Annotated in this window: 72 protein-coding genes (2 of these 72 cut by a window edge); 46 read left to right on the top strand and 26 right to left on the bottom strand. The window is 42.3% G+C overall.

Annotated features, from left to right (window positions below; all coding sequences use genetic code 11):
- Window positions 1-1510: the 3' portion of a hypothetical protein gene (locus tag AC1DYB_RS24250; protein ID WP_477438719.1), read on the top strand. It extends 107 nt beyond the left edge of the window; the window shows 1510 of its 1617 coding nt (coding positions 108-1617); the start codon falls outside the window, past its left edge; it ends in the stop codon at window positions 1508-1510.
- 216 nt (window positions 1511-1726) lie between these two features.
- A complete protein-coding gene (locus AC1DYB_RS24245) occupies window positions 1727-2071 on the top strand; it encodes a phosphoribosylpyrophosphate synthetase (RefSeq protein WP_295719374.1) in 345 nt (114 codons plus the stop codon).
- 184 nt (window positions 2072-2255) lie between these two features.
- On the opposite strand, the gene AC1DYB_RS24240 is transcribed toward AC1DYB_RS24245, so the two are convergent.
- Window positions 2256-2804 carry a hypothetical protein gene (locus tag AC1DYB_RS24240; RefSeq protein ID WP_477438717.1) on the bottom strand — a complete coding sequence of 183 codons (549 nt, stop codon included), beginning with the start codon at window positions 2802-2804 and terminating at the stop codon, window positions 2256-2258.
- 132 nt (window positions 2805-2936) lie between these two features.
- Here AC1DYB_RS24240 and AC1DYB_RS24235 point away from each other — a divergent pair, with 132 nt between their 5' ends.
- The 3 genes from AC1DYB_RS24235 (at window position 2937) to guaB (ending at window position 7325) form a co-directional block, all read left to right on the top strand.
- Entirely contained in the window at window positions 2937-4196 is a 1260-nt protein-coding gene (locus AC1DYB_RS24235) for a M16 family metallopeptidase (RefSeq protein WP_477438715.1), read from the top strand.
- A gap of 67 nt (window positions 4197-4263) precedes the next feature.
- A complete protein-coding gene (locus AC1DYB_RS24230) occupies window positions 4264-5547 on the top strand; it encodes a M16 family metallopeptidase (RefSeq protein ID WP_477438713.1) in 1284 nt (427 codons plus the stop codon).
- A 308-nt stretch (window positions 5548-5855) separates the two neighbouring features.
- Window positions 5856-7325, top strand: coding sequence for an IMP dehydrogenase (gene guaB, locus AC1DYB_RS24225; RefSeq protein WP_295719363.1), 1470 nt, complete (start codon window positions 5856-5858; stop codon window positions 7323-7325).
- 95 nt (window positions 7326-7420) lie between these two features.
- On the opposite strand, the gene AC1DYB_RS24220 is transcribed toward guaB, so the two are convergent.
- A complete protein-coding gene (locus AC1DYB_RS24220) occupies window positions 7421-8185 on the bottom strand; it encodes a hypothetical protein (protein ID WP_477438711.1) in 765 nt (254 codons plus the stop codon).
- 132 nt (window positions 8186-8317) lie between these two features.
- Between AC1DYB_RS24220 and AC1DYB_RS24215 the strand changes: the two genes are divergently transcribed.
- Window positions 8318-8902 carry an LOG family protein gene (locus AC1DYB_RS24215; protein WP_477438709.1) on the top strand — a complete coding sequence of 195 codons (585 nt, stop codon included), beginning with the start codon at window positions 8318-8320 and terminating at the stop codon, window positions 8900-8902.
- Between the two features lie 369 nt (window positions 8903-9271).
- Here AC1DYB_RS24215 and AC1DYB_RS24210 read toward each other — a convergent pair whose 3' ends face one another.
- Window positions 9272-10042 (bottom strand): C1 family peptidase, encoded by a 771-nt coding sequence (locus AC1DYB_RS24210; protein WP_477392568.1) that lies wholly within the window; start codon window positions 10040-10042, stop codon window positions 9272-9274.
- A gap of 304 nt (window positions 10043-10346) precedes the next feature.
- On the opposite strand from AC1DYB_RS24210, the gene AC1DYB_RS24205 reads away from it, so the two are divergent.
- The 7 genes from AC1DYB_RS24205 (at window position 10347) to AC1DYB_RS24175 (ending at window position 19098) form a co-directional block, all read left to right on the top strand.
- Entirely contained in the window at window positions 10347-11975 is a 1629-nt protein-coding gene (locus tag AC1DYB_RS24205; protein ID WP_477392566.1) for an acyl-CoA carboxylase subunit beta, read from the top strand.
- Window positions 11976-12137: 162 nt separating this feature from the next.
- On the top strand, window positions 12138-12563 hold the full coding sequence (locus tag AC1DYB_RS24200; protein ID WP_477438707.1) for a DUF3592 domain-containing protein: 426 nt from the start codon (window positions 12138-12140) through the stop codon (window positions 12561-12563).
- Window positions 12564-12634: 71 nt separating this feature from the next.
- Entirely contained in the window at window positions 12635-13807 is a 1173-nt protein-coding gene (locus tag AC1DYB_RS24195; RefSeq protein ID WP_477438705.1) for a dipeptidase, read from the top strand.
- A gap of 27 nt (window positions 13808-13834) precedes the next feature.
- A complete protein-coding gene (locus AC1DYB_RS24190) occupies window positions 13835-14731 on the top strand; it encodes an energy transducer TonB (RefSeq protein ID WP_477438703.1) in 897 nt (298 codons plus the stop codon).
- Between the two features lie 95 nt (window positions 14732-14826).
- The gene (gene trxB, locus AC1DYB_RS24185) at window positions 14827-15783 is read left to right on the top strand and encodes a thioredoxin-disulfide reductase (RefSeq protein WP_295719350.1); all 957 of its coding nucleotides are present in this window, start codon (window positions 14827-14829) and stop codon (window positions 15781-15783) included.
- A 231-nt stretch (window positions 15784-16014) separates the two neighbouring features.
- Window positions 16015-18321 carry a family 20 glycosylhydrolase gene (locus AC1DYB_RS24180; RefSeq protein WP_477438700.1) on the top strand — a complete coding sequence of 769 codons (2307 nt, stop codon included), beginning with the start codon at window positions 16015-16017 and terminating at the stop codon, window positions 18319-18321.
- Window positions 18322-18339: 18 nt separating this feature from the next.
- Window positions 18340-19098, top strand: coding sequence for a hypothetical protein (locus AC1DYB_RS24175; protein ID WP_477438698.1), 759 nt, complete (start codon window positions 18340-18342; stop codon window positions 19096-19098).
- A 61-nt stretch (window positions 19099-19159) separates the two neighbouring features.
- Here AC1DYB_RS24175 and AC1DYB_RS24170 read toward each other — a convergent pair whose 3' ends face one another.
- From AC1DYB_RS24170 to AC1DYB_RS24160, 3 genes are all read right to left on the bottom strand, one after another.
- Window positions 19160-19876 carry a DUF72 domain-containing protein gene (locus AC1DYB_RS24170; RefSeq protein ID WP_477438696.1) on the bottom strand — a complete coding sequence of 239 codons (717 nt, stop codon included), beginning with the start codon at window positions 19874-19876 and terminating at the stop codon, window positions 19160-19162.
- An 81-nt stretch (window positions 19877-19957) separates the two neighbouring features.
- Window positions 19958-22306, bottom strand: coding sequence for a glycoside hydrolase family 95 protein (locus tag AC1DYB_RS24165; RefSeq protein ID WP_477438694.1), 2349 nt, complete (start codon window positions 22304-22306; stop codon window positions 19958-19960).
- Window positions 22307-22887: 581 nt separating this feature from the next.
- Complete coding sequence (locus AC1DYB_RS24160) at window positions 22888-23790, bottom strand: AraC family transcriptional regulator (RefSeq protein ID WP_477438692.1); 903 nt, start codon at window positions 23788-23790, stop codon at window positions 22888-22890.
- Window positions 23791-24150: 360 nt separating this feature from the next.
- Here AC1DYB_RS24160 and AC1DYB_RS24155 point away from each other — a divergent pair, with 360 nt between their 5' ends.
- From AC1DYB_RS24155 to AC1DYB_RS24080, 16 genes are all read left to right on the top strand, one after another.
- A complete protein-coding gene (locus AC1DYB_RS24155; RefSeq protein WP_477438690.1) occupies window positions 24151-24963 on the top strand; it encodes an SDR family NAD(P)-dependent oxidoreductase in 813 nt (270 codons plus the stop codon).
- Window position 24964: 1 nt separating this feature from the next.
- A complete protein-coding gene (locus tag AC1DYB_RS24150; RefSeq protein WP_477438688.1) occupies window positions 24965-26194 on the top strand; it encodes an enolase C-terminal domain-like protein in 1230 nt (409 codons plus the stop codon).
- Window positions 26195-26776: 582 nt separating this feature from the next.
- Window positions 26777-28432, top strand: a complete 1656-nt coding sequence (locus AC1DYB_RS24145) for a sodium:solute symporter (RefSeq protein WP_477438686.1) — start codon at window positions 26777-26779, stop codon at window positions 28430-28432.
- Between the two features lie 11 nt (window positions 28433-28443).
- On the top strand, window positions 28444-28911 hold the full coding sequence (locus AC1DYB_RS24140; protein ID WP_477438684.1) for an L-rhamnose mutarotase: 468 nt from the start codon (window positions 28444-28446) through the stop codon (window positions 28909-28911).
- Window positions 28912-29628: 717 nt separating this feature from the next.
- Window positions 29629-32925, top strand: coding sequence for a SusC/RagA family TonB-linked outer membrane protein (locus AC1DYB_RS24135; RefSeq protein ID WP_477438681.1), 3297 nt, complete (start codon window positions 29629-29631; stop codon window positions 32923-32925).
- 26 nt (window positions 32926-32951) lie between these two features.
- The gene (locus tag AC1DYB_RS24130; protein ID WP_477438679.1) at window positions 32952-34877 is read left to right on the top strand and encodes a RagB/SusD family nutrient uptake outer membrane protein; all 1926 of its coding nucleotides are present in this window, start codon (window positions 32952-32954) and stop codon (window positions 34875-34877) included.
- Between the two features lie 39 nt (window positions 34878-34916).
- Window positions 34917-36146: a DUF4959 domain-containing protein gene (locus tag AC1DYB_RS24125; protein WP_477438676.1), complete on the top strand. Its 1230-nt coding sequence runs from the start codon at window positions 34917-34919 to the stop codon at window positions 36144-36146.
- A 45-nt stretch (window positions 36147-36191) separates the two neighbouring features.
- Complete coding sequence (locus AC1DYB_RS24120) at window positions 36192-37403, top strand: DUF4998 domain-containing protein (RefSeq protein WP_477438674.1); 1212 nt, start codon at window positions 36192-36194, stop codon at window positions 37401-37403.
- Between the two features lie 225 nt (window positions 37404-37628).
- The gene (locus AC1DYB_RS24115; RefSeq protein WP_477438672.1) at window positions 37629-38789 is read left to right on the top strand and encodes a glycoside hydrolase family protein; all 1161 of its coding nucleotides are present in this window, start codon (window positions 37629-37631) and stop codon (window positions 38787-38789) included.
- Window positions 38790-38910: 121 nt separating this feature from the next.
- A complete protein-coding gene (locus tag AC1DYB_RS24110) occupies window positions 38911-41193 on the top strand; it encodes a glycoside hydrolase family 95 protein (protein WP_477438670.1) in 2283 nt (760 codons plus the stop codon).
- A 380-nt stretch (window positions 41194-41573) separates the two neighbouring features.
- Entirely contained in the window at window positions 41574-43511 is a 1938-nt protein-coding gene (locus tag AC1DYB_RS24105; RefSeq protein WP_477438668.1) for an SGNH/GDSL hydrolase family protein, read from the top strand.
- 27 nt (window positions 43512-43538) lie between these two features.
- Window positions 43539-44852 (top strand): alpha-L-fucosidase, encoded by a 1314-nt coding sequence (locus AC1DYB_RS24100; protein WP_477438666.1) that lies wholly within the window; start codon window positions 43539-43541, stop codon window positions 44850-44852.
- Window positions 44853-44861: 9 nt separating this feature from the next.
- Entirely contained in the window at window positions 44862-47198 is a 2337-nt protein-coding gene (locus AC1DYB_RS24095) for a glycoside hydrolase family 95 protein (protein WP_477438664.1), read from the top strand.
- Between the two features lie 183 nt (window positions 47199-47381).
- Complete coding sequence (locus AC1DYB_RS24090; protein WP_477438662.1) at window positions 47382-49424, top strand: alpha-galactosidase; 2043 nt, start codon at window positions 47382-47384, stop codon at window positions 49422-49424.
- 13 nt (window positions 49425-49437) lie between these two features.
- Complete coding sequence (locus AC1DYB_RS24085; protein WP_477438660.1) at window positions 49438-51645, top strand: alpha-galactosidase; 2208 nt, start codon at window positions 49438-49440, stop codon at window positions 51643-51645.
- A gap of 201 nt (window positions 51646-51846) precedes the next feature.
- Window positions 51847-54657 (top strand): outer membrane beta-barrel family protein, encoded by a 2811-nt coding sequence (locus tag AC1DYB_RS24080; RefSeq protein ID WP_477438658.1) that lies wholly within the window; start codon window positions 51847-51849, stop codon window positions 54655-54657.
- Between the two features lie 141 nt (window positions 54658-54798).
- Here the strand turns inward: AC1DYB_RS24080 and AC1DYB_RS24075 are convergent, their stop codons facing one another.
- Genes AC1DYB_RS24075 through AC1DYB_RS24060 form a run of 4 tightly spaced genes read right to left on the bottom strand, consistent with a single transcriptional unit; the run spans window position 54799 to window position 57481 of the window.
- Window positions 54799-55452 carry a response regulator transcription factor gene (locus tag AC1DYB_RS24075; protein ID WP_295719308.1) on the bottom strand — a complete coding sequence of 218 codons (654 nt, stop codon included), beginning with the start codon at window positions 55450-55452 and terminating at the stop codon, window positions 54799-54801.
- A gap of 6 nt (window positions 55453-55458) precedes the next feature.
- On the bottom strand, window positions 55459-56247 hold the full coding sequence (locus AC1DYB_RS24070; protein ID WP_477438656.1) for a sensor histidine kinase: 789 nt from the start codon (window positions 56245-56247) through the stop codon (window positions 55459-55461).
- Complete coding sequence (locus AC1DYB_RS24065) at window positions 56214-56870, bottom strand: hypothetical protein (protein WP_477438654.1); 657 nt, start codon at window positions 56868-56870, stop codon at window positions 56214-56216. Before AC1DYB_RS24065 ends, AC1DYB_RS24070 begins: the two co-directional genes overlap by 34 nt.
- 14 nt (window positions 56871-56884) lie before the next feature.
- Window positions 56885-57481, bottom strand: coding sequence for a hypothetical protein (locus AC1DYB_RS24060; RefSeq protein ID WP_477438652.1), 597 nt, complete (start codon window positions 57479-57481; stop codon window positions 56885-56887).
- Window positions 57482-57934: 453 nt separating this feature from the next.
- On the opposite strand from AC1DYB_RS24060, the gene AC1DYB_RS24055 reads away from it, so the two are divergent.
- The 9 genes from AC1DYB_RS24055 (at window position 57935) to AC1DYB_RS24015 (ending at window position 76460) form a co-directional block, all read left to right on the top strand.
- The gene (locus AC1DYB_RS24055) at window positions 57935-58468 is read left to right on the top strand and encodes a phage tail protein (protein WP_295719299.1); all 534 of its coding nucleotides are present in this window, start codon (window positions 57935-57937) and stop codon (window positions 58466-58468) included.
- Window positions 58469-58708: 240 nt separating this feature from the next.
- Window positions 58709-66421, top strand: a complete 7713-nt coding sequence (locus tag AC1DYB_RS24050; RefSeq protein ID WP_477438649.1) for a cadherin-like beta sandwich domain-containing protein — start codon at window positions 58709-58711, stop codon at window positions 66419-66421.
- A 366-nt stretch (window positions 66422-66787) separates the two neighbouring features.
- Window positions 66788-67696, top strand: a complete 909-nt coding sequence (locus AC1DYB_RS24045; RefSeq protein WP_477438647.1) for a PorP/SprF family type IX secretion system membrane protein — start codon at window positions 66788-66790, stop codon at window positions 67694-67696.
- Between the two features lie 160 nt (window positions 67697-67856).
- Entirely contained in the window at window positions 67857-68507 is a 651-nt protein-coding gene (locus tag AC1DYB_RS24040) for a hypothetical protein (RefSeq protein ID WP_477438645.1), read from the top strand.
- A gap of 48 nt (window positions 68508-68555) precedes the next feature.
- Complete coding sequence (locus AC1DYB_RS24035) at window positions 68556-70118, top strand: hypothetical protein (RefSeq protein WP_477438643.1); 1563 nt, start codon at window positions 68556-68558, stop codon at window positions 70116-70118.
- 27 nt (window positions 70119-70145) lie between these two features.
- Complete coding sequence (locus AC1DYB_RS24030) at window positions 70146-72245, top strand: ferritin-like domain-containing protein (RefSeq protein ID WP_477438641.1); 2100 nt, start codon at window positions 70146-70148, stop codon at window positions 72243-72245.
- A gap of 14 nt (window positions 72246-72259) precedes the next feature.
- Complete coding sequence (gene bufB / locus AC1DYB_RS24025; protein ID WP_477438639.1) at window positions 72260-73180, top strand: MNIO family bufferin maturase; 921 nt, start codon at window positions 72260-72262, stop codon at window positions 73178-73180.
- Window positions 73173-74030, top strand: coding sequence for an HvfC/BufC family peptide modification chaperone (locus AC1DYB_RS24020; protein ID WP_477438637.1), 858 nt, complete (start codon window positions 73173-73175; stop codon window positions 74028-74030). The genes bufB and AC1DYB_RS24020 overlap by 8 nt, the downstream gene beginning before the upstream one ends.
- A 135-nt stretch (window positions 74031-74165) precedes the next feature.
- A complete protein-coding gene (locus AC1DYB_RS24015) occupies window positions 74166-76460 on the top strand; it encodes a GH92 family glycosyl hydrolase (protein ID WP_477438635.1) in 2295 nt (764 codons plus the stop codon).
- A gap of 110 nt (window positions 76461-76570) precedes the next feature.
- On the opposite strand, the gene AC1DYB_RS24010 is transcribed toward AC1DYB_RS24015, so the two are convergent.
- The 3 genes from AC1DYB_RS24010 to AC1DYB_RS24000 form a co-directional block, all read right to left on the bottom strand.
- On the bottom strand, window positions 76571-77095 hold the full coding sequence (locus AC1DYB_RS24010; protein ID WP_477438633.1) for a hypothetical protein: 525 nt from the start codon (window positions 77093-77095) through the stop codon (window positions 76571-76573).
- A gap of 145 nt (window positions 77096-77240) precedes the next feature.
- Window positions 77241-78803, bottom strand: coding sequence for a M20/M25/M40 family metallo-hydrolase (locus AC1DYB_RS24005; protein WP_477438631.1), 1563 nt, complete (start codon window positions 78801-78803; stop codon window positions 77241-77243).
- 284 nt (window positions 78804-79087) lie between these two features.
- The gene (locus AC1DYB_RS24000) at window positions 79088-79471 is read right to left on the bottom strand and encodes a LiaF domain-containing protein (RefSeq protein WP_477438629.1); all 384 of its coding nucleotides are present in this window, start codon (window positions 79469-79471) and stop codon (window positions 79088-79090) included.
- Window positions 79472-79815: 344 nt separating this feature from the next.
- Between AC1DYB_RS24000 and AC1DYB_RS23995 the strand changes: the two genes are divergently transcribed.
- Window positions 79816-82185, top strand: a complete 2370-nt coding sequence (locus tag AC1DYB_RS23995; RefSeq protein WP_477438627.1) for an ABC transporter permease — start codon at window positions 79816-79818, stop codon at window positions 82183-82185.
- Between the two features lie 331 nt (window positions 82186-82516).
- On the opposite strand, the gene AC1DYB_RS23990 is transcribed toward AC1DYB_RS23995, so the two are convergent.
- The 4 genes from AC1DYB_RS23990 to AC1DYB_RS23975 all read right to left on the bottom strand — a co-directional run bounded on the left by AC1DYB_RS23990 (window position 82517) and on the right by AC1DYB_RS23975 (window position 88197).
- On the bottom strand, window positions 82517-84097 hold the full coding sequence (locus tag AC1DYB_RS23990) for a glycoside hydrolase (protein ID WP_477438625.1): 1581 nt from the start codon (window positions 84095-84097) through the stop codon (window positions 82517-82519).
- A 217-nt stretch (window positions 84098-84314) separates the two neighbouring features.
- Window positions 84315-85043, bottom strand: a complete 729-nt coding sequence (locus AC1DYB_RS23985) for an MIP/aquaporin family protein (protein WP_295719268.1) — start codon at window positions 85041-85043, stop codon at window positions 84315-84317.
- Window positions 85044-85075: 32 nt separating this feature from the next.
- The gene (gene glpK / locus AC1DYB_RS23980) at window positions 85076-86590 is read right to left on the bottom strand and encodes a glycerol kinase GlpK (protein ID WP_477438623.1); all 1515 of its coding nucleotides are present in this window, start codon (window positions 86588-86590) and stop codon (window positions 85076-85078) included.
- A 32-nt stretch (window positions 86591-86622) separates the two neighbouring features.
- Entirely contained in the window at window positions 86623-88197 is a 1575-nt protein-coding gene (locus tag AC1DYB_RS23975; RefSeq protein WP_477438621.1) for a glycerol-3-phosphate dehydrogenase/oxidase, read from the bottom strand.
- Between the two features lie 122 nt (window positions 88198-88319).
- Between AC1DYB_RS23975 and AC1DYB_RS23970 the strand changes: the two genes are divergently transcribed.
- Window positions 88320-89087 carry a DeoR/GlpR family DNA-binding transcription regulator gene (locus AC1DYB_RS23970; protein WP_477438619.1) on the top strand — a complete coding sequence of 256 codons (768 nt, stop codon included), beginning with the start codon at window positions 88320-88322 and terminating at the stop codon, window positions 89085-89087.
- A 36-nt stretch (window positions 89088-89123) separates the two neighbouring features.
- On the opposite strand, the gene AC1DYB_RS23965 is transcribed toward AC1DYB_RS23970, so the two are convergent.
- The 9 genes from AC1DYB_RS23965 to AC1DYB_RS23925 all read right to left on the bottom strand — a co-directional run bounded on the left by AC1DYB_RS23965 (window position 89124) and on the right by AC1DYB_RS23925 (window position 103705).
- The gene (locus AC1DYB_RS23965) at window positions 89124-90767 is read right to left on the bottom strand and encodes an amidohydrolase (protein WP_477438616.1); all 1644 of its coding nucleotides are present in this window, start codon (window positions 90765-90767) and stop codon (window positions 89124-89126) included.
- Entirely contained in the window at window positions 90768-92111 is a 1344-nt protein-coding gene (gabT, locus tag AC1DYB_RS23960; protein ID WP_477438614.1) for a 4-aminobutyrate--2-oxoglutarate transaminase, read from the bottom strand. It abuts the gene before it with no gap.
- A gap of 144 nt (window positions 92112-92255) precedes the next feature.
- Window positions 92256-92915, bottom strand: a complete 660-nt coding sequence (locus tag AC1DYB_RS23955; RefSeq protein ID WP_477438612.1) for a GNAT family N-acetyltransferase — start codon at window positions 92913-92915, stop codon at window positions 92256-92258.
- A 12-nt stretch (window positions 92916-92927) separates the two neighbouring features.
- Window positions 92928-94298: a Na+/H+ antiporter NhaC family protein gene (locus AC1DYB_RS23950; RefSeq protein ID WP_477438610.1), complete on the bottom strand. Its 1371-nt coding sequence runs from the start codon at window positions 94296-94298 to the stop codon at window positions 92928-92930.
- A gap of 321 nt (window positions 94299-94619) precedes the next feature.
- Window positions 94620-96050, bottom strand: a complete 1431-nt coding sequence (locus tag AC1DYB_RS23945; RefSeq protein ID WP_477392903.1) for an NAD-dependent succinate-semialdehyde dehydrogenase — start codon at window positions 96048-96050, stop codon at window positions 94620-94622.
- A 147-nt stretch (window positions 96051-96197) separates the two neighbouring features.
- Entirely contained in the window at window positions 96198-97496 is a 1299-nt protein-coding gene (locus AC1DYB_RS23940) for an aspartate aminotransferase family protein (protein WP_477438608.1), read from the bottom strand.
- 10 nt (window positions 97497-97506) lie between these two features.
- Entirely contained in the window at window positions 97507-99078 is a 1572-nt protein-coding gene (locus AC1DYB_RS23935) for a flavin monoamine oxidase family protein (protein WP_477438606.1), read from the bottom strand.
- Between the two features lie 171 nt (window positions 99079-99249).
- Window positions 99250-100617, bottom strand: a complete 1368-nt coding sequence (locus AC1DYB_RS23930; RefSeq protein WP_477438604.1) for a RagB/SusD family nutrient uptake outer membrane protein — start codon at window positions 100615-100617, stop codon at window positions 99250-99252.
- 10 nt (window positions 100618-100627) lie between these two features.
- Window positions 100628-103705, bottom strand: a complete 3078-nt coding sequence (locus AC1DYB_RS23925) for a SusC/RagA family TonB-linked outer membrane protein (protein WP_477438602.1) — start codon at window positions 103703-103705, stop codon at window positions 100628-100630.
- 331 nt (window positions 103706-104036) lie between these two features.
- Here AC1DYB_RS23925 and AC1DYB_RS23920 point away from each other — a divergent pair, with 331 nt between their 5' ends.
- The 6 genes from AC1DYB_RS23920 to AC1DYB_RS23895 all read left to right on the top strand — a co-directional run.
- The gene (locus tag AC1DYB_RS23920; RefSeq protein ID WP_477438600.1) at window positions 104037-105059 is read left to right on the top strand and encodes a hypothetical protein; all 1023 of its coding nucleotides are present in this window, start codon (window positions 104037-104039) and stop codon (window positions 105057-105059) included.
- Window positions 105060-105469: 410 nt separating this feature from the next.
- Entirely contained in the window at window positions 105470-108040 is a 2571-nt protein-coding gene (locus tag AC1DYB_RS23915) for a BamA/TamA family outer membrane protein (RefSeq protein ID WP_477438598.1), read from the top strand.
- A 473-nt stretch (window positions 108041-108513) separates the two neighbouring features.
- Window positions 108514-109113, top strand: a complete 600-nt coding sequence (locus AC1DYB_RS23910) for an RNA polymerase sigma factor (RefSeq protein WP_477438596.1) — start codon at window positions 108514-108516, stop codon at window positions 109111-109113.
- Window positions 109114-109183: 70 nt separating this feature from the next.
- A complete protein-coding gene (locus AC1DYB_RS23905; RefSeq protein ID WP_477438594.1) occupies window positions 109184-110380 on the top strand; it encodes a FecR family protein in 1197 nt (398 codons plus the stop codon).
- A 175-nt stretch (window positions 110381-110555) separates the two neighbouring features.
- A complete protein-coding gene (locus tag AC1DYB_RS23900; RefSeq protein WP_477438592.1) occupies window positions 110556-113894 on the top strand; it encodes a TonB-dependent receptor in 3339 nt (1112 codons plus the stop codon).
- A gap of 21 nt (window positions 113895-113915) precedes the next feature.
- Window positions 113916-115343 carry the 5' portion of a RagB/SusD family nutrient uptake outer membrane protein gene (locus tag AC1DYB_RS23895; protein ID WP_477438590.1) on the top strand. 165 nt of this gene lie beyond the right edge of the window, so the window shows 1428 of its 1593 coding nt (coding positions 1-1428); its start codon is at window positions 113916-113918; its stop codon lies off the right edge, out of view.

The raw sequence follows: 115343 nt of genomic DNA, 5'->3' as shown, positions 1-115343 counted from the left end.
CGATAACAAAACGGTATCGGTAACAAAACTTAAAATCCAGGCGGTATCACTTACGCAAGGGTTTGAGGTTGGCGCAACCAGCCCTAAAACGGCTTATGATGTATCACCTACAGGCTCGGCCAGTGGCGATAATGTAACCTTATCCGGCAGCTCATGGAATATGTATGATGCGTTAATAGGCAACCTGGCCGGCGATCTAAAAGCTGGGTCATGGGCAGGTCGTATTCGTAACACCGGGAAAATTACCATGTTATTTGATGTTACTACTGGCATAAGTAGCGTTACTATAAAAAGTGGCACTTATGGCTCGGATGCGGCAAGCACATGGGGTTTATTTTATTCTGTTAACGGAGGCACCAGCTGGGCGCAGGCAGGTTCAACCATAACTACCACTACAACACTTACTACTTCAACATTTACTATTAGCGGTGTAACCGGTACAGCACGGTTAGAGATCCGTAAATTAACCGGCGGCACCAACCGTATCGATATAGATGATATCACCATAAATGATGGTGGCACCGGTGGTGGTGGTGGCGGTACTGTACTTACAGGTAAAAAATTCCTGTTTGATGCAAGTCACCTTGAAAATGCAGGCAGCGCCGATTGGCAGATTGATGCCGATGGTACCGAAAATGTACCTATGTATACCGGCGGTACAACTGTTGAAACAAAAGCGCAGCGTATACCAACACCATCATACACAGGTATTACTGCTACTACTGCCGAAACCTATTGGAAAGGCGCTATTTCTTCATGGGCAGTTGAACTGGTAAAACGCGGCGAGCTGGTTGAGTCATTGCCAAGCGGATCAACAATTACCTACGGCACTGCAGGTGCACAGGATTTGAGTAATTATGATGTATTTGTAGTTGTTGAGCCCAACCGTTTATTTACAGCCGCAGAGAAAACGGCCTTAATGAACTTTGTTGCCAACGGTGGAGGCTTATTTATGATAGCCGATCATACTGCAGCTACAACTGCCGGTACTGACGCCAATGGCTATAACCCATCTGACAGGGACGGTGACGGTTACGATTCGCCACGCGTTTGGAACGATTTGATGACTAACAACGGCATCAACAACAGCAATCCTTTTGGTTTCAATATCAACTATGTTGACATCAGCGAAGGGCCGTCAACTAATGTTTATACAGGTACTAACACTAACGCGCAAATAGTATTAAATGGCGCGGCTGGCACAGCTTCAAAACTGGCTTTTTATAACGGATCAACCGCCACTTTATACCCTGCGGACAACTCAAGTGTACAGGGCTTATTTTGGCGTAACAGCGCTACCAATGGTGGTACAGCTAATGCCATGGCGCTTTTAGCAACCTATGGCTCTGGTCGCGTTGTATTTATTGGTGATAGCTCACCGGCCGATGATGGTACAGGCGATACCAATGATAGTTTGTTTAATGGATGGTCTGGCGATGCGCCTTCTGGCTATACTTCGCACCCGGCTTTGCATTTAAATGCTTCGTTGTGGTTGGCTAAGGCACAATAAATAGCCTTACTCCAGGTATTCTGCTAAGAAAATGCCTTAGAAATAAAAACGTCCCGTTACTGTAGTATCGGGGCGTTTTTATTTGATTCAAACTGTTCGCAGTTAAACCGGTATTTTTTAATAATCAGTTTTAAATCGAAACAAGATTCATACTTCAACAGTTATATCAAAGCAGTGAATTATCAACTGCGCACACTTAAACAAAACATCACCATTATGAAAACTTACGAAAGTTTAATAGACGCCACTAATGATCTTTTCACAAGAGGATACACAGCTAACCTTAGCCTGGAAGGTGATACAATAGATGATAAAGCCCAGGGTATACATATGGGTGAAGAAGATTTTGTAATTGATGAGTTTTACCGTTTTGAAGGCGCCAGCAATCCCGATGATATGTCAATAGTTTATGCTGTTTCATCGCAAAAATATAACCTTAAAGGAGTGCTGGTGAATGCCTATGGCACTTATGCAGATGATAGTTCATCAGCCATACATGCCAAGCTGCGCCATGGCCAGGTAAGCGATAATTTGCACGGCCAGGACAGGCCGCACGCGTAATCAGATGTGCAGATTTCAAATTACAGATGTGCAGATGATTTTTAGATAGGTAAATGTCTGAACCCGAATTTATCGAATTAATAAATTAACAGAATTTCAAAATTCAAAGAATTCTACAAATTCGATGAATTCTGGTTCAGACAATCATCTGCACATCTGAAATCTGCACACCTGCACATTCACATTACAATTCTTTCAAAATTTTCTTTCCACCCGCTTGTATGGCTGCACTGCCATTGCGCATTAAAAACTCCATTTGAGCGGTAAGCTCTTCTTTAACCCAGGGGAATAAATCCTTTAAATTGAATAGTGCATAAGCTGCAAATATTTTTACAGCAACTTTTGCCCTGGGGTTTATCATCCAATCAAACAGTTGCTCAACCACTGGTTCAAAGTTGATTTCCTTAAGCTTCAATTGTAGCGACTTTGGGGCTTTTGCATCAGTAATGTGCATTATTATTTTGGCATAATGACGCTGACATCCGGGGTGCTTCACTTCGCCAAACCGAGAGATCATATAGTGCAGATCATCAAGATAAATTTCCGGGTCAGATAGAAAGACATTTTCCAGTATCCACACCGCCCTGAATGCAACTGCCTTATCCTGTTGAAAAGTAATATCAATTAAATCGCGTAAAGCAAACTGTTGCTCCTTCAATATCCTGCTAAGCTCAAGCACCTTGGGTTTACCAATAATACTGGTGATTTTTTTGATGAGCTCGGATTGGGTCATGGTGATATAAAAGTAAATGATAGCAGTGGAAATTTAAAATTTACTACTTAATCAAACAAAAGGGCTTCCCGATTCTTCAAACCAATACCAACAAAATTTTTACATTTGCTTTTTGTTTAAATATAACTGTCCATGGTTAAGTTCAACCGATTTACACTGGATAATGGCCTGCGGGTTATTGTTCACGAAGATAATACTACGCCTATGGCGGTGCTCAACATTCTCTATGATGTTGGCGCCCGCGACGAAAATCCCGAACAAACCGGCTTTGCCCATTTGTTTGAGCACCTGATGTTTGGCGGATCGGTAAATATCCCCAGCTATGACGAACCCCTGCAAAGGGTAGGCGGCGAAAACAATGCCTTCACCAGCAACGATATTACCAACTACTATATCACCCTGCCATCAACCAATATCGAAACTGCTTTCTGGCTGGAAAGTGACAGGATGCTTAACCTTGCTTTTAGCGAGAAAAGCCTGGAGGTGCAACGCAATGTGGTGATTGAAGAGTTTAAGCAGCGTTACCTTAACCAGCCATATGGCGATGTTTGGTTAAAGCTTCGTCCGCTGGTTTACAAAGAGCACTCTTACAAGTGGGCTACTATCGGCAAAACCATCGAGCATATTGAGGAGGCAAGGATTGAGGATGTAAAAGCCTTTTTCAAGAAACACTATAATCCGCAAAATGCAATTATGGTTGTGGGCGGAAACATAACTACCAGCGAGGTAAAAGCGCTTTCAGAAAAATGGTTTGGGCCAATACCTGCAGGTGAAAAATACAACCGCAACCTGCCGCAGGAACCTGATCAGCGCGAAGAGCGCCGCGAAACAGTCACCGCAAAAGTGCCATTAAACGATGTTTATATAGCTTTCCAGATGGGAGCGCGTTTAGATGAAGATTATTACGCTGTGGAGTTATTGAGCGATATACTTTCGCGCGGCCATTCATCACGCCTGTACCGGAGCCTGGTGCAGGATAAACAGATCTTTAGCGAGGTGCATGCTTATATTACCAGCAGTTTAGATAAAGGAATGTTTGTGCTTGAAGGTAAGCCACTGGAGAGCATCAGCATTGAACAGGCGGAAGCGGCCTTATGGGAAGAACTGGAAAAAGTTAAGAACACCGAAATTCCCGCAGATGAATTAACCAAGGTGCAAAACAAAACAGAATCAACCATGGTGTTTTCTGAAATGTCATTGCTGGATAAAGCCATGAACCTTGCCTCGTTTGAGTTGCTTGGTGATGCCGACCTCCTTAACCAGGAAACAGGGAAATACCTGGCTGTAACAGCGGCACAGATCAAGGAAGCAGCTAATAAGATTTTTAGAAAAGATAATTCATCAACGCTGATTTATTTGGCGGAAGAAGTTATACACGATTTACAGGATTAAATCTGCCTGAACCGGAATTGTCAGCATTCTTTAATTCGATAATTCAGGTCCAGGAAAAATATCACAAATGACCAACTTAGATAGAACATTAGCCCCCGATTTTAAGGCTATCGATAATATAACCCTGATAAGGCCCGAGCATAAAAAACTTGATAACGGCTGCAATATTTATTGCTTTAACTCCGGCGATCAGGAACTGGTGCGTATTGAATGGATTTTTGGAAACCTGCGCTTTGATGCCTTGAAACCACTGTTAAATATGGCGGTTAACTCGATGCTTACCGAGGGCACCGGTACCTTAAATGCAGCCCAAATAGCCGATAAGATTGATTTTTATGGCGCATTTTTGCAGGTTGATTATGGTTACGAAAACTCGCAGGTTACGTTATATAGCTTAAATAAACATTTGCATAGCACTTTACCGGTTATCATGGATCTGCTTACCGATTCTGTTTTTCCTGATAAAGAATTGGAAACGTTTAAGCGTAACCAACAGCAAAAGCTGCAGGTTAGTCTGCAAAAAAATGATATAGTAGCGCGCAGAGATTTTAACAAAGCTATTTACGGCAATACCATTTATGGTTTAGGAGCCAGCTTTGAAAACTATAAAGCATTGCATCGCGATGATTTGATAGCTCACTACAAAGAACAGTACCAGCCATCAAACTGTACCATTGTTATTGCCGGGAAAATTGAGCCGGAAACTTTAACGCTCATCACCAATACTTTTGATAAAGGATGGACTAACGGTGACACGTCTGCGGATACTACCCAGCCGGAAATTGAATCCGCTAAAGATTTGTTTTACCTTACCGAAAAGCCTGATGCCCTGCAATCTGCTATCAGGATAGGGATACCGATTGTTACGCGCAGTCATCCGGATTTTCAGCCCTTACAGGTTTTGAACACTGTTTTTGGTGGATATTTCGGATCGCGACTGATGGCCAATATTCGCGAGGATAAAGGATACACCTATGGTATAGGATCGGGCCTGGGGCCGTTTAAACAAAGCGCCTCATTTTTTATAGCTACCGAAGTAGGGGCCGATGTGTGCAAAGCGGCTATTACCGAAATTGAAAAAGAGATTAACCTATTGAAAACAGAACTGGTGCCCGATGAAGAGCTTGATTTGGTGCGCAATTACATGTTAGGTTCGTTGCTGGGTAGCCTGGAGAACGTTTTTTCACATGCAGATAAGTTTAAAAGTATCTATTTTGCCGATCTTGATTATGATTACTACGAGAGGTATGCTGCCACAATAAAAAGCATCACAAGCCCGCAGCTACAGGAGCTGGCCAATAAATATTTTCATTTTGAGAGTTTCTATAAAGTAATTGTAGGCAAATATTGAAAAGGAGCCAGAAGTTGAGAATCAAGAGTTAAGAATCAAGAGTTAAGATTGCTTCAAATAGGCTACAATTGAAAAAGAGTCAAGAGTTAAGGCAGCTTCAAATGGGCTGCAATTGAAAAAGAGTCAAGAGTTCAGAATCAGGAGTTAAGACAGTTTCAAATGGGCTTCACAAAGTTCATTTTTCTGCGAAATGTAAAATTCTTGATTCTTGACTCTAATTCTTGCCTCTATTTTACAAAGCATTTCTGATTACCTAAATTTTTATTACCTTTGCCCGGCAAATAATAACTCCAAAATAATTATTTGCTATGCAGTTAGACCCATCCAAATTTGTTGCCGAAGGATTAACCTACGACGACGTTTTACTACTCCCCGCTTATTCTGAAGTACTACCGCGCGATGTTAATACTGGTACTTTTTTAACAAAAAGCATCCGTTTAAACATTCCCATTATTTCGGCCGCTATGGATACCGTTACAGAAGCAGGCCTGGCAATTGCCATTGCCCAGGCTGGTGGTATTGGTATGCTGCACAAAAACATGACCATACAGGCACAGGCCGATGAAGTGCGCAAGGTTAAACGATCAGAAAGTGGTATGATCCAGGATCCGGTAACTTTACTGGAAGATGCCCTGCTTGCCGATGCTTTCCAGATCATGAAAGAATACAGGATTGGTGGTATCCCGGTAATTGATGCAGATCATAAACTAAAGGGAATCATCACCAACCGCGATTTGCGTTTTCAGAAAGATATGACAGTGCCTGTTAGCGAAGTGATGACCAAAACAAACCTGGTTATTGCGCCCGAAGGTACCAACCTTACCGAAGCTGCTGCCATACTACAGGCAAATAAGATTGAAAAGCTACCCGTAATTAATAAAGATGGAATATTGGTAGGTTTAATTACTTATAAAGATATCCAAAAAGTTAAAAACTTCCCTAACGCCTGTAAAGACGAATTTGGCCGGTTACGCGTAGGTGCAGCAGTTGGTGTTGCTGCCGATAATATAGACAGGGTTACAGCCCTTGTGAATGCCGGCGTTGATGTTATCACTGTTGATACGGCTCATGGGCACTCAAAAGGGGTTATTGATATGGTTAAAGCCGTAAAAAAATTATACCCCAACCTGCAGGTTATTGCAGGTAACATTGCCACTGCCGATGCGGCAATTGCCTTAGCTGATGCCGGTGCCGATGCTGTTAAAGTAGGTATTGGTCCGGGTTCTATTTGTACCACCCGTATTATTGCCGGGGTTGGTGTTCCGCAACTGTATGCCGTTTACGAGTGTGCTAAAGCTTTAGAAGGCCGCGGTATCCCGGTAATTGCCGATGGTGGTATCAAACAAACAGGCGATATTGTGAAGGCGATAGCGGCCGGTGCAAGCTCTATCATGGCTGGGTCGTTATTTGCAGGTGTGGAAGAATCACCGGGTGAAACTATCATATATGAAGGCCGTAAGTTTAAATCATACCGTGGTATGGGTTCGGTTGAAGCGATGGCTAAAGGCTCTAAGGATCGTTACTTCCAGGATGAAACTGATGTAGTTACAAAGCTTGTACCAGAAGGTATTGTTGGTCGCGTACCATTTAAAGGCAATATGGCCGAAGTGATTTTTCAATACATAGGTGGTTTACGTGCAGGTATGCACTACTGTGGTGCTGCCAATATTGAAGATCTGCAACGTGCCAAATTTGTACGCATTACAGCAGCCGGAATGCGCGAAAGCCATCCACACGATATTACCATTACTAAGGAAGCTCCTAATTATACCAGGTAACTCCTTTAAAATACTGCATTACAAATTATAGCAAAGCCTGTAAGGTTAATAAGTTTTTACTTTTAACCTTACAGGCTTTTGCTTTAACCGGCATTTTACTGGGCGTTTAATCCCGATTTTGGAATTAAGCTATTGGAAGTTATTATTTTTAATGCCTGGTCGTATGTGAAACCTTCTTTGGTAAGTGCGTCAAAATATTCTTTGGTCAACTTGGCAAGCTCTGTTAACTTACCCGGCTGTTTGTAGTAATCCAATTGTGCATCAAGCATGCTTTTTGCCAATGTGGAGTACATGGGGCCCATCGCGTTCATGGCATTTGCCATTTCATTTGTGCCGGTTGAAGGTTGACCCATCATGTTAACAGGTGGCGGAGGAGGAAGTAAAACAACATCAGTTATTTTTACGTGTTGCTCGCCGGGGTAGGAGTGAGTAATATCTACGTTATAAAAATTGAAAAAGTTTATCCCATCGCTTCGTCGGCCTGCGCGTTCAATAATATCAATTGATTTTGCAGCTTGCGGTATTTTTTGAAAAAATACTTTAAATAAAAGCTTTTCGCCGGCTTTTGCTAAAGTGTGTTTGGCCGGCACCATGGCTATATTTTCGGATTTTACATAATTGTAATGCGCATTACCCTGGTCGGTTTGAATGTAGATCTCTTTATTGAGCTGTACCCAGGAATTATCAGAATTGGCGGTGTACTCAAAGTTTATAACGGTGAATTTTGCATCACTTTCCACTTTAGTGATAATAGTGTTATAGTCGTCGCTGCTTTCCACTCTGGGATTAACAATAACTTGTGCAAAGGACGTGAGACAGGCCGTCATCAACATGGCAGACAAGGTTAGGATTTTTTTCATGAAATATATTTTTTAAGGTTAGGTAAATATAGATGTGTAATAATACATTTTAAATAGATAAACCATTCAAACTAATGGATAATAATACGGCCTTGCCCTGCAATTGGATGCTGTAAATTTTATATTTGCGATATGAGAGCTATCTGCGTATTCTGCGGTGCCAATTTTAACGGCGACCCTTTATTAAAACAAGCTATTGAGCAATTAGCCGAAGTGATGGTTAGTCGTAATATAACCCTGGTATTTGGCGGGGGCAAGGTTGGGGTTATGGGTTTAATGGCTGATGCTGTTTTGAGTCGTGGCGGTAAAGCGATTGGAGTGATCCCCCGGTTTTTAATGGATAAAGAGGTTGGTCATACCGGTTTAACGCAACTTCACATTGTAGAGAACATGCATCAGCGCAAGCAAATGATGAACGATCTGTGCGATGGTATCATCACGCTGCCTGGTGGTTTAGGTACGCTCGAAGAATTTTTTGAGGTGCTAACATGGCTACAATTAGGGCTGCACAGTCATCCCACAGGGTTGCTGAATGTTGGGGGGTACTATGATTCATTACTGAAGCAACTGGACGTAATGGTTGAGCAAAAATTTCTTAAACCCGCCAACCGCGAGCTGGTTATAACATCCGGCGATGCCATTGAACTGGTAAACCTGATGGAGAGCTTTAATGCAAACCCTGATGAAGTTTGGTTTAAAGACAGAAACCTTACTTAAGTCGAAAGGAGAGTAAAGATTGATGGAGCAAAGGATTATGGGTGTTCGAAAGGTATAAAAGATAGGGGCAATGTGCGATTCCTTCCTCGGGGAAGGAGGAGGTGGGGGTTAAATCACGCGTTCAAGTATTGTTGTAGATGGCATGTCGGCGAAACCCCTCCCTGCTATCGCGCGCATTACAACCGCACCCCTCCCGTTGGGAGGGAATTAAAAAACCGTTAGCAACTCGTCCGACACCTATGGAACAAAGCAAAGTTCAAGGATTAAAGATGCAAATCGAATATGCCCACTCTTTTATCCTTAATCCAAAAATCCTTGTTCCTTGCTCCTAAAAAATCCTTGCTCCCCAAATCCTTGCTCGCAAGAAGCTTATTCTACCTGACTTATGGTCCAAAAGTCATCAGCCAGATCTGTACTGGTTAGGTAATCGTAGGGCATATAAAAATAGCCCTTTTGTCCCCAGGTGCTGCCCCAGCTATTTCGTACTATAAAAGCTTTCTTTTTATCATCATAACCTGCCGCCATTACCGCATGGCCACCCACAACGCTTTCGTTTTTGCCAGGCATATTGAGCACTCCTGTTTGGGCTACTGTAGTGCCTTCAAAACTTTGGTATACTGTAAATCCAAAAACAAAAGGATTGCCGGTTGCAAGGCATGATTTTAACTCACTGATATTCGTGTTATTTAAACGGGTGTATTGAATAGCAAGATTTTTTTTGGCGGCTGTATATAATGTTTTCGAAGGCTTTTTGGCAAACTTGCTTTCAATATATGGCCATTTAGTTTCGTCACAAACGCCTTGTGTGGCTACAGATTTTACGCCATCACGCAGCTGGGCGCCGCTATCGTCTTTAACGTGATTTTCCAGCACGCGCTCATTATAATAAATAAATAAACGCGAGGGGTTAAATACCGACAGTTTTTGCCGCATTAGTTCAAATTCAAAAGCCCCGGCAATAGCATTAGCGGTACATGAACCCAGGTTACCCTGGTCATAAACAGGTGGGCACTGCAGGCGCAGGTCAACCAACGCGGGTAAAGGTCTTGCTAAAGCTTCCGGGCGAACAAGGGCATATCTTAAATCACGGTGATCTGGCAGGTCGGGTGTCCAGCCATAATGTTTGGTTTGCTGTATCATAATAAAGGTTTGCTAATAAATGATATAGTAAAGCTATATTGTTTCTTTTAAAAAAGCATACGTGTTTTTACGTAATATTAAACGTAAAGCTACTGTATACGTGCGTATTACGCATTTTTTTCCTTCATAAATGGCTGTGCCAGATTGATAGGGAACCGCAAATCTCCACTGTAGTAATAGTTTCAATTTAGGAGATGACTGCCTGCTATTAACTGGAACTGCTGACTTAAAATCGCCAAAAAAAAATATCATTAACTTTGCGCCGGTAATTTTCTCTAAATTACATTTTCTATAAAAACCAATTATGGATATCAGTTTTAACATTAATGAGGATATAAACAAACAGCTTGTTTATGAGCTGAACACGAAGCTAAAAAAAGTACACTTGGGTGGTGGCGAGAAGGCCGCAGCCAAGCAAAAAGAAAAGGGTAAAATGCTGGCCCGCGAACGTGTAGCCTATCTTATAGATCAAGATAAACCATGGCTTGAAATAGGCGCTTTTACAGCTGATGGCATGTATGCCGAACATGGTGGCTGCCCATCCGGCGGCGTGGTATGTGGTATTGGTTATGTATCAGGCAGGCAATGTGTAGTGGTAGCCAACGATGCTACCGTAAAGGCCGGGGCCTGGTTTCCAATTACAGCTAAAAAAAATCTGCGTGCGCAGGAAATAGCTATGGAGAATCGCCTGCCCATTATTTATTTGGTTGATTCGGCAGGAGTGTATTTACCTTTGCAGGATGAGATATTTCCCGATAAAGAGCATTTCGGGCGCATATTTCGTAATAATGCCATGATGAGCAGCATGGGTATTATCCAAATTTCGGCTATTATGGGTTCCTGCGTGGCCGGTGGCGCTTATTTACCCATCATGAGCGATGAGGCGATGATAGTAGAGGGTACGGGCTCGGTTTTCCTGGCGGGATCATACCTGGTAAAATCAGCCATTGGTGAAGATGTGGATAACGAAACCCTGGGTGGCGCTACCACTCATTGCGAAATATCGGGTGTTACCGATTATAAGCAACCCAATGACAAGGCCTGCCTCGATTCTATCCGGAACATCATGAGCATGACCGGGGATTATAACAAGGCGGGGTTCGATCGGATCAAGCCATCTATCCCCAAATTAAATCCAAAAGATATTTACGGTATACTGCCCGATAACCGGGAGAAAGCCTATGATATGAGAGAGATCATTTTGCGCCTCGTTGACGATTCGGAGTTTGAAGAATATAAAGCGGGGTATGGCCAATCCATCATCTGCGGTTTGGGCCGTATCGACGGCTGGGCGGTAGGTATCGTAGCTAATCAACGCAAGGTGATCAAATCAAAAAAGGGAGAGATGCAGTTTGGCGGCGTTATTTACTCCGACTCTGCCGATAAGGCTACCCGCTTTATCATGAATTGTAACCAAAAAAAGATTCCCTTAGTGTTTTTGCAGGATGTTACCGGTTTTATGGTAGGCAGCAGGAGCGAGCAAGGGGGTATCATAAAAGATGGCGCCAAAATGGTGAACGCGGTTGCCAATTCGGTGGTGCCCAAATTTACAATAGTAATAGGCAACTCCTACGGTGCAGGTAATTACGCTATGTGTGGCAAGGCTTATGATCCAAGACTGATCTATGCCTGGCCGTCAGCAAAAATAGCAGTAATGGGTGGCAGTCAGGCAGCCAAGGTATTGGTCCAAATGCAGGCTGCAGGCCTAAAAGCAAAAGGCGAAGAGGTGGACGACGTGAAAGAACAGGAACTGCTTAAACAAACCACTGATAGGTACAATTCACAAACCACGCCATACTATGCAGCAGCAAGGCTTTGGGTTGATGGTATCATTGATCCGCTGGAGACCCGAAAGGTAATCTCGATGGGGATAGAGGCTGCCAATCATGCTCCAATTGAAAGAGCATTTAATGTTGGGGTGATACAGACGTAGGGTTGCGTGTAGCGTGTTGCGTGTTGCGTGTTGCGTGTTGCGTGTTGCGTGTTGCGTGTTGCGTGTTGCGAGAAAATGGAATACAATTTAATCAAAAATCCTGTAATCCTTTAATCTGTTTAATCCCGGTTCAGACAAAAAATCGTTACTATAACCAAAACCATGAATGTCACAATTGATGAACTAATAATACTTGCTGGAGGCGCTTTTCTTTCAGTTTGGGGGATAGGAAAGATAAGTGAACGCCGTAAACTGTTAAAAACTGGAGTGAAGGTGGAGGGGGTAGTTTTTCAGTTGGAGAAACTAACCAGCTTTGGTAAAAAACCTTCGACATTATATTATCCTGTAATAAGGTATGTAACGTTGGATAAAGAATGGATTACAGAAAAATATGGTGTTGGTACCAATCCTTCAGCTTATAAGGAAGGGGAAATTGTTAAAGTTATTTACGATCCCGCCGATTACAAGCATTTCATAATAGATGATTTTATGAGTAAAGCCCTTGGCATTATATTAATAGCTGTAGGGGCCTTATTAATTATAGGAGTATTCATTTACTATATTTTAAATCAATACCAGGCGGTATAAATCAAAAAACTCCCGGTGTGCCAGGTTTTTTCTTAATTTGTGTATCTACTGTGCTTTCCATATCTTGAGGCATGAAAAAAATGCTGTTCCTTTTATTGTTGTTTTCCTTAAAACTTTCGGCACAAGATGCTTCTAAAATTCATCAAAAAGCAATCCTGATAGATACACATAACGATGTATTATCCAACGAACTGATCACTAAATTCGATCTCGGTAAAAGGCAAAGTGAGGGAGATTTTGACCTTGTTCGTGCTAAAGAGGGTGGTTTGGATGCACAGATCTTTTCCATCTGGTGTGGCGAAAATTATGGCAAGGGTACAGCTTTTGCTTTTGCTAACCGCGAGATAGATTCATTGTATGCCCTTATAAAGCGTAATCCGGATAGGATAACCCTGGTACATAACAGCGCCGAACTAAAAAAAGCGGTAAAGAAGAAAAAACTGGCAGCTATGATAGGCGTTGAGGGTGGACATATGATTGAAGATAGGATGGATTATATTGATAGTCTGGCCAAACGTGGTATGAACTATTTAACCCTTACCTGGAATAATAGTACTTCATGGGCTACATCTGCACGCGACGAGGTTACCAAAAAAGACAGTCTGAAACATTTGGGGCTTACAGATTACGGCAAGCAGATAGTAAAGCACCTGAATGAGTTGGGTGTTATGGTTGATGTTTCGCATGTTGGCGAGCGTACTTTTTACGATGTGCTGGCTACCACCACAAAGCCGGTAATTGCATCACATAGCTGTGCTTACAGTATTGATCCAAGCCGCCGCAATTTAAAAGATGATCAGTTAAAGGCGTTGGCAATAAATGGGGGCGTAGTTTGCCTGAATTTTTATAGCGGTTTTGTGGATAGTACCTATTCGCCAAAGGTAGCGGTGTTTTTACAGCAGCATAAGGCCGAGCTGGATTCGCTTACCAAAATTTATAACGACGGCGATCTGGCCAATATCAGGCTGAATGTCATGTATAAAACCGAATCGGATAAAATTCGCCCGCCTTTGAATTTGCTGATCCATCATATAGATTACATTGTAAAACTGATAGGTATAGATTATGTAGGAATAGGTTCAGATTTTGATGGTGCCGAATCCTATCCGTTAGGGCTCGACAGTGTAAGCGATTATCCAAAAATTACCGAAGAACTGCTGAAACTTAATTATAGTAAAAAGGATATTAATAAAATTTTAGGCGGCAATGTGCTGCGGGTGCTGAAGGCTAATACGGGTAAATAATTATATTTGACCCAAACTTACTTTATCATGCTGAAAATTTTAAAAATGGCCGTCCTTGGCCTGTTTATCTCGCTCAATGCAAGTGCCCAGCAACCTTATTTAATGTTTATAGATAAAGCCGGCAACAGGGTTGATAACAAGATATTAGCCAATTCATACATGGTTATAAAAAAGTTTGACGATTCGGCCTGGATGGTGAAGGAGTTTGATATGCGCGATACCATCATCAGCTCGGCATTTTATAAAGACGAAAAGTTAAGCATACCTACCGGCAAATATATATCCTATGAAAAGCGGACGCCGCTAAATGGGTTTGATATACAGGGAGATACATTGAATCATGTTAAAACCAGTGGTTACTTTTTAAACGGAAAGAAAACCGGCGAGTGGTATGAGTTTTTGAATGGAAAAAAACAATACCTTAAAACTTATAAAGACGATATAGCAAATGGCTTAAGCCAAACTTTTGAACCAACCACCAGCGCTGTTTTGTTGGAGGGGAATTACTTAAACGGAAAAAAAAGCGGCGAATGGCGTATGAAAACGCCCGAAGGTGCCGAACTTTATACGGATACTTATAAAAAGGGAAAAATGATCAGTCATGTTAACTCGGTTAGTGATTTTAAAAGCGCCGTAATGCCATTTGATCTGTACACTTATTTAAAGCGCAAAGCACCCCTTTTTAAAACTCCTGACCACGCCGGTACACTTGTTCTTAATTTAAAAATTAGCGAAAAAGGTATTGTTACCGATGTAAAAGTAGATCAGACGGTTGATATTGATTTTGATGAACTTTTAGTAAAAGCATTTATGGAATCGCCAAAATGGAAACCGGCGGAATACAAAGGTGAAAAGATAGAGTCAACCTACAGGTTTACCATTAATATAGTAGATATGGTGAGGATTGTGGATATAATGAATTGATAGGCCCTCACGATTGGGACTGTGAGTTAAATTGTTTACCTGTCACTGACCTATTCAATTGACTTTTTTTGTAAATTCGCATACATTTTTAAAGAATGACTCAAGAATTAGAACACGTAAAATGCCTGATCATTGGTTCGGGCCCGGCAGGATATACCGCCGCAATATATGCCTCAAGGGCCGATCTTAAGCCAGTAATGTATACTGGTTTATTAGCCGGAGGACAACTTACCCAAACTACCGATGTGGAAAATTTCCCGGGTTACCCTGAAGGTATCATGGGACCGGAAATGATGGAAGATTTCCGTAAACAAGCCGAGCGCCTGGGTACCGAAATTCGTTTTGGTTATGTAAGCTCTGTTGATTTTACCAGTCTGCCACATAAAGTTGTGGTTGATGAAGTGAAAACAATATTGGCTGATACTGTTATTATTTCAACCGGTGCATCAGCAAAATGGCTGGGTTTACCATCTGAGCAAAAATACAGTGGCTTTGGTGTTTCGGCCTGTGCGGTTTGCGATGGCTTCTTTTTTAAAGGACAGGATGTAGCCATAGTTGGCGCGGGTGATACTGCGGCAGAAGAAGCTACTTACCTGGCTAAACTTTGCCGTAAAGTATATATGATTGTTCGCCGTGATGAGTTCCGTGCTTCAAAAGCAATGGTTCACCGCGTAAAGAATACCCCTAACATCGAGATATTATACAATACCGAAACCAAAGAGATTCTTGGCGACGGACAAAGTGTTACGGGAGTTAAAGTAATTAATAACGCAACCAACGTAGAAAAGGATTTGGATGTTAGTGGCTTTTTTGTGGCGATAGGTCACCACCCTAACACCGATATTTTTAAAGGCTGGTTACATATGGACGAAACCGGTTACATTATTACCCATCCCGGTTCAACAGAAACCAATGTAGAAGGTGTATTTTGCTGCGGCGATGCACAGGATCATATCTATCGCCAGGCAGTTACAGCAGCAGGTACAGGTTGTATGGCCGCCATTGATGCTGAGCGTTACCTGGCAGCTAAAGAGCATGTGGTAACAGCATAAAACTTCGTTCAAAATTGCTTCCAATAAGGAGGCTTCTACAAATATTAAAAAAGGTCATTTGGTAACAAATGGCCTTTTTTGTTTTAAGTCTTTTCCTTTGTCCACACAGTAACGCAAAGGCGAAATACCGATATTGTTAGGCAATCGCTATACTTTTGTTACAATCAAAAACTTCTTGTATTTTTTTAAAAACTTCTATATTCACCACTTAGTACCAACCTCATAATAAATATGTTAAAAAAAGCTTCCTTAATGTTGTTTGCATTGCTTACATCATTTACTATTGTTGTTAACGCACAGGATACTGACCCTTATGCAGGTATCATCCCGGCACCTGTATCACTTAAAAAGGCACCCGGTAGCTTTGTACTGAGCCAGGAAACCAGTATCCAGGCCGATTCACCATCTAACAAAGCGGTGCTGTTTTTTAAAGATTACCTGGCCAATAGCCAAGCTTACAATAAGTCAATAGTATTAAAGGGAGCTGGCACCGCTTCAAACGTAATTACATTAACATCTGCCGGTACCGATAATTTACCCGCCGAAGGATACCGCTTAACCATTACCCCGCAGCAAATTACAGTTGCAGGTAAAGGAGCAGGCTTGTTTTATGGTGTACAAACCCTGATACAGTTGTTCCCTGCCGCAAGGGCTGCCACCGCTAAATTGCCATGTGTGCAGGTGGAGGATTATCCTCGTTTTGGTTACCGCGGAGCTATGCTTGATGTTGGTCGTCATTTTTTCTCCGTCGAGATGGTTAAAAAATATATCGACCTGTTAGCAGCCTACAAGCTTAATAATTTTCACTGGCATTTAACCGAAGACCAAGGCTGGCGTATCGAGATCAAGAAATACCCTAAGTTAACACAGATTAGCAGTATGCGCGCTCAAACCTTAATAGGCGGCTACCGCGATAAAACACCTCAACAATTTGATGGTACGCCGTATGGTGGTTTTTATACCCAGGATCAAATTCGTGATGTGGTAAAATATGCATCAGAAAGATATATTAACATTGTGCCCGAAATTGAAATGCCAGGCCATTCACAGGCAGCTTTGGCTGCCTATCCTGAATTAAGCTGTGATCCTGGCAAAACCTACAAGCCGGCAGAAACCTGGGGTGTATTTAACGATATCTATTGCCCGTCTGATAAAACCTTTGCATTTATAGAGGATGTGCTTACGGAGGTAATGGCGCTGTTTCCAAGTAAATATATTCACATAGGTGGGGATGAGGCACCTAAGGATGCATGGAAAAAATCAAAATTTTGCCAGCAGCTTATTAAGAAGTTAAAACTAAAAGATGAGAACGAGCTGCAAAGCTATTTTATTCAAAGAGTTGAGAAATTTGTAAATTCCAAAGGCCGCAACATTATTGGCTGGGACGAAATATTAGAAGGAGGCCTTGCACCAAACGCTGCAGTAATGAGCTGGCGTGGCGAAGAAGGAGGCATAGCTGCTGCACAGCAAAAACATAATGTGGTAATGACACCTGGCAGCCACGGCTTGTATATTGACCATGGGCAGGGTAAGCCCAGCCAGGAACCATTGAGTATCGGCGGTAATGAGCCTTTATCCAAAATCTACAGCTATGACCCAACGCCGGAAGCTTTAACTCCCGAACAAAAGACATATATTATGGGCGTGCAGGCTAACCTGTGGACGGAGTATGTAGCAACCGATGCTAAAGTGGAGTTTATGCTGTTGCCGCGATTGATGGCGCTATCGGAAATAGCATGGTCGCCACTGGCAAATAAAAACTTTAAAGATTTTTCAGAAACCCGTCTGCCATCGCACCTGGCCTGGGTGGATAGGAATAATTTAAATTACCATGTTCCTGTGGCTATAGGAGCTAAAGATACCGTGATGATAGGCAGTCAGTTAACTGTAAACCTGAAATCGCCGGTTGATGGTGCTAAAGTATACTATACCATTGATGGGTATACCCCCCGCGAAACCGATCTGGAGTATCATGTACCTATGACCTACAATGTACCTATTGATCAGTACCGCGAACTGCAGACCCTGGTAATTACCCCATCTGGTAAACGGAGCAATGTTACCCGTACACTGGTTTATAATAAAGCGCCTTTTGCACCCGTTAGCAATACAAGCGATATCCCCGGCTTAAAATTCCAATTATTTGCCGGTACATTTTCTGGTACCAGTCAACTGGTTATTTTACCGGTTGCTGATAGCGGTGTAATTAAAACCTTTAATACAGCAGATTTTAGGAAAAGTAAAGGAAAGTTTGGTGTAATTTACAATGGATTTATTAATATTGAGGCTGATGGGAATTATGGCTTCTCTACGTTATCAGCCAATGGATCTGTTTTATTAATTGATGACCAGGTAGTTGTTGATAATGATGGTAAGCATGCGATAAATGAACAATTTGGTGCTGCGCCTTTATTGAAAGGATATCACCGTTTCACTTTAAAATATGTAGATGCCGGCGGAAACAATACTTTAAAAGTATTTATATCTGCACCCGGTAAAACAGCTGCCGAATTAACACCCGAAGTACTGAGAAATTAACAGAACTATATACAAGTAATGATCAGGAGACTTTATTATATAACTTTTTTAATAGCTGCGGCCGCGGCCATAACAAGTTGTGGCGGTAACCAAACCAAAACAACAAGTGTACAGCCGGCTTCTAAAGCGACACAATTGATAGGCCCGTTCCGCTATCATAAAATGATAGAGGTATCGCCGGGGCAGAGCTATGATGTATTTAGCTGGGGGCGTGGTTCGCAGGAGGCCGGAGCATTTTTGATCCTGCATTCAGATTCTTCGGCTATAAAGTACACTACTACTACCGGCGATCTGGATGGTAATATTATTGATGTTTACAATGCTGATATGGACGTGGATGGTAATCCCGAGATATTGATACAGGCAAAATCAAAAGATACCATCAATCATACCAGTATCTATGCGTTTGAGTTTAATGATAACAAAGCCAATAAACTGGATTTTCCCAGGCTGAATTCATCCCAGCGTAAGGGTTATCGCGGCGATGATAATTTTTATATCCGCGATGGTAAACTGATCCGCGAGTTTCCGATATATGATGGTAACGGCAAACAGGCCAAATTAACGGGTGCCAAGCGCCAGTTGGAATATGGCTTAAGCAGAAATGAGTTCACTGTTAAGCAATTGAGCAAAGATTCAACAAATGTGGCTTCAAAAGCTCCGGAGAGTGTAGCTGCCAAGCCTGCTAATACTAAGCAAAGTGCTTCCAAATCTGAGAAGAAAAGCTCTTCATCTAAATCAAGTAAAAAGAAGAAACATAGGCGGCATAGGGATTAACCCGATTTAAATTGAAATTAAAGGAGACGCATCATTTGCGTCTTTTTTTGTTTCTAACCTGCTAAATTAAACTGATCATTTCATTTGCGTTTTTCACGCCAACGGCATCAAAATCATTATTAAAGTAAAACCAGGCTTCTTTTATATCTATATCGTGCTGTATTGCGTCGATCACTTTTTGCAGGAATTCCATGGAATATGGCGACCGATATAAGTTGGGAACTCCATGAAAACGATAATATATAACCGGCGTATTTTTTATCACATCATCTGGTAAGTTAGGGTGACTCATACCGGAAAAGCTGATATTATGTTTACGAAGGCTTTGGTAAACATCGGCATTCCACCAGCTTGCGTGGCGCATCTCTACTATATTTTTAAATGTTGGATTAAGGCTGCTGATTATCCTGTCAAGCCTTTCCTCGGTGTAGTTATAGCTGGGTGGCAACTGAAATAATACAGGGCCAAGCTTTTCCTGCAGACCATTATTGATGGTATCGTAGAAGCTGCTGATCAGATCTGCAGCTTCTACGAATTTTTTATAGTGAGTTATGGCCCTTGGCGCCTTTACCGCAAACCTGAAATCAGCCGGGCTTTTGGTGTACCAGTTCTGCAAAAAGGAAAGCTGCGGGAAACGGTAAAAAGTAACATTAAGTTCCAGTGTTTTAAAATGCTCACAATAATAATCAAACCACTTACGCTGGGGCAGGTCTTCAGGGTAAAATCTGCCTTTCCAATCCTTATAATGAAATCCCGAACAGCCGATGTGCCAATTCATAATTGTATTTATTATAAAATGCTGCGGTAACCGGTTTTGTTTGGGCAAATAAATTCCTTGCTGGTTTAAAACCGCGGTTCCTTATGCTTTCGCTGCAAAAACCTTCCTTACTACCCCATTGATCTTCACGTTAACATACCGTGGTTGTACCGAAGTAATTTTATAGCTGATCACCTTCCCATCTTTCCATTTAAAGTTTACTGTGAAATTGCCCCGTGCTTTTAAGCCCTTAATTTCGCCGGATGCTTTCCAGTTATCGGGGATGGCGGGTAGCAGGTCAATAAAACCCGCATGGCTCTGGATCAGCATTTCGGCAATGGCCGCGGTGCCGCCAAAATTTCCGTCTATCTGGAACGGCGGACCGGCTGATAGCATATTAGGATAAATGCCGCCGCCGTCGCCATAATTCATATTAGTGGCCAATGTTGGACTAATAAGCTGGTTAAATAGCTTGTATGCTCTCGTACCATCATGCAGGCGTGCCCACCACAGCATTTTATGGGCGATTGAAAAGCTTGGACCGTCATCCCCGCGTGCTTCCAATGTTTTTTTGCTGGCCTCGGCAAGGTCAGGTGTGCTTTCAGGGGTGATCAATGCAGCAGGGTACAGGCCATAAAGATGCGATATGCAACGATGGTGCGGTTCAATCTCTTTATAATCTTCCAGCCATTCCTGGATACGCCCGTCTGTTTTAGATATCACACCCGGAGGGGGCAGCCTTTTTAATTGTGCCTGCAAAGTTTTCCTTAATTCGGGATCCTTACCCAATACTACAGATGCAGTTATTACATTATTAAAAAGCTCCCTGATGATCTGGTTATCAATAGTTGGGCCCATACATATACTGGCATGGTTGCCGCTTCCATCGGGAAGGTAAAAGCCGTTTTCGGGCGATGACGATGGCGCGGTAACCATCCAACCGGTTTTAGGGTCGTTAATGAGCATGCTGTTGTAAAACTTAGCAGCACCTGTTAAAATGGGGTAGATGTCTTTTAAATAGGCTTTGTCGTTGGTGAAATCATAGTGCTGCCATAAATTATCGCATAACCATCCCGAACCACATTTGGTAATGCCCCAGGATGCCGATTCGCCGGGCTCGGTAAAGCCCCATATATTGGTGATTACATGCGCCACCCAGCCATCGGCATTATAATAGGCCTTGGCTGTACGTTCGCCAAGCTTTACCATGCCTTTTACCAGTTCGGCGAGCGGCAAATTTAGTTCAGATAGGTTTGATACCTCTACCGGCCAATGGTTCATTTGTACATTAATATCCAGGTGATAGTCTCCCGTCCAAGGGGTAACTAACTGGTTGGCCCAAAGGCCCTGGAGGTTTGGTGGCAACAAACCTACACGTGTGCTGCAAATGCTCAGGTAACGGCCAAACTGGTAAAATAATACGGGGAAGCTATTATCTGATGATGGGTTTTTATGAAAATTGCTGAGCCTCTTATCGGTTGAAAGATCGCTCTCTGTACCACCCAGGTTGATATTAACCCGGTTAAACAGTTTTTGAAAATTAGCAATATGCTGTTTTTTTTGTAAGGTATAGGGCTTTTTCATAGCAGCAGCCATAAGGCGCTGCACTGTTTCTTTATAAGTGGGGTTTTTAAGATCAGTTGCCGTAGATATATAAATTATAGCCTCGGTAGCATCCTTCACCTCCAATGCGTTGGTGGTTGATCTGATACTGCCGCCTTTTAGTTGGGCTTTAACCTGCGTTGAATATTGCATTCCTTTACCATCAATACCATTATCCAGCTGGCCATTCATTTGCAGGGTATTACCTTTAGTGGTGGTAACGGCCCTTTCAGGCCTGCTAATGCCGATACTAAAATTCAGCGTACCGGGTTTATCGGCAGTTATTTTAATGATATCCACATCATCATCAAAACTGGTAAAATATTCTTTTTTATAGGTTACTCCATTAACCTTATAGGTAGTTGCGGCAATGGCATTGTTTATAGAAAGTTCGCGATGGTAGTTATCATATTTTACAACACTATCTGTTACTCCTTTGTAATTAAAGTTCAACAACAAATTACCCAATATTTGGTAGCAGCCATAATTAACCCCCGCTGAGCCTTGTCCTTTGCATATAAATGATTTATCAATAATAGCCTGGGCCTGGTCGTTTTTGCCTTCTAAAAGCAGTTTGCGAATCTGGGGAAGATTTTTATAGGCCTCGTAATTATTGGCATCCTGCGGCGCGCCACTCCATAAAGTGATGTCGTTTAAAACAATAGTCTCTTTTTTTACACCACCATCCGGCATCATCCCCAGTCGACCATTACCCAGCGCAAGGGTTTCTTCCCATTGGGCGGCAGGTTTATCATACCATAATTTTAAAGGTTTTATTTGCGCCGATGACCATAAAGGCAAGCCGCAGGTTAAAAACAGCAGCGGTTTAAACAATAGTTTTTTATTCATAAAATTATCTCAGGTTATAATTGCTCTTCGGCTTTGCGTCTTGATCGCGGCAAAGCATCGGTTTTTATAATGGATAAAATTATAACTGTGAGCAGGGGATAGAAATAGACTAAACTTGTATTAAGATGGATAATTTCAGGGAAATAACAATTGTATCAGGGAAATCGCGTTTGAAATTTCCAAATTTAAAACGCGGACGTCAAGCCGAATTTATTTCACTGTTGTCCGGTAAAATCTCGTTTGATATATAAAAACATCTCTTAAGGCCTACAAAAGGCCTTTTTTTGTGCATTTTCAAAACCAAGCCCCCTAAAAACTCAATAATTCATTTCTTTTTTAAGAACCGGCTGTCCGGTAAAAAAAGCACGCAATCCTCGATATTTTTGCCATTTAACCTTTTGTGAATGCGCTATAGCTTCAAAAAAAAGTTTTTACTGAAAATATCGCAGCCATTTCTCAACCGGCTGTCCGGTAAAGTTTTATTCAAATCTTTTACCGGACAACAGTGAAATAAATTCGGCATGACGTCGTTTTTTTTTAAAGCGATTTTCCTGCCAATTGCACCATGGATAAAAATATCATCAACCTGTATTTTTTGCGGTGATGCGATATTGCTCTGGCGAGGAGCCAATGTATTTTTTAAATATGCGCGAGAAATAGTAGGGGTCTTCATAGCCAAGATCGGCAGCCACGGCCTTTATTTTATCACCATTGGCATATAAAAGTTGGCAGGCCTTTTGCATTTTAAGATGGATAAAATAATCAATAGGCGGCATGCCGGTAGCTTTACGGAAAAGGTTTGAAAAGTGCGATACTGATAAATTATGTTTGCAAGCCATATCTTCAACGCTCAGCTTTTTGCTGAGGTTGTTGCGCATGTTATGAATGGTTTTGGTGATGATATCGCCCTCGTCGTCCTTATCATTTTGAATATGGCGCTCTGGCATCAAAAAGGTAGCTATAATATGGTACAGGCAAAAGCATGCGCTGTTGATGTTTTCCAGGCTGTAACCCATCTCCAGTGTTTGGTAAATATTGTGCCACATGGATATGGCATTTTCATTAAAGGGGATATGTACCGGCCCCCGGCTTATACTTAAATTAAGCGATTTGTTAAACTCATCTATTTTATCGCCGGTAAAGTGTACCCAATAAATTGTCCAGGGATCTTCATTATCAGCCCAGTAGCGCATATATTTATCTGTAGCCGGGATCAGGATAAATTGGTTGCTTTTTACTTCATAGCGCTTGTTATCAACAATATAATGTCCTTTTCCCTGCAGGCAGTAAATCAATATATTGTCTTCGCAGCCCTTGCGGCGTTCGCGGTAATGAAAAGATGCCTTGGGGAAATAGCCTATATGCGTTATATAGATATGGAAAAGTTGGGGATCGCGCTCTTTGGCGTCGCGCAACACTTTCTGAGGAATGCTAATAAATTTTTCACCATCAAAACCCTGCCGTCTTTTAAAGCTGTTACTCATCTAAATTAATATTAGGCCAAATTGGTATTATAGTGGGATACTACATTATCGCTAATATAACATTCCATTTTTAGAACGCTATATTAGATAAAACAATTTGCAAATACAATCATTTAAACCCAATTGCAAACGTAGCACAGCATTATGCCAATAAAACCTATTTTAGGTTAGGCTTTAATGGAATAATCCATTAAAAAAAATGTTTTAACTATTATAATCTCCAAAACATGCTACTACTTTTGGCTATTCAGTAATAACCAATATAACCGTGGCTTTTGATTTTTCATTAATTGAAATCCTGTGGTTTAAACACTAAAGTTTAGGCGCATAATTTTTTATGCCCTGAATAACTATAATTATATGCTACTAACGAATAAAGTGATTTTTTTGACCGGCGGTACCGAAGGTATTGGCTTTGAGTGCGCCAAAATATACTATGCAGCTGGGGCTAAGCTCAGTATTATATCAAATACACAAACAAGCATTGATGAGGCCCGCTTAAAACTGCTGAATGATGATATACTATATATAAAGGCCGATGTTGCAGTGGCCGAAGACATACGGCAGGCTATTATTGAAACTGTTGGCTATTTTGGCAAAATTGATGTTATTCATAACAATGCCGGTATATCAAACCCATCAAAAGCGGTGCATGAAACTACAGAACAGGAATGGAACACTTTGTTTAATGTTAATGTAAAAGGTGTTTTTAATACTACCCGTTTTGGTATTGATGAATTAAAAAAAACAAGAGGAAATATACTGAACACCGGCAGCCTGGTGGGCGAAATTGGGCAGGAGATTCACGCCGCATATAGTGCTACAAAAGGCGCTATAAACGCATTAACCAAATCAATGGCGCTTGATTATGCACCTTATGGCATCCGTGTTAACGCGGTGGCCCCGGCGGGGGTATGGACACCCATGTTGAGGGTTTGGAGCCAGCAGCAACCTGATGCTAATTCTATTGAAAATTACCTGGATGATATACACGCCCTGGGCTATTGCCCCGAAGGTGACGTGGTAGCCGATGCCTGCTTATTCCTGGTATCAGACCAGGCGCGTTTCATAACCGGCTGTATTTTGCCGGTAAGCGGCGGGGCCGAGCTCGGCTATCGCAGGGTGATCCATCAAACTGTTCAATCTATCCAGGAAAAAAAAGATCTTATATAACATGATTAAGAATATAAAAGTTGATGACGTCAGGTACAAGCTTGATGGCAGCGCGGGCAGCGATGCCATACATACCGATCCAATATACTCCTACGCTGTAACCCGTTTATTTGATGACAGCGGCTACACCGGTGTTGGCTTTGCATTTACTTTGGGCGAGGGGAACGACCTGGTTTGTAAAGCCGCCCAGTATTATGCCGATAAGATAAAAGGCAGGGATATTGAAGATACGATGGCCAATTTTGGCGAGCTGTTTAAAAACCTGTCCAACGATCAGCAGTTTAGATGGCTGGGGCCACATAAAGGGGTTGTACATTTAGCACTTGCCTCGGTTACCAATGCCTGCTATGATCTGTGGGCAAAAAAAAGGGGCCTGCCATTATGGAAACTGCTTACGGACCTGTCGCCAGAGCAACTTGTGGCAACGCTCGACTTATCATACCTGGAGGATGAACTAACTCATGAGCAGGCGCTGCAAATGCTGCGTTCGCAGCAAGATAGCCGTGTTAACCGCGAAGGTATATTGCAGCAAGGTTATCCGGGTTACGATACATCTATTGGCTGGTTCAATTATTCGGACGAGAAGGTGCGCGAAAACTGCAAAAAGGCATTGGCCGAAGGTTTCACGGCGATGAAGCTGAAAGTAGGCTCGGCAGATCCTGAAAGAGATATCCGCCGGGCGCATATTGTAAGGGAAGTAGCAGGCGATAATGTAAAAGTTATGCTTGATGCCAACCAGCAATGGAATTTGCCGCAGGCAATATCTATCTGCAATAAGTTAAAGAGCATGAACCCTTACTGGATTGAGGAGCCAACGCATCCGGATGATGTATTGGCGCATAAAACGTTGGCCGATGCCGTATCGCCATTGAAGTTGGCACTGGGCGAGCACGTTCCTAATAAGATCATCTTTAAAAATTACCTGCAAACCGGCTCCGCATCATTTATCCAGGTTGACGCTGTAAGGGTAGGTGGGGTAAGCGAATTTATTACCGTGAGTTTATTGTGTAAAAAGTATGGTGTGCCGGTTGTTCCCCATGTAGGCGATATGGGTCAATTGCACCAGCATTTGGTATTATTTAACCATATAGCAGTAGGGCACGAGGCCTTATTTTTAGAACATATTCCGCACCTGCAACAGCATTTTGTTAACCCTGTGCAAATAAGTAACGGAGTTTACCAAACGCCACAAGTACCGGGTAGTAGCTGCGATTTGAAAATATTGCTTTAAGGATTGAGAGTCAGGAGTTAAGAGTCAGGAATCAAGACCAAAACACCACGCGTCATTACGAGGAACGAAGCAATCTCCAGGCTGCACAGAGCAGATTTGCATGTTCGATACGCTTGTGTAGAGATTGCTTCGTACCTCGCAAAGACGTTGAGTGAAGAGTTAATACCAAAATACCGGGTGTTATTGCGAGAAATTAAATTTGGTAAAACTCCGAAGGGAAATGAGGTAAACTAACCAAGGTTAAGACTCACCCTGTCATCGCTACGCTCGACATCCCTCTCTTCAACTTCGTTGGAAAGAGGGAGTTGAAAATTGAAAATTAGCTTTTAACCCTCTTTCCGGCGAAGCCGAAGAGAGGGTCGCCGTCCGCGAAGGGCGGACCGGCGGGGTGAGTCGTTGCCAGCATACAGAGCCTATAGTATGGTATAAACACCTCGCAAAGACGTTGAATGAAGAATTAAGAGATAAGAATCAAAACCAAAACACCACGCGTCATTGCGAGGTACGAAGCAATCTCCAAACTGTACAGAGAAACCATATGAGTTCGCTCTGGCTTTTAAAGGCTATTTTTAAAATGAAAATATGATACATACACCCGATTTAGTCATTAGCGCCTTATACATTATTGTGATTTTTGTTATTGGCTTATGGTCGGGAATCCGTCATCAGCGCAAAACAAAAAATAACAACAACGAGGCCGGTGAGTATTTTTTGGCAGGTAAAAAACTGCGCTGGCCAATGATAGGACTGGCTTTGTTTGCCACCAACATTTCCTGCGTGCATTTGGTAAGTCTTGCCCAAAGCGGCTTCGATACTGGTTTGCTCAATGGCGATTTTGAATGGATGGCGGCGTTTACGCTAATATTGCTGGCGCTTTTCTTTGCGCCATTTTATATCAAATCGGGAGTTTCAACCCTGCCCGATTTTCTTGAAAAACGATATGATCGTGCAAGTCGCGATTGGCTGGCCATTATATCCGTGGTATCTGCAGTGCTGATCCACATCGCATTCTCCTTATTAGCGGGTGGTATTGTTTTACATACCTTATTTGGGGTTGATATGTATACCAGCGTAATCGTGATCTCTATTATTACTACTATATATACTGTAGTTGGCGGTTTAACTGCAGTTGTAGTAACGGAATCTATACAAACCGTTGTGCTTTTGGGAGGGGCCATTATCATGAGTATTGCCGCTTACACTAAAATGGGTGGCTGGGAACCAATGGTTGATGTTTTGAAACATACAGATCAGCTTAATAAACTATCCATGCTGCGCCCGCATGGCGATGCAAGTGGTATGCCCTGGTATGCGGTATTTTTAGGCTACCCGGTGCTGGGTATATGGTACTGGTGTGCCGATCAAACCATAGTTCAAAGGGTTTTGGGGGCAAAGGACGAAAATCATGCAAGGGTTGGTCCGCTGTTTTGTGGGTTTATAAAAATACTACCCGTTTTTATTTTTGTGATGCCTGGTTTATTTGCTTATACGCTGGCACAAAGCGGCCATTTAGATATCTCGGCATTAAAAAGTATGGTGAACGGTAAAGAGGTGGTAAACAGTAAGGGTATCTATACACTGATGATCACCCAGCTTATCCCGCCGGGATTGATAGGCGTACTGGTTGCCGCGTTGTTATCAGGTTTGATGAGCCAGATTTCCGGCGCTTTAAATTCCATATCAACCATAGTAAGTTATGATATTTATAAAAGGTATAAACCCGATGCTACTGATAAGAAGCTTGTAAACGTGGGCAAAATAGCCGCGGGTGTATCGCTGGTTGTATCGTTGCTGATGCTGCCTCTATTGAATAATTACGAAAGTATTTTTAATGGACTAAACGATATCATTGCCCATATAGCGCCGCCAATAACCTGTGTGTTTTTATTGGGTGTATTCTGGGAAAAAGCTTCGGCTATATCAGCAAAATATACTTTATGGGTAGGATCGGCGGTAGGGGTATTGGTATTTGTAACAGGCAAATTGTATCCTTTAAGTGCCATTGGGCAAATACCGTTTATGATGATGGCCTTTTATCTTTTCCTTACCTGTTTATTGATGCAGATAACGCTATCCTTTGTGTATCCGGTTCAGCATACTAAAGAGAGTGCCACGCTATACTGGAAATCGCCATGGGAACCATTAAGAGGAGCCGCCTGGAGTGGTTTGGGCAATTATAAAGTGCTTTCGGCTTTGTTGATATGTATAATGGCAGTGCTTTTTTACCTTTTTAGATAAGATATAATTTTATGAGCTCACCCAAAACGCCTCTTCTCATTTTAATAGTAACAAGCTGGATTGGCTTCGGGATATACATGAAGAGCCAGCAAAATAAACATAAGCACCCCGGCGATGCGCCAAAGGCGGTTAACATCAACGTGCAGCGTTTTGGTATGATAATCGGTTTAAAACCCGAAAAGCTGGCCTATTACAAGAAGCTTCATGCTCATGCCTGGCCGGGAGTATTAAAAAAGATCGCGGCCTGTAACATTCATAATTATTCCATCTACATTCAAAAAATTGAGGATAAATATTTTTTGTTTAGCTATTTCGAATATACCGGCACCAATTTAAAGGATGACATGGCCAAAATGGCTGCTGATACCACTACGCAGCGATGGTGGAAAGAAACGGATCCAACACAAATTCCGCTTCCCGAAGCTGATGCGCAAAAAAAACAGTGGCAAAATATGGAAGAAGTCTTCCACACCAATTAAGTGCGTTGAATTTTGATTTGGGCACTCTTCCAAATTCAACTCCCCGTTTTGTTTATATCCTAACGGATTTGCATTAATGCTGTCATGTTTATAAATGTTTAATATATAATTTATGTTAAATGCAATATTTAAGATTTGCCATCATTGAATTACACATTAGCGCTATTATAATCCATCAAGTACAAATCATTTTTAAAAATATAAAACACTCCTATATAGCGCTTGTGTGTGATTTGTACAGTTATTTTTTGTGTGAAAAAAAATGAAAAAGGATAGTATAATCCATCTAATTTCAAGATTTATCCATTTCAAATAGTGTTAAGGTAAATTAGTTTTACTAAACCAATTTAACCAAATAATAAACTTAGACGTATGCAAGAAAATTACTTTCAATTAAAACCCATCTGAATCATGTTATTAATTACCAAAAGCCACATTGGGTAATTAATTTTTCATACCTGTTTAGTTGCATTACTAAATAAACGCTAAAAAGGTAAGGTGTTATCCCATAGGGCTTTAAGTTTCTACAGTGAATAAAACTGCGTTTTTACATGCACGGGCATCGCTTTGCCTTTTTTACTGAAAAAAAAATAAACTGTAAAATATACATTAAATAAGAATACAGCTAAAGCGCGGGGCCGATACCCCATTAAATTATGAAAAAGTATTACACCAATTTTTCCTTAATCAATTTGCAAACCAATAATTAACCAATTTATGAGAAAATTTTACGATGTATTAAGACGCCTTTGGGTGTTGAAAATTCCTTATAACTCACTAACAGCCCTACTTGTGCTTGTTTTTGTATTTATGGGGATTGGCTCCGTTAACCGTGCAGCCGCACAAACCAAGGTTACTGTTATAGGTACCGTTACAGATACACTTGGCGTGCCGGTTATTGGCGCCAACATTGCGCCTTTAAATAAAAAGGGCAGTAGCACAACAACAGATGGGAATGGTAAATTCCTATTGGATGTTGAACCTGGAGCAGTTTTAAAAATAAGCTATGTGGGGTACATAGCCAAACAAATAACCATATCATCCAGCCAAAAGGTATTGAAAATTGTACTTTCTGAGGCCAAAAGCCAATTTGATGATGTAGTTATTACGGCCTATGGTAGAAAACAATCAAGGGAAGCCGTAGTAGGTTCCGTAACATCTGTAAAGCCGGGTGTTTTAAAAATACCGGCAAGCAACTTAACAAATGCTTTAGCAGGGCAGGTAGCGGGTGTTATCGCCTATACTCCCAGCGGGCAACCCGGGCAGGATAATGCCCAGTTCTTTATCAGGGGTGTTACTACCTTTGGTTACAGGCAAAGCCCCTTGATCCTGATTGATAACGTTGAGTTAACAACATCAGATTTGGCGAGGTTGAACGTAGATGATATTGAAAGCTTTTCGATATTGAAAGATGCGAGTGCCACAGCCTTATATGGCGCAAGAGGTGGTAATGGCGTTATTTTGGTTAAAACCAAAGAAGGTAAGGCTGGTAAAGCACAAATTAATGTAAGGGTTGAAAACGCTTCGTCGCAATCAGTGAAAAGTATTCAGCTTGCTGATCCTATTACCTACATGAATCTTTATAATGAAGCTACCGTAACACGTAATCCTTTAGCGGAGCGCCCTTTTTCTGCTAATAAAATTGCAAATACCCAGGCTGCATTAAGAGGTGATCCGGGAAGCAATTCGTATGTATACCCTGCTGTAGACTGGCTGGGCATGTTGTTTAAGAAGAACACCAGCACCCAACGTGGCGACTTGAGCCTACAAGGTGGTGGCGGTATCGCACGTTACTATGTTGCCGGTTCATACAGTAATGATAATGGTATATTACGTACCGATATCAGGAACAACAACAATAACAACGTTAAATTTACCAACTACCAGTTACGCTCAAACGTAAATATTAATGTAACTGATAAAACTGAATTAGTTGTTCGTTTATCCGGCACATTTAACTCCTATAATGGTCCGCAAACTGCCGATGGTGGTTTTTCAACCGATCTTTATAACGAGGCAACGCACACCAGCCCGGTTTTATTCCCGGCCTATTACGCGCCGGATTCTGCCAACGTTAATGTAAAACATATTCTTTTCGGTAATACTGCAGGTACATCTACCAATACGCCGCAAACGCGTAACCCATACGCAGATTTATTAAAGGGACATAAAAACTCAAACGAATCAAGGCTGCTTGCTCAATTGGAGTTAAATCAGAATTTGGATTTTGTAACCCAGGGTTTAACATTTCATGGTATTTTCAGTACCAACAGATACGCATATTTTCAATCTAATATGAACTATAATCCTTTTTATTATGAAGTAAAATCTTATGATAAAGCGGCTAACCAGTATACGTTAAATTGGATTAATAACCTGCCGGGGCAGGCGCAGGAATACCTTAACTACAACAGGGATGTTAACTCAGATAATCTGCAAACCCAACTTTACCTGCAGGGGGTATTGGATTATAGCCGCACTTTTGGAAAAGACCATACCATAAGTGGCTCATTGATCGGTACCCGTCAGCAACAAATATATTCTAACAACAAAGATCCTGATATTGTTGACAATCACCCAGATCAAAATCCTTATACGCTGCAATATTCTTTGCCTTATCGTAACGAAACTGTGGCAGGTCGTGCAACCTATTCATACAAGAGCAGGTACTTTTTGGAATTCAACTTTGGCTATAATGGTACCGAGCGTTTTTCTGATAACCACAGGTTTGGTTTCTTCCCAACTATTGGTGCATCATGGATCATATCTGACGAGAAATTCTGGGGCGATCTGTACAATGTGTTTGATAGGTTTAAACTTCGCGCCAGCTACGGTTTAGTTGGTAATGACCAGATCAGCAACCGAAGATTTTTTTATATATCTGATGTGAATTTAAATGGCGGCGGTGGTGCTTCATTTGGTACAAATAATATTTACAGCCATAATGGGGTTGCAATCAATAATTATCAAAATAACGATATCACCTGGGAAAAATCGAAACAGTTAAATTTAGGCGTAGAATTCACCATATTTAAAAATTTCAATGTAACTGCCGAAGTTTACAGGAATGACAAGTATGATGTATTGCAGGATCTTAGTCTTGACAATATACCATCAACACTGGGCCTGGAGGCTCCTATTTCTGCAAATATTGGTAAAGTTCAATCAAAAGGTATTGATATTCAGCTTGATGGTAAAAGAAGTATAGGCACTTCGGGCTTTATTTCAGCGCGGGCCAATTTTACCTACACAGCCAACAAGTATGTGCAGTTTGAACAACCTGCTTATGAAGCTTACAGGCTTAAAGTAGGGCAACCACTTAACCGCGATTACGGTTATATAGCTGACCGCTTATTTGTTGATGACGAAGAAGCACGGAATTCACCAACACAGAGCTTTAGTAATGGCGGAACTTTGCCTTTAGGTGGGGATATTAAATACCGCGACTTAAATGGCGATGGTAAAATAGATGGAGCTGACCAGACATACCTGGGCGATCCAAATATTCCACAGATTGTATATGGTTTCGGTGTAAGCGGCGGATGGAAAGGATTTGACCTTTCTGCATTTTTCCAGGGACAGGCAAAGGTTTCTTTCTTTATTGACCCTGCACGTACAAGTCCTTTTATACAGAGCCCTGATACACAGTTTAATGGTAATACCCAATTGCTCCAGGAATATGCCGATAATCATTGGTCAGAGGATAATCAAAATTTATATGCGTTGTATCCAAGGTTAGGCATTAACGGCGCCCAGATTGAGAACAACAGGCAAAAAAGTACCTGGTGGATGCGCGATGGAAGCTTTCTTAGGTTAAAATCAGCAGAGCTTGGATACACGCTTCCTGCCAAAATTGCCAAAGCTTTAGGGGTAAAAAACACCCGTATTTATGTTAACGGCTTAAACCTGCTTACCTGGAGTCCATTTAAAATGTGGGATCCGGAATTGGGTGGTAACGGATTTAATTACCCGATCCAGAAAGTGTTTAACATTGGTATAAATGTTAATTTATAATATTAACCGACGATTAGTTTAAGAATATGAAATCATATTACAAATATTTATGCATGATAGCCTTGGCTATGACGGGTGTATCATGTAAAAAGTACCTTGATGTTATCCCTGATAATGTTGGTACTATTGATTATGCCTTCAGGAACCGAAACGAGGCAGAAAATTATCTTTTTGCATGTTACAATGCGATGCAAAGCACAGCTGATATACACTATAATGCTGGTTTTGTAACCTCTGGCGAGACTCTTTTCCCAAATGATCTTCAGGACAACCAGGGGGTTGATCCCCAGGGATTCAACCTGGTGCGCGGAACACAAACCTCTCAAAACCCAACATTGAATTTCTGGGACGGGGCAAATGGCGGCCAGGCGATGTTTAAGGCAATCAGGAAATGTAATACCATGCTGGAGAACATTGATAAGCCTATTGATCTTACAGCCGGTGAAAAGGAAAGATGGATTGCGGAGATTAAATTTTTAAAAGCCTATTACAACTATTATTTATACAGAATGTATGGGCCTATTCCTATTGTTGATAAAAACCTGCCTATTAACGCTTCTGCAGAGGACGTGAGAATAAAAAGGGCTCCGGCAGATTCTGTAGTGAATTATATAGTTAGGCTAATTGATGAAGCCGTACCAGGCTTACCTCCTGTAATACAGAATCAAACCCAGGAACTGGGCCGTATAACAAAAACAATAGCACTTTGTGTAAAGGCGGAAGTGTTGGCAACTGCAGCAAGCCCTTTATTTAATGGCAACCCCGATTTTGCATCTTTAAAAAATAAGGATGGTCAGCTATTATTTAAAACCGCATATGATGCCACCAAGTGGGATAGAGCAGCAGCAGCTTGTCTTGCCGCTATTACCACTTTTGAAGCAAATGGTCAAAGACTGCACGTGCAAACAGATTTAACGTCAAACATTCCGGTAAGTCTTACTGATTCTTTGAAAAAAGTATTAAACCTGCAAACAACCATTACCGATAAATGGGAAACAAATCCCGAATTAATATGGGCTTTAAATGCGCATTTTGGATATGGTAACCAGGAATATTTCATGCCAAGATTGACAGCTGGCGCAGCCGGAAGTTTGATTGCGCAGGGAACTATTGCAGCTCCAATTAGTCAGCAGGAACTTTTTTATACCAATAAAGGAGTACCAATTACCGAGGATAACACATGGGATTATGCCAACCGTTATACTAAACAAACGGGAGATGATGCCAATAGGTTTTACATCCACAATGGTTATGAAACGGTGAAAGCCCACTTCAACCGTGAACCAAGGTTTTATGCCGATATGGCTTTTGATGGTGGCGTTTGGTATGGTAACGGCGTAACAGGCAATGGCGAAAATGCATTGTTCGTAGCTGGTAAGGGTCCATCTTCATTTGCTGGCTTTAAAGATTATATCCGTTTAAATGAAACAGGTTACTGGCCAAAAAAACTGGTAAACTATTTAACAATTTATGATAAAAGCATGACCTGGGAAGATTTTCATATGCCATTGATCAGGGTTGCAGGTATGTACCTGTTATATGCCGAGATATTGAATGAGCAGGGAAAAGCATCCTCAGAGGTTATTCCATATATTGACAGGATCAGGACAAGGGCTGGCTTACCAGGAGTTGTGGAAGCATGGACCAAGTATTCAAAAAATCCAACCAAGTATGCAACACAGGATGGTTTACGCCAGATAATTCACCAGGAAAGAAGGATTGAGTTGGCTTTTGAAGGACAAGCCGGCTGGGATCTGCGCAGGTGGAAAGAGTTGCAGGCGGTTATGGCCAAACCATTGCAGGGATGGGCGTTTCTTGAGGAAAGTTTTGTAAACTATTATCGCCCGCATACTATCATCACACCAGTATTCAATAACAGGAACTACCTGTGGCCAATAAAGGCAGATGATTTAGTTATTAACAATAATTTGGTTCAAAACCCAAATTGGTAAGCGGGGATAAAAAAGATTTAAAGAGATAATTGAAAAATTATGAAAAATATAAATAAATATTCATTACTGCTGCTTATAAGCCTGGTAATGATGAGCATAATTTCCTGTAAAAGGAATGACGGCTTTAGTAATACGCCTGTTTCTACTGATAAAACGAAGCCCGGGGTTATTACCAATGTTAAAGTAGACAACTTTAACGGTGGGGCAAATATTACCTATGATCTTCCTAACTCCGATAACCTGCTGTATGTAGTAGCAAAATACAGTATCAGGGATAAGGTGACAAGAGAAACTAAATCATCATATTACAAGGATACAGTTGTTGTTAATGGTTTTGCAAAATCGCAGGATTACCAGGTTACGCTATATGTTGTAAGCCGCGCAAACGTAATGTCTGAGGCGGTTACGGTAACCGTACATCCATTAACGCCTGTATATGAATTGGTGAGGCCGTCCGCTGCAATTTCTGCCGACTTTGGCGGGGTTAACATTAAAGCACTAAACCCGTTAAAAAGGAATATTGGGGTTATAGTAACCGCGTTTGATGATGTAACCAAAGCTATGGAAGTTCAGGAGCAGCATTTTACAAAAACGGATACTATTGATTTTTCATTACGGGGGTATACTACAACCGCGAGGAATTTTGGTGTGTATATAACTGACGAATGGGGAAATATCTCTGATACGTTGAAGGTGACTTTGAATCCTTTATATGAAGAGCTGCTGGATAAAAGTAAATTTGAAACTTACACTTTACCGAGTGATGACGCGCTTTATGAAGGTGGTGGATGGACAGTTAATAACCTGTGGGATGGTAAGCTAAATGATCCCGGCTGGCACACCTTTTCCAATTCAGTCCCTCCGTTCACCTGTTCTTTCTATGTGGGCAAAACCTATAAATTAAGCCGGTTTACAATTTATGGCAGGCAAGGATATGAATATGGCCACGGTAACCCGAAAGATTTCAGTATATGGGGTACAAACAAAACGCTACCTGCTGATGCGGTATTACCTTTAACCGCTCCCGAAGGAACTGTAATAGGTGATTGGACAAATATGGGTAACTTCCATTGGCCACCGCCGCCATCGGGCTTACCTCCAACAACACCCAATGCCAGCGATAAGGCGTTTTTTGATCTCGGTGCCGAGTTTAATGTTCCGTTTAATGCGCCTTCGGTTAAATATATGCGCTTATCTATTGCCAGAACATGGGAAGGTGGCACGCTTGCACACGTTCTTGAGTTATCATTTTATGGTAAACCTGAATAATAGAGCAGCCAGCACAAACAAAATAACTACTATTAAAATAAACATATGAAAAAGCTCATATATATAACATTAAGCTGTGTATTACTACTTGTAGTATACAGCTGTAATAAATCCCAAACGGAGTTTAAAAAGTTCCAGAATGGTAAGGAACTTATTTATACAGGCGCCGTTGGTAATGTGGTAACACAACCCGGGAACCTTAGAGTAGGCCTTAAATGGAAATCAAGTTCGGACCCAAGTATTACTAAGTATGTAATTTACTGGAATAACAAAGCCGACTCCCAGGTAGTTAGTGTAACCACCAAAACGGATAGTATAAAAACCATTATTACCGGGCTTCAGGAGTTTGTTTACTCTTTCACCATATACTCTTATGATGCAAAAGGAAATAATTCTATAGCCAGGGAGGTAAATAATGTTAAGGTTTACGGATCTGTTTATGCCAGTACGCTTTTGAACAGGGCTTACAATGCAGCAAATCCATATGTTGTACATAACGATGGTTCGGTAACATTGAATTTCAAAGGTGCCGACACTACCGTTGTTACTGGCAACACTACAATTAATTATAATAACGCCGCAGGAGTAGCATCTAAAGCAACGCTTTTGGGTAAAGATAGTGTTGTAACACTTCCAAGTTACCAATCAGGTGGCAAGGTTACCTATCAGTCTTCTTATTATCCGGATTCAAATGCAATTGATGCGTTTACGGTTACAAAAACCGATCAATTTCCTGATATATTCGTGATTGCTCAATGTAATAAAGCGCTATTCACCGAAGTGCACCTTCCGCAGGATGTAAGCACTTATGAATCGGGAACAAGCATCAGCAAGCTTTGGGATGGCAGTAATGGTCCCCAGGGATATCCCAATATTTTCCATAGCGATGGATCTTATATTCCACATGTGCTAACTTTCGATATGGGAAAATCCTATAACAGCTTATCGCAGGTTGAAGAAGTAGGCAGAAATTGCTGTAATAACCCCGATCAGTTTGAAGTATGGGGTATTAATGACCTAACAGGAGCAACTACCACTTTAAGGGCCGATAACTCTGGCTGGAAAGCTGAAGCAATTGCCAAAGGATGGATACTGCTTAAATCGGTTACCCGGTCTGATGACGGGCAGGCTGCTTTAAAGGTTGATCTGTTAAGTAATCCTCCTCCAATAAGATATATCCGCATCAGGGTATTACATACCGTAACAGGTTCTGGATACAGCAACATGAGCGAAATGACCTTTTGGAATAAACAATAAAAACTGGTTGAATTTGAATATGGAAACCTCGCGGGTATACCACCCGGGAGGTTTTTTTATAACTTTTTTAACACGCAACAGATCATACATTTCAAAGGAATTATCCATTATTAAGTAGGCATTATCCATTTCGACCTCAACTTTTTACCATTAATTTGCCCAAATCAAAATAAGTCTTCCCGTCTTTTACCAATTATAAAACAAAATATTAACCGCTTCTAAATAATGAAGATTTACGTAAAAACAATAGCTAAAATCACAACCGGCCTGTTGTTAATTACAACGCAGTATAACCTGCATGCACAAATACCCAATACAGCTCTAGCAACAAAGGAATTACCTACGGCAAAGGGCAAGCTTACAAAGGTTCCGTATTCGCATATGGCGTTAACGGCAAAGCTGGTAGGCGTTGCTATTGGCGACCCGAACTGGTATAATTGGTGCGTTTCGCCGATACAGGGTAAGGATGGCAAAATTCATATTTTCGGCAGCCGCTGGCCGGCCGCCGAAGGGATGGAAGGCTGGACTGGCCCGAATGCCGAGATAGCGCACTTTGTAAGTGATAAACCCGAGGGGCCATTTAAATATGTCGCTACCGTTATGAAATCGTCCATGTTCCCGGACAAACGTACTATGTGGGGGCCGCATAATCCACGATTGGAAGCTGTAGATGGTAAGTACATTTTACTTTACATCTGCCAAAATCCATCTAAGGAAACTAAACAGCGTATCGGCATGATGATAGCTGATAATTTAAATGGCCCCTGGAAATTTGCAGGTGAAAAGAGCGGCATCGTAATACAAGAGTCTAATGACCCGCAGCATTGGACCTATCATGGCGATATAGGTACCGATAACCCTGCCTTTATGAAAATAGACAAAAAATATTACATCTATTTCAAATCTGGCACGCCACATCAAATGGAATCAAAATATGGCTATGCCGTTGCTGATAACCTGGAAGGGCCGTATGTAATGTGCGATAAACCTATAACCGATAATGTATCGTACCTGGAGGATGCCCAAGCTTTTAAAACCAAGGGCAAATATTACCTGTTAACCACCGATAATTTGGGCGGCAACACCGGTATTTACGGCTATATTTCACTTTGGGAATCAAAAACAGGCTTATCGTTTAAACTGGCCGACTCAAAAATTGCTATGGGCAACCTGTTTGATTATTGGGGAACAGCAGAAGATCATCAGAAATTATTAGCCACACCGGGCCACTTTCAGCGCGATCAAAGCGGTAAACTTGAGCGGCCGGCCGTGCTTATCCTAAATGGCAAACCTGCGTATTTTTACAGTGCAGCCGACCTTAACATTACCGGTGGCAAGGTTTCGGAATCGTACGTTTTTAAAATAGCTTGGGATAATGGGAATTGATAAAGCTATGGCGTGGGTAACAATTATGTTAATGCTTTAATAACACAATAATTTGCTAAGATTGATGGTTGGCAACGGTTGTTTTATTTAGATATTTAGCTCATCCTATTTTAAACCAAACATGAATAAAAAGATAATTTATATTGTCCTTGTAGCGCTCAGCATAATATCGGCGAAGACTGTAAACGCGCAAAAAAAAGCTGAAAAAAAATCAGACCCTTTAATAATGTGGGATGATAAACCCGCAAAAACATGGATGACTGAAGCTTACCCAATGGGAAACGGTCGTTTTGGCGGGATGGTTTTTGGCGGCCTGGCGCAGGAACATATCCAGTTCAACGAGATCAGCCTATGGACGGGTGATGAATCTGAAACCGGGGCTTACCAGGCCTTTGGCGATTTGTTTATTAATTTTATAGGTAAAGATACCAGTATGGCTATACCTGCTAATTACCGCAGGCAACTGGATATCAGCAAAGCCATTCAGCAGGTAGCTTATGCTGATGGAGGAGTAGCTTACAAACGCGAATACTTTTGCAGCTTTCCGGATAAGGTAATGGTATTGCATTTTACTGCCGATAAAAAGGGAGCTTACTCTGCCATCATCGGCCTTAAAGATGCCCATGGATCAAAAGTTACGGCCAATGGTACGGTACTGCAAATAGAAGGTAAACTGGAAAATGGCTTAGCGTATAATGCATCCATCGTTGTGAAAACAGAAGGAGGCACAGCCATTGTTGAAAGTGATGGCAAAGGTGGTACACAGCTTAACATCAACCAAGCTAATGGTTTTACTGTTTTGCTTTCGGCAGCAACAGATTACAGCAACAAACGCGAACAACATTGGCGTGGAGAAGCGCCGGGTATCAAAGTAAAACAAAACCTTGATGCAGCATCAGCTAAAACATACCTGCAATTATTTAATAACCATTTGCTGGATTATAAAAGTTTGTTTGGCAGGGTAGCTATAAACCTGGGTACAACACCCGCGCCAATAGCGGCCGAACCAACCTATAAACGTGTTATTGATTATAAAAAAGCTGCCGATCCGCAACTGGAAGCGCTGCTTTATCAATATGGGCGTTATTTGCTGATCAGCTCATCAAGGAAAGGCGGGTTGCCTGCCAATCTGCAGGGGCTTTGGAACGAGAGCAATAACCCGCCATGGCGCAGCGATTATCACTCCAATATCAACATTCAGATGAACTATTGGCTTGCCGAGCCCACAAACCTTTCTGAATGCCATATTCCTTACCTGGATTATATCAACAGCATGCGCGAGGTTAAAAAGGAAAGTACAAAAAAAGAGTACCCCGGTGTGCGCGGATGGACAGTGAAAACCGAAAATAACATCTTTGGCGGCTCAAGCTTTTTGTGGAACACTCCCGGCAGCGCATGGTACGCCCAGGGCATTTGGGAACATTATGCTTTTACAAGAGATAAACAATATTTGCAAAGCTTTGCTTACCCTGTTCTTAAGGAGATAGTTGAGTTTTGGGATGATCATTTAAAGCGCAGACCCGATGGTACACTTGTATCGCCTTTGGGCTGGTCGCCAGAACATGGCCCTACAGAAGACGGTGTAACTTATGATCAGGAAATAATTTACGACCTGTTTACCAATTATATTGAAGCAGCGGATGTTTTGGGCGCCGATAAAACCTATCGGGATCATGTAGCTGATATGAAAGAGCATCTACTAAAACCTAAAATTGGCAAATGGGGCCAGTTACAAGAATGGGAAACAGATCGTGATGATCCGAAAGATACGCACCGGCACTCATCAAACCTTTTTGGCTTGCATCCCGGCAGGCGCATTAGCACAATAAAAACGCCCGAACTGGCACAAGCAGCTAAAGTAAGTTTATTGGCTCGCGGCGATGTATCAACAGGCTGGTCAATGGCCTGGAAAATGAACTTTTGGGCACGATTGCAGGATGGTGATCATGCCTATAAAATCCTGAACAACTTTATAACGCTGGCAGGTGGCTCGGGTGTTAATTACAACGAGGGTGGGGGAGTTTATGCCAACCTTTTTTGCGCGCATCCGCCTTTTCAGATAGATGGTAATTTTGGCTATACCGCAGGCGTTACAGAAATGCTTGTGCAAAGCCAAACAAACGAAATTCAGCTATTACCTGCCTTACCCAAAGCATGGTGGAGTGGTAATGTACAGGGCCTGCGTGCCCGCGGCGATTTTGAGATCACTAATATGGAATGGAAGAATGGCAAAATTGCAAAGCTTACAATTAAATCATTGGCAGGCGGTGTTTGTAATTTAAGATCGCCTAATGCTTTAAAAAACAATATTGCAGGCTTAACGGGTAGTCAGGAAAATGCCGACTTTAAATATAGTTTTAAAACGCAAGTGGGCCAGTTGTATAGTTTCTCGGCAGTAAATTAAAAGAATCAATTATATAACTTTTGGGGTAGATTGGATTTTTTTAGATCACAAAATTGATACAAAGCTGATTTGCTGGTATGGATGTATCCGCTTCTTTTTTTATCGTGTTGATTATAAATGATCTATTACCGAATAATATATGTGGATGCAAGGCTAAACCCGGTTTAACAAGTGGATTATCCATCTTTTTCAAAGGTTTATCCATTTTTTGAAATGCAATAACCCGATACATTTACCCCTGACCAATAAAACAAATTCAAACAAATGCAGCATATTTTAATACAGGTACAAAGCCCGGCTTTGGATCAGTTGAAAATAATTTGTCTGTTCAAACATTAAGAGATATAACCATTGAATAATACAATAAAGCTGAAGAGTCAATGCTAAAACTTAAATATTTAATTACCCTGTTACTTTCAATCACTGCTTTTTCGGCCTTAAAAGCAGAGGATAAAACTAATCTGTGGCAGGGTTTTGAAAAAGTACAACTAAAATTTGGAGGTTACGATGCATATTACGTAAAGCCTGCCCATCCATTGCCGGGTAATCCATGGGTGTGGCGTACGTCATTCCCCGATTGGCATACCCAAATGGATAGTATCCTGCTGGCAAAAGGATTTTATGTTGCTTTTATCAATGTAGATAACCAGTATGGCAGCCCCGAGGCCATGAAGTTTTATGATGTGTTTTACACCTACCTCACCAAACAGCAGGCCTTTGCGCCAAAGGTGGCCCTCGAAGCCGTAAGCAGGGGCGGTTTATATGCTTATGCCTGGGCTAAGCGCAATCCCGATAAAGTAACCTGTATTTACGCCGAAACTCCTGTTTGCGACATTAAAAGCTGGCCCGGCGGTAAACTAAAAGGGCCAGGAGATGCAAACGCCTGGAATGAATTAAAACGGGTATATCATTTTACAGAGGACCTGGCCATTGCCTATAATGATAACCCTATTGATAACCTGGAAGGCCTGGCATCGTTCAGGGTGCCTGTTTTGCATACTATAGGTCTTGATGATAAGTTAGCCCCACCTGCAGAGAATAGCGATGTTTTGGCGAAGCGCTATATCACATTGGGAGGCCCTATCAGTATCCATCCTGTAACACAGGGACCAATGGAATTGCAGGGGCATCACTTTAAGGTTGATCGCCCGGCTTATTATGCTGATTTTATTTTCAATAACTCATACCCGGTACAAAAAATACTGCCATATAGTGATTATGTTAAGGTTGCAGGCGGGTTAAATAACTTTTATTACGCAGCAACGGTAAAGAAAAAGGCCACCGTATCTTTTTTGGGAGGCTCTATCACCTTTAACCCGGGCTGGCGCGATAAGGTGTGCAAGTACCTTAAAGAAACTTATCCCGAAACTGATTTTCATTTCATAGCAGCGGGCATCCCGTCATTAGGCAGTCTTCCGCACGCATTCAGGGTTCAAAGAGATATTCTTGATTCTGGCAAAACCGACCTGCTGTTTGTAGAAGCAGCAGTAAACGACAGGGGCACGGATAGTACTACACAAGTACGCGCTTTAGAAGGAATAGTGAGGCATGCAAAGCTGACTAACCCGATGATGGATGTAATTTTTATGGCGTTTGTCGATCCTCAAAAAATGGATAATTATGCCAAAGGCAAGGTGTCGCCCGAGTTATTGAACCACCAGATGGTTGCTACGCACTACAACCTGCCCTATGTTAACCTTGCGCTTGAAGTTAATGATAAGATAAAAAACAAGGAATTAACCTGGGCCGATGATTTTAAAGATATCCATCCATGGTACCATGGGCAGGAGATCTATTTTGAAAGCATCAAGGCGTTGTTACAAGCCAGTATTTTGGCTGAGTATAAACAACCTTTTAAAGCTGCTTTACCCAAACCCATTGATAAGGCAAATTATAATAACGGAAGCTATTACAATATCGCCAATGCCAAACTGGATAAGGGCTGGGCTATCAACCCAAACTGGAATCCAAAGGATGGCCTTTCCACCCGCCCCGGTTTTGTTGATGTGCCGATGCTGATCTCGACCGAGCCTGGCAGCGAACTAACCTTGCCTTTTAAAGGTACAGCCGTTGGTATTGCTGTAGTGGCCGGGCCCGATGCCGGTATTATATCCTACTCGGTTGATAATGGAGCTTACAAAGAACTTGATCTGTTAACCGAGTTCTACAGCTGGATCCACCTTGGTGTTTATCATCTGCTTGGCGATAACCTGAGTAACGGTAACCATATATTAAAAATAAAGATCAGCGACAAAAAAAATAATTCGAGCAAGGGCAACGCCTGCCGGATTGTTAATTTTTTTGTAAATAATAAATAGTACAACCTAATTAATTTAAACTATACCATGGAGAAAAAAGCAGGGCTCATCATAGCTCTTGTGTTAAGTACATGTGTTTCAATTGCCCAACAGGTAAAAAACGCTGCACCGCTTAAAACGCCCAAGGCGGTTATGGATCAGTTTATGGATAAACGTTTTGGTATGTTTATCCACTTTGGCCCGGTTACCCAGCGTGGTACCGAAATAGGCTGGAGCCGCAATGACCAGGTACCCGAAGAAGATTACGACAACCTGTACCATGAATTTAACCCAACATTATTTAATGCCGATGCCTGGGTGAAAGCCGCAAAGGATGCCGGGATGAAATATTTAACCATCACCGCCAAGCATCATGATGGTTTCCTGTTATGGCCAAGTGCTTTTTCTGATTACAACGTTTCCAAATCACCTTTTAAAAGAGACATCGTTGGCGAACTTGCCAGGGCATGTAAAAAACAGGGTATAACTTTTTGTATCTATATGACCGTGCTTGATTGGCACGACAAGGATTACCCGATAGATAACCCTCATCACCCTGAAATAAATGCCAGGAAAGGGGATATGACCGCTTTTAAAACCCGCATGAAAAACGAGTTGAAAGAAGTGATCACCAAATACCACCCGTTTATGCTTTGGTTTGATGGTTATTGGGAAAAACCATGGACAACAGAAGATGGCAAAGAAATTTACAGCTATATTAAAAGTGTTGATGCCAATGTTGTTGTAAACAACAGGCTTGGAAAAATAAGCGATAAGCTGGATGGCGATGCGGTAGGTGACTTTTTAACACCTGAACAAACAATAGGCAAATTAAACATGGATGAGCCGTGGGAAAGCTGCATCACAATTTGTAACCAATGGGCCTGGAAACCTAACGACGGGATGAAATCTCTTAAACAGTGCATCCAAACTTTAGTAACATCAGCATCGGGCAACGGTAACCTGCTGTTTAACGTTGGTCCGGCTATGGATGGCCACATGGAGGCCCGGCAGGTAGCCCGTTTAAAAGAGATGGGTAACTGGCTAAAACAGAACGGCGAAGCAATTTACGGTACACATGGAGGGCCATATGTGCCAACTGCCGAATACGGTTCCACGCGTTTTGGCAATAAAATATACATCAACATTTTTCAACACAAGGATAGCACATTAAACATCCCATTACTGCCTAATGTTAAAATACTGAAATCATATTTCCTTAACGGTAATGCGGTAGCTATCAAATCTGATAGAAGAGGATATAGGATAGAGTTGCCAGCTACCTTGCCCGATGAAAACTGCTCTGTAGTAGTGTTGGAGCTGGATGTAAATGCAATAGATATTCCCGTAATAAAATCATAACAAAACCTGATGAATTTAAAATTTATTATACCGGGCGCAACAGCGTTCTTATTAATATCAACCATCACTTTTGCACAGCAAAAGCCGCTTACTTTGCATTACGATAAGCCAGCGTCCAGATGGGAAGAAACGCTTGCATTGGGCAACGGTCGCCTTGGGATGATGCCGGATGGAGGAGTTGCTAAAGAAAATATTGTACTAAATGATATTACCTTATGGTCCGGCTCCCCGCAGGATGCCAATAACTACGATGCCTATAAAAAGCTACCACAAATAAAGGAGCTTTTATTAGCAGGTAAAAATGTAGAAGCGCAGGCTTTGATAGATAAGGATTTTGTTTGTAAAGGTCCCGGTTCGGGCGGTAAGCAATGGGGTTGTTTTCAAACCCTGGGTAATTTAAACCTGGAGTTTGATTATAAAGGCGCCGATGCTTCAAAATTTACCAACTATGAAAGGGAACTTTCCCTTGATAATGCCATAGCTAAAAGTACTTATACCGTTAATGGCGTTACTTACAAGCGTGAGTACTTTACCAGTTTCGGCGATGATGTGGATATGATCCGCTTAACGGCCGATAAACCTGGTCAGCTAAATTTTAGTATTGGTATCAATCGCTCGGAAAGATCAGTTACAACAACCGATGGCAACACCCTGCAAATGGCAGGTAGATTGGATAATGGTACTGATGGTAACGGCATGCAATACATTGCCAACGTTAAAACAAAGCTTATTGGCGGTACTTTAACCCATACAGCAAACAGCCTTGTAGTAAAAAATGCTACCGAGGTGATCATTTATATTTCTGCAACTACTGATTTTAAAGATCCTGCCTTTAAAGCAAAAATGGAGCAGCATTTAGCCGCCGCCATGAAAACGAGTTATGCATTGCAAAAACAGCAGCATATAGCCAAATTTCAAAAACTGTTTAACAGGGTAAGCATCAATTTAGGCGAAGGTAATTCAACCGAAACTACCGATCATCGGCTGATTAGCTTTCACAAAGCACCTGCGGATGATAAAGGCCTGCCAGTTTTATTTTACCAGTTTGGCAGGTATTTAAGTATTTGCAGCACACGCATTGGTTTATTACCACCCAATTTGCAGGGTTTGTGGGCCAATGAAGTACATACTCCCTGGAATGGTGATTACCACCTGGATGTAAATGTGCAGATGAACCACTTCCCAGTAGAGGTTTCCAATTTATCAGAATTAAACCTGCCATTGGTTGAGTTGGTGCGCGGCATGGTTAAAAATGGCGAGCGCACTGCAAAAGCTTATTATAATGCCGATGGCTGGGTGGCCCACGTAATTACCAACGTTTGGGGATGGACAGAACCCGGCGAAAGCGCCTCATGGGGCGTAACCAAAGGAGGTTCGGGCTGGTTATGCAGCAATATTTGGGATCATTATGCTTTTACCAACGATAAAAACTTTTTGAAAAGCGTATATCCAATTTTAAAAGGATCGGCCCAGTTTTATAACAGCATCCTGGTTAAAGATCCTAAAAGCGGTTATATGGTTACCGCGCCATCCTCATCTCCCGAAAATAGTTTTATGATGTCCGACGGCAGCGGCCAGCATGCGAGTATCTGCATTGGCGCCACCTTTGATAACCAGATCATGCGCGAGCTGTTTACCAATGTAATTACTGCATCAGAAACTTTGGGTGTTGACGCAGATTTTCGCGCCCAGCTGAAAAAAAGGCTTAAAGAAATTCCGCCTGCAGGTATCATCAGTAAAGATGGCCGTATCCAGGAATGGCTGGAAGATTATAAAGAGACCGAACCACAGCACAGGCATATTTCCCATCTGTACGGTATCTATCCGGCATCGGAGATCACGGCAGATGGCACACCTGAACTGGCAGAAGCCGCAAAGAAAACCCTTAACGTACGCGGCGACGATGGTCCAAGCTGGTCCATCGCTTATAAGTTATTGTTCTGGGCGAGATTACATGATGGTAACCGGGCCTATAAACTCTTTACCGAAATTATGAAACCAACCACAAGTACTGGCATCAACTATGGTGCAGGTGGTGGTATTTATCCAAACCTTTTATCTGCAGGGCCGCCCTTCCAGATAGATGGTAATTTGGGTACAACTGCTGGCATTGCCGAAATGCTTATCCAAAGCCATGAAGGTTATATCAACCTCATCCCTGCCATACCCGATAGCTGGAAAGCATCAGGTGAAGTAAAAGGCTTACGGGCACGCGGTAATTTTACAGTTGATTTTAAATGGAAAGATGGTAAAGTAATCAGCTACCGGGTTACATCAACCACACCACACAAGGTGAAAATAAAGGTTAACGGAATAATGAAGGAAGTAATGGCAGTGAAGGTTTAAGGCTTTATCTGTTTTAACAAACAGCTCGTCATTGCGAGGTACGAAGCAATCTCTTTGCTATACAGAGCGGCTATAACATGGCCGACTTGCCAATGTAGAGATTGCTTCGTGCCTCGCAATGACGTGTGAATGAAGTATAAAAGAGTTATTAATAAAATTTAAACGGTCTCTTAAAAGGAATTAATGAAGATACTTTATAAGCTAATTACAGCTTTTTTATTGACGATTGTGTTGCCCGTTATCACGCAGGCATCCATCCATAAGCAAACCACAACCATAACCATGCCTTATGGCAAAGGCAATACCATTGTTTATGACCTTAAAACCGGCAATTACAATGTTTATCATGGCAAAGCGGCAATATTCTCCAATATCAGCTCAACCTTTAAAATAAAGGATGTAGCGGTTTCTACTACCGATGCTCTGTCGCGAAAATATACTACCACCGTTATCAATGATGGCTTTGGTAAAGGCGAAAAGCATGTAATAACCATAACCGGAAACAACCTTGCTAAAATTGAGCAGGTGTTTTATACCTATCCCGGGAAAGAGTTTTTCCTTACACAGATAGTATTGTCAGGAAAAAGCCTGAGCAGCAATTCCATCATGCCTTTTTCGGGCAATATACCAGTTGTTACCGGCGACGTCCGCAGCATCTTTGTTCCTTTTGATAACGATACTTTTATTCGCTATAATGCAAAGGAGTTTAAGGCTCCGTTCAGCAATACCAGCGCCGAAGTTGGTGCCGTATATGATAACACTTCGCGCAATGGTTACATTGCCGGCTCCATTGAGCACGAAATATGGAAAACAGGTATTCGTAGTACATCAAAAAATGATAGCGGCAACAGATTGCTGGTTTGGAGCGGCTATACCGATGTAAATGTAACCCGCGATCACATAGATCACGGCGACGTTAAAGGTGATGTTGTAAAATCGCCTAAGATTTTTGTAGGCTACTTTGATGATTGGCGTACAGGTATGGAAGAATATGCCAAAGCCAACCGCATTGCCGAACCCCCTGTTGTTTTTAACTGGACAAATCCAACACCCGTGGGCTGGAATAGCTGGGGCGTAATGCAGGAAAAACTGAACTATGAAAAGGCCACCAAAGTAGCCGACTTTTTTGCTGATAGCCTGTCGGCGTTCCGTACAGGCAACACGGCTTTTATCGATCTTGATTCCTATTGGGATTTTATGTTGAAAGGCGGTTTGGAAGGCGATTACAGTAAGCTAAAAGAGTTTGCCGATTACTGTAAAAGCAAAGGGCTGCAGCCCGGAGTATACTGGGCGCCGTTTACAGACTGGGGCTGGAAAGATGGTCCCAACAGAAAAGTAGCCGGATCAAATTATACTTATGGAGAAACCTGGACAAAAGTTGGTAAAGGTTTTCATGAAATTGATGGCGCCAGAGCTGTTGACCCTACGCACCCAGGTACGCTGCAACACATCGACCTGGTTATTGGCAAACTAAAGGAATGCGGCTTTAAAATGATCAAGATTGATTTCCTGGGCCATGCCACTGCCGAATCAACCCATTTTTATGATCCCACGGTAACTACCGGCATGCAGGCTTACCGCAAAGGGATGGAATACCTCATCAATAAACTCGGCGACCAGATGCTTATCTACGCCGCTATATCACCCACACTGGCTACAGGAAGATATGTGCATACCCGCAGAATTGCCTGCGATGCTTTTAAAAGTATCGATAACACCCAATACACATTAAATAGTGTAAGCTATGGCTGGTGGCAAACCTATTTGTACAATTACGTTGATGCAGATCATGTGGTATTAGCAACAGAAAGTGAAGGTACTAACCGCGCGCGGATGTTATCGGCAATGATAACCGGTACGTTTATTACAGGTGATGATTTTTCGGTACATGGGCAGTGGAGCGCAAGGGCCATTGCATGGTATCAAAATTCCGAAATATTAACGGTGATAAAAAATGGTAAAACTTTTAAACCAGTTGAAGGCAATACCGGTGAAAATGCCTCTGAAATGTTTACCCAAAAAATCGGGAATTGTATCTATATTGCCTTGTTTAATTATGGCAATAAACCCAAAACGTTTGCTTTTGATAACAAACGTTTAGGATTAAACCCAACCGCATCATATGAAGTTCATGAACTGCTGCAAGGCAATACCATAAACCCAAAAACAAGCTTTAAGCTGGGCGGAAGCGACGCGGCATTGTATAAATTTGAGATCAAAAAATAACCAAAATCATAAAGTGAGAAGAACACAAAAAACATTCCTGGTACCTGTTTGCTTTACGCTGGCAAGTTTGTTATCTGCAGCGACAGCAAGTTTCGCTCAAACGGTAACTATCCCTGTAGAAACACAAAATAACGCGCTGGTATTGCAAACCGATGCCGAGAAAAACCTTAAAATGGTTTATTTCGGTACAAAATTGAGTAATGCCAAAGAGTACGAACAGATCCTGAAAATGTATCATCAGGCTGATGATTCGGGCGTTCTTAATGATGCTTATATGCCATCCGGTTCGGCAAGCCTTGCCGAGCCTGCTATAACGGTTACACATGCCGATGGCAATAAATCACTTAACCTGGTTTATGTAAGCCACGCCGTTACTAAAATTGATGAAGATGTCAGCTTATTAACCGTAAAACTGAAAGATACTGCTTATCCTTTTGAAGTTACCCTGTACTATAAAACCTATTTTAAGGAAGATGTAACTGAACAATGGTCGGTTATAAAACATGGCGAAAAGGGCACTGTAACGCTTAATAAATTTGCTTCTGCAAATTTAAACTTAAAGGGTGATGGCTTTTGGCTGAAACAATATCATGGCAACTGGGCTTCTGAAATGCAGCCCGAAGAAGCAAAATTGACTCACGGTATTAAAACCATCGATAGTAAATTGGGCACCCGTGCCAATTTATATGAGCCATCCATGTTTATGGTATCTATGGATAAACCTGCTACCGAGGATGAAGGTAAAGTAATGCTTGGTGCGCTGGAATGGTCGGGTAATTTTAAGATCGATCTGGAATTGGATGTTTCTAATAATTTGAGGGTGATTGCTGGTATAAACAATGCCGCATCAGAATATCACCTTAAACCTGCCGAAGAATTTACTACTCCGGCACTGGTTTATACCTATTCAAACCATGGCAAGGGGGATGCCAGCCGTAAATTACAACGCTGGGCCCGCAAATATAAAATTGTTGATGGCGAAGGCGAAAGACTTACCCTGCTGAACAACTGGGAATCAACTTATTTTGATTTTAACGAAACCAAACTGGCTCAATTATTAAAAGATACCAAAAAATTAGGTGTCGAATTGTTTTTGCTGGATGATGGCTGGTTTGGTAACAAATTCCCCCGTAACGGTGATGTTGCCGGGCTTGGGGATTGGCAGGAAAATAAACTGAAGCTGCCAAACGGCATCAGTTCGCTGGTTAAAGAAGCGCAGGCAGATGGCGTGAAATTTGGTATCTGGATTGAACCGGAAATGGTTAACCCAGCCAGTGAATTGTATACCAAACACCCTGATTGGGTAATTAAACAACCCAACCGCCCCGAAAAATATTTCCGTAACCAGCTGGTATTGGATCTTTCCAATCCGCAGGTGCAGGATTTTGTTTATGGGATAGTTGATAACTTGTTTACCAAAAATCCAGATCTGGCTTATATTAAATGGGATTGTAACGCGGTGATCTATAACGCGTATTCGGCTTATTTGAAAAAAGATCAGTCGCATTTATATATTGACTACGTACGGGGGCTATATAAGGTACTTGAACGCGTAAGGGCGAAGTATCCAAAGGTTCCTTTAATGCTATGTTCTGGTGGCGGCGGTCGTGTTGATTATGGTGCGCTTAAATACTTTACCGAGTTTTGGCCAAGCGATAATACCGAACCGCTGGAGCGTGTTTTTATCCAATGGGAGTACTCGTTCTTCTACCCGGCTATCACCAGCTCAAACCACGTAACAGATTGGGGCAAACAGCCATTAAAATTCCGTACAGATGTGGCTATGATGGGTAAATTAGGTTTCGACATTGTGGTAAGTAAACTAAGCGAGCAGGATCTTTCATATGTTCATGGTGCACTCAAAAATTATGATTACCTGAAAGAAGCCATCTGGCACGGCGACCAATACCGCCTTCAAAGCCCCTGGGATAATGATGCCGCATCTATTATGTATGTAAATGATGCCAAATCAAAAGCCGTAGTATTTAACTATTTGGTTAATAACCGTTATAATGCGGGTACCAAAGTGCCTGTCCGTTTAAAAGGCCTCGATCCGCAGAAAAAATACCAGGTTAAAGAGATCAATCTTTATCCCGGCACCAATTCAACTATAGGTAATGATTTGACGCTTACCGGCGATTTTTTAATGACCGTTGGCATCAACCCTGATGTTAACGCCGGCAGAACAAGTGTTGTTTTGCAGCTCGACGAAGTTAAGTAACAAGGTTGTTATGTAACAAGGCTGCAACAGTTTAAAATAAACTGTTGCAGCCTTTGTATTTTAGCCCCTTAGTTTAATTACTGTCAAGCATACAGTCTAAAGTAGTTAGTTTACAGTCAAAAGGATATTTATTCATCTTTTGGCTAAAACTGATAACTGTAGAACCAAGACTGCCTAAACAATTGCAATAGCTGCCTTACTATGAAAAAGCCTTTACTTCTGTTATTGATGATTGTATCTGTCAGTATAACCTATGCCCAGGGCCGCCGGGGAGGCGGGAATGGAAACAACGGTAATAATGGCAATAATGATAATTTTCAGCAGCGGAGATCAAAGGAGCAAAAAGGTCCATTACCTTTCAGGGAAGTTATAGGCGTTGTTAAGGATACCGCTGATAAAAAGATGGAAGGAGCAACTGTAAAACTGGTATCGGCTACAGATAGCGCGGTTACCAGTACCGGCCCGACTGGTAAGTTTGCATTCAGGAAAATTAAATCGGCTACGTTTGTGATAACAGTTACCAGTATTGGTTATCAACCTATTATCAGGAAGATGCTGAATAATGATGAATCGCGCAGTTTGTCCCTTGATCCCTTTGTTTTAAAACAGCAATCACATATGCTGGGGGAGGTAGTTGTGAACGGTGGCCCGAGCATTTCTTATAAAACAGATACAGTAGAGTATCGCGCCAGCGACTATAAAGTGCGCCCAAATGCCACAGTTGATGAGCTGATAAAAAAAATGGAAGGTGTTGAAGTTGCCAAAGACGGTACGGTAACACACCAGGGGCAGGCTGTTGTAAAAGCGAGGTTGAATGGCAAAGATTATATAGGCGGCGACGTGGCGCAGGCCATTAAAAACCTGCCAGCCGATATTGTGGAAAAGATACAGATCATTGATGATTACGGCGACCAGGCCGCCCGTACGGGCATTAAAGATGGCGACCCTCAAAAAGTGCTCAACATTACCACCAGGCCCGATAGATCTGTAGGGAATGTGGGCCGTTTAAATGCAGGTGCTGGCAGTGATGAACGTTATGATAACCGCCTTTTTTTTCAGCGCCTGAATGGGAACGAGCAGATAGGTGTAATAGGCAGCTTTGTAAATACCGTGAACGGCGTTTCCGGAAGCGGCGGCGGCGGTAGTGGCGGTACTACAAGAACAGGTGGCCCCAACATCAGTTACCGCAACTATCTTACCAAAAAAATCCAGATAAATACCAGCTATAATTATAATTTCAGAGACGTAAATTCCATAAACCATAGTGATGGGCAACAGTTTAGCACACGGGGTACAACCAATTTTATCAGGAACAACAACGCGCAAAACAACAATAAAACCCATAACGTTAACCTGGAGCTGGAGTATAATATTGATAGTGCCAACTATTTAAAAGTTACACCAAGTTTTAGTTACTCGGGTTCAAGTTCATCAAATGTTTCCCAGAATTTTAAAACGGGGTTAATTCACCAGGATATTTCGGGCTTAACCGGTAGCAATAATACAGTACCCGCTTATGGTGGTATTGTGTTTTACCAGCATTTGTTTAAAAAGCCCAAACGTAATCTTTCGCTGCAGGTAAGTTATAACCGCTCAAACAATGAGACGGTTAATGATCAGGATAATAATATTATTTATTACCAGGATTCAACAAGTACCGTGCTAAAGGATTCATTAGTTCATCGCTACATCAGCCGTACTAACCTGAGTAATAATTTCAGAACCAGTTTTACTTTTGTTGAGCCATTAAGCGATGTATCACAACTGGAGTTTAATGCCCAGGTAAATTCACGCAGTTATGATAATAAGGCTTACACCTATAACATAGATTCCTTAGGGAACCGGGCACTGGTTGATTCATTGAGCAATGTTTTTAAATACTCATTTACAGAAACACGCATGGCGCTCAATTACCGCTTAAACCAAAAAAAGTATAATGTTTCATTAGGTGTTACAGCTGTGCCTACCGTGTTGGATGGTACAAAAATTAGCGACGGTATTGTAAGTACTCACCGTAATAATTTCAATTTAATCCCGATAGCGCGGTTCCAGTACGTATGGTCAAAGCAGGAGCGGTTCTCTGTTAACTATTCGGGTAGTCCGCAAGAACCAACATTTAACCAGATTCAGCCGGTGCGTGATGAATCTAATCCGCAAAACCCGGTTGTAGGTAACCCCAATCTGAAACCATCATTCAGGAATTCTATCAACCTGCAATACAATAATTACATTGTTGATTCAAAGTTTAATGTTTCTGCAAATGCCAATGTTAGTTTTATTAAAAATCAGATAGTTACCAATACGGTGCAGATAGCTGATACATTAGGCGCTTTAAAAAACGAAACCCATTATATTAATTTAAACGGCAGCTACACTATTGGTGGCAACTACAATATATCCAAACAATTGGATGATAGGAAGTATAACCTTTCGCTAAACGGAACTATCAATTATGGCCATGGCATATCCATGAGTAATAACGTTCAAAACTTTACAACTACCTGGCATTTTAACGAGCGTTTTGGGCCTCAGATCAATCCAAACGAATCAATAGAAGTTAACCCTTATGTATCATACGATGTAGCAAAATCCTTCTTCACGCTGCCTCACTCGGTAAATACCAATATTAGTACCACAGCCCTCGCTATTGACGGTAAATTTTACTTTCTCGAAGGTCGCACAGCTAATTTTGGATACAGCGCAAGTAAAAATTTTGTTGAAGGCGTTTCTAAAAATCTAACCCGTAATCCGCTGGTAATTAACGCTTATATTGAACAGCAGTTTTTTAAACGCAGAAACCTTACGCTCACTTTCCAGGTGTTTGATATTTTAAAACAAAATAATTTTGTTAGCCAGGTTACTACCGAAAACTCGGTAACCAACACACTCAGTAATGCACAAAGCAGATACTTTATGTTTAGCGCCAAGCTAAACCTTCAAAAATGGACGGGTACGCCGATGCGCCACGGACAAAGGATGAAGAGAAGAGGGGACGGTAGTTTTATTGAGTAGGGGGGAGCAGCTTTTCCAGGAGAATAAAGTCATGCTTGCTTCGGCAACCCACATGCAAGGTGTACAGCATGAAGTCCACCTGTCCTGTGGGGGCCTGAAACAAGTTCGGCATGACTGGTTGGTAAAGATATTAAGGTTCCCCTATATCTTTATTAAATCCTGCTTCAAAGCCGCTATCACCAATCCTGTTCTTGATTTTGTTCCAAATTTTTGAAACAAGGCTTCGCGATAATTATCGATAGTATGAGGACTCAGGTTCATCATATCGGCAATTTGTTTGTAGGTAAGATCGCTGCAACATAGCTCTAAAAACCTCAGCTCGTTTGTGTTTACTTCTACCTGCTGTGTTTTTATAGCCTGATTGTCCTGAATGTTGCGTAATAGCTTGCCGCTTACCAAATCATTAATGTAATAGGATTGTTTAGCAATACTGGTAATGGCATCAAGCAGATCGGATGATCTTGATTGTTTAAGCATGTAGCCGCCGGCACCGCTTTTAAGCATCCCTATGATGGGTTTGTCTTCTTCAAACATGCTTAAAGCCAGTACTTTTATATGAGGGTGGTTTTCCTTAATCCATTTGGTACTTTCATAGCCATCCATCTGTGGCATGGTAATATCCATCAGGATCACTTCGGGCAGGGGTTGGCGTGGCAGTTTTTTGATCATATCCTGGCCGTTCTCGGCGTCAAAGATCACATTAACTTTGCCCGAATCGGTAAGCAAACTTACCAGGCCCTGGCGAAAAAGGGTGTGGTCATCAACAATGGCTATATCTATTTTATCAGCGTACATTAATATTTAGTAGGGTATGGTTACAATAATTTCAGATCCGCTTCCGGCTACCGAGTTGATGGAGGCTGTGCCATTTATCATGGCCGCCCGTTTGGTGATGTTGTGCAGGCCCATCCCGTTTTTGCGTTTTAGTGTTTCTTCTACATTAAAACCTTTCCCGTTATCGCGGATTGTTAACTTAAATGAATTTTCAATCTGCTCTAAAGTTATAAATATTTCGGTTGCTTTGGCATGCTGGATAATGTTATTTATAATCTCCTGGAACAGCCGGAACAGGATGGTTTCTTTTCCGCTATCGGCATTAAATGTGTTGAAATTTCGCTTATCAAAATTGATCTTAAATTTGTCTGATCGCTGTAGCCATTCCAGTTCAAATTCAATAGCTGCTGCCAATCCGCGGTTTACCAGTTCTTCGCCGTGCAGCAGGCGCGATAGCGCTTTTACTTCTTTGATGGATCGGATTGTGAGGTCTTCAACAAAAGCCAGTTTCTCGGCCGTTTTATCTTTATTGTCCAAATCGATAGAACTTAAAGTGATAGTGGTGATACTCAACAACTGCCCTATGTTATCGTGCAAATCGTAGGCGATGGTTTTAAGGGTTTGCTCCTGTACTTCTATCTGGGTTTTAAGCAGTTCATTTTCAAATGTTTTTTGCAGCAGCAACTTTTCCTCATGATGTTTCTTTTTTTTGCGATTGTAGGAAACTACATAGATAATGAGGAAAAGCGGGGCGATCAAAAAAATGAGGGATGTAAGCCCTATCAGGAAGATGATTTCCTGCGAAGATATCTGCATAAAAAAGCGTATGACCAAAAAGAGTATAGTGTTATGTTTAGTAAAATAAAAATATAGTACCGTATGGAAAGCTGGTTATTGATAGGTTTTAAGCTGGAAAGATAATCGAAAAATATGTTACAGGTTGTACTGCCGAAGTAAAAAAATAACGCGCCGCTTACCCACCAGAACGGTGCTGAAAATGCAAGCCGCTCAAAGTTTTCGTCCATCAGTTTAAGGTAGTAGTAATACAGGCTTGCCAGTACAAATACAACCGACATTACGGTAGCGGTTATGGATACAAATGTTTTAAAATGATTCATAACCAGCTCTGCCACGTATATGGCGGTGAAAATAATATACCAGGCAATAAGCCATTTACCGGTATTTTTAAATGGCCTATATAAACTGTAAAACGCGTAGCCTGTAACGCCGCATTCAAACAATAAAAAAGCATTGTACAGGGCGTAGTTAGGCACATGTGCTACTTTACGCAAGTATACGCCGGTCATTTCAACAAGGCAGGTTAGCAGCAGGTATGGGATAAACAGCTTCCAGGCTGTACTCTTATCTTTTAATAAAAAGATAAGAGCAGCCAGGAAGCATATAAATTCACACCCGGTATTTATGGTGATGAACATCATTTGTTTTAATTGATTTAGTTGCCTAATAGCAATAGGGTTGCACCTTTACAGGTAGCCGGTGGCGGGCATTGTTCGCCGCGATTTTCGGGGGTGGAGCCAACAATAAAACCTTGCTGGCCACCATTTTGGCCCGCCTGTGTTTTTTTGCCATAGTAATCCTGATGGATTAGAGTGCCTGTAGTGCTGTCTGGTTTTGTTGATACCATTACCAGTGTATTATAACCCCAGTATTGTTTCTCAGGCTTATGGCCGCCCTTAAAATCTTCGGAGTAAGATTTGTCGTAAGTAGCCAGGTAAAAACGAATGCCATCGCCCTTCTCCTTTTTTATAGAATCAACAAGAGCCTGCAGCCTATCAACACTAAACCAAATGCACCTGGTGTTTGATCCCTTATAGGTCTTCTCCACGGCTTGCGCATCAGAGAAGGCTGAATCAACCGTGCCGGCATTTTTTTTATAGTTTTTTACGTACCTCAGCGCCGTTTGAAGACTTAACGTATCAATGTTAATGCCGATTTTATTAGTGCTGACATCGGCTTGCTGCTTTTGCTGGCACGAGCTAAAACCAATTGTGGCAAAAGCCAGGGAAATTAGGGTAATCTTTTTGATCATGATGTTGTTATTTGAGTTTACCGAAAGTGCTCAATTATGTGTAGAAACACAACATCTATATTAAGCCTTTTTTTACCCTTAAAAACCCTTTAAAAAAAGCTAATTATACCCTGTGCTGCCTTTTAATTAAAGCAGAGATTTGAAATGTAATACAAAAGCAAATAAAATCACAGTAGCATTTTTTTTACATATTAAAACGTATTGTTAAATACTATGTTTTTGGTAAAAAAAATGCTTTACAAGGGCGGTAGTATTCTTAATTGGTAATAAAATTAACCAGACGATTGCTTTTATAAAGTGTTGATAATTAGACTGGTGTTTATAACTTTAAATTATAAAATACCGGCAGCGAATAAATTTTATATTACACATATTAATATATATTTACCGACGAATTAACCAATTTTAAATCAAATATTTAACTTATTAACTAAAACCTAAACTTTATTAACTATGGAACCTTACATTGGTGAGATCAAAATGTTTGCGGGCGATTTTGCCCCGCGTGGATGGGCGCTTTGCGACGGAAGTTTATTACAAATTAGCCAATGGCAGGCATTGTTTTCAATAATCCAGACTTATTATGGCGGTGATGGCATGTCGAATTTTGCCTTGCCTGATTTGCGTGGCCGTGCTCCAATTCAGCAGGGGCAAGGTAAAGATTTATCAGCGTACAACCTGGGTCAGGCAATCGGTAAGGAATCTGTTGTACTTTCAACAGATCAGATGCCAGCACACACACACCTTATTAAGGCCAATTCAACCGGTGCAAACCAGGTTTTACCTACTAATTTTTACCCATCAGCCCTTATTGATTCAGTTTCTGGCGAAAGTAAAAACCTTTATTCAGATGTTGCACCTGATGTTACCTTAAATCCAGGTTCGGTATCAACCGTTGGTGGTGCAACCGCGGTAAATTTAGTTCAACCTGTTTTGGCCATAAACTTCATTATTGCCCTTGAAGGCATATATCCATCAAGACCATAATCATTAACGCTACCCGATGCTGATATACAATTTGCAAGGGTAAAAAATAAAGTGTTACCCCTGTTTCTTATTTATTTAACCATAAATAAGGCAGGGGCAACGCTATACCAAGTAATGTCAAATTACGAACATAGCAAGCAGCAGGTTTGAATTATGCTTTAACAACTTAAGGATAATACCTTAAAATTAAAATATAATATCAAGCCGATATCCAACAGACAACTTCCCTAAACCTCAAAAATGAAAAAACTTTTACCTCTTTTAATTAATCTGTTTAAAGTTAATCTGCACACATTGATGGCTTTATTGCTGTTTGGGGCGATGTCGCTTGCTGGGTTTAATAGTAATGCGCAAGTATATTACGTAACAAATGATGGTAAAGGTACCGCTCAGTCAGCAGATGACGGAATCCATAGCTTAGACTATCAGGGAGGCAATAAAACAGACTTTGCGTCTAATTTTACGCCTTCGCCTACACTGTTACAGGTGGACTTGGCACATAACAGGGCTTTTATTTATGAGGCTTATACTACCACACCACCCAATGGTATAGGTATAAAGGTTGTGAATTTAACAACCGGCGCAATTATAAAATTTATTACGCTAACAATTCCTGTGAGGATTCAGTCGATAAGATACGATCCGGTAAATGACTATATTTACTATGTAACGCAGGATGCAACAACCAGCGTCGCGGGCGCTAATGATGCCCTTTGGCGCGTAAAGCCGGATGGCACTGGTTCAACATCGTTAGTATCTGGTTTTTGTAAAAATCCAACATTCCTGGCGCTTGATCCAAAAAACAACCGTGCATTTGTATACGAAAACCTTTTTGCCGACCATAGTTTGGTTGTAATTAACCTGGCAGACAACTCGGTAACCCGTACTATACCTACTGTGGCAGCATCTGGACCTTTGGTGGGTGTTGATTGCGCGTATGACCCTGCAACGGATTATATTTATATGCTGACATCGGAGAATACTGCGGCATTAGGGGATAACGACGCGTTATTTAAGGTTCACCCGGACGGTACAGGACAAACGACCGTTAAATCTAAAGTATCTGCCCAGCCCAGCTATTGTATGGCCGCCGACTTTGGTCATAATAAAATCTACTATGCCGATGGTAATCCGGGTGGCAGTATAACAACCCGCAGTATAAATAGCGTCGATCTTACAACAGGGGCGGTAAGCACGCTGTTGGATGGATCAAGAATTCCAGCATTTCCGGCTATAGTAACGGGCTTGTGGGCGCCAGATCTTGCAAGGCTTTCAACCGCAACGGTAAGCAATATATCCTCGACTACCGTAACCATGGGAGGTAGCGTAACCTACAGTGATATTGCAGTTACAGAAACAGGGATAGTGTATAGCAGTACAAATACACTACCGGTTATTGGTACAGATCAGAAACAGGCTATAGGGTCAGGTACAGGTTCATTTTCGGGAGGGCTAAACGGGCTTAGTCCTGTTACCTTGTACTATGCCAGAGCTTACGCAACCAGTGCGGCCGGTACGTCATATGGAGATGTAAAAAGCTTTACAACGTTGTCCAATAATGCCTATCTTACGAGTTTGGCACTAAGTTCAGGCACATTAAGTCCGGTATTCTCGGGCATTACAAATGCGTACACGGCAAATGTAACCTATAACGTAACATCAATAACCCTTACTCCTGTAATAGCACAGGCCAATGCTACCGTAAAAGTTAACAACACAACTGTGGCCTCGGGTTCTGCATCAGGGGCGCTCAGTTTAAATCCGGGTAGTAATATCATCACAACCGTGGTAACAGCGCAGGATGGCATCACCACCAAAATATATACTACCACTATTACCAAAGATAAAACGCCCCAAGCCATCACCTTTAATAGTATTCCGGCAGTTACTTACGGGGCAGCAGATTTTACTTTAGGCGCGGTAGCGGCCAGTACGCTGCCCGTATCCTACACCAGCGATAATGCCAATGTTGCTACAGTAACCAGCGCCGGCCTTGTACACATTGTAGGCGTGGGTACTGTAAATATCACTGCATCGCAGGCGGGTAATACTACTTATTTGGCAGCAACAAATGTAAGCCAGCAATTAACGGTTAATAAAGCAGTATTAACCTATACTGCCGATGCCGCATCGCGCGATTACGGGGCAGCCAATCCAACTTTTACGGGTTCGGTAAGCGGTTTTGTAAACGGCGATACCAAGGCAACGGCCACAACAGGTACGATGGTTTTTACCTCAACAGCTAATGCCACCAGTTCGGTAACCACCGACAATACAACAGCAATCAAGTACCCGATAACCGGGAACGGCCTAAGCGCAGCCAATTATAGTTTTGTACAGGCCACAGCCAATAACACGGCCTTAACGCTTAATAAGATCGTTATCACCTATACCGCACAGCCCGCAACCAAGGTATATGGCGCTGCAAACCCATCGTTTAACGTAGTGTTTACGGGTTTAGCCAACGGCCAGACTATTGACCAGGTTGCCTTTTCATTTGCCTATGCCACTACAGCTGCTGAAAGTAGCCCCATAGGCAGTTACCCTGTAACGGTTAATGGATTGGACGCGCTCAACTACACTTTTACGCCTGCAGCCTCCAACACCACTATATTTACCATAACCAAGGCTAATTTAACGTTTACGGCGCAGGCCGCCTCCAAGCATTACGGTGAGGCAAATCCTTCGCTAAGCGGTGCCATAACCGGCTATGTCAACAATGAAACCGCCGCTACTGCCCTGGCAGGTACGCCGGTTTATAATACCACAGCTACCACAACCAGCAGTGTTGGCGGTTACCCCATAACATTAAGCGGAGTAACGGCAGCCAACTATAATTTAATTGCCGCTGCTACCAACAATACGGCCTTAACCATCGCCAAAAATACCTTAAGCTATGTTGCCACCCCGGCAAGTCGCGCATTTAATACGGCAAACCCATCAGTAACAGGTACCATAACGGGCTTTTTAAACGGCGATACCCAGGCATCAGCTACTACAGGTACGCTTAGCTTTAGCACAGCGGTAACATTAAGTACGCCGGTCGGCACGTATGCCATCAACGGCTCGGGATTAAGCTCGGCTAATTATAATATTGCGCAGGATGCTTCAAATGCTTCGGCATTTTCAATATTCTTATCAACCAATGGTAACCTGAGCAGCTTATCTATCAGCCAGGGTAGTTTATCTCCTTCGTTTGCATCAGGCACTAATAATTATACTGCAACGGTTGCAACAGGTGTTACTTCTTTAACGGTAACACCAACCTTATCAGATGTTAACGCGGGAGTAACGGTTAATGGTAACCAGGTAACATCCGGCGCGTCATCGGGCGCCATCTCTTTAAACGTTGGCCCCAACATTATCCCAGTAAATGTAACCGCGCAGGATGGTACCACCACAAATCCTTATAATATTACGGTAACCCGTTTGCCGTCATCAGATGCGACATTAAACAGCTTTAGCATCAGCACCGGCACACTGCCATCACCTGATATTTACAATGTATACAGGACAAGTGTGGGCAACACAGTTACCAGCTTTGATCTTACAGCAATAGTGCATGAACCCAATGCCACATTAACGGTCAACGGTACACCATTTAACTCGGGCACGCCGGTTACTCTGCCACTCGGCTTAGGCGATAACACCTACAATGTAGTGGTCACCGCGCAGGACGGTACTACGCAAAATTATTATGGCCTGGTTATTAACCGCGCCTTCTCGTCAAACAATCTGCTGAATAGCCTGGCAGTAAGTACGGGTTCGCTTAGTCCGGCTTTTGGCAGCGGGGTCAATAATTATACCGTTCAGGTAAGCAATGCAACCACCTCTATCGATATCTCACCTGCTTATGATGTTACTGCATCGGCATCGATCAATGGGTATTCGGCACCTTCGGGCATAGCTTTAACCACTCCGCTTGCAGTGGGCGATAACGCTGTACCGATAAATGTAGTTGCTCAAAATGGTGCGTCAAACACGTATAACGTAAATGTACAGCGTGCAGCATCAACAGACGCTACACTTGCCGGTCTGGGGATAATTACCACCAATTCGGGATTTGATGTGCCTTTCGACAGCGGTACTTATACCTATAACACTACGGTAACCGGCGATGTAACGGCCTTCACCCTAAAACCAATTGCTACAAACGATGGCTCGACGATAACCATTAACGGGACGGCTTTAAATACCGCTAATGGCAACGCCATCACGCTCCAATACTTTTCGGCAGTTGAACCTATGGTGATCGTAGTTACTGCCGGCGATGGAACAACTCAAAAAACATACACCGTAAATGTAACCAGGAATTTCTCGACAAATAATTTGCTGCAAAGCTTAACGATGAACATCAATGGGACAATAACACCACTAATCCCTGTATTTGATCCGGCAACGAATGATTATACGATGGTCATTAGCGATCCTAATGTAACCGGTATTGTAATTGCGCCCGTGGCACAGGATAGCCATGCCGAAGTAAGGGTGGGCGGAGCGCTCGTAAATGTAGGAGCATCAAGATTTGTAGCCTTACAGGGGGGCGTCAACGTTATACCCGTAAATGTGCTCTCATTCGGTGGTGGTAACAATACCTATAATATTACCATCAATCGGGCATATTCATCAAATGCAGGTTTGATCAATGTTATACTTTCAGGTAATGCGCAGTATTCGGCTATCATTAACCAAGCCAATAATAACCTTACTGCAACTATTCCCAACAATGTAACGGCAATCAGTCTTATCCCCAACGCGTCTGACCCAGGCGGTACGGTTATTACGGTAAACGGATATGCTATATCCGGTGGTGCATCTGGTAGCTTGCCACTTGCCGTAGGGGATAACGTATTTACCGTGGGTATTACCGCAGCAGATAATTCTAATACACAATATTATACCGTACATGCTATAAGGCTGCCGTTTACCGATGTTACGCTCAGTTCGTTAACGGTAGATAAAGGCGCACTTGCACCCGCTTTTTCACCGGGCACAACGAGTTATACAGTAGTGGTAGCCAACAGCGACAACGCTATTACTGTTACGCCGGTGGCTTCGGCAGCAGGGGTAACAGTAACAGCAGGCGGACAAACCATTGATGCTTCAAATCCTTCATACACCAACAGTGCGTTGTTTGAAGGCAACCAACGGATCACTGTCAGGGTAACAGCACCCGATGGCGTGAATTTTACAACTTATGCTTTAAATGTGCTTCGCCCGTCTGTAAACCAGGCTTACCTTGGTAATATTGTTTTGAGCAGCGGAGCTATTTCGCCCGCGTTTTCCCGAAACACTGTAAATTATACGGCTACAGTTGCGGGTAATGTATCGTCTGTGAACTTTACCCCGGCAACAGCCGAAGCCAACGCTACCATTACTGTGACCAACGCAGGTAACACAACCACCATCAATGCCGGTACGCCATCAGTATTAATACCGTTAAATGCGGGTGCAAACACAGTAACCACAAACATAACCTCGCAGGATGGCAGTACTACCAAAACATATACAGTAACTATAACCAGGACAGTTCCATCTGCCGATGCAACTCTTGCAGGCCTTAACCTTAGTACAGGCACCCTTAGCCCGGTGTTTAGCAGCGGTACAGATACCTACACCGCGAACGTAAATTATGCAACCAGTTCAATTACTGTAACCCCGGCCACTACCAATGCAAATGCCGTAATTACAGTAAAGGGGCTGGCCGTTGTTTCCGGGTCTGGTTTAAGTGTGGCTTTAAACCAGGGTAGTAATGCTATCCCCGTTGTAGTAACCGCCGAAGATGGCAGCACAACCAAAACTTATACTTTGACGGTTAACAGGGCTGCTGCATCTGCCGATGCTACTTTAGCCAGCCTCGGTATAAATGCCGCAACGATTAGCCCGGTATTTACCGCAGGTACAACCAGCTATACTGCTGTTGTGGGTAGCAGTGTAAGTAGTGTAACACTTTCGGCCTTTTCAAATGAGCCCAACGCTACAGTGTTAGTAAATGGCACCGCACCTGATGGCGTAACCGGAACAATTGATATCCCGATAAATGCAGGTGCAAATAATATTTCTATTGCAGTAACGGCGCAGGACGGAAGCACCAGTAAAACATATACTTTAGTTGTATCAAGAGCTTACAGTAACTCAACAATTGTTGGTCTAAATTACCTGACGATAAGTTCCGGAACTTTAACCCGCGTTGGTACAAGCGATACTTTTACAACATCAGTTGTTCCGACTGTGAATAACATTACGGTTTTGGCAGGAACCATTGATCAGCATGCTTCAATACGGGTAAACGGAGTGCCAGTAAGTAACGGTGTCGCGTCTGCTCCTGTTACACTGGGGGCAGGCATAACAAGTATTCCGGTATTAATAACCGCAGAAGATGGTGTTTCCACACGAACTTTAACTATAATAGTAAGCAAAACAGGATCATCCAATGTTAGTTTAAATAGTATTGTCATAAGTTCGGGAACATTAACCCGTGTGGGCAGTACGGATGGCTTTACAGCATTGGTAAGTAATACTACAGGCAGTGTTTCTTTTACTATATCAACAAATGATGCCAACGCAGCAATAAAGGTAAATGGAGCTTCGGTAAATAATGGGGCGGCATCAGCACCTGTAACATTAAGTTCAGGTACCACCAACATTCCTGTATTGATAACAGCAGAAGATGGTGTTACCAAACGCACATTAATCATAGTAGTGAGCAAATCTGAATCATCAAATGTCGGTATAAATAACCTGGGGATAAGTTCTGGAACTTTAACCCGTGTTGGTACAAGCGATACTTTTACAACATCAGTTGTCCCGACAGTGAATAACGTTACAGTTTCGGTAGGAACCATTGATCCGCATGCTTCAATATTGGTAAACGGAGTGCCAGGAAGTGACGGTGTTGCGTCTGCTCCTGTTACACTGGGGGCAGGAACAACCAGTATCCCTGTATTAATAACTGCAGAAGATGGTATAACGACACGAACTTTAACTATTGTAATAAGCAAAACAGGATCATCCAATGTTAGTATAAGTAATTTAGGGATAAGTTCTGGAACTTTAACCCGTGTTGGTACAAGCGATACTTTTACAACATCAGTTGTCCCGACAGTGAATAACGTTACGGTTTTGGTAGGAACCATTGATCCGCATGCTTCAATACGGGTAAACGGAGTGCCAGGAAGTAACGGTGTCGCGTCTACTCCTGTTACACTGGGGGCAGCAACAACCAGTATCCCTATATTAATAACTGCAGAAGATGGTGTAACCACACGAACCTTAACTATAATAGTAAGCAAAACAGGATCATCCAATGTTAGTTTAAATAATATTGCGATAAGTTCGGGTACGCTAACCCGTGTGGGCAGTACGGATAGCTTTACAGCCCTGGTAAGTAATACTACAGGCAGCGTTACTTTTACTATATCAACAAATAATGCCAATGCGGCAATAAAGGTAAACGGGGTTTCTGCAAATAATGGTGTAGCATCGGCACCCGTAACATTAGGTTCAGGCACAACTAATATTCCTGTATTGATAACTGCCGAAGATGGTGTTACCAAACGCACTTTAACTATAGCAGTAACTCAACAGGCATTTTTTAGTGCACATACCGTTGATAATACAGATATCACCGCTCTCGCCAAAAAATCAAATAACATCACCAATTCCTATGATATCATAGTTCACCAGGCCGTATCACCAAATGGCGACGGATTGAATGATTACCTGAACATTGAAGGCATAGAGAAATACGCCGACAATCACCTGTCTATCATGAATGCAGCCGGCGCGTTGGTATATGATGTAAAAGGTTATGGCAGCAATGGCAACCTGTTTGATGGGCACTCCAACAAAAGTGGGTCACTGCAAAAACCAGGTACTTACTATTACTCGCTGGAGTATAAGGATGGTGCCGAAACCAAACGTAAAACCGGGTACATTGTACTTAAATATTAAAACATAACAAAATTAGTCCCGGCCGCTGATCTGTCATTAATCAGCAGTCGGGATTATTTGTAAAAGATATCCTTTGCAGTTAGTTCGGCGGAAACAAAATGCCGGGGTTAAAAATATGATTTATAAAATAAGGGGCTGCTAATTATTGATTGCCTAATACTCATTTCAACCTTATTTTATGCCATAAAAAAGGGTAAAATCAGCTTGTGAAAAAATACAATTTAGGTGAATATACACTTTCAGTAACTCAATAATTCAGTCTATCATTACGTAAGTTTTACGATGCCGGAATTTACATGTAGAAACCAGGTACCAAAGCTTTAAAATACAAATACCTGATAAAACGCGCCATCACAATTAATACTCATGTTCACCAAAAAAACAATTATAGCTCTAAGTTTTTTGCTGGTATCAATCAGCTTCAAGGTTTCTGCACAGCAACAGATTTATAGTTACAGCCAATATGCCGATAATCTTACAGCGGTAAACCCTGCTTATTCAATGCTTGATAAAGCGGGCTCGGTAAGTGTGCTGGGACGCAAGCAGTTTATTGGGATAGACGGAGCACCGAGCAGTGTGATGCTGAACGCGAATTTTCCTATTGAATCAATTAATGGTGCAGCTGGGATTTATGTACTTAATGACCAGGCCGCCGTTGAACATCAAATAGAATTTAACGCTTTTTTTGCTAAAGGGATACAACTAACCGAAACCAATTACCTCGCTGTTGCATTAAACCTCGGAGTTCGTAATTATGTTGGCAATTATTCCCAGCTGGATGCCTCAGATCCCCAGTTTATGAATGATGTGCGCGAAACAAAACCCAATATTGGTTTTGGAGTGATGCTATACAGTCCTAATTACTATCTCGGTCTTTCGGTACCTGAGTTTACTATCCGTAGCCTGGGCAACGCTTCTGAGCAGCAAGCCAATTATCTCCGCACGCATTATTACTTTACCGGCGCGTACCTGGCCGATGTAAGTGATGATGTAAAGTTTAAACCGGCTACCTTAATTTCGTATGTAAACGGATCGCCTGTTATTGCAAATATGTCAGGTACATTATATCTGAAGGAGCAGCTGGGGCTGGGGCTAAATTATCGCACAGATAAAAAAGCGGCGGCTATGCTATCGGTAATCGGCAAAGCTTTTAGGGTAGGGTATAGTTACCAGTTTGGCACATCATCCAATAATTTGGGTGGCGTAAATATTACCACGCACGAAGTTAGTATAAGTTACAGGTTTGGAAATGTAACTGAAAGTAAGTTATTATAGAGGAAAAATAAGTCAGCGGGATATTTGAGTGTGAATTAATAGCATCTAAAAAATAGCTAAAGGGATAAGCTTTGGCCTAACATATAGCAATTTTATACAACAGGCGGATACCGAAAAGCCTTAAAAGAGTAGGTGTAAAATAAACCTAAACAAAATAATCATGACTTCTCCTATTACAGAACTAACCCCTGCAGAACAACAGCACATGCTTTTCCTGTTCATCCCGGTAAAAAAAGGATCGGCAGACAGTGTAAATGAGGCGTTAGCATCGCTTAAACAAGCTGTATTGCCTAATAATGATATCAGAGCCTCTACAGGGGTACACTTTTTTATGTTTTATCACTTAGCTGCAGGTAAAAATGCAGGGCTTCCTATCCCAAGTTTCCAGGCGTTGGATGATAGGGGCTTATTTGTGGTACAATCTATTTATGATGCTGATTTTGCACCATACATTAGTTCATTTGTTGAACATCCTATAATAGCATTTGGCCTTAATGCAGTATTGGCAGGTATGGATGAAACCGGCCTTATTGATCCTGAAGATCCAACCTCGGCAGTTTATATTTTGGCTAATGGTGGTGTTCAGTCAAATCCGGGCGCGTTTAACTGCTTGTTAATGCGGTATAACTTTGCCGATCCAACTATACCGGCGGCAATTACTTCTGCGCCAAACCAAAAATATGTATTGGGTTCAACCTTCCCTGGTTTAACAGTGGGCAGAATACTACAAAAGTATCCGGATGCGCAAAGCCTGTGGCCTTCGCCTGCGGTGCCAATTACTTTTGATCCATCGGTAAAACCAAGTTGTTAATAATTGTAAGCCCCGCCCAAATGCGGGGCTTATTTAAAAGCCGAACCCATGAATAACAATTTTAATGACACCAACGCCGGGCCTGTTCCAAAGCTTAGCGACATACAAGGTTTAATATTACGTGGATATAATTTGCCGTACGTACGTTACATTATTTTTACCATAAAAGATGTTGAGGGAGCACGCGAATTTTGCAAAAAAATACTGCCCGGCAGTAATGAGCCGCTCACTGTAACCACCGCAACACCCTGGCAAAATGGACAGAAACCTGCTTATTGTTTAAATGTGGGTTTTACCGTTTTTGGTCTTAAAAAATTTATCACCGAAACTCAGTATAAAGCGGTAGCTAATAAAAGCTATGAGCTTTTTCAGCTTTTTAAAAATGGAGCGGCATACCCGGACAACGCCGACCTGGTTGGCGATACAGACGATAGCGCTCCCGCTTTATGGTGGAAACGTTCCGACGGTTGGCAGTCACCCATTAATCCGGCTAAAGATGGTTCTGATCTGGATGTGCAGGTAAGCCTTTTTGCACATGATCATGGTAGTCTTGAATTGCACTATCAAACCTTGCTAAGCATGATTCCCGCAAATGCCAATGGCTCATCAATGTTGCCGGTTTTTATGAAGGATTCTGAACCATTGCCACAAGGGAACGATTTTATTCACTTTGGGTATAAGGATAGCTTTTCGCAGCCAAGATTAAGTAAAGTGCCATGGAATACAACCCAGGGACGTTTGCTGTTGGGCAAAAGCACTGTTGACGACAGGCCCATTGTACCGCCTTATCATTTTGTTATCAGCCCAAGAAGCCCCAGCGGGCCAACCTATAATTCACATCCCTTACTGCAAAATGGAACCTTTGCCGCGTTCCGGTTGCTTTATCAGGATGTAAAGGCATTCAATAAGTTTATCAATAACCCCAAAAATGGCGCAAGCCCAGATCTGGTGGCCGCTAAAATGTGCGGGCGCTGGTTTGATGGTACGCCGTTAGTTATATCGCCCGAAAAGCCGGATCCAAACTTAAAGGATTTTGATTTTACTAATTTTAATTATATCAACCCAACAGAAAATCAGCAAGGTGTACGTCAAAATGATGATCTGGCACAACTTTGTCCTTATGCCTCCCACATTCGCCGAACCAACCCGCGCGATGATGGAAAAGTAAAAGGGAATACTAATCCCGATGGTACAGCAGCCAATGCGCAGGCCAAACGGATTATGCGCAGGGCAGGCCCCTACGGACCGGAGTATACCGAAAAAGAACCCGCGGGGATACAGCGGGGATTGGTTGGCTTATTTATATGCGCCAATTTAACCGAGCAGTTCCTGTTTATTATGCAATCATGGATCAACATGAACAACTTTAGACCGGGTGCTGATAATAGTCCGAATTTGAGTGGGTTCGATCCGCTTTTTGGTCCGCCAAAAAGTACAATACCGCAATTTAATGAATTTGATTATCTGCCCGATGGAGCAACAGACCAGCCTTATAAACGAATAACCGGCATTGAACGCTTTATTCGTACCGATGGCAGCCTGTATTTGTTTTTACCGGGAATAGCCGGGCTTGAAAATTTAGCGAACGGCACATTACCAGCTTTACATTGATCACAATTAAATAAAAATACCCAAACCATGAAAAGTACACTATTATTTACACATGACGACCGGCTGAAAAACCGGCCCGTTTCTTTCAAAGAGGTAGATGAGCAGGCCTTGCATGCCATAGTGCAGGCCGCGGTTAACGTGGAGCTATTTACCATCCCTTTGTACATGACCTCTTTATACTCGTTGCAGGGTATGCACGAGATAAACAGCAAAGGCAATAATTTTTATGAAGGTCGTGTTTGGCCGGGCATGGCTGCTACTGCAAAACCTAAAACCGGGAATGATAAAGCATTCAACGCTGTTTTTAGTGTGTTTGTGGCCGAAATGCTACACCTGCAAATTATTTCAAACCTGGCTAAGGTAATTGGCTACGACCCTAAATTTACCTGCGAACCTTTGCAGGATGAGAAGACATACGCGTGGAAATGCTATGGGGATGACAAAACTATACTACCGCACATTCTTGATTTTAAGGATACTATTGCCCCGTATAATAAAATAAGGGTGAAAACCGGTGCCATGGATATAGAGCAGATGCACCTGTTCCTGGCAATTGAGCAAACAGAGAGCGATGCCGAAAAAGTACTTGACCCTAACAAAATAGAAAAGTACAGCGAAAAAGCGCCTTTTGATAATTGGAAACCGGGTACAGATTTGCCCTGGTTTGGCTCAATAGGCAATATGTACCTTCAATTATGGAACTACATTTCTATAACTTATGCAGACGGGGTTACCTTATGGGATATTGTTTTTGCAAAAGGGAAAGCCAAAGCAAACCCTGGTGGTGAAGAGCCTGCGGTACAACAGGAGGTGTTCAATCCGGATAGGCTTAATCCTCAGTCAATTGATGATGGCAAGAGTTGGGACGAGTATCCGGGTATTGCTACCAGTATTCAGCATATTGAATCGGAAGCAGCGCTGAAGGATGTAATGAACATGATAAACGGTATTACCGACCAGGGTGAAGGCGGAGGCGTTATAAAGGCTATCCTTGATAAAGCCAACAAAAATAAAGCAGCCGATCATCATGCAAACCTTACCGCGGTTCAGGATCAGTTTAGACCCAGCTGCCCGGTTTTGCGTAATAAATACCCGTCATTTACTGCTACCGGTGCCGATGCGCCCTCTGCCAAAGCCGAGGCCCGTCATCATTATGGGGCGATGGATCACTTTGAAACTTTTGCCTATGTGCTCGACCTCATTAAAGATGGGGAAATAACCACGTGGGATCAATGGCACCAGCAAGGAAATTCATGGACAGCAGAATTGTTGCAAACTGCAGCCTATGACCCGGCTCAAAATCCAAAACTACCGGCCTCTGGCGATATAGCCGCGGCATTAAATCGCTTAAAATTGAATGATAGTGCCGAACAAAGCAATTTTGATCTGTTTAGCCGTACCTCAACAGGTGCTATTGCCGGTGTTACTAAAGTGCTTAATACTTACTTTAAAACAAAAGGGGCGGCTTTCCCATATCCTTCGATGGGTGGCTCGGGCGATAGGATGTCTATTTGCTGGGCTATATTTGGTAAAGCCCCCGATCTTTCACTGGGGATAGTATCTCCGCTTGATCCGCCGGTAAACCGCGACGAACACTTGTATCATGCCTGCCAGGGAATGAACCTGGATGATACTTTGAAAAGCGATCCTAATAGTTGCGCTCCTTCCGAGTTGTTTCATACCTGCAAGGGATCAAACGATTGCAGAGCGGAGGGTGGATGTGGCTTTGTGCAGTCAACGCACGGAGGAACAGGCTGCGGCGCATCTGCTGCTTTTACTTTTTATAAAGCACCGCCTGTAAATGCAGATTCAAGCGATCAGTTTTTTAGTGCGCCATCTGATAATGCCTGTGGAGGTTTAGGTGGTTGCGCCGTGCCTATCTCGGCATCACAGATGTATCCCGAACTGCCCAAAGAAAGTGATGTGTACCGCATGCAGCTGTATGATTTTGGTCCGAAACCTGATTTTAAATCAGAGCCGCTTGCTACCATATATTACGATAAAGGAGAATTGGTTTATGATGTAGCATGGAAAGCTTACCGCAAGGTTTTAGAAAAAAGAGGTCTGCCGGTACCAGAAAAGCCAAAACCAAGCGATCTGCGTTTGGCCTTTCCTCCATCAACCTAAATAAAATAACCTGTATGGATACCAATATTTTACCGCGCCTGGGCCTCCCAAATTTGGGCCTGGGCGTTGGTTTACGAAATAAACATTTCAACTACCTGCTCAGCAACCCGCCGCAGGTTGACTGGTTTGAGATCATCAGCGAAAATTTTATGGATGATTTTGGCTTTGCCCGCCACGTGCTGATGCATGTACGGAAGGAGGTACCTGTGGTAATGCATGGGGTATCACTCTCTGTTGGCAGTACCGATCCTATCAACTATAAATACCTGGAGAAGCTTAAGGCCCTTGCCGAAGCAATTGAACCAGCATGGATCTCGGATCATTTATGCTGGACTGGTGTTGCTTATACCAATACTCACGATTTGATGCCTATGCCCATGACTTCCGAAAGCCTTAACCACGTTAGCGATCGGGTGATGCGGATTCAGGATTATTTAAAACGACCGTTGATATTGGAAAACCCTTCAACCTATCTGCAGTTTAAGGCATCAACCATTTCAGAATGGGGCTTCCTGTCATCGCTTGCCACAACTACGGGCTGCGGCCTGTTACTTGATGTAAATAATGTTTTTGTATCGGCCACAAACCATGGTTACGATGCGCCCAATTATATAAACTGCCTGCCACATGAGCATATTGTACAAATGCATATTGCAGGCCCAACAGATTGCGGCGATTTGCTGATAGATACGCATGATCAGCCCGTACCATCCGAAGTTTGGAAGCTTTATGCCCAGGCGCAGAAACTAACCGGCGGTGTAAGTACATTGCTTGAGTGGGATGCTAAAATACCTGATTATCCCGATCTGCTGATAGAGTTGTACAAGGCCCGTGAAGTTTTAAAGGGTAATATCCCGGTTCAGGAGGTTAACAAATCGGGGAATAATCCGGTGTCAAACCCGGTTGATTTTCAATTGCAGGCGGTAAATGGCTAAAGATCAAAAACTCATATTACTGCAAAACTGGCTTAAAGCCGTGGTGATGACGCCAGGTTATATGCCTCAAAAACTGGGACGCGCAAAACAGCTTTATGGTTTGAGCGAAACAGATGTGGTAGCCGACCAGGGTAAGGCCTCGGTATATGCCCGTTTAAATGTATATAGCTCGGGCTATTTGCTGCGCCTGCTGGATTGCATATATGCCGATTACGCTATCAGTAAAAAATTCATGGGCGATGAGGTGTTTGATAGTTTTGCAAAGGCCTACTTACTTTATCATCCATCCACTTCATTTACCCTATATGACCTCGGGAAAGCTTTTCCTTCATTTTTAGCTAAAACAAAACCGCCTGTTGTGCCTGGTGACAACGGTGACATGGATGATTTTATGGATCTACCTATAGCCCTAACGAAGCTGGAAAGGGCCCGGCAGGAGGCTATGCGTGCTCCCGGAACGGAAGGCAACGTACATAGGGATGAGGAAATAAGTATCCAGAATGTTTTTTTTAATGTTGTTAAAGTATTCACGCCCGGCTGTTTGCAATTGCTGGAATTGGAATTTTCGATGATCCAATTTTTCACATCCGTTTACCGCGATTTGGATTATGAATTACCATCGCCCAAAAAAACTTTTATGGCGGTGAGCCGCAAAAACTTTAAGGTAACCATGACAGAGCTTACCGAAATACAATACATTTTTCTCTCCGTATGCCAAACAGAACCTAACCTGTATGATGCTATAACTGCCACAGCATTACGGTGTAAGGTATCGGCATCGGTGCTTTTAGCTGATGTATGCCTTTGGATGCCGCTATTTCAGAAAAACGGATTGATAGATTGGGCCTGAAGGGTTCTGGCTCTTCCGCGGGATCAACCTTAATCACATAATGGTTCCATCTATGTAAAAAATATGTAGATACATATAAAAGCTATTTTGTGCGCACTATATTCGCAGCATCAATTGATCTTTCTAATTAATTTAATGAAAAAAATTTTAAGCATTGGCTTTGTTTGTTTTAGTTCGATGGTATTTGCACAAAAAAATACCCCGGATAACCTGGTTCAATACGTTAACCCTTTCATCGGCACAGGAGCTGTAGATAAAAATAGTTTATCGGGAAGTAACTTTCCGGGGTCAACTGTTCCTTTTGGCTTTGTACAGCTAAGTCCTGATACCCGTGAGGCTCCTGATGATCCGGCTTCCGGTTATGATTACAACGACAAAACCATTATTGGCTTTAGTCATACCCACCTGAGTGGTACAGGCGTATCAGATTTGTTTGATGTATTAATGATGCCTACAACAGGTGCAATTAATTTGGTGCCGGGCAGCGCCGGTAAACCAGGCAGTGGTTATAGCTCATCTTTTTCGCATAAAGAGGAGGTAGCTAAACCCGGTTATTACCAGGTGATGTTAAAAGACTATGGCATAAATGCCGAGCTTACTTCAACATCACATGTGGGGCTTCACCGTTATACTTTCCCAAAAAGTGAGGAATCACATATTATTATTGATATGGATCATACCCTTGATAAAAAACGGGGTTATTGGGCTTGCAAAATTATGAGCGCACAGTTAAAAATTGTTGATGACCATACCATTGAGGGTTACCGCATTTTAAGTGGCTGGGCTAAATTGCGTAAGGTTTACTTTCATGCCGAGTTTTCAAAGCCGTTTACCAGCAGTGTTTTGGCAAGTGGCAGCCGCAGGTATACTGATCTTACTATCATTAACGGAACAAACCTGAAAGCAGCCTTAAACTTTAATACTAAAGATCAGGAACAGGTATTGGTAAAAGTTGGCCTGTCGCCGGTTAGTACCGAGAATGCCCGGATGAATATGAAGGCCGAACTACCCGACTGGGATTTTGATAATACCAGCAAACAGAGCAGCCTGCAGTGGGAGCATGAACTGGAAAAGATAAAAGTTGAAGGAACGCTGGAGCAAAAACAGATCTTTTATACAGGTATGTACCATGCCTTTACCCAGCCCAACAACATGGCCGATGTAAATGGCGATTACCAGGCTACCGATCTTACCATTGCCAACGCGCCCGACAAAACCCATTACTCCACTTTTTCGTTATGGGATACCTACCGGGCGGCGCACCCACTTTATACTTTGATCCAGCCAGAGAAAACGGCTGGCTTTATCAATAGTATGATGCGCCAGTATGATACCTATGGTTACCTGCCTATATGGCAATTATGGGGCGATGAAAACTATTGCATGATTGGTAACCATGCCATCCCGGTTATTGTTGATGCTGCTTTAAAGAATATAAAAGGCTTCAACTACGAAAAAGCTTATGAAGCAATCAAAGGTTCTTCGGTAACAGACCACCCCGGATCACCCTTTACATCACTGGAGAAATACCAATATATTCCCGAAGATGTGGAATCTCAATCAGTATCGGTAACGCTGGAAATGGCCTATGATGATTGGTGTGTAGCTCAATTAGCCAAAAAGCTGGATAAAGCGGAGGACTATGAGCACTTCATGAAACGATCTGAGTTTTACAGGAATTTATACAATACCAAAACCGGCTTTTTCCAGGCCAAAAAGAAGGATGGTAACTGGATGGAACCTTTTGATCCGTTGGCCTATGGCGGTAACGGCGGCAGCCCCTATACCGAAGGGAATGCATGGCAATATTTTTGGTATGTGCCTCAAAACGTATCCGGCCTTATAAATCTTGTTGGCGGTAACAGTGCTTTTGCGCAAAAGCTCGATCAGTTTTTCTCTACCAAAGATAAACCCGGTGAAGTTAACGGTAATGCATCTGGCTTTATAGGCCAGTATGCCCATGGTAACGAGCCAAGCCATCACGTAGCCTATTTATATGATTACGCCGGCCAGCCCTGGAAAACCCAAATGTATGTAGCTAAAGTTTTAAACGAATTGTATAATAACTCATCGTCGGGTTACTCTGGTAATGAAGATTGCGGGCAGATGTCATCATGGTATATTTTTAGTGCGATGGGCTTTTACCCGGTTAACCCTGCAAATGGTGTTTATGCCATCGGTTCGCCGGTTTTAAAACACGCGCAGATCAGTGTGGCAGGTGGCAAATTTTTTACCGTTGATGTAAAAAATGCCGGTAAACAAAACGGCTATATTCAATCATTAAAACTGAACGGTAAAACCTATACCAAAACCTATATTACCCAAAATGATATAGTAAACGGAGGCAAACTTGAATTTGTAATGGGATCAAAACCTAACAAAGCCTGGGGTATTAAACCTGCAGATGCACCGCTTGGCTGGGGGTATTAAATGCTGAAGGCAAAAGGCGTTCAATCACCGGCTTTAATTTTACGGGATTAACTGCTTAAAACAAAAAAACGAGTCTATACAATTTTGTGTAGGCTCGTTTTTTTTATTGACTAATCAAAATCATGATTAGCAGGCGAAAGTATAATACCATGATGTGCATTCACTACTCCATTGGCATATCCGTTGGTGTCCACAAACATTTTCTCATTCTCAATCAGGAAATGTGTGTTGCCAACTTTAAAATTGCCTTTAATGGTTAACACTCTATCTGGGTTCTGGGCATGTATTTCATTAAGTATATGGCTTGATAAACCAGCATATTCATGTTCATCAAACTGGTAAACATCAAGTACGGGTTCTTCCTGGCCTGTTTGGTACACCTTAATACGGGATTTGGTGATCACTAAACGGATGTCTGGCCTGTCGGCGACGGTATTGCTTACAATGCTTAAAGGACGACCATTCATCGTTGAGATGTTTGCATCGATATTAAGCACCAGGCTTTCATTGTTTTTTCTTTCATTATAAAAAGATAAAATCTTTAAAAACTCCGTGTTTTTGTCGTCATCATTTACTGTAAGCGTGCGTTGTGTACTCAGGAAAATGGTGGTCCCGAAGATGAATGCGTGTTTCATGATTTTTGATATTGGTTTATAAACTATTAAGCGCCAAAAGCGTAAAATGTTTTGTTTAAATATAGATTGCGGGCAGCATATTTATAAACCAAAAAGCCTTTCAGCATTTGCTGAAAGGCTTTCAAAAAATACAAAGCAATAGGTGTTACTTATCCAATCCTCCGTGCCTGTTTGACATCGTTTGAACCGGCCATTTAACCCCCTCGGTTTTGGTGTTTGTTGTTTTAGCAGGATCCTCGCTTGCCATATAAGCCATAATAGCTGCCACCATGGCGTTATTTCGCAGGTCATCAAATACAACCTTGTCGTAGGTATCGCGGTTGGTATGCCAGGTGTATGAGCCATATGACCAGTTAAGTGAGCTTAACGAAAAGCCAGGAGCGCCAACGGCTACAAATGAAGCAAAGTCGGACCCACCACCACCCGGCTGGCCAGGGAAAGTTGTTTTGATTCTGTTCTTAAGTGTATCGGGCACGGCAGCAAGCCATCTGCCCAAATAATCTTTTGCTTCTACAAAGCCTTGTCCGCTTAAGTTAACTACGCGGCCGGTACCGTTATCCTGGTTAAACAGCGCCTGCAGGTTTTTTACTATCTCGGGGTGATCCTCTACAAAGGCCCGTGAACCATTCAATCCTTCTTCTTCGCTGCCCCAGTGGCCTACTAATATGGTGCGTTTTGGGTGAGGATAATATTTTTTAAGTAAACGCATAGCCTCCATCATGGTAAGGGTACCTGTGCCGTTATCTGTAGCGCCAGTGCCACCATCCCATGAGTCAAAGTGTGCCGAAAGCATTACATATTCATCGGGTTTTTCGGTTCCTTTTATTTCGGCAATGGTATTAAAGGTGGGCACTACACCAAGTTCTTTTGATTCGCAATGAATGCTGATCTTTGGGCTGTTGCCTGATTCTGTTAGGCGATAAAGCATGCCATAATCTTCCAGCGCGATATCAACTGTAGGTGCTATTTTGGTGTTGGCTCCAAATATTTTATCAACCCCAAAACCTGCCGACCAGTTATTGGTAATGATACCTACAGCTCCTGCGTTTTCAAGTGCAACAGGCAATGTTTTGTTGGTAAAACCGGTTTTACTGATACGCTTTTTCCATGCATCGGTTTGAGCGGTGCGGGCGGCCTTCATTTTATCGAATGATTCCTTGGTGGCAAATTCCGTCCAGTTATAATCGGGCCTGCCGGTTGGCTGGCACATGGAAATCATCACTAATTTACCTTTTACTTTTGGCAGCCATTGCTGAAAAGCAACAGAGTTTGTTACATCAGCAAGAATAATTACTTCGGCAGTAACGGTTTTATTGCCCATGCCCGGGCTCCAGGCCAGTTGGGTGCCCTCCAATGATTTTACCCGCGGAGAGATCATATCAATATGCGAAACGCCACGTTCCCAACCGCGCCATTCGCCCCATTTTTCGTTATGAGCCTGGATACCCCAGCTTTTATATTTGGCTACGGCCCAGTCATTGGCCTGTTTCATTTGCGGTGTGCCTACCAAACGGGGGCCAATACCATCAAAAAGTTCATGCGCCAGTTTTTCCAGCTGCGAGTTGCTGGTTTCCTCGGTCATGATATTATTAATAATAGGATTTGTTGATTGTGCATTAGCAATACCGCTGCAAAGCATCATGCCAAATAAAAATGGCCTTGTTTTGCGCCACATGCTATTACTGAAATTTGGGTTAATGTGTTTCATGAACCTAATTTATAAAAAAGGAGGGAGCTTTGGCTGAAACAGGTTGCAGGTAGAATAATTGTTACAGAAAGCGGAACTGTAAAAGGAGTTTTAACCCGACTTACATTAGAATGTTGGCGTGATTGTTAGAGACTGTATAAAAATAGAGAAAAAGATCGTCATTGCGAGGTACGAAGCAATCTCTACACAGGTAGATCGGCCTTGTAGAGCCGCTCTGTATAACTTGGAGATTGCTTCGTACCTCGTAATGACGATTTACTTATTTATTGTTCGTAAAGTGTAAGTTATTCTTCCAGGAAATTCACGATTTCTACAGCTGCAAATACGGATAGGCCTTTAAGTACCAGTACTTTATTTGACTTTGCTGTGCGGGTTAAATAACTCCGGTCATCATCCATTTCCGAAGCAATGTGCGTAATTTCTGTTTCAACGCGCCAGTCAATAGGTATGGCTATGGTTACCTGGCCAAATGCCTGTGAAATATCAAGAGTGGCTACACCTGTAAGGTCGGCCTGGGTGAAATCCAACTCGGTATTGCCGAATACATTTCTGACGATGCCACCTTTAAAATCTTTTGAAAGTATTGTTCTTTTTATCTCGCCGAAAATAGCTGTTGTGTTGAAGCTATGGTCCGTGTTTTGTGTGATGGTTCCTGATAAAATATTCATACTCTTGACTTTATTGTTAATCAAAAATAGGCAATTGCCGATCCGGAGAAAGTTAATCCCCGCGGAAGGTTTAAAGTTGTCGGTAAATGCGGTGATTATGTCGGTGAAAATAATTCCTGGACATTGCAGGGCCTTAAGAGCAGGATAAAAGTTAAAAAATATCAATATCCGCAAACGTAAATTTTATCTGAATTTATAATTCACGAAAACGAACGGATGCTGTTCGTTTTTGATACAGTGATAAATTTGGTTTTGATATTAATTTATTAATAATCAAATACTTACATGTGGGGCATGGTTTTTAATTATAATTGGTGTTCGCTGTAATTATTAATCCTAAAGTCATGATAAAGAACTACTTAAAGATAGCGTTTCGCAACCTGAAAAAAGATAAGCAATTTACTTTTCTGAATATGATGGGTCTTTCTGCAGGATTGGCCTGTACTTTATTGATTTATTTATGGGTGCATGATGAGTTAAGCTACGATAAGTTTTTTGAACATGATAACCAGGTTTACCAGGTGATGGAGACCCGGATAGGTGGCGGAAGCCAGTCGCTTACCGATGAATCATCGGGGCTTGTTAGTGACCTTTTAAAGGTTCAGGCTCCGGAGGATGTTGAATATGCGGCAGCGGTTGCCCCAGCAGATTGGTGGCAAAAATTTACCCTTACCGTAGGTGATAAAAACATTAAGGCTACAGGTCAGTATGTAGGTAAGGACTATTTTAATATTTTTTCGTTTAAAATGCTGCGGGGCGAACGAGGGAAAGTACTTGCCGCTAAAAACGATATCGTTATTTCTGATGAGCTTGCAAAAAAGCTTTTTAATACGGTAGATAACGCGATAGGTAAATCCATTAGATTTCAGCACGATAAGGAGTTTGCTGTTTCGGGTGTGTTTGAAAAATTGCCTGTACATTCTTCCCAGCAATTTGATTTTGTATTATCGTTTGATTACCTGGCCGATGTGCAGAGTTGGGTTAAAACCTGGAGTAATGGCGGTCCGCATAATTTTGTGATGCTGAAAAAAGGAACAGATGTTGCTGCATTCAATAAAAAAATCACCAACCTGGTCACAAAGAATAGCGGCGATACCACAAGACGGGCTTTTGCCATGCGGTTTTCAGAGAATTATTTGCATAACACCTTTAATCATGGGGCAAGGGTAGGCGGCAGGGATGAGTATATTAAGCTGTTTTCGCTTATAGCCATATTTATACTGCTTATAGCCTGTATCAACTTCATGAACCTTTCAACAGCAAAGGCATCGGGCAGGATGAAGGAGGTAGGGATTAAGAAGGTGGTAGGTGCGGCCCGGAGCCAGCTAATCATCCAATTCCTGTCAGAATCATTGCTGATGGCTGTATTTACCATGATACTCGCGATTATCATTGCCTGGTTATTACTGCCGCAGTTTAACCAGCTAACCGGGAAGGAAATTAAATTGAATTTCGATTTTCAACTGATCAAAATCTTAATTGGCATCACGCTGTTTACCGGCCTGGTTTCGGGCAGTTACCCGGCTTTATACTTATCAAAATTTAACCCTTTAGCGATATTGAAGGGAAAGCTTAACTCATCTTTTGCAGAGCTGGTTGCGCGTAAGGGCCTTGTAGTTTTTCAATTCACACTGTCGGTGATGCTGATTGTTGCGGTACTGGTAGTTTACAGGCAGATTCAATTTATCCAAAATACTACGCCGGGTTATAATAAAGATAATATGATCAGGTTTGATTCGGAAGGGAAACTTGCCGGTACAGAGGAGGTATTTGCCGCCGAATTAAAGAACATTCCCGGCGTTGTAAATGCCAGTTTTACCCAGCATAATATTGTAGGGCGCAACTTTGGCACCACCGGCCTGAGCTGGGATGGAAAAGAAGCTAATAAAGATGTTTATTTTGAAGGCTTTTTTGGCGGATATAATTTTATTGAAACCATGGCAATGAAAATGGCCACAGGCAGGGCTTTTTCAAAAAACTATGGAACCGAAGGCGCTAAGGTTATATTAAACGAAACTGCTGTAAAGGCCATGCATCTTCAAAATCCTATAGGTAGAAGTGTTAAAGTTTTAGGCGGTAATTTTCAGGTTATTGGGGTGGTAAAAGATTTTCACTTTGAATCATTACACGAAGTGGTACGGCCATCGTTTATATTGCTTGCCCAGGGAACCAGTCCATATTTTAAAATGATGATCAGGATTAAAGGAGCGCAGCAGAAAGAAACCATCGCGCAGATTCAGCATCTTTATGAATCTTATAATCCGGGCTTCCCGTTCACTTATAGTTTTTTAGATCAGGCTTATCAAAAACAATATGAAACCGAAGTAAGGGTTTCAACTTTAACCAAATATTTCTCCTTTCTTGCTATTCTTATCTCCTGCCTCGGTTTGTTCGGCCTGGTGGCATTCACGGCACAAAAACGGCAAAAAGAAATAGGCATCCGTAAAGTAATTGGCGCATCGGTAAATAGTATAACCATTATGCTAACCCAGGATTTCCTGAAGCTGGTATGTATCGCCGTAGTTATCGCTTTCCCCCTGGCATGGTGGGGAATGAACCAATGGCTGCAAGGCTTTGTTTATCGTATTAATATGGGCGTGGGCGTATTTTTTATTGCAGGTTCATCTATCATCCTAATAACGCTTTTAACCGTAAGCTTCCAAGCCATTAAGGCAGCCATGACCAACCCTGTGAAAAGCTTAAGAAGCGAGTAGTTAAGAGAGTCAAGAATCAAGAGTCAGGAATCAAGAAATAAAAAGACGTGTATTAACGAAGTACATATCCGCGCGTCATTGCGAGGCACGAAGCAATCCCCGCCTTACAGAGAGGCTTTGCAAATACGATCTGCATAGTTTGGGATTGCTTCGTGCCTACCCATGACAAGTTGCAGAATCCCAGACTTACGAAGTTTTTAAAACTTCGTAAGTCTTTCGCCGTTTGCCATTTTCTCCTTCAGGGGTCAACGGTTTTTATAACTCGCAATTTATTTATTTTTAGACAGCTTCTTATGATTTGATTCCTATCTCCAGAGCCTGCGTTTGAACCTTAATTTAATACCAATGTGGAGATAGAACGGGCTGGAAGAATAACATCAGGTGAAAACTTCTTGCCTGGTGATGCCTTCATATTATCGGCTTGCTCCCCGTCTGTTAAATAGGTTACCATTGTTTTATATTTTATGTGGTCGCCCTTTAATGCGAGCCTGATCCGGGCGCTTTTGGTACCATGATTAATGCCTACAATTACCAATTGATTGTTTTTATCTTTCCAGGCAGAGATCAGTAAATCATGCTTACCTGTTGTTGTGTCAGGCGTATTGATGGCAACCCGTTGCATACCGGGGCGGATAAACAAACTGTAATGTCCTAAGGCCCACAGATTTTTAGTGGCCGTAAATTCCCCATCTTTAAAATCGGGTTTGGGGTTTAAAGCGATAAGGTAGTAACGGGTATCAAAATCGGCATTGCCGGGCTCATAGGAGTTCCAGAACTGCCAGGCCGTTGCGTTGGCTGTTGTCAGGTCGGTATGTATAACTTTCGCCAAAAATAAAGCACAATCTATGGCACTTATTTTGCCTTTTGCTCCTTCTTTGTAACCATCGGCCAGCATGCTGTATTCAGATTGCCAAAAGTTAACCTTGTATTTGCTGGCAGTATCTGCCAGGCGGCTGCGGGTAGTAAGTAAGGCTTTATCATTGCTTTCGGTAAAATAGCTATGGCCTGCAATGGTTGCCGGCACATGATTGAGTTTGTTGACTGATAGCGGGCTTTTGGGGTCAAAAAAGTGTTGAATCTGACTTGAATGATTTTCGGTACCCGAGTATAAAAAGCTTAACATGCCTGCTTCGCTAATTAAAATATTACTGCTGATTTGTTCTTTGTTTAAGGCCTGGTTTAGCTTTTCTACAACCTTATAGATATCCTCATTCTTCCAGGGAGAGCCTTCCTGGTCAGCGTCTTTATAAGTATGTGCCCAGTCCCATTGCGGCTCGTTAACCGGGCTGATATAGTTGAAATGGATTCCCTCGCCATCAAAATGCTTAATTACCTGTGCTAAAAATTGTGCGTAGGCATCATACGCATCTGCCCGCAAATTACTGGTATGGTCCTTTTCTGTTTTATACCCAAGGCCGTTGCGTGTAAATTGAACCGGTGGGCTGTTTGAAAAAGCGATCAGGGTTTCAACACCATAGTCATGCGCTTTTTTCAGGAAAAATTGGTAGCCAGCCTGTTTGTTCCAATCATAACTGCCGGCAGGACTTAAAAAGCATTCTGTCCTTTTTCTGAAATCCTTTATACCACTGCTGTCGCCCTGTTCTGTAGTGCCGGCCCCTATATTAAACCGCCAGCAGGATAGGCCAATACCTTCCGGGTTTCCCTGTTTATCTTTTTGTTTGCTGAATAGCAGCCGGGCAATAGTTTCTTTTTTTTCGGCGGGCCAATACTTACCAATCCCTTCAGAAAACCAACAACCAGAAGCTCCGAAATTATCGATCGTCTGTGCCGTTTTGCTCAAATCGATATGTAAAGTGAACACGGTGTCGGTCGCCTGGATGGCTTTTACATTGGTAGCCAGGAAACTTAAGAAAAAGAAAAGGCGCGTTGATTTAAGGAAGAGGTTTTTCATACTTATCATTCAATGGATGAAAATAAAGTTTAAATGTCGTTTTTACATAAAAAAGCGACATAAAAATCAATGCTTTTTTATGTCGCTTTAAGTCGCAGACCTGGCGGGTGTGAATATCCTATGGGATGCCGAAATAAATTCGGCACGACGTCGGCTTTTTAACTTTGATTACCCTTAATCAGGCAAGTAATCATTTGAAAAAGTATAGAAAACTATTTTACTTCACCAGTAAATACAAACCGGCGGCTATAGATGCGCCTACTATCGGGCCAAAAACGGGTATCCACGCGTAGGCCCAGTCGCTGGTGCCTTTGTTTTTGATAGGTAATATCATATGCATGAAACGTGGTCCCAGATCCCGGCAGGGGTTAATTGCATAACCCGTTGTGCCGCCCAATGATAAACCTATTACCCAAACCAATAAAGCTACCGGTATAGCGCCAACAGAGCCGAGGCCCACGGGCGTTTTAGTAGGGGTGATCTCGCCACCCGAAATATAAAATATAGTAAACAGCAGTACAAAAGCACCAATAATTTCGCTGGTAATATTTGATACATAGTTACGAACCGCCGGACCGGTACAAAATACAGCAAGTATCGCACCAGGCTCATTTGTGCGTTTAAAATGATCATAATACATAGCCCACACCAGGAATGAGCCAATCATCGCCCCTAAAAATTGTGCAGCAATATAAAGCGGAACATTTGCCCATGGAAATTTACCGGCTATTGCCAATGCTATGGTAACCGCCGGGTTAAGATGCGCGCCGCTATATGGCCCCGCGACTACAACCCCAACAAATACGGCCAGCCCCCAGGCTGTGGTAATAACTATCCAGCCGCTGTTATTTCCCTTGGTATCTTTTAATACCACGTTGGCTACTACGCCATCGCCCAAAAGTATAAGTAACATAGTGCCAAGCAACTCGGCAATAAATGGAGACATGATAATAGATTTTATAGGTTTGAATAATTTACTTACATCGTTTGAACTGCCTGCCCGTTATCAGACCAGCTCTGCGCAGCATGGATAGCTCTTTTCCACCCCTCAATATCTGTTTTAATATCCTGCAGGTCGTCTCCGGGCGTAAATTCCTTTTCAGATTGCCAAAGCTGTTGTATTTCGGCTACATCTTTCCAAAAACCAACTGCTAAACCGGCAAGGTATGCAGCACCCAATGCAGTTGTTTCAACAATGCTTGGCCTTATAACCTTGCAACTTAAAACATCAGCCTGAAACTGCATTAGTAAATCATTTGCCGTAGCGCCGCCATCAACACGTAACTCTTTTATTTGCATGCCTGCATCCGCTTCCATGGCATTCAATACATCCATAGTTTGGTATGCTATAGAAGCCAGCGCAGCCCTGGCCAAATGGCCGGCCGTTGTACCCCGTGTAAGGCCAACAATAGTCCCTCTTGCTTCAGGGTCCCAATAGGGGGCACCTAAGCCGGCAAAAGCAGGTACAAAAAATACACCACCGGTATCTTTAACACTCATGGCCAGCCGTTCAACATCTGCCGATGTTTTAATAATGCCAAGTCCGTCTCTTAGCCACTGTACCACGGCTCCGCCAATAAAAATGCTGCCTTCAAAGGCGTATTGAATTTCGCCGTTAATTTTCCAGGCAATGGTGGTTAGCAAATTGTTTTTTGATTCAATAAACTCACTACCAATATTCATCAGCATAAAACAACCTGTGCCATAAGTATTTTTAACCATGGCCTTATCAATACACATCTGCCCAAACAGCGCCGCATGCTGATCGCCGGCTATGCCTGCAATGGGTATTTTGCTGGCAAATATGGTTGTAGCGGTTTCGCCATAAATTTCGCTGGATTGTTTTACTTCGGGCAACATGCTTTTGGGGATATCAAGCAGCTGTAATAATTCATCATCCCATTGTTGGGTGCGGATATTGAACAACATGGTACGGCTTGCGTTGGTAACATCGGTTACATGTACCTGGCCACGGGTAAACTTCCATACCAGCCAGCTATCAACGGTTCCAAAAGCCAGTTTTCCGGCCTCGGCCTCGGCGCGTGCACCTTCTACATTATCGAGGATCCATTTTATTTTTGAGCCCGAAAAATAGGCGTCTATAACCAACCCTGTTTTTGAACGGATCATATCGCTGTGGCCGTCCTGCTTTAATTTATCGCAATAAGCAGCGGTGCGCCTGTCTTGCCAAACTATGGCGTTGTAAATGGCTTCGCCGGTTTCCCGGTTCCAAACAATGGTAGTTTCGCGTTGATTGGTGATACCAATGGCTTTTATGTTTTTACCGTTAAGCCCGGCTTTAACCGTAGCTTCGGCCGCAACACCCGCCTGGCTCGACCAAATTTCGTTGGGATCATGTTCAACCCAGCCCGGTTTTGGGAAGTATTGTTTAAATTCTTTTTGCGAAAGTGATTTGATTTGACCCGCATGATCAAATATAATTGCCCTCGAGCTGGTTGTCCCCTGGTCAAGGGCTAAAATGTATTCTTCCATTACTTAGGTTTTATAAATTGGTGGTTTATTGGTTAGGCTAATATATAGTTTTTGGCAACTTTATTAAAGGCGCTTACCTGTTCGGCTTGCCATTTAATATCCTTGTTTAGTTCGGTTGCCATAAGGCGTGCTACCTCGGGGGCCATGGCCATAGCTAAGCGGGCATCTAAAAATAATACGCGGGTACGGCGGGCCAGTATATCCTCAACGGTACGCGCCATCTCGTACCTTATAGACCAGATAACTTCGCCTTTAGTGTATTCATTATCCGGGTGGACCGGGTTTTTCCAGTCGGTATCTTCATTTGCCAGTGCCAATACCTTCTCTATATCAGCACCATATACATATAAATGATTACTCCTATCAGGGTTTGGCCTGCTGCCATGAATGGGCAGGCCTGCAGTGTGGCAGATGTTGTTTTTTAACTTACCCACTTCAATCGCTTTATCTATAGTGTCCTCGCCCATTTTACGATAGGTAGTCCACTTGCCGCCGGTTATGGTGATGAGGCCGGATTTGGAAACAATAAGTTTATGGCTGCGCGAGATTTCTTTTGTTTTTGATGAATCATCCTGGGGGGCTGCCAGCGGTCGCAAACCGGCAAAAACACTCAATACGTCCTTTCGGGTTGGTGTTTTTGTAAGATACTTAGCCGCAGTGCGCATAATGAAATCAACTTCGGCTTCAAGGGCTATTGGCTCCAGGCTATGTTTGTCAATAGGTGTATCGGTGGTGCCAACCAATAGTTTATTATGCCAGGGAACAACAAATAGCACCCGGCCGTCTTCGGTTTTAGGGATCATGATCGCATCTTCTCCCGGCATAAATGATTTGTCTAAAACAAGGTGCACCCCCTGGCTTGGCCTTACTAAAGGCTTACAATCGGGTGTGTCCATTTTAAGTACATCATCAACAAAAACTCCGGTTGCATTAATAACGGTTTTGGCTTTTAACTGGTAAGCAATGCCTGTTTCTGTATCGGCGACTGCAACACCTGCAATTTTATGATGGGCATCTTTAATCAGCCCGGTAACCTTGAAATAATTTAAAACGGTAGCGCCTTGTTCTAAAGCTGTTTGCGCCAAGTTGATAGCTAACCTGGAGTCATCAAACTGACCATCATGGTATGCTACACCACCACACAGCCCTTTACCTTCAATTCCGGGTAGCCTGTTTAGTATTTCTTTTTTGGAGATATGCTTTGCCCTGCCAAAACCAAGCTTGCCGGCCAGCAAATCATATATGGTTAAGCCAATTGTGTAAAATACACCATCAAACCAACTGTAGTTAGGGATAATGAAACTTTCGTTTTTTACCAGGTGGGGGGCGTTCTTCAATAGTAAACCTCGTTCATGCAGTGCTTCACGTACTAAACCTATATCACCTTGTGCCAGGTAACGCACGCCGCCATGTACCAGTTTGGTTGCCCGGCTTGATGTGCCTTTGGCAAAATCGGCCTGTTCAAAGAGTAAGGTCGAAAATCCTCTCGAGGCTGCATCAACAGCTGCACCAAGGCCGGTTGCGCCACCGCCTATTATAATTACATCCCAGCACTTATCCTTATCTTTTATAGATGCTAAAATTGAATCTCTTTTGAAAATACTCATTTTGTTGTTTTGTATTTCGTTTATGTTTCAAATATACAATATCGAAACATAAAGTAATGAAATGAAACTTATTTTTTGTTTCAATTGGCTGTTGTTTGTTTTTTATTTACTTTTGATCGTTTATGAATAAAAATACCGACAGGCATAAAATTATACTTCAAAAACTGGATAATGATGGCTTTGTAAATGTACAGGAGCTGGGAAAGGAATTGAATGTTTCGGAAGTTACTATCCGCAAGGACCTGAAACTTTTGGAGGATAAAAAATTATTATTCAGAACACATGGCGGCGCTACCAAAAGCAACCCATATACCAATGACAGACCTGTAGCCGAGAAAGAAAAACTAAACGCGCCCGAAAAGCAACAAATAGGTATAGCCGCCGCTGCATTGATAGGTCAAAACGATTCTATCATTATTGCATCGGGCACCACTATGCTTGCCCTGGCGCGGTCTATTAACCCGGGCAAACACCTTACAGTAATTACTTCGGCCCTAAATGTAGCCATGGAGTTATCGCAGCATCCTAATGTGGAGGTAGTTCAATTGGGTGGGCAACTGCGTAGCTCATCGTCATCGGTAACGGGATCATACCCCGAAGTGATGTTGCAGGACATGGCATGCCGCATGCTTTTTTTAGGTGTTGACGGAATTGACCCCGAAATTGGATTAACCACCACCAATTTAATGGAGGCCAGGCTAAATCAAAAAATGATTAATGCCGCACAAACTGTAGTTGTATTGGCAGATAGTACAAAATTTGGAAAACGGGGCTTAGGGAAAATTTGCCCTTTAGACCAGGTTCAACATATTATTACCGATGGTGGAATAAGTGCTGGAATGTTGAAAATATTACAGGACAAGGGAATCGCTGTTACTGTTGTAAAATAACAACGGTGACAGGCTCGACCCCATCGAAAAGAATATTTAAAGTTTGGTATAAACGGATTTGCCGTCAACAAAAGTTTGCTCAACATGGATCATGCTAAGCTCATGCGGGGCCGTTGTTAATGGATTTTTATCAGCGATAATAAAATCGGCCAGCTTACCCGCTTCCAACGAACCAATCTGATTTGTTTTGCTAATAGCAGCGGCGCTGTAGGTATAGGCCTTAAGTGCTGATGCTATGCTAATGCCCTCGTGCGCGGCTATCACATTGCCTTCATTATCTGTACGGGTAAGGGCGGCTTGCATACCTTTAAAGGGATTTAAATCTTTTACTACCGGCGCATCTGACGACAGGGCCAGCAAGATGTTATGTTTTAAAACTGAATTTACAGGATAACATTGGTTAAGATAATCGTCATCAAGATATTTGATAAAGTTTTTGCCCAATTCGCTGATAAAAATGGTTTGCATGGATGTGGCTATGTTATATTGCTGCATATCCTGCAAATGTTTTTCTTCGGGTAATCCCAGATGCTCAATCCTGTTAACGATACCCGGGAACTTATGATGAAGATCTTTATAAACATCAATTACAAATTCAATAGCGGCATCACCAATGGCATGTGTAGCTATGCCTAAACCTTTTTGTAATGCTTGTAAGGAAAGTGATGTGTACTGATCCCGTTTTAATCGCAGCACGCCTTGCTCTGATGAGTTTTTATAATGCCTTTTAAGGGCGGCTGTTTTACCGCTTAAGCCACCATCCGAAAAGAATTTAACTGTATTTACGTTAAAACCGTCCGACTTGAAATATTCAGGAATAGGATAGGGGGCGTCGCCTCCATCGGGGAGGATTATCGGAATAGCGTTCAATCTGAAACCCAGCTGACCCTGTTGGTGCATTTCGTAATATGCTTCCAGCAAAAGCGGATCCACCGCGGGATCTGTTGCCGCGGTGATACCGTATTTATAAAGCTCCTCCCGTGCTGATAGTACCATTAACTTCAGTTCGTCTTTAGTATAAGGAGGAATGTTTTTGGTGATTAAGCCCAGAGCAGTTTCGGTGAAAATGCCGTTTGGCTTACCATCATCGCCGATATAAACAACACCGCCATCGGGTACAATTGTGTTTGAGGTAATGTTACAAACTTCCAGCGCTTTTGAATTGCAAACAGCAATATGCGCACAGGTACGTATTACATAAACGGGCCGGTCTTTCAATACCTTATCCAAATCAGCCCTGGTGGGGATCTGCCCGTTAAGCCAGGCCGCTTCGTTAAATCCCCGGGCAGTTATCCAGGCCGCTTCCGGGTATTGATGAGCATAGGCATCAAGCATTTGCAGCATATGATCCAGGCTTTCGGATTCCCTTACATCAAGCATATAGGTTTTAAGGTTCCCAACCTTCCATATATGGATATGGCTATCATTTAAACCCGGCATTAGTGTTTTACCCAATGCGTCAATTACCTGTGTACGGGGCTGGATGAGGGGTTGCAATTCTTCAAACCTGCCTACAGCTTTTATGCGGTTACCTTCTACAGCGATGGTATTGAAATTATTGTTATCAAAGCCATCGTGAAATGAAATGATCCGGGCATTATGGATCAATAAGCTTCCAATCCCGTTTTTAAAGGGAGGAAATCCTGTTGATTCATCACCGTTCATGTGCCTGATGCTCATTTATTTTCTTTTGTTATCCGCTCTTTGAATCGCCTCTTCCAAAACGCTCAGCGCCTCGGTTAATTGCTCATCAGTTATTACAATAGGGGGCAATAAACGCAGGCAATTACTAAACATACCGGCGCGGATCATAATTAAGCCATGGCTTACAGCATCTCTGATGATCTCTAACGTAACATCCATGTCCGGGTCTTTACTGTCGCGATCTTTCACAAACTCTACCAATCGCATGGCTCCTAAACCGCGCACATCACCAATGATCTGGTATTTCTCTTTCCAGCTTTCGAGCGTAGTGCGCATCAGTTCGCCAACCTCGTTTACACGGGTCAGGAAGCTTTCACTTTTTATGATTTTAATGGCCTCAATCGCCGCAGCACAGGCCACCGGACTACCGCCATAAGTACCACCAACACCACCCGGATGCGGCGCATCCATGATCTCGGCCCGGCCGGTTGTCGCACTTATGGGCATGCCCGCGCCTATTGATTTGGCACTAACCACTACATCGGGTACTATATCAAAATGATCAACGGCAAAGAATTTTCCTGTACGGCCTGCCCCACACTGGATCTCATCGGCAATCATCACGATGCCGTATTGATCACACACTTCACGGATTTTTTGAAGGTAAGCTTTTGGCATTGGGATAAAGCCGCCTTCGCCCATTACAGGTTCAATAATAATGGCGGCTAATGATTCCGGATCAACCTGTGATATAAAGGCGATATCCAGTTGTTTAATAAAATACTGGATGTATTCCTCATCGCTCATGCCTTGTATTTTACGATACAAGTTAGGAGCAGGGATGCGGTATATATCAGATACAAATGGTCCCATCCCTTTTTTAAACAACGAATACTTACTGGTAAGGCTAAGGGTTAACAAGGTGCGACCATGATAAGCCCCCTCAAAACATAAAATAGAATTGCGTTTGGTATAATACTTGGCTACATTGATGGCATTTTCTACCGCTTCGGAACCTGAATTGGCCAGTAAGGTTTTCTTTTTAAAATTGCCGGGGGTAACTTCATTTAGCAATTCGGCCAGTTCAATATATGGCTCCATGGTGGTGACCAGCGAACAGGTATGGATATATTTATCAACCTGTTTTTTTATCGCATCTACCACGTTTTGATCGCTATGCCCCACGTTGATCATACCTATGCCACCGGCGAGGTCAATAAGTTGGTTGCCATCCACATCCCAAACCAACGCGCCCGAGGCGCGTTCAACAACTACATCTGTTGATTTGGCTAAACCGGCTGGCAGTGCGTTTTTTCTTCTCTCTAATATCTCCTGGCTTTTAGGGCCGGGTAACGCGGTTTTTAATTGAATATATTTCATTGTCTTACAATTTCATTGGTTTTATTGGGATGTCTGAACCAGAATTTACAGAATTAATGAATTAACAGAATTGCAAATCAAATTCAAGAAATTCTTCAAATTCAAAAAATTCCGGTTCTGATATTCTGATTCAGACACTCTTGTTCAAACATCCTTACTTATATCTAATTTTATCAGTACTCCATAGTTGCCGCATACAGGGTCGTTCACATGTTCGGGCATTAAGGCTATGGGTTCAAAGCCTATTTTCATTTGTTTGGAAAGTGTTGGGTCTTTGCGTTTACCGGTAAGCAATTCCTGGTAATAAGTTTCTCCGCTCATTTGGCTGCTTACGGCACCATAGCCACTCATCATCCCAACGGTCAGCTGCCCTTTTAAGCCCAGTAATTTGGCCATTTCATGCCTTGCCCGGTAAAGTATTCTTGCCAGGCCGCGGCCGCGATAGGCAGGTAATATCCCCATATCGAGGCCATAAAGCCAGTCGCCATTGGGGTTGTGATTGGTGAGCCAGCCGCCTGCTATGGTTTCGGCAAACGTATGTTCATAGTTGGCAAAATCAAAATTGGTGCGCATGGTGGTGGTCATGCCTATAACATGGTCTTTATCGGTTATAACAAACTGTCCCTCAGGAAAAACTTCCAGGTGGCGTAAATAATGTACCGCCCTGATATGTTCCTCGCTTGATAGCGTAGGGAAAATGATTTTTTGAAGTTCTTCCAGTTGTTCTACATGCTCAGGCCTCGTGTTCTGAACAACCAATCCGTCGGGAATTAACTGGTAATATGCGGGTTTTTCTGTTGTCATGATCTTTAAAAACTAAGCAACGGTATAACCCATTACTATATAAATAACCGATGAAAATAAAAATGCGATCAATGCGTATGGCAATTGCGAAAATGAATGTTTGAGGTTGCTTACATCTGTACTTTGCGATGTTAATATGGTGGCATCACTATACAGGCAGGCATTTGAGCCAAATACGCCTGTGCTCACCACGGCTCCAATGCTCATTAAAACGTTGGCACCCAAAGTATGCGCCAGCGGGATCACTATAGGTATAACCACCGCATAAACTCCCCATGATGAACCGGTGGAGTAGGTGATAAGTGATATGGATACAAAAATTATAACAGGCAACAGTTCTTTATTGATATAAGGTTTTACGCCGTTGATCACATAATCGGTTAAGCCCATTTTATCGCCTACATCTTTCAAAACATAGCTCATGACCACCAATGCCAGTGCATATATCATGCTGTTGAAACCCGAGAAAACAGTTTCGCTCAATTGCTGAAAGGTGCCGAGCTTTATAATGAGGTAATAAACAAACGTGAATGTAACACCAACCATAATACCTTTAAGGGCATCGTAATTCATTAAAAAGGTACAAACCAGGGTAACCGCCAGCGGCAGGATGAAAAATAAAGAACTCGGCTTTTTATCTGTTTCAAATCCTGATGATTGAATGGTGATTTCTTCAGGCTCCACAGGTAACGCTATAATGTGATTAGCTGATAGCATTTCGGCTTTTTTCATGCGCCCTATCATGGGTATTGCCCCTACAATTACCAGTGGGATAAGTAGTACAGATACCCAGCCGTAAGTAACATAAGGGATAATTGACAGGTATACATGGTTGCCTTGTCCCTGGGCGGCAAACTTGCATTTTTCCAATATCGACCCAATGAACACCGTCCACGTAGAAAGGGGAACAATAACGCACCAGGGAGCAGATGTGGTGTTAACAATATAAGCCAGGTACTCGCGCGATATTTTAAAATGATCGGTTATTTTTTTCATGGTGACGCCCACGGTAAGGGCGCTTAAATAATCATCCAGGAAAATAAACAGGCCTAATGCCCATGTGCCAAATAGGGCAGTTTTTTTTGTTTTGATATATTTAAGGGCATCCTCACCAAATTTAAGGGCACCCCCGCTTTTAACCATAAGGCCAATGAGCGATCCGTATAAACCGCACACCAGTATCACCCACACTGTACTTTCATCCTCCATTACCTTGTAAAAACTGGCTATAAAATCAGTAAAGAAATTGGTATGGTCATGAAAGCCAATGATGATAAACCCGACAATACATCCTATCAGCAATGCTTCAAAGGATGCCCTTAAAGCGATAGCCAGTACAATTACTACCAGTGGCGGAATTAATGCAAGTGCCCCGTAACCCATGTGTTTAGTTTGTTATAATTTTATTTGTTGTTAGTTGTCTGTGAGGACACAGGCAACGGGGGATAAAAAAAATTTTTTGTCATCCTGAACGGAGTGAAGGATCTGTTATTCGCATGCTTCTTCGCCCTGTAAATCTGCGAATAGATCCTTCGTTCCTCAGGATGACAAGTTGTTGAATCCCAGACTTACGAAGTTTTTAAAACTTCGTAAGTCTTTCGCCGCTTGTTATTTTCACCCTCACAGTCTGCCGGATTTTAAAACTCGCAATGTCATTGTTAATTTTATCCATCGCCTGTGTCCTCACTGGCGATCATAGTTAAATTACAATCCTCCGGTACTTATCAATTTCTTCTCCATGTATTCATATAATCCTTCGCTACCGCTTTCGTGTCCCTGGCCGCTGGATTTCCATCCGCCAAAAGGTGATTCTGTTCCGTGTGGCGCCCATTCATTTATGCCAACTATCCCAAACTCCAATCGCTCAGACGCGTAAATGGATGTTTTTAAATTATTGGTAAATATGTAGGAGGCAAGCCCATATTCGGTATCGTTGGCTTTGGCAATGGCATCATCCAGGTCGTCAAAAACAAATAGCGGCAATACCGGGCCGAATATCTCATTCTGCGCCAGGACAGATGTTTGCTGTAAATTGCCTATAACAGCGGGTTGTAAAAAATACCCCTGCTGAAGATGGGGCGGTATATTTCCACCTGTCATTATCTCCGCGTTTTCTGCCTGGGCTTTGCTGACCAGGTCAAGTACGCTTTCCCTTTGTTTTTTGGTGATGAGAGGCCCCACATTCACGCCTTCGGTAAACCCGTTGCCTATTTTTAATTGGCTAACGTATGCGGTAGCTGCTTCTGCAAACTGCTCATAAATGTTTTTATGTACATAAAAACGCTGCGGCGACGTACAAACCTGCCCGTTGTTGCGGAAACGCGCTATAGCTGTCACCTTGGCTAAAGCATCAACATCTACATCATCAAATATCAGTACCGGGGCATTACCGCCAAGCTCAAGTGATAGTTTGGTATGTGTGCGCGATGCGCCATCCATTAATATTTTCCCCACCCGGGTGCTGCCGGTAAAGCTTATTTTTTTAAGCAGGCGATTGCTCAGCATTTCGTCGCCTATGGCGGCAGCATCGCCTATAACAACGTTGAGTACGCCATTTGGTAAACCTGCCTTTACCAAAGCATCAACCAGGTTAAAGGCAGATAGCGGTGTTTCTTCCGATGGTTTGGCTACAACGGTACACCCGGCCGCCAGGGCTGCTGCCCAGGCCCTTGCGGGATTATAGGCAGGGAAGTTCCAGGCGGTAATAATACCTACAACCCCAATTGGCTGGTAAATTACAGAGCTGCGTTTATCTGGCCTGTTAGTAGGAATAATACGACCGTAACTGCGCTTGCCTTCTTCCGCATACCACTCAAACAGGTTGGCTGCAACAGTCCATTCTCCTTTAGCTTCGGGTAAGGGTTTGCCGCTTTCCATTACCATATCGTGTGCTATGATCTCCAAGTTCTCCCGCAAATAGTTGGCGGCTTTTTTTAAGATCTCGGCCCGCTGATAGGGTGTTGTTTTACTCCATGAAGCAAACGCTTTATGTGCTGCATCAATAGCCGCCCGGCAATCACCGCCATTACCGGCACTTAGCTTATCAATAACCTTTTCGGTAGCAGGATCAATTAAATCCATCTCCTGTTTATCAATTGCCGCTACCCATTCCCCGTTGATGAATTGTTGTTTCATGTTTGATCTGTTTAATAATTGGATGTTATGCTGAGTCTGTCGAAGCATGGAGAAAAGGCCTCTGCGCACTCCTTCGACAAGCTCAGGATGACAGGCCTTTTGCCGGTCATTTTATATAGCAATTTTATAATTGGTTTATAATTCTTCCTATACTGATAATTCAGCTAAGCCATTCTCTATAATATCGAGGCCCTTGTTTAATAAAGCTTCATCAATAACAAGCGGACTAAGCACCCTGACCACGTTTCCGTTTATTCCCGCGTTAATCACAATCAAGCCATGATCGGCACAATAGCTGATCAGTTTTTTGCATAACACATCATCAGGTTTAAAAGGGTCATTATCCTTTACCAGTTCAAAAGCCATCATAGCGCCAAGGCCGCGTACATCGCCAATGGCGCTGAACTTTGATTTCATACTGTTAAAACGGCCGCGCACAATCTCGCCTACTTTTGTGCCAAGCGCATTGATATCTATCTCCTCCATGTATTTCAGCGTAGCTAATGATGCCGCGCAGCAAACAGGATTGCCGGGATAGGTACCCCCAATAGTTGATGGTTTGCAACTATCCATGACGTGTGCTTTGCCAATTACACAACCTATAGGCATGCCACTCCCCATTGATTTTGCCCAGGTTGATATATCGGGCGTTACACCATAATGCTCATAAGCAGCCCATTTACCCGTACGGCCGAAACCGCTTTGCACCTCGTCCAAAATCAGCATAATGCCATACTTGTCACAAACCTCACGTAAGCCTTGCAGGTATTTTTTTGGCACAACATTAAAGCCGCCTTCGCCTTGCACGGGTTCAATAATAATGGCAGCAACCTGCTCTGCAGGTATGTTGGTATGGAAAAATATTTCCAGCTCGCGCAGGTGTACATCAGAAAACTCATCAAAACTTAAACCATTGCCATAGCGGTAATGATCAGGAAATGGGATTCGGTAAACTTCTGGGGCAAATGGGCCGCACCCCAGCTTATAGCCCACTTTTGATGTAAGCGTCATCGCCATCATGGTACGCCCGTGAAAGCCGCATTCATAACTGATAATTGCTGGCCTGCCGGTTGCCTGCCGGGCAATTTTTATAGCGTTTTCCACACTCTCGGCACCTGAATTGGTAAGCATTACCTTAGTGTTTTCACCATGAGGTAAAAGGGTGGCCAGCTTTTCGGCCAGTTGCAGATAAAGATCATAGGTGGCCACGTTAAAGCTGCAATGAATCATTTTTGCAGCCTGTTCTGCAATGGCGGCAACAACGGGAGGGGGGCAATGGCCTGCATTTACCACGCCAATGCCGCCTGCAAAATCAATCATTTCATTACCATTGGCGTCGGTAATAATAGCACCGGTTGCGCTTACAGCCGTTGATGGATTAAAGATCCCTATAGCATTAGGCACCCACTTTTTTCTTCTCTCTAATAATTCCTGCGAATTGTCCATGTTTGTAATTTTATACTTCTTTCATTATCAGCTTATTCCTGAAGCTTCTTTTGCTGGCTTTAGCTACCATTTCAGCAGCTATCCTGCCGGTTTGGGCCGCCCCGTTCATATAGCCCTGGCAGGTAAGACTTACATGCTCGCCTGCAAAATAAATATTGCCCACCGGCACCGCTTCCCAACCGGCAATAGCACTCCATTGGCCTTTTTTAAAAGTGCTGTACCCGCCCATGGTATATGGATATTGGCTCCAGCAAAACTTAATGGTTTTACTGTTGTAGTCTTTTAGTGCGCCGGGGTAAACTTTATCTAATTGTGGCACTATCCGGGCTGCCAGTAACTCATTTTTTTCATTGCAAAGGGTATTGATAATATGGCCGCCACCAAAAAGAGTAAAACTACCTTCCGCATCTGATTGCATCTGGCTGCTATCCCATCCGCAGCCAAATTCAAGGTCGGTAAAAGTATAGCCGGCTTTACCTGCTTTGCGCCAGGGCTTGTTGTTTAAGCCCATGATGAATTTGCCACTGTTACCATAACCCAACTCGTTGATGCTCTTTCGCTTTTCAGAAGGCATGGGTACGTCAAATTTAATTTTTCGCAGCATGGTGAACGGTATGGCCATGATCACATAATCGGCAGTCACTTTTTTTATGATGCCTTTCTGATCAAAGCTCAGCTCATACTTTTTTGTTTTAGTAACACTTATGCCGGTAAGCTTATGGGTTAGTAAAACCTGTTCTTTTACCTGCTGGTATAGTTTATCGCTTAAATGCTGGCTGCCACCTTTTATTTTAAATACCTCATGCTCATCGCCAAACAGCTCATAATCTTTTTCGCCGGTTACGGGTTCGGTAAACATGATGAGAAAGTTAATAGCAGATTGCTCCGAAGTATCCATGCCATACTCCATGGTGAGCACCACGTTTAATAATTTATTCAACCAGCCCTTTACCCCAATGCTATTTATATACTCCGAGATAGAAAGATTATCCAAATGTTGAAACGACGGAGCGGTGGTGTAGTCAATTTGTTTGGGTAATGATTTTACATCGTTTTCTATCAGTCGGGCAAATGGATGTATTGCCCTTTTGAGGTCCTCACCGTTGAGGTGCCTTCCATCAAAATAAAAAGTTTTGGGATCAAGCTTATCAAGCTTAAGGTTATAAAAATCAACGTCTAACTCCTTAGCCAGTTGAAAGATCTCGGTATGATCCGAGTCTACAAATTCGCCACCCAAATCTGTAGTAATCCCTTTGCCAAATTTATCTTTAATGGTAAACATGCGTCCACCTGCACGTGCAGATGCTTCGTATACAGTACTCTTTAAACCCGGTTTTTTTAACTGGTAAGCCGCATTTAAACCTGCCATGCCGGCACCAACAATAGCTATACTGACCTGAGGCATCTCTCCCCAATTGAAAGCATTTGCAATATCAGGAAGCAACGCCATCCCGCCAGCCATCAAACCGGCATCGCGCAAAAACTTTCGGCGACTATCACCCATTTGTTCATAGCTAATTTCATCCTCCCTGAGGGAAGAGAAAAAGGCCTTTCTTAACAGGTGAATAAATGGACTATGCATGTTTAATTACTGAATTACTGAATTAGTGAGTTAGCGAATTAGTGATTTGGTGAATTAGAGGGTTCGCGATTTGGTGAATTATTTTTAGTGGCTTTGTGATTTAATTAGGCAAAAATCAAATTGTACATTGAAAATTCTTTATTCACTAAATCACCAACTCACTCATTATAATTAGTATCCTTTGTTTTGTACCACCACGCCGCCGGTTGCACTGATTTCGCTTTGGGGGATTGGGAGTACAGGGTTCACTGATGCGCCTAAAACTTCTGCTACCTTTTTAGTGCGTGCGAGGTCAAAAAGGCGATGGCCTTCAAAATTGAGTTCGGCGCGGCGCTCATCCAAAACGGCGTTTAAGTACATTGCATCGGTGGGTACATTGGCGGCGGTTAAATTTGCCATGCCCCGGTGCTGGCGAAGGTTGTTCAGGTCGGCCAGTCCGTTAACCCTGCCCAAAGCCTCTGCCCTGATGAGGTAAACCTCGGCCAGGCGGATAATGTAGGCCGAATTGTCTTTTGTAGTTTCGCCCCGGTATTTTTCGGTGCGTCCGTCGGGTTGAATACTTTGATCAACGTTGACATAATCAACCAGGCTGGCACGATCGTCGGTTGGGCGGGCGGTGAAAAAGGTGTTTAAATCTTCTGCGGCCAAAAATGTCACATCCGTCCTCAAGGCGTCGTCACGTACATAGGTCAAACCGTTGTAGGCGCTATTATTTTGCTGATCGAAAACCAATTCAAATACACTTTCAGATGTGTTCTTTTGCGTATAGATCTTGCTGAGATCTGCAGCTGGAAGCAAGGCGTAAGCACTGTTATTAATCACCAGCGAAGCGGTTGTAGCTGCGCTGGCTTTATTACCCTGGTATAAGTAAATCCTTGCCAATAATGCATTTGCAGCGGCCTGTGAAGCATATTTGCTCCCGTTATCAGTGTTTAATAATTTAACCGCCTGCTGCGCGTCGGCTATTATTTGCTTGTATGAATCGGCAACGCTGCTGCGTTTAACAGGAGTAGCCGGGTTGGCTGTTGATGTGACAATTGAAATGCCGTAGGCTGATGTATTATCCCAGTGTTCGCCAAACATGCGCAAGAGATCAAATGACGCCAGGCTGCGAACAAAGTAAGCTTCGCCTTTTATGTTTGATAGCTCAGTAGCGTCTGTGCCGTGAACTTTGTCGGCGTTTTCAATTATCTTGTTGGCCGCATAAATGGAATTATATATCTGGATATAAATGGCTGATGTATAAATATTGCTTGGCGAAACCGCTTTATTGGCAATATCCGTAAGGTCAATCACATCATAACCGCCGGTTGTGCCATTGTCTGAATAGCATTCGGCCAGCAGCGGGTAATAGCCTCCATAGTAATTTTTGCTTTGCAATGTGCTGTACATACCAATACGGGCACTGCGCAAACCTGCTACATTTTTAAATACGGTACCATCGGCTACTTCATTTGGCGAAGTAACATCCAATACTTTTTTGCAAGAAGTTTGGATGATGGTAACCAGGAGAAGTACAAGTGTTATATATTTTCGCATAATAGTAGATTTAAAATTTAAAGTTTACACCCAATAATACTGTACGTGCCTGCGGATAGGCGGCATAATCAACCCCGGCAGTACTTGGCGAACTGCCTCCATTTGAGCTAACTTCGGGATCAAAACCATAATATTTGGTAAATGTGTAAAGGTTTTGCGCTTCAACATATACCCGTAAGGATGAAAATACTTTGCTGTTTTTGGGTTTGATAGTGTACCCAAGGTTTACCGTTCTTATTCGTAAAAAAGAGGCATTTTCAATAAACTGAGATGAGTTTTGTACGTAATTCTGGAATACCATAGATGCTCTTGGGATATCGGTTACATCGCCAGGTTTTTCCCAGCGTTTGTTTACAATAGTGGCGTTGTTGGCGTATACCTGATAAAGGTTTTGGTCGTCATAACCGCCATCGCTCCAGCCAAGGGTTTGATAGGTTGACCGGATTAAGTTATATACTTTGTTGCCAACACTAAATTGGGTTGAAATATTAAGATCAAAATCATTGTACCTAAAACTGTTGCTCCAGCCGCCAAAATAATCGGGCGTGGCCTTACCCAATACCTGCTGGTCATCGCTGAATTTAGGACTACCTGTTTGCGGATCGACGCCTAAATATTTATAGCCATAAAATGAGCCTACAGCCTCGCCAACTTTTAAGATATGCGTTGGAAACAAATCGCTGTAAGCAGATAGTAATTGGTTATCTGAGGATAAGGCAATGATCTTACTTTTTATAAAGCTTACGTTAAAGGCCGTTGTCCAGGTAAAATTTGCGGTTTTTACGGGGTAAGCATTTACAGAAAATTCGATACCACTATTTTGAATATTACCCGCGTTTATGGTCCGGGTGGCAAAGCCGGATGTAGCCGGGAGGGGAGCCTCGCTTAACAGTTCGGTACGGTTGCCTTTGTAAGCTTCTAATGAGCCGCCTATTTTACCGCCAAATAATTCAAAATCCAAGCCGGCGTTTATCATTTTGTTGCGTTGCCAGGTTAAATCGGGGTTGCCGATGTTGCGTGGTTTTAAGCCGGATACGCCATCATAGCGCGATGGCTGGTAATAGCTCTGGTATTGAAAATCGCCTATCTCCTGGTCGCCGCTCAGTCCGTAGCTAAACCTTAGCTTAAGGTTGGTAAGCCACTTGGAATCGCTCAGGAATTTTTCTTTGCTAATTACCCAACCTGCAGAAACTGCCGGGAACAATCCCCAGCGTTTGTTAGGATCAAACCTTGATGAGCCATCATAGCGGGCGCTTGCCGAAAACAGGTATTTTTCATCATAAGCATAATTGGCCCTGAACAGGAACGAAAGCAATCCCCAGCCCGAATGCAAATCAGTTGCCCCGGTAACGGTTGATGCACTGGAGATATTGGTAAGCCCTGTACCTTCGGGAAAACCTTGCGCGTTGATGGATGAACTTTCGGTACGGGTTGATTGTGCAGTAAACCCGCCTAAAAGGTTCAGGCTATGCTTTTCGGCAAAAGTGTTTTGATAGGTTAAAGTATTCTCGTTAACCAATGTGGTATTTGAATAATTGCCTTTTATAGCTTTACCGCCCACTGCCGAGGCATCTGAAGTAATGGCATCAAAAAACTGGTCGTCATTAAGGCTGGTATAATCGGTGCTGAACGATGCACGGAACTTGAGGTTTTTTAACACTTCAATATCAGTAAAAACACTCCCCAGAAAGCGATAGTTGGTAGTGAACGCCTGGATCTCTTTTGCTGATTTTACCGGGTTATCACTTAACCAACTGGCTTCATACTGGGTATAATCAGCATAGCTGCCATCGGCATTATAAACCGGCATTAAGGGCGAAGCACCCAAGGCATTGGTTACAATACCAGTGTAAGTATCATCATTGAAACTACGCCTGTTTTTACCATAGGTAAAGGATGAATTTGTACCAATGGTTACCCTATCGCTTACTTTATTATCAAGGTTGAAACGGAAAGATGCCCGTTTATAATAATTTTCAATCACAATACCCTGCTGATCAAAGTAGTTACCAGAGATGAAGAACTTTGTTTTTTCGCTGCCACCGCGAGCCGATAGTTGAATGGAATTTATAGGAGCCGTTCTCAGGATCTGATCGAGCCAGTTGGTGTTTACTTTTGTTTTCCAGTTATTGGGCAACGGGTTAGTTAAAACAGCGGAGTTAAATCCATCCGGAAACTGGGAGGGATCTGCCTGGTAAAGTTTTAAATCCTGTTTGCGGGCATCTTCTTCCAGTGCCACAAAGCCTTTGCTATCTAAAAAAGGGATGGTATGCGCCACATGCTGAACGCCGGTGTAGCTATCAAAGCTAAATTCGGTTTTGCCGTTTTTACCATGTTTGGTGGTTATCAGCACAACGCCGTTAGCCGCCCTGGCTCCGTAAATGGCCGCTGCCGAGGCATCTTTTAATATTTGAATAGATTCGATATCATCCGGGTTAATATCAGCTATGGAGCTAACGTTTTGGCCCTGGCCTACTACTGTGCCGTCTGTGGTATAGGATGTTGAAAGTGAAGAGTTACTTTCACTGATCATAGGGATGCCATCAACCACATATAAGGGGTTGCTGGCACCGCGAACGCTTACCAATAAACCTGCACCAGGCGTGCCAGAGGGGGTAGTAACCAAAATTCCGGGTACTTTACCCTCAATGCTCTGAGCAAGATTTGATACGGGCTGGTCTTTAAAATCTTTATTGCTGATGGAACTGATAGCCGATGTAAGGCTGGATTTTTTTTGCGTACCGTAACCAACCACAATTACGTCGTTTAGCTGGCTTTTGGTTTCTTCCATCACTATGTTAAGCAGGGTTTTACTGCCAACATCTGCGGTATAGGTTTTAAAACCTATATAGGATATTATTAATTGTTTATTGCTGCCATCAACCTGGATAGAAAACATGCCTTCGGCATTGGTAACAGTTCCCTGTTTGGTGCCCTTTATAAAAACAGATGCGCCTACAATGGTTTGTCCCAGTCCATCTTTTACAATACCTTTAACGGTATGGTCCTGTGCCAATGCAAAAGGTGGGGCCGTTAAGCAAAGCCACAAGGTTAAAACAGCAAATAATAAGCGTATGGGTTGTTTCATAGTGTGGTTTTAGGAGATTATTGAATAAATAATTAAAAAAATGGGCAATTGCCCGTTCGTTCTATAAATATCATCAAGTCAAATGAGGAAAAATATAAGTCAAAATATTTTTTTTCAGATAAATTTTAATTATTGATTTACAGTAGTTTGTATTTGGTCAAAATTAAGTCTAATTTTAAGTCATAAATACAACCGGTATTTGAGTCAAAATTCCATATCGTTATTAATTAATTTTAATACTTAGTGTAGCTGATATTGATTATTGATTTATCAAAAACACTAAAAAAAATGTCTTTATAGTAGGTTTACTTTATTAAAAAGTATCTGTTTTATGCATCTATCCCGAAAAATACAAAAGGCAATAGTTGAACATCCGCAAGTTTTAGCAGTATTAAAGATAAAAGGCAAGCAAAATGATTGGGAAAACTTTACACGAACCCAGTTTAACCTGGTTGCACGCGTAATAAATAAACAAATAAGCAAAGAAGTGCAGGCCAATCCCGACCTGGTTGAAATGGGATTGATCATCGGCCGCCAACAGCTCAGCAATCAACTGGAAGCATTGCGCTGCCAAAACATTTATGATTTTATAAAGTACCTGGGCAATATGGGCGAATACCGGGTTTATAACTGGGTAAGCGGTAAAACCCTGCAAAGCTATTGGAACGGCGGCGAGGCAAAATATATTAAGGTAAACGCCTTGCTTGTATTTTTGCAGGTGCCCTTTAATAATTGGGATGCCTGGCAAAAGGAAACCGGTAAAAGTACAAGTCCATACCGCCATAACCTGGCAAAGGTGCCGGTAGTAGGAGCGGGCTTGAGCAAATCATCCATATTGGTTATTAAAAGCTATTTTTTGGGTAATTATTTTTTGTATTATCAAAAAACCGATGGAAGTAAAAATGTAATTAAAACGCCCTTTGTTTTAAAGGAAAACGAAAGTGGGCAGGTAGTTGTAAAATCGGTTTCGGAAGGGCACAGGTATAGTGGCAAAGTTGTGGGCATACGGGATGGTTGCCTGTACATCAATTGCCAGAACCTTGATTTTGAAGAAATGGAACAGTATATATTTAACCTGGGCCTGGAGACAAAGCCCGAAGTATTGTTTGGTGTAAGTAATACTGTAAGTGTAAAAAACAGGCAAGCCGTAGCGCTCAAAAATATCCTCGTTAAGCAAAAAAACAATCATCCGGATTTTGAAAACATTCAGGAAACGGAAATTCCCTTTAACAAGCAATACCAGTCGGATAGCGAGGAAGCTATAATTGTTAACTACCTAAAGCAATCAACTAATAACATTATCACCACATTTACCTGCTGCAACCTTAATGATGTTGCTGGGTTAGTTGTTTAAAAGCAAAAGATCATACAATTTATTGATATTGAAATGAAGGCTTAGGGAATAATTTATAGGTTTGATTTATAATAGATTTATATCGAATTTTGACTTCATATTATTGAATTTGAATTTAATGATATAACTTATGATTGATCAGGTAAGAAAATTGATCATGGCCGAGACTTTATTAGTATGAACTACCATTATTAAAGCACATAAAATTGATTTTAATGATGATAGTTCAAAAAAAAAGCCCAGTAATTTGTATTTAACGTTAGTTTATGCAATAAAACCGTCTGATAGATATTTTTAATCAGAAAAAGTACTTTCAAAAAGCCTTTAGGGGCTACTATGGCAATACTTGTATTGGTATTTGGTGAAATTGTCAAGCTTTTATTTAACTTGTCTCTTAATTCCCTATTAGCATGAATAATAAATTACTCATATTTTTTTCCTTCTTGGCAATTAATGCATCCTTTGTAAAAGGACAGGAAAATGCATCTGTAAAAAAAAATGCAGATAGTGCAATTGTAAAAGTGCATCCATCCTATAATAAGGTTACCGGCATTCATCGTTGGCTGTTTGGTGAAAATTATAGGAGAGAATGGGCAGAACCGGTAAAACTACCGGTGATTAGATTATCTCAAATTCATGGGGGCCTTATTCCAATTCGCGAGGGTGGGGGAATGCAATCCAAATCCCTGCGACTAAAGGATAAAAATGGTCATGAATGGGTGTTGCGTACGGTTGAGAAAACACCTGAAAAATTATTGCCAGATAACCTGCAGGGCACATTTGCAGTTGATTGGGTTGATGATGCCATGAGTGGGCAACACCCTTTTTCCGCATTAATAGTGCCCCCGCTTGCTGAAGCGGCCGGGGTGCCTCATGCTAATCCCATTATAGGCTTAGTAGTGGCCGATGATGCGCTGGGCGAATACAGTAAAATATTTACAGGCGTAGTATGCTTGCTGGAGGAACGGGAACCCATTGGCCCATCAGACAATACGATTAAGATGACACGTGAAGTGGTTAAAAGTTATGATAACCGCATTGATGGAGAGACGTTTTTGCGTGCCCGTATGCTGGATTTACTGATTGGGGACTGGGACAGGCATGAAGACCAGTGGCGATGGGCTACTACCAAAAACGGAAAAGAAAAACTTTATGTAGGTGTGCCCCGCGACCGCGACCAGGTATTCCATCTATCTGAAGGTTTATTTCCTTCTATTGCTACTTTGCCGTGGATAGATCCTCTGCTTGATCATTTTGATGGCAAAATTCCCCATGTAAAGTATTCTCTGTTTAAAACCCGTTTTATAAAAGCGTTTCCGGATGCTCAGTTCAGTCATGCAGACTGGATGAGGATTGCCAATGAATTTGTAAAAGCCGAAACGGACGCGGTGTTGGAGGAAGCACTTAAACGGTTGCCGGTTGAAACTTACCGCATTCGTCACAATGTATTGTTTAGCAAACTAAAGCAGCGCAGGGATAATATTCCTGCCGCAATGGATGAATACTTTAAGTTTGTTAACCGTATTGTTGATGTTCGTACAACCGATAAGGATGAACTGGTGACTATTACAGATGGCGATAACAACGGCATGAGGGTTGCCATCAATAAAATAAATAAAAACGGACAGGTTAAGGATACGGTAATGAATATGACTTACCATCCGGATGTTACTAAAGAATTGAGGTTATATGTATCTGGTGGTGATGATAAAATAGTAATCAATACCAGCAATACACTCATCAATCTGAGGGTGATTGATAGCGCCGGTACAAAATTGATTGATGTAAAGCAGGCCAATCGTAAAGTAAAAGTTTACGGGCCAACTAATAATATAAAATTTACCGGCGACGTTGGACGTTTAAGCAAGCATTTATCTAATGATACCGCAAATAACAGGTTTGTGCCAGCCAGCACGTACAATATCTGGATGCCTTTGGCTACAGCCGGGTTGAATAAAGATGATGGCTTCCTGTTAGGTTTGGGGTTTAAATATACGGGTGTGGATGGTTTCAGAAAGCTGCCTTACTCCACTGTACAGCAACTGATGATCACGCATTCTTTTGCTACCGATGCATTCAGGATAAAATATAATGGCGAATGGATTCAGGCTTTTGGAAAAGCTGATTTTACCCTGCAGGCATTTGCACAAGCACCGGATAATACCGTAAACTTTTTTGGCCGCGGTAACGAAACTGTACTGGATAAAACCGGTAATTATCGCCGGTTTTACCGCACCCGGTATGATATATACCAGGTTGATCCCGCCTTGCGTTGGCGATTAGCCCACGGAACTTCAATAAGCGTAGGTCCGTCTTTCCAGTTCTATCGTCTTGACCTGGCCGACAATGCGGGGCGTTTTATCACCCAGTCATCCAAGGTTAATGCTTATGATAGTTTAACTATAAATAAAGACAAAGCGCATTTGGGCGCACAGATAAATTTGGAGAGCAACCACCGGGATAATGGTATTTTGCCAAAAAAAGGTTATTACTTGTTTGTAAACCTGCAGGGATATACCGGCCTTAATAATTATTCGAAATCATTTGTACAAATCAGGCCGGAATTCACCTATTATCAAAAAATAAATTCAACAGGTTCTATTGTGTTGTCAGATCGTGTTGGTGGTGGTGTAAGTTTTGGTAAACCGGGATTTTATCAATCCATGTTCCTGGGCGGGCAGGGTAACCTGTTGGGCTATCTGCAAAACCGCTTCGCGGGGCAGCATATGGTATTTAACAATCTGCAGGCCAGGGTAAAGATAGCTGATATTGCCAGTTATATAATACCCGGCCAATTAGGGCTGATCGGCTTTTATGATACCGGCCGCGTTTGGGTTAATGGCGAGCATTCTGATAAATGGCACTCAGGAACAGGTGGCGGATTGTACTTTGCGCCAGCCTCATTAACCGTAGTGCAGTTGATGGCCGGCCACTCTGATGAGGGATGGTATCCTTATATTTCATTTAATTTTAGGTTGTGATCTAACAGCCTTGTCAGGCTATTTAGCAGCGAAGTAAATAACAAAGAAGCCTTAGGTTCAAAGTGGACTTAAGGCTTCTTTGTTTTGCGTAGAGGGGCTCGATGCAATAGCGACAGATCCCAATAATACTGCATTTGTTAATTTTTTACCTGCGGGTTTGGTTTGTTGTCAGTAACAACGTTTGCGGCTTTTGCATCTGCTTTGGGAGGGTCTGCTGGTTTTACTTCTTTTAGGGCTATATTGTTTTTCAAATGTTAAAAAATGAGAAGATCCTCCAGATCTTCTTGCCCCAATTTATCATCCGATCATTCCAATCATTTCAGCCGTTTTAAGTTTTTTTTAGCTTTTTACTAAAATCAAAATTTCAACATTTATTGAGGAGATTAAATTAATTATTAACTATTTTGCAGCACCAATTATAAATCTACAATAACATTTATTTTACATAAATTTAACGGTTTAATTAAGTAACAATGGCTATCAAACCCATTCCTAATGAAAGTGAACTTATAAAACAAGTGATTTCAGGAAGTGAGCGGGCTTTTTCCAAACTTTTTGATGGCTATTATAAATCACTTGGTGATTATGTTTACAGATTAACTGAGTCTTTGGAAATAACCGAGGAAATTGTTCAGGACGTATTTATAAAAATATGGACAAAAAAAGAAGACTTAAGCGGAATAGAAAGCTTCAGTAATTACCTCTTTATAATCAGCCGCAATCAGACCTATAATTTTCTACGCAAAAAAGCGAACGAAAAAGTACGCCAATTGGAGTGGGAAAAAGATTTTGAAGAAAATTCTATTCTGAATGATGATGATAAATCCGGGGAATTCTACCGGGCATTGTTGGAAAAGGCCATAGAAAAGCTTCCGCCTCAACAAAAAAAAGTTTATTTATTAAGTAGGAATGAGCGCTTAAAGTATGAAGAAATAGCGCAGAAATTAAATATTTCGCCAGAAACGGTCAAGAAACATATAAAATCGGCTATTAAGTTTCTAAAAAGCAATGTTAATGTGGAAAATGACGGCGTTTTAGTCGTGATCTTGCTCGCTCAGTTGATTTTTAAATAAAAATAATATTTTTTGTAGTTCAACTACCCCTTTTTTTCTTTTTAAGTGTCTTTAGGTGTATATGTCCCAAATGAAGCCTGAAAGACTAAATTATTTATTCCAAAATTATTTCGACAAGACTGCTACAGAAAAGGAGCGTGATGAACTAATGCAAATCATCAACGATCCTTTGCAGGAGGAAGTGATTAAAAGTTTGATGGAAGACGTGTTTATGTCAAACACATCCACCAATATGGAAAATGATGTATTTGCCCAGGGCCAAAAAGAAAAAATGCTGGATGCTGTTTTCGCAGTTCAACCTGGCAAACCTGAAAGCGGAAGTGCTATAGTAAAAGGTATAGCGAGAATTTCGTGGGTAAAGTATGCAGCTGCAGCAATTTTGCTTTTATCGGTCGGGTTGTTTTTTTTTAAATCTAAACAAACCAACTTCGGTACGTCCCAGGTGAAAATTTCGAACGATATCAAACCTGGAGGAAACAATGCTGTTTTAACCCTATCCAATGGCACCAGGATTATGTTAAATGATGCCAAAAACGGTAAGCTGGCAGTTCAGGGTAGTGCATCTGTTGTAAAGCTTGCCAATGGAGAGCTTAAATACAATCAAAATGGAGCTACTGAAGGGGCACCTGTTTATAATACCATGTCGACCCCGCGGGGAGGGCAGTATAAGTTACAATTGCCCGATGGTACCATAGTAATGCTTAACTCCGAATCATCAATTACTTTTCCCATAGCTTTTAAGGGTAAAGTAAGAAATGTTTCCCTTACAGGCGAAGCGTATTTCGAGGTGGCTAAAAACAAAAAAATGCCATTCCATGTAAGCTTCGGCGATCAGCAGGTTGAGGTGTTGGGAACCCACTTCAATATAAGTGCATACAAAGATCAGCCAGTTTATAAAACCACCCTTCTGGAAGGTTCTGTCAGAATTTCAAGAGGGAAAGAAAATCAATTATTAGTGCCGGGGCAACAGGCTATCTATAAAACAGATAGTCAAGCCTTTGTAGTTAACGAGGTTGATATAGAGGATGTTATTGCATGGAAAAATGGCTTATTCCAGTTTGATAATACAGAGCTGGAACAGGTTATGCTACAACTATCCAGATGGTATAATGTTGAAGTAGAATACGATGGTCCTAAACCTGTTTTGAATTTTACAGGTGCAGTAAAGAGAGACAATAACCTGTCGAGGGTAATTAAAATACTGGAATCAACAGGCGGGGTAAAATTCACTATCGATGGAAACAAAATAATTGTTCACAAAAAATAAATTTTAAAAGCCTAATCAGAAAATTATGGAGAGATAAATTACGAAACCAATTAATGTTAAGGTATCTGAATTAATACCTCCCCGGATTGCGGCCGGGAAGGCAAATGTGATCAGATTAACCTGTTAATAACCAGTTTACAGCACCAATTATAACTTAACCCAAACATTCAAATGTATGAAACAACTTCTGCATTCTAAAATTCCTGTGCCTTTTTGCCAGGACCGAAAACCAATTAGTCAATATGACAATTATTTAAAACAGGTACTTAGGATTATGAAAATAACGGGTATCCTTTTATTTGTATTAACGCTTCACATCAGTGCAAATACATTGGCGCAAAAGGTTAGCCTTTCCAATGATAAAGCTGGTTTAAAGTCGGTTTTAAAGCAATTAAAGAAACAAACAGGCTTTTTGTTTATGTACAACAGCCAGGTTTTCAAAAAAGCTAAACCGGTAACTATCCATGCCTCAAATATTGAGCTTGGCGAAGCCCTGAACCAGATTTTTAAATCGCAGCCCCTTACTTATGAGTTGGATGATAATACCATCATTATTAAGGAACTGAGCCCGGAGGGGACGGCTGATAACAACAGTAAAGCGGTTCCCCGCCGTATTACCGGAAAGGTTACGGATAAAGATGGGCTTGCTATACCCGGTGTTACCGTACAGATAAAGGGTTCTGCAACAATTACCACTACAGCAACTGACGGTACGTTTGCTATAATGGCCGAAAAGGGAAACACTATACAATTTCGCTTTATTGGATTTGAAACAAAAGAGGTGTTGATTGAAGACCAAACGTCATTAACAATTACACTGACCGAAGAAAAAAGAGGACTGAATGAAGTGGTAGTTATAGGTTATGGCAGCAGCACCAAAAAAGAGCTGACCAGCGCCATTTCAACCGTTAAGGCCGAGCAATTTAACGCTGGGGTAGTATCAAGCCCCGCCGATTTGCTGGAAGGTAAAGTGGCCGGTTTAAATATTACCAGCGATGGTAACCCAAATAGCAAAGCGTCTGTTACGCTCCGTGGACCATCGTCTATACGTACAGGCGAAGCTTCTGTACCATTTTATGTGATAGATGGCGTACCCGGAGCCGATTTTAATTTGATTGCTCCTTCGGATATTGCTTCAATAGATGTATTAAAAGATGCTTCTGCCGCTGCAATCTACGGAACCAGGGCTACCAATGGTGTGATTATAGTAACTACTAAAAAGGCTAAAGCGGGCCAGATGAGGATGACTTATAATGGTTACGGAGCCTTTGAAAAAGTATCTAACCAGTTTGATGTGGCCAGCGCCGATCAGCTTAGGGCTTATGTAAAAGCTAACGGGCAAAGTTTTACACCGGCAAATGATAACGGTGGAAATACTGACTGGCAAAAGGCGGTTGAACGCAACACGGGTTTTTCGCAAAACCACAACCTTTCTTTTGGCGGCGGTACCGATAAAACTACCTATAACGGAAGTTTAAATTACCTGGACAACCAGGGTATTGTTAAAACCAGTGATTTAAAACGTGTTACAGGCAGGCTTAATATCACCCAAAAAGCACTGAATGATAAATTGAAATTGGATTTTTCCCTAAGCAATGCGGTTACGAACTCCAACCTGCTGGTTAATGATATTCCGTTGTCAAGTGCAAATGGCCAAAGTCCGGGATTATTTAAATCAATAGTTCAGTATTTACCTACGCGTACCATTTATAACGCCGACGGAACATTTTATAATGACCCTACTTTAAAATTAGGTTATAACCCGGTTGGCCTTATTACCAATGATACTTATAAACAAAAAATTAACCTGTTGTTAGGTAATGTACGCGGCGAACTGATATTACCTGCCGGTTTGCTTTACAATTTCAACTTAGCCTACCAGGAAACAAATACCAATAGCAATACTTATTACAATTCGGCATCTGAGCTTGCTCCAAGCCTTAATGGTAAAGCCATCCGCTCAACTTACCAGGATACAAAAAAGTTATTTGAAAATTATTTAACCTATGCTCATAACTGGAATGATAAGCACAGTTTTAAAGCGTTGTTTGGTTATTCAATAGACCAGACAACTAAAGGAAACGGTTTTCAGTCAACCAATCAAAATTTTATTTCTGATGCTACCGGCTATAGCAACCTGGCACTGGGTACACCGGCTTCCAACTACCGTGTTGATTATGGTGGTGTTAACGAGGAAACTTTACGCCTGATATCATTTTATTCGCGTCTTAATTACAGTTACGAAGGTAAATACCTTTTGCAGGCATCGGTACGTCGCGATGGATCAAACGCTTTTGGTACCAACAAACGTTGGGGGTATTTCCCTGCTGTATCTGCTGCATGGCGCGTGATCGACGAAGGTTTCATGAAATCGCAATCATTGTTTGATGATCTGAAACTGAGGGTAGGATACGGTAAAACTGGTAACTCATTAGGCTTCTCGCCATATACGCCTATAACGCTTTATGGCACCACGGGCAGTTTTTATTACAACGGTGCTTATATAGGTGCTATTGGTGTAACCCAAAACCCGAATCCGGATTTGAAGTGGGAAAGTACCGGCACGCTAAATGGCGGTATTGATTTCTCTATATTGAAAGGACGTTTGGGCGGTTCGGTTGACATCTACAATAAAAAAACAACCGATATGATCACCAGCGTTCCGGTACCGCTTATCAATAACTTTGTAAATTACAAGGTTATGAACGTAGGTAGCATGAGCAATAAAGGTGTGGAGATAGCACTTAACGGTACGCCTATTAAATCAAAAGACTTTACGTGGAGCAGCTACGGTAATATTTCATTCAACAAAAATAAGATTACAGCCCTTGCCCCAAATCTATCTAAAATATACAGAGGCGACCCTGAGGGACCGGGTCAAAGCGGGATAAACGTATCCATCATTGAAGCCGGTTACCCGCTTGGCGAATTTTATACCCTAAAATATCTTGGCCGCCCCAATGGCGTATCAACATTTTTAGGCGCCAATGGCCAGCCAACTACAACACCTACAAGTGCCGATCAAACTTACGCAGGTAACGCGCAGCCAACCTATACCTTTGGTTTAGGTAACGATTTTACTTATAAAAACTTTAGCCTAAATTTCTTTTTCAGAGGCCAGGGCGGTAATAAAATCATGAACGCATCATTGGCCAGCTTTAATCAGCCAACTCAGGCTTCGGCACACGGCGTGCCTACCCTTACGTTAAGTGAGCCGGGCACCGATGTTAACGCCAACTTGTATTCAACCCGTTATTTGGAAAGTGGCGCGTTTATTAGGTTAAGTAACGCCACACTTGCATACAAAATAAATGTTCCGGGTAACTATGTACATGGCATCCGCTTGTATGTTACCGGTACCAACTTATTTATTATTACCAAATACAAAGGGGTTGATCCTGAATTGAATTTGAACATCGACAACCAGGCCAGCGGCCAGTTTATTGGAGTTGATAGTAATAATTTTTACCCAAAAACAAGGAGTTTCCTTGCCGGTATCCAAGTTGATTTATAATAACCATTAACCTAACAAGAGATGAACAATTTAAAAAGATATATAAAACCGGGCCTTGTTGCCTTGGTTATGGCGGCAATTTACCTTTCGGGTTGTACAAAATTAGATATAACTCCTAAATCGGCGCTTACTCCCTCTATTTTTCCAACTACTCCTGCGCAGTACGTAGCTGCTACAGGGCCTATTTATACCTCGTTTCGGGGGGCGCCGGGCAGGCAGTATTGGTTATTACAAAATTTAAGTACAGACGAAAATGTGCTGGTAGCGCGTGGCGGTAACTGGCTTGACGGGGGCACCTATTCAACCGTGAACCTCCACACCGTAACACCCGATAACGGTATGACAGAAACCTGCTGGCAGTGGGGTTACGGAACCATAAGTTTATGTAACCAGGTATTATCATTATTTGATGCTACACCTGCAAGCGACGCCAAAAAACAAACCCTTGCCGAAATTAAAACCATGCGGGCATTGTCTTATTTTTACCTGATGGACCTTTTCGGAAATGTGCCTATCAGCAAAAAGTTTGGTGATACCACCAACCTGGGCACCCAGCCAAGGGCAACTGTGTTTGCTTTTATCGAAAGCGAATTATTGGCACAAATTCCTGATCTGAGTGCTACTGCAGGGGTTACAACGTATGGCAGGCCAACCAAAGGTTTAGCGTACGCAATCCTTGCAAAAATGTATCTTAATGCACAATACTACATTGGCACGCCAAGATATCAGGACGCGGTTACCATGTGCGATAATATTATAAAAGGTGGCCAATATTCTTTAGACGCCGATTATTTGGGCATGTTTAAACCTAATAACGGTCCGCAGATTAAGGATTTTATATTTGCCGTACCTTATGATGGCGTTCAGGCGCAGGGACAATACTATGCCCGCTGGACAATTAACCCTAATTTGAAAAATAAGTATAAAATGCCTTATACTCCGGATGGTCCGGTTTATACCTACAAAGAGTATTATGCTTTGTTTAACGATGCAAATGACATTCGCAAAAAACAATACCTTGTTGGTAAGCAATACAATAATGATGGTACGCCAATAAACATTACTACTACAAATATTGGCCTTGATGCAAGTTATAGCGGCCCTAACCCAAATGCAACTGTTGTACACCAACTGGAGTTTACGCCTGATATTGTTTGGAAAAATAACGCAACTTTTGATATTGGTAATGATGAACTTGCTAACGAAGAAGGTTACAGGAACAATAAATTTTATCCAGACAGCTTAAACACAGATCGTAATCAGGGCAATGATGTGCCGATGTTCAGGTATGCCGATGTGCTGCTGGAGAAAGCCGAAGCCATTTTAAGAGGTGCAACTGCAACCAACGGCGATTCGCCATTATCATTGGTTAACCAGGTAAGGGCGCGTGCCAAGGCATCGCCATTGGCTGCTGTAACCTTGCAGGATATTTTAGATGAGCGCGGCAGG

The sequence above is a fragment of the Mucilaginibacter sp. P2_A4 genome (assembly GCF_056405015.1).
This window is presented reverse-complemented; position numbering and strand designations above follow the sequence as displayed.

Excerpts from the sequence above, each read along its gene's own strand:
- AC1DYB_RS24245 (WP_295719374.1), top strand. The coding sequence starts at position 1,727 with ATGAAAACTTACGAAAGTTTAATAGACGCCACTAATGATCTTTTCACA.
- AC1DYB_RS24240 (WP_477438717.1), bottom strand. The coding sequence starts at position 2,804 with ATGACCCAATCCGAGCTCATCAAAAAAATCACCAGTATTATTGGTAAA.
- AC1DYB_RS24235 (WP_477438715.1), top strand. The coding sequence starts at position 2,937 with ATGGTTAAGTTCAACCGATTTACACTGGATAATGGCCTGCGGGTTATT.
- AC1DYB_RS24230 (WP_477438713.1), top strand. The coding sequence starts at position 4,264 with ATGACCAACTTAGATAGAACATTAGCCCCCGATTTTAAGGCTATCGAT.
- guaB (WP_295719363.1), top strand. The coding sequence starts at position 5,856 with ATGCAGTTAGACCCATCCAAATTTGTTGCCGAAGGATTAACCTACGAC.
- AC1DYB_RS24220 (WP_477438711.1), bottom strand. The coding sequence starts at position 8,185 with ATGAAAAAAATCCTAACCTTGTCTGCCATGTTGATGACGGCCTGTCTC.
- AC1DYB_RS24215 (WP_477438709.1), top strand. The coding sequence starts at position 8,318 with ATGAGAGCTATCTGCGTATTCTGCGGTGCCAATTTTAACGGCGACCCT.
- AC1DYB_RS24210 (WP_477392568.1), bottom strand. The coding sequence starts at position 10,042 with ATGATACAGCAAACCAAACATTATGGCTGGACACCCGACCTGCCAGAT.
- AC1DYB_RS24205 (WP_477392566.1), top strand. The coding sequence starts at position 10,347 with ATGGATATCAGTTTTAACATTAATGAGGATATAAACAAACAGCTTGTT.
- AC1DYB_RS24200 (WP_477438707.1), top strand. The coding sequence starts at position 12,138 with ATGAATGTCACAATTGATGAACTAATAATACTTGCTGGAGGCGCTTTT.
- AC1DYB_RS24195 (WP_477438705.1), top strand. The coding sequence starts at position 12,635 with ATGAAAAAAATGCTGTTCCTTTTATTGTTGTTTTCCTTAAAACTTTCG.
- AC1DYB_RS24190 (WP_477438703.1), top strand. The coding sequence starts at position 13,835 with ATGCTGAAAATTTTAAAAATGGCCGTCCTTGGCCTGTTTATCTCGCTC.
- trxB (WP_295719350.1), top strand. The coding sequence starts at position 14,827 with ATGACTCAAGAATTAGAACACGTAAAATGCCTGATCATTGGTTCGGGC.
- AC1DYB_RS24180 (WP_477438700.1), top strand. The coding sequence starts at position 16,015 with ATGTTAAAAAAAGCTTCCTTAATGTTGTTTGCATTGCTTACATCATTT.
- AC1DYB_RS24175 (WP_477438698.1), top strand. The coding sequence starts at position 18,340 with ATGATCAGGAGACTTTATTATATAACTTTTTTAATAGCTGCGGCCGCG.
- AC1DYB_RS24170 (WP_477438696.1), bottom strand. The coding sequence starts at position 19,876 with ATGAATTGGCACATCGGCTGTTCGGGATTTCATTATAAGGATTGGAAA.
- AC1DYB_RS24165 (WP_477438694.1), bottom strand. The coding sequence starts at position 22,306 with ATGAATAAAAAACTATTGTTTAAACCGCTGCTGTTTTTAACCTGCGGC.
- AC1DYB_RS24160 (WP_477438692.1), bottom strand. The coding sequence starts at position 23,790 with ATGAGTAACAGCTTTAAAAGACGGCAGGGTTTTGATGGTGAAAAATTT.
- AC1DYB_RS24155 (WP_477438690.1), top strand. The coding sequence starts at position 24,151 with ATGCTACTAACGAATAAAGTGATTTTTTTGACCGGCGGTACCGAAGGT.
- AC1DYB_RS24150 (WP_477438688.1), top strand. The coding sequence starts at position 24,965 with ATGATTAAGAATATAAAAGTTGATGACGTCAGGTACAAGCTTGATGGC.
- AC1DYB_RS24145 (WP_477438686.1), top strand. The coding sequence starts at position 26,777 with ATGATACATACACCCGATTTAGTCATTAGCGCCTTATACATTATTGTG.
- AC1DYB_RS24140 (WP_477438684.1), top strand. The coding sequence starts at position 28,444 with ATGAGCTCACCCAAAACGCCTCTTCTCATTTTAATAGTAACAAGCTGG.
- AC1DYB_RS24135 (WP_477438681.1), top strand. The coding sequence starts at position 29,629 with ATGAGAAAATTTTACGATGTATTAAGACGCCTTTGGGTGTTGAAAATT.
- AC1DYB_RS24130 (WP_477438679.1), top strand. The coding sequence starts at position 32,952 with ATGAAATCATATTACAAATATTTATGCATGATAGCCTTGGCTATGACG.
- AC1DYB_RS24125 (WP_477438676.1), top strand. The coding sequence starts at position 34,917 with ATGAAAAATATAAATAAATATTCATTACTGCTGCTTATAAGCCTGGTA.
- AC1DYB_RS24120 (WP_477438674.1), top strand. The coding sequence starts at position 36,192 with ATGAAAAAGCTCATATATATAACATTAAGCTGTGTATTACTACTTGTA.
- AC1DYB_RS24115 (WP_477438672.1), top strand. The coding sequence starts at position 37,629 with ATGAAGATTTACGTAAAAACAATAGCTAAAATCACAACCGGCCTGTTG.
- AC1DYB_RS24110 (WP_477438670.1), top strand. The coding sequence starts at position 38,911 with ATGAATAAAAAGATAATTTATATTGTCCTTGTAGCGCTCAGCATAATA.
- AC1DYB_RS24105 (WP_477438668.1), top strand. The coding sequence starts at position 41,574 with ATGCTAAAACTTAAATATTTAATTACCCTGTTACTTTCAATCACTGCT.
- AC1DYB_RS24100 (WP_477438666.1), top strand. The coding sequence starts at position 43,539 with ATGGAGAAAAAAGCAGGGCTCATCATAGCTCTTGTGTTAAGTACATGT.
- AC1DYB_RS24095 (WP_477438664.1), top strand. The coding sequence starts at position 44,862 with ATGAATTTAAAATTTATTATACCGGGCGCAACAGCGTTCTTATTAATA.
- AC1DYB_RS24090 (WP_477438662.1), top strand. The coding sequence starts at position 47,382 with ATGAAGATACTTTATAAGCTAATTACAGCTTTTTTATTGACGATTGTG.
- AC1DYB_RS24080 (WP_477438658.1), top strand. The coding sequence starts at position 51,847 with ATGAAAAAGCCTTTACTTCTGTTATTGATGATTGTATCTGTCAGTATA.
- AC1DYB_RS24075 (WP_295719308.1), bottom strand. The coding sequence starts at position 55,452 with ATGTACGCTGATAAAATAGATATAGCCATTGTTGATGACCACACCCTT.
- AC1DYB_RS24070 (WP_477438656.1), bottom strand. The coding sequence starts at position 56,247 with ATGCAGATATCTTCGCAGGAAATCATCTTCCTGATAGGGCTTACATCC.
- AC1DYB_RS24065 (WP_477438654.1), bottom strand. The coding sequence starts at position 56,870 with ATGATGTTCATCACCATAAATACCGGGTGTGAATTTATATGCTTCCTG.
- AC1DYB_RS24060 (WP_477438652.1), bottom strand. The coding sequence starts at position 57,481 with ATGATCAAAAAGATTACCCTAATTTCCCTGGCTTTTGCCACAATTGGT.
- AC1DYB_RS24055 (WP_295719299.1), top strand. The coding sequence starts at position 57,935 with ATGGAACCTTACATTGGTGAGATCAAAATGTTTGCGGGCGATTTTGCC.
- AC1DYB_RS24050 (WP_477438649.1), top strand. The coding sequence starts at position 58,709 with ATGAAAAAACTTTTACCTCTTTTAATTAATCTGTTTAAAGTTAATCTG.
- AC1DYB_RS24045 (WP_477438647.1), top strand. The coding sequence starts at position 66,788 with ATGTTCACCAAAAAAACAATTATAGCTCTAAGTTTTTTGCTGGTATCA.
- AC1DYB_RS24040 (WP_477438645.1), top strand. The coding sequence starts at position 67,857 with ATGACTTCTCCTATTACAGAACTAACCCCTGCAGAACAACAGCACATG.
- AC1DYB_RS24035 (WP_477438643.1), top strand. The coding sequence starts at position 68,556 with ATGAATAACAATTTTAATGACACCAACGCCGGGCCTGTTCCAAAGCTT.
- AC1DYB_RS24030 (WP_477438641.1), top strand. The coding sequence starts at position 70,146 with ATGAAAAGTACACTATTATTTACACATGACGACCGGCTGAAAAACCGG.
- bufB (WP_477438639.1), top strand. The coding sequence starts at position 72,260 with ATGGATACCAATATTTTACCGCGCCTGGGCCTCCCAAATTTGGGCCTG.
- AC1DYB_RS24020 (WP_477438637.1), top strand. The coding sequence starts at position 73,173 with ATGGCTAAAGATCAAAAACTCATATTACTGCAAAACTGGCTTAAAGCC.
- AC1DYB_RS24015 (WP_477438635.1), top strand. The coding sequence starts at position 74,166 with ATGAAAAAAATTTTAAGCATTGGCTTTGTTTGTTTTAGTTCGATGGTA.
- AC1DYB_RS24010 (WP_477438633.1), bottom strand. The coding sequence starts at position 77,095 with ATGAAACACGCATTCATCTTCGGGACCACCATTTTCCTGAGTACACAA.
- AC1DYB_RS24005 (WP_477438631.1), bottom strand. The coding sequence starts at position 78,803 with ATGAAACACATTAACCCAAATTTCAGTAATAGCATGTGGCGCAAAACA.
- AC1DYB_RS24000 (WP_477438629.1), bottom strand. The coding sequence starts at position 79,471 with ATGAATATTTTATCAGGAACCATCACACAAAACACGGACCATAGCTTC.
- AC1DYB_RS23995 (WP_477438627.1), top strand. The coding sequence starts at position 79,816 with ATGATAAAGAACTACTTAAAGATAGCGTTTCGCAACCTGAAAAAAGAT.
- AC1DYB_RS23990 (WP_477438625.1), bottom strand. The coding sequence starts at position 84,097 with ATGAAAAACCTCTTCCTTAAATCAACGCGCCTTTTCTTTTTCTTAAGT.
- AC1DYB_RS23985 (WP_295719268.1), bottom strand. The coding sequence starts at position 85,043 with ATGTCTCCATTTATTGCCGAGTTGCTTGGCACTATGTTACTTATACTT.
- glpK (WP_477438623.1), bottom strand. The coding sequence starts at position 86,590 with ATGGAAGAATACATTTTAGCCCTTGACCAGGGGACAACCAGCTCGAGG.
- AC1DYB_RS23975 (WP_477438621.1), bottom strand. The coding sequence starts at position 88,197 with ATGAGTATTTTCAAAAGAGATTCAATTTTAGCATCTATAAAAGATAAG.
- AC1DYB_RS23970 (WP_477438619.1), top strand. The coding sequence starts at position 88,320 with ATGAATAAAAATACCGACAGGCATAAAATTATACTTCAAAAACTGGAT.
- AC1DYB_RS23965 (WP_477438616.1), bottom strand. The coding sequence starts at position 90,767 with ATGAGCATCAGGCACATGAACGGTGATGAATCAACAGGATTTCCTCCC.
- gabT (WP_477438614.1), bottom strand. The coding sequence starts at position 92,111 with ATGAAATATATTCAATTAAAAACCGCGTTACCCGGCCCTAAAAGCCAG.
- AC1DYB_RS23955 (WP_477438612.1), bottom strand. The coding sequence starts at position 92,915 with ATGACAACAGAAAAACCCGCATATTACCAGTTAATTCCCGACGGATTG.
- AC1DYB_RS23950 (WP_477438610.1), bottom strand. The coding sequence starts at position 94,298 with ATGGGTTACGGGGCACTTGCATTAATTCCGCCACTGGTAGTAATTGTA.
- AC1DYB_RS23945 (WP_477392903.1), bottom strand. The coding sequence starts at position 96,050 with ATGAAACAACAATTCATCAACGGGGAATGGGTAGCGGCAATTGATAAA.
- AC1DYB_RS23940 (WP_477438608.1), bottom strand. The coding sequence starts at position 97,496 with ATGGACAATTCGCAGGAATTATTAGAGAGAAGAAAAAAGTGGGTGCCT.
- AC1DYB_RS23935 (WP_477438606.1), bottom strand. The coding sequence starts at position 99,078 with ATGCATAGTCCATTTATTCACCTGTTAAGAAAGGCCTTTTTCTCTTCC.
- AC1DYB_RS23930 (WP_477438604.1), bottom strand. The coding sequence starts at position 100,617 with ATGCGAAAATATATAACACTTGTACTTCTCCTGGTTACCATCATCCAA.
- AC1DYB_RS23925 (WP_477438602.1), bottom strand. The coding sequence starts at position 103,705 with ATGAAACAACCCATACGCTTATTATTTGCTGTTTTAACCTTGTGGCTT.
- AC1DYB_RS23920 (WP_477438600.1), top strand. The coding sequence starts at position 104,037 with ATGCATCTATCCCGAAAAATACAAAAGGCAATAGTTGAACATCCGCAA.
- AC1DYB_RS23915 (WP_477438598.1), top strand. The coding sequence starts at position 105,470 with ATGAATAATAAATTACTCATATTTTTTTCCTTCTTGGCAATTAATGCA.
- AC1DYB_RS23910 (WP_477438596.1), top strand. The coding sequence starts at position 108,514 with ATGGCTATCAAACCCATTCCTAATGAAAGTGAACTTATAAAACAAGTG.
- AC1DYB_RS23905 (WP_477438594.1), top strand. The coding sequence starts at position 109,184 with ATGAAGCCTGAAAGACTAAATTATTTATTCCAAAATTATTTCGACAAG.
- AC1DYB_RS23900 (WP_477438592.1), top strand. The coding sequence starts at position 110,556 with ATGAAACAACTTCTGCATTCTAAAATTCCTGTGCCTTTTTGCCAGGAC.